At 75.0% G+C, this 111880-nt stretch carries 109 protein-coding genes and 1 tRNA gene (2 of these 110 only partly in view); 59 read left to right on the forward strand and 51 right to left on the reverse strand.

The features are described 5' to 3' along the window. A protein-coding gene (glnA, locus tag FBY24_RS14860) for a type I glutamate--ammonia ligase (RefSeq protein ID WP_142161744.1) crosses the window boundary here: on the reverse strand, positions 1-222 show its 5' portion. Its footprint begins 1203 nt before the window's first position; the window shows 222 of its 1425 coding nt (coding positions 1-222); its start codon is at positions 220-222; the stop codon falls past the left edge of the window. A gap of 258 nt (positions 223-480) precedes the next feature. Between glnA and FBY24_RS14865 the strand changes: the two genes are divergently transcribed. After that, on the forward strand, positions 481-978 hold the full coding sequence (locus FBY24_RS14865) for an RDD family protein (protein WP_142161746.1): 498 nt from the start codon (positions 481-483) through the stop codon (positions 976-978). 70 nt (positions 979-1048) lie between these two features. Here the strand turns inward: FBY24_RS14865 and FBY24_RS14870 are convergent, their stop codons facing one another. After that, on the reverse strand, positions 1049-1774 hold the full coding sequence (locus FBY24_RS14870) for a DUF4191 domain-containing protein (protein WP_142161747.1): 726 nt from the start codon (positions 1772-1774) through the stop codon (positions 1049-1051). 52 nt (positions 1775-1826) lie between these two features. Then, positions 1827-2840, reverse strand: coding sequence for a lipoyl synthase (gene lipA / locus FBY24_RS14875; protein ID WP_142161749.1), 1014 nt, complete (start codon positions 2838-2840; stop codon positions 1827-1829). Between the two features lie 163 nt (positions 2841-3003). Between lipA and FBY24_RS14880 the strand changes: the two genes are divergently transcribed. After that, positions 3004-3507, forward strand: coding sequence for a flavodoxin domain-containing protein (locus tag FBY24_RS14880; RefSeq protein ID WP_142161751.1), 504 nt, complete (start codon positions 3004-3006; stop codon positions 3505-3507). Positions 3508-3517: 10 nt separating this feature from the next. Here FBY24_RS14880 and lipB read toward each other — a convergent pair whose 3' ends face one another. Both lipB and FBY24_RS14890 read right to left on the reverse strand, forming a co-directional pair. Continuing rightward, positions 3518-4180: a lipoyl(octanoyl) transferase LipB gene (gene lipB, locus FBY24_RS14885; RefSeq protein ID WP_142161753.1), complete on the reverse strand. Its 663-nt coding sequence runs from the start codon at positions 4178-4180 to the stop codon at positions 3518-3520. Between the two features lie 9 nt (positions 4181-4189). Beyond that, on the reverse strand, positions 4190-4705 hold the full coding sequence (locus FBY24_RS14890; RefSeq protein ID WP_142161755.1) for a MarR family winged helix-turn-helix transcriptional regulator: 516 nt from the start codon (positions 4703-4705) through the stop codon (positions 4190-4192). 48 nt (positions 4706-4753) lie between these two features. Here FBY24_RS14890 and FBY24_RS14895 point away from each other — a divergent pair, with 48 nt between their 5' ends. The 3 genes from FBY24_RS14895 (at position 4754) to FBY24_RS14905 (ending at position 9726) form a co-directional block, all read left to right on the forward strand. Then, positions 4754-7051, forward strand: coding sequence for an MMPL family transporter (locus FBY24_RS14895; RefSeq protein ID WP_255432421.1), 2298 nt, complete (start codon positions 4754-4756; stop codon positions 7049-7051). Between the two features lie 70 nt (positions 7052-7121). After that, the gene (locus FBY24_RS14900) at positions 7122-8171 is read left to right on the forward strand and encodes a Gfo/Idh/MocA family oxidoreductase (RefSeq protein ID WP_142161757.1); all 1050 of its coding nucleotides are present in this window, start codon (positions 7122-7124) and stop codon (positions 8169-8171) included. Between the two features lie 43 nt (positions 8172-8214). Next, the gene (locus tag FBY24_RS14905; RefSeq protein ID WP_142161759.1) at positions 8215-9726 is read left to right on the forward strand and encodes a hypothetical protein; all 1512 of its coding nucleotides are present in this window, start codon (positions 8215-8217) and stop codon (positions 9724-9726) included. On the opposite strand, the gene FBY24_RS14910 is transcribed toward FBY24_RS14905, so the two are convergent. From FBY24_RS14910 to lpdA, 3 genes are all read right to left on the reverse strand, one after another. Continuing rightward, positions 9698-10600, reverse strand: coding sequence for a TIGR01777 family oxidoreductase (locus FBY24_RS14910; RefSeq protein ID WP_142161761.1), 903 nt, complete (start codon positions 10598-10600; stop codon positions 9698-9700). The genes FBY24_RS14905 and FBY24_RS14910 overlap by 29 nt on opposite strands. 112 nt (positions 10601-10712) lie before the next feature. Next, complete coding sequence (gene sucB / locus FBY24_RS14915) at positions 10713-12482, reverse strand: 2-oxoglutarate dehydrogenase, E2 component, dihydrolipoamide succinyltransferase (protein WP_142161763.1); 1770 nt, start codon at positions 12480-12482, stop codon at positions 10713-10715. Between the two features lie 28 nt (positions 12483-12510). After that, entirely contained in the window at positions 12511-13893 is a 1383-nt protein-coding gene (gene lpdA / locus FBY24_RS14920; RefSeq protein ID WP_142161765.1) for a dihydrolipoyl dehydrogenase, read from the reverse strand. Positions 13894-14117: 224 nt separating this feature from the next. Between lpdA and FBY24_RS14925 the strand changes: the two genes are divergently transcribed. Beyond that, positions 14118-14486: an oxidoreductase gene (locus FBY24_RS14925; protein ID WP_142161767.1), complete on the forward strand. Its 369-nt coding sequence runs from the start codon at positions 14118-14120 to the stop codon at positions 14484-14486. A gap of 58 nt (positions 14487-14544) precedes the next feature. Here the strand turns inward: FBY24_RS14925 and FBY24_RS14930 are convergent, their stop codons facing one another. Next, positions 14545-16023 (reverse strand): leucyl aminopeptidase, encoded by a 1479-nt coding sequence (locus FBY24_RS14930; RefSeq protein ID WP_142161769.1) that lies wholly within the window; start codon positions 16021-16023, stop codon positions 14545-14547. A 59-nt stretch (positions 16024-16082) separates the two neighbouring features. Here FBY24_RS14930 and FBY24_RS14935 point away from each other — a divergent pair, with 59 nt between their 5' ends. From FBY24_RS14935 to FBY24_RS14950, 4 genes are read left to right on the forward strand one after another with little or no spacing between them, the layout of a single operon-like run. After that, positions 16083-16442, forward strand: a complete 360-nt coding sequence (locus tag FBY24_RS14935; RefSeq protein ID WP_142161771.1) for a hypothetical protein — start codon at positions 16083-16085, stop codon at positions 16440-16442. Next, complete coding sequence (locus FBY24_RS14940) at positions 16439-16888, forward strand: hypothetical protein (protein WP_370510995.1); 450 nt, start codon at positions 16439-16441, stop codon at positions 16886-16888. The genes FBY24_RS14935 and FBY24_RS14940 overlap by 4 nt, the downstream gene beginning before the upstream one ends. A 9-nt stretch (positions 16889-16897) precedes the next feature. Further along, entirely contained in the window at positions 16898-17953 is a 1056-nt protein-coding gene (locus tag FBY24_RS14945) for a quinone-dependent dihydroorotate dehydrogenase (RefSeq protein WP_142161773.1), read from the forward strand. Continuing rightward, positions 17950-18165, forward strand: coding sequence for a hypothetical protein (locus tag FBY24_RS14950; RefSeq protein WP_142161775.1), 216 nt, complete (start codon positions 17950-17952; stop codon positions 18163-18165). Before FBY24_RS14945 ends, FBY24_RS14950 begins: the two co-directional genes overlap by 4 nt. Positions 18166-18170: 5 nt before the next feature. Here the strand turns inward: FBY24_RS14950 and FBY24_RS14955 are convergent, their stop codons facing one another. Further along, positions 18171-19625 carry a PLP-dependent aminotransferase family protein gene (locus tag FBY24_RS14955; protein ID WP_142161777.1) on the reverse strand — a complete coding sequence of 485 codons (1455 nt, stop codon included), beginning with the start codon at positions 19623-19625 and terminating at the stop codon, positions 18171-18173. A gap of 62 nt (positions 19626-19687) precedes the next feature. Between FBY24_RS14955 and FBY24_RS19040 the strand changes: the two genes are divergently transcribed. The 3 genes from FBY24_RS19040 to FBY24_RS14965 are packed head-to-tail and all read left to right on the forward strand — an operon-like array spanning position 19688 to position 21263. Continuing rightward, positions 19688-19825 carry a hypothetical protein gene (locus tag FBY24_RS19040; protein ID WP_160158522.1) on the forward strand — a complete coding sequence of 46 codons (138 nt, stop codon included), beginning with the start codon at positions 19688-19690 and terminating at the stop codon, positions 19823-19825. Further along, positions 19822-20496 carry a YitT family protein gene (locus FBY24_RS14960; protein ID WP_370510996.1) on the forward strand — a complete coding sequence of 225 codons (675 nt, stop codon included), beginning with the start codon at positions 19822-19824 and terminating at the stop codon, positions 20494-20496. The genes FBY24_RS19040 and FBY24_RS14960 overlap by 4 nt, the downstream gene beginning before the upstream one ends. A gap of 35 nt (positions 20497-20531) precedes the next feature. Then, entirely contained in the window at positions 20532-21263 is a 732-nt protein-coding gene (locus FBY24_RS14965; protein WP_142161779.1) for a hypothetical protein, read from the forward strand. Positions 21264-21312: 49 nt separating this feature from the next. On the opposite strand, the gene FBY24_RS14970 is transcribed toward FBY24_RS14965, so the two are convergent. Then, positions 21313-21912: a DUF3043 domain-containing protein gene (locus tag FBY24_RS14970; protein ID WP_142161781.1), complete on the reverse strand. Its 600-nt coding sequence runs from the start codon at positions 21910-21912 to the stop codon at positions 21313-21315. Between the two features lie 32 nt (positions 21913-21944). Here FBY24_RS14970 and FBY24_RS14975 point away from each other — a divergent pair, with 32 nt between their 5' ends. Beyond that, positions 21945-23351, forward strand: coding sequence for a dipeptidase (locus tag FBY24_RS14975; RefSeq protein WP_142161783.1), 1407 nt, complete (start codon positions 21945-21947; stop codon positions 23349-23351). Positions 23352-23365: 14 nt separating this feature from the next. Here the strand turns inward: FBY24_RS14975 and FBY24_RS14980 are convergent, their stop codons facing one another. Genes FBY24_RS14980 through nadA form a run of 3 tightly spaced genes read right to left on the reverse strand, consistent with a single transcriptional unit; the run spans position 23366 to position 25789 of the window. Beyond that, a complete protein-coding gene (locus FBY24_RS14980) occupies positions 23366-23893 on the reverse strand; it encodes a thioesterase family protein (protein WP_142161784.1) in 528 nt (175 codons plus the stop codon). Positions 23894-23916: 23 nt separating this feature from the next. Then, positions 23917-24516, reverse strand: coding sequence for a DJ-1/PfpI family protein (locus FBY24_RS14985; protein ID WP_142161786.1), 600 nt, complete (start codon positions 24514-24516; stop codon positions 23917-23919). Between the two features lie 52 nt (positions 24517-24568). Beyond that, positions 24569-25789 carry a quinolinate synthase NadA gene (gene nadA, locus FBY24_RS14990; RefSeq protein WP_142161788.1) on the reverse strand — a complete coding sequence of 407 codons (1221 nt, stop codon included), beginning with the start codon at positions 25787-25789 and terminating at the stop codon, positions 24569-24571. Between the two features lie 73 nt (positions 25790-25862). On the opposite strand from nadA, the gene FBY24_RS14995 reads away from it, so the two are divergent. Continuing rightward, positions 25863-27071: a glycerate kinase gene (locus tag FBY24_RS14995; protein WP_142161790.1), complete on the forward strand. Its 1209-nt coding sequence runs from the start codon at positions 25863-25865 to the stop codon at positions 27069-27071. 111 nt (positions 27072-27182) lie between these two features. Next, positions 27183-27530: an iron-sulfur cluster insertion protein ErpA gene (gene erpA, locus FBY24_RS15000; protein ID WP_140458749.1), complete on the forward strand. Its 348-nt coding sequence runs from the start codon at positions 27183-27185 to the stop codon at positions 27528-27530. A 112-nt stretch (positions 27531-27642) separates the two neighbouring features. Here the strand turns inward: erpA and FBY24_RS15005 are convergent, their stop codons facing one another. Then, positions 27643-27882: a sulfurtransferase TusA family protein gene (locus FBY24_RS15005; protein ID WP_222117257.1), complete on the reverse strand. Its 240-nt coding sequence runs from the start codon at positions 27880-27882 to the stop codon at positions 27643-27645. A 29-nt stretch (positions 27883-27911) separates the two neighbouring features. Continuing rightward, positions 27912-29069, reverse strand: a complete 1158-nt coding sequence (locus FBY24_RS15010; RefSeq protein ID WP_142161794.1) for a cysteine desulfurase family protein — start codon at positions 29067-29069, stop codon at positions 27912-27914. 213 nt (positions 29070-29282) lie between these two features. Here FBY24_RS15010 and coxB point away from each other — a divergent pair, with 213 nt between their 5' ends. From coxB to FBY24_RS15025, 3 genes are read left to right on the forward strand one after another with little or no spacing between them, the layout of a single operon-like run. Continuing rightward, complete coding sequence (coxB, locus tag FBY24_RS15015) at positions 29283-30155, forward strand: cytochrome c oxidase subunit II (RefSeq protein WP_142161796.1); 873 nt, start codon at positions 29283-29285, stop codon at positions 30153-30155. Next, the gene (gene ctaD / locus FBY24_RS15020; RefSeq protein WP_142161798.1) at positions 30155-31963 is read left to right on the forward strand and encodes a cytochrome c oxidase subunit I; all 1809 of its coding nucleotides are present in this window, start codon (positions 30155-30157) and stop codon (positions 31961-31963) included. Before coxB ends, ctaD begins: the two co-directional genes overlap by 1 nt. Beyond that, on the forward strand, positions 31960-32358 hold the full coding sequence (locus FBY24_RS15025) for a cytochrome c oxidase subunit 4 (protein ID WP_142161800.1): 399 nt from the start codon (positions 31960-31962) through the stop codon (positions 32356-32358). The genes ctaD and FBY24_RS15025 overlap by 4 nt, the downstream gene beginning before the upstream one ends. Positions 32359-32690: 332 nt before the next feature. Here FBY24_RS15025 and FBY24_RS15030 read toward each other — a convergent pair whose 3' ends face one another. The 5 genes from FBY24_RS15030 to FBY24_RS15050 form a co-directional block, all read right to left on the reverse strand. Beyond that, positions 32691-33317 carry a superoxide dismutase gene (locus FBY24_RS15030; protein WP_142161802.1) on the reverse strand — a complete coding sequence of 209 codons (627 nt, stop codon included), beginning with the start codon at positions 33315-33317 and terminating at the stop codon, positions 32691-32693. 131 nt (positions 33318-33448) lie between these two features. Further along, a complete protein-coding gene (locus FBY24_RS15035) occupies positions 33449-35203 on the reverse strand; it encodes a ubiquinol-cytochrome c reductase cytochrome b subunit (RefSeq protein WP_142161804.1) in 1755 nt (584 codons plus the stop codon). After that, the gene (locus FBY24_RS15040; protein WP_370510997.1) at positions 35200-36249 is read right to left on the reverse strand and encodes a Rieske 2Fe-2S domain-containing protein; all 1050 of its coding nucleotides are present in this window, start codon (positions 36247-36249) and stop codon (positions 35200-35202) included. The genes FBY24_RS15035 and FBY24_RS15040 overlap by 4 nt, the downstream gene beginning before the upstream one ends. Further along, positions 36246-37028: a c-type cytochrome gene (locus FBY24_RS15045; protein WP_142161806.1), complete on the reverse strand. Its 783-nt coding sequence runs from the start codon at positions 37026-37028 to the stop codon at positions 36246-36248. Before FBY24_RS15045 ends, FBY24_RS15040 begins: the two co-directional genes overlap by 4 nt. A gap of 67 nt (positions 37029-37095) precedes the next feature. Beyond that, on the reverse strand, positions 37096-37743 hold the full coding sequence (locus FBY24_RS15050; RefSeq protein ID WP_142161808.1) for a heme-copper oxidase subunit III: 648 nt from the start codon (positions 37741-37743) through the stop codon (positions 37096-37098). A gap of 205 nt (positions 37744-37948) precedes the next feature. On the opposite strand from FBY24_RS15050, the gene FBY24_RS15055 reads away from it, so the two are divergent. Further along, on the forward strand, positions 37949-38368 hold the full coding sequence (locus FBY24_RS15055; RefSeq protein ID WP_142161810.1) for a response regulator transcription factor: 420 nt from the start codon (positions 37949-37951) through the stop codon (positions 38366-38368). Then, positions 38365-39411, forward strand: coding sequence for an anthranilate phosphoribosyltransferase (gene trpD / locus FBY24_RS15060; protein WP_142161812.1), 1047 nt, complete (start codon positions 38365-38367; stop codon positions 39409-39411). The genes FBY24_RS15055 and trpD overlap by 4 nt, the downstream gene beginning before the upstream one ends. A gap of 76 nt (positions 39412-39487) precedes the next feature. On the opposite strand, the gene FBY24_RS15065 is transcribed toward trpD, so the two are convergent. Beyond that, the gene (locus tag FBY24_RS15065) at positions 39488-39769 is read right to left on the reverse strand and encodes an Lrp/AsnC family transcriptional regulator (RefSeq protein WP_140458760.1); all 282 of its coding nucleotides are present in this window, start codon (positions 39767-39769) and stop codon (positions 39488-39490) included. Positions 39770-39777: 8 nt separating this feature from the next. Continuing rightward, the gene (locus FBY24_RS15070; protein ID WP_142161814.1) at positions 39778-41631 is read right to left on the reverse strand and encodes a DEDD exonuclease domain-containing protein; all 1854 of its coding nucleotides are present in this window, start codon (positions 41629-41631) and stop codon (positions 39778-39780) included. Between the two features lie 53 nt (positions 41632-41684). Between FBY24_RS15070 and FBY24_RS15075 the strand changes: the two genes are divergently transcribed. After that, complete coding sequence (locus FBY24_RS15075) at positions 41685-42941, forward strand: NYN domain-containing protein (RefSeq protein WP_142161817.1); 1257 nt, start codon at positions 41685-41687, stop codon at positions 42939-42941. Between the two features lie 46 nt (positions 42942-42987). Here FBY24_RS15075 and FBY24_RS15080 read toward each other — a convergent pair whose 3' ends face one another. Further along, on the reverse strand, positions 42988-44799 hold the full coding sequence (locus FBY24_RS15080) for a long-chain fatty acid--CoA ligase (RefSeq protein WP_142161819.1): 1812 nt from the start codon (positions 44797-44799) through the stop codon (positions 42988-42990). A 223-nt stretch (positions 44800-45022) separates the two neighbouring features. Here FBY24_RS15080 and FBY24_RS15085 point away from each other — a divergent pair, with 223 nt between their 5' ends. Beyond that, the gene (locus FBY24_RS15085; protein ID WP_142161821.1) at positions 45023-45976 is read left to right on the forward strand and encodes an ROK family glucokinase; all 954 of its coding nucleotides are present in this window, start codon (positions 45023-45025) and stop codon (positions 45974-45976) included. Between the two features lie 6 nt (positions 45977-45982). On the opposite strand, the gene FBY24_RS15090 is transcribed toward FBY24_RS15085, so the two are convergent. After that, a complete protein-coding gene (locus FBY24_RS15090) occupies positions 45983-46561 on the reverse strand; it encodes a hypothetical protein (RefSeq protein ID WP_142161824.1) in 579 nt (192 codons plus the stop codon). 117 nt (positions 46562-46678) lie between these two features. Between FBY24_RS15090 and FBY24_RS15095 the strand changes: the two genes are divergently transcribed. The 3 genes from FBY24_RS15095 (at position 46679) to FBY24_RS15105 (ending at position 50235) form a co-directional block, all read left to right on the forward strand. Continuing rightward, on the forward strand, positions 46679-47470 hold the full coding sequence (locus FBY24_RS15095) for a 1-acyl-sn-glycerol-3-phosphate acyltransferase (protein ID WP_255432422.1): 792 nt from the start codon (positions 46679-46681) through the stop codon (positions 47468-47470). A 195-nt stretch (positions 47471-47665) separates the two neighbouring features. Further along, positions 47666-48886: a pyrophosphate--fructose-6-phosphate 1-phosphotransferase gene (locus tag FBY24_RS15100; RefSeq protein WP_142161826.1), complete on the forward strand. Its 1221-nt coding sequence runs from the start codon at positions 47666-47668 to the stop codon at positions 48884-48886. Then, positions 48883-50235, forward strand: a complete 1353-nt coding sequence (locus tag FBY24_RS15105) for a class II 3-deoxy-7-phosphoheptulonate synthase (protein ID WP_140458767.1) — start codon at positions 48883-48885, stop codon at positions 50233-50235. Before FBY24_RS15100 ends, FBY24_RS15105 begins: the two co-directional genes overlap by 4 nt. 85 nt (positions 50236-50320) lie before the next feature. Here the strand turns inward: FBY24_RS15105 and pknB are convergent, their stop codons facing one another. Continuing rightward, entirely contained in the window at positions 50321-52288 is a 1968-nt protein-coding gene (gene pknB / locus FBY24_RS15110) for a Stk1 family PASTA domain-containing Ser/Thr kinase (RefSeq protein WP_142161828.1), read from the reverse strand. Positions 52289-52350: 62 nt separating this feature from the next. Beyond that, positions 52351-53535, reverse strand: coding sequence for a LysM peptidoglycan-binding domain-containing protein (locus FBY24_RS15115; RefSeq protein WP_142161829.1), 1185 nt, complete (start codon positions 53533-53535; stop codon positions 52351-52353). 156 nt (positions 53536-53691) lie between these two features. On the opposite strand from FBY24_RS15115, the gene FBY24_RS15120 reads away from it, so the two are divergent. Further along, positions 53692-54114 (forward strand): Rv2175c family DNA-binding protein, encoded by a 423-nt coding sequence (locus tag FBY24_RS15120; RefSeq protein ID WP_142161831.1) that lies wholly within the window; start codon positions 53692-53694, stop codon positions 54112-54114. A gap of 84 nt (positions 54115-54198) precedes the next feature. On the opposite strand, the gene FBY24_RS15125 is transcribed toward FBY24_RS15120, so the two are convergent. Both FBY24_RS15125 and FBY24_RS15130 read right to left on the reverse strand, forming a co-directional pair. After that, positions 54199-55320: a polyprenyl synthetase family protein gene (locus tag FBY24_RS15125; RefSeq protein ID WP_142161833.1), complete on the reverse strand. Its 1122-nt coding sequence runs from the start codon at positions 55318-55320 to the stop codon at positions 54199-54201. Positions 55321-55400: 80 nt separating this feature from the next. Continuing rightward, positions 55401-55931 (reverse strand): hypothetical protein, encoded by a 531-nt coding sequence (locus FBY24_RS15130; protein ID WP_255432424.1) that lies wholly within the window; start codon positions 55929-55931, stop codon positions 55401-55403. A gap of 122 nt (positions 55932-56053) precedes the next feature. On the opposite strand from FBY24_RS15130, the gene FBY24_RS15135 reads away from it, so the two are divergent. The 3 genes from FBY24_RS15135 (at position 56054) to FBY24_RS15145 (ending at position 59522) form a co-directional block, all read left to right on the forward strand. Continuing rightward, on the forward strand, positions 56054-57193 hold the full coding sequence (locus FBY24_RS15135; RefSeq protein ID WP_142161837.1) for a DUF4192 domain-containing protein: 1140 nt from the start codon (positions 56054-56056) through the stop codon (positions 57191-57193). A 116-nt stretch (positions 57194-57309) separates the two neighbouring features. Then, positions 57310-57702 (forward strand): universal stress protein, encoded by a 393-nt coding sequence (locus tag FBY24_RS15140; protein WP_140458774.1) that lies wholly within the window; start codon positions 57310-57312, stop codon positions 57700-57702. 251 nt (positions 57703-57953) lie between these two features. Continuing rightward, positions 57954-59522: an RNA polymerase sigma factor gene (locus tag FBY24_RS15145; RefSeq protein ID WP_140458775.1), complete on the forward strand. Its 1569-nt coding sequence runs from the start codon at positions 57954-57956 to the stop codon at positions 59520-59522. A 240-nt stretch (positions 59523-59762) separates the two neighbouring features. On the opposite strand, the gene FBY24_RS15150 is transcribed toward FBY24_RS15145, so the two are convergent. Beyond that, positions 59763-59963, reverse strand: a complete 201-nt coding sequence (locus FBY24_RS15150; RefSeq protein ID WP_140459185.1) for a hypothetical protein — start codon at positions 59961-59963, stop codon at positions 59763-59765. 267 nt (positions 59964-60230) lie between these two features. Between FBY24_RS15150 and FBY24_RS15155 the strand changes: the two genes are divergently transcribed. The 15 genes from FBY24_RS15155 to FBY24_RS15225 all read left to right on the forward strand — a co-directional run bounded on the left by FBY24_RS15155 (position 60231) and on the right by FBY24_RS15225 (position 78128). After that, on the forward strand, positions 60231-62357 hold the full coding sequence (locus FBY24_RS15155; RefSeq protein WP_142161839.1) for a type IIA DNA topoisomerase subunit B: 2127 nt from the start codon (positions 60231-60233) through the stop codon (positions 62355-62357). 58 nt (positions 62358-62415) lie between these two features. Continuing rightward, positions 62416-63447: a GNAT family N-acetyltransferase gene (locus tag FBY24_RS15160; protein ID WP_142161841.1), complete on the forward strand. Its 1032-nt coding sequence runs from the start codon at positions 62416-62418 to the stop codon at positions 63445-63447. 105 nt (positions 63448-63552) lie between these two features. Continuing rightward, the gene (locus FBY24_RS15165; RefSeq protein ID WP_140458778.1) at positions 63553-64362 is read left to right on the forward strand and encodes an ABC transporter ATP-binding protein; all 810 of its coding nucleotides are present in this window, start codon (positions 63553-63555) and stop codon (positions 64360-64362) included. Between the two features lie 139 nt (positions 64363-64501). Next, positions 64502-64972 carry an NfeD family protein gene (locus tag FBY24_RS15170; RefSeq protein WP_142161843.1) on the forward strand — a complete coding sequence of 157 codons (471 nt, stop codon included), beginning with the start codon at positions 64502-64504 and terminating at the stop codon, positions 64970-64972. 133 nt (positions 64973-65105) lie between these two features. Beyond that, positions 65106-66284: an SPFH domain-containing protein gene (locus FBY24_RS15175; protein ID WP_142161845.1), complete on the forward strand. Its 1179-nt coding sequence runs from the start codon at positions 65106-65108 to the stop codon at positions 66282-66284. Between the two features lie 145 nt (positions 66285-66429). Further along, positions 66430-67131, forward strand: a complete 702-nt coding sequence (locus tag FBY24_RS15180; protein WP_160158523.1) for a TetR/AcrR family transcriptional regulator — start codon at positions 66430-66432, stop codon at positions 67129-67131. After that, on the forward strand, positions 67125-68867 hold the full coding sequence (locus FBY24_RS15185) for an ABC transporter ATP-binding protein (RefSeq protein ID WP_142161849.1): 1743 nt from the start codon (positions 67125-67127) through the stop codon (positions 68865-68867). The genes FBY24_RS15180 and FBY24_RS15185 overlap by 7 nt, the downstream gene beginning before the upstream one ends. Next, positions 68864-70852, forward strand: a complete 1989-nt coding sequence (locus FBY24_RS15190; protein ID WP_142161851.1) for an ABC transporter ATP-binding protein — start codon at positions 68864-68866, stop codon at positions 70850-70852. Before FBY24_RS15185 ends, FBY24_RS15190 begins: the two co-directional genes overlap by 4 nt. A 179-nt stretch (positions 70853-71031) precedes the next feature. Then, complete coding sequence (locus FBY24_RS15195; RefSeq protein WP_142161853.1) at positions 71032-72399, forward strand: sugar MFS transporter; 1368 nt, start codon at positions 71032-71034, stop codon at positions 72397-72399. Further along, on the forward strand, positions 72330-73175 hold the full coding sequence (locus FBY24_RS15200) for an RNA methyltransferase (protein ID WP_142161855.1): 846 nt from the start codon (positions 72330-72332) through the stop codon (positions 73173-73175). Before FBY24_RS15195 ends, FBY24_RS15200 begins: the two co-directional genes overlap by 70 nt. Beyond that, positions 73172-74050, forward strand: coding sequence for a phosphotransferase family protein (locus FBY24_RS15205; RefSeq protein ID WP_255432427.1), 879 nt, complete (start codon positions 73172-73174; stop codon positions 74048-74050). The genes FBY24_RS15200 and FBY24_RS15205 overlap by 4 nt, the downstream gene beginning before the upstream one ends. A gap of 101 nt (positions 74051-74151) precedes the next feature. Beyond that, positions 74152-75237 carry a NosD domain-containing protein gene (locus tag FBY24_RS15210; protein ID WP_142161857.1) on the forward strand — a complete coding sequence of 362 codons (1086 nt, stop codon included), beginning with the start codon at positions 74152-74154 and terminating at the stop codon, positions 75235-75237. Between the two features lie 120 nt (positions 75238-75357). Beyond that, positions 75358-76203 (forward strand): alpha/beta fold hydrolase, encoded by an 846-nt coding sequence (locus tag FBY24_RS15215; RefSeq protein ID WP_142161859.1) that lies wholly within the window; start codon positions 75358-75360, stop codon positions 76201-76203. A gap of 34 nt (positions 76204-76237) precedes the next feature. Then, the gene (locus FBY24_RS15220) at positions 76238-77227 is read left to right on the forward strand and encodes an NADP-dependent oxidoreductase (RefSeq protein WP_142161861.1); all 990 of its coding nucleotides are present in this window, start codon (positions 76238-76240) and stop codon (positions 77225-77227) included. A 40-nt stretch (positions 77228-77267) separates the two neighbouring features. Next, positions 77268-78128 carry an alpha/beta fold hydrolase gene (locus tag FBY24_RS15225; RefSeq protein ID WP_142161863.1) on the forward strand — a complete coding sequence of 287 codons (861 nt, stop codon included), beginning with the start codon at positions 77268-77270 and terminating at the stop codon, positions 78126-78128. Between the two features lie 65 nt (positions 78129-78193). Here the strand turns inward: FBY24_RS15225 and FBY24_RS15230 are convergent, their stop codons facing one another. Continuing rightward, the gene (locus FBY24_RS15230) at positions 78194-78907 is read right to left on the reverse strand and encodes an SDR family oxidoreductase (protein ID WP_142161865.1); all 714 of its coding nucleotides are present in this window, start codon (positions 78905-78907) and stop codon (positions 78194-78196) included. A 170-nt stretch (positions 78908-79077) separates the two neighbouring features. On the opposite strand from FBY24_RS15230, the gene FBY24_RS15235 reads away from it, so the two are divergent. Then, positions 79078-79683 carry a TetR/AcrR family transcriptional regulator gene (locus FBY24_RS15235; RefSeq protein ID WP_142161867.1) on the forward strand — a complete coding sequence of 202 codons (606 nt, stop codon included), beginning with the start codon at positions 79078-79080 and terminating at the stop codon, positions 79681-79683. Between the two features lie 6 nt (positions 79684-79689). On the opposite strand, the gene FBY24_RS15240 is transcribed toward FBY24_RS15235, so the two are convergent. Then, entirely contained in the window at positions 79690-80265 is a 576-nt protein-coding gene (locus tag FBY24_RS15240; RefSeq protein WP_142161869.1) for a YbaK/EbsC family protein, read from the reverse strand. 121 nt (positions 80266-80386) lie between these two features. Here FBY24_RS15240 and FBY24_RS15245 point away from each other — a divergent pair, with 121 nt between their 5' ends. Beyond that, positions 80387-81067, forward strand: a complete 681-nt coding sequence (locus FBY24_RS15245) for a hypothetical protein (protein ID WP_142161871.1) — start codon at positions 80387-80389, stop codon at positions 81065-81067. Between the two features lie 55 nt (positions 81068-81122). Here the strand turns inward: FBY24_RS15245 and FBY24_RS15250 are convergent, their stop codons facing one another. The 3 genes from FBY24_RS15250 to FBY24_RS15260 are packed head-to-tail and all read right to left on the reverse strand — an operon-like array spanning position 81123 to position 83798. Continuing rightward, positions 81123-81665 (reverse strand): YbhB/YbcL family Raf kinase inhibitor-like protein, encoded by a 543-nt coding sequence (locus FBY24_RS15250; RefSeq protein ID WP_142161873.1) that lies wholly within the window; start codon positions 81663-81665, stop codon positions 81123-81125. A 40-nt stretch (positions 81666-81705) separates the two neighbouring features. Further along, complete coding sequence (locus FBY24_RS15255; RefSeq protein WP_255432428.1) at positions 81706-83427, reverse strand: SulP family inorganic anion transporter; 1722 nt, start codon at positions 83425-83427, stop codon at positions 81706-81708. After that, positions 83424-83798 carry a metalloregulator ArsR/SmtB family transcription factor gene (locus FBY24_RS15260; protein WP_142161875.1) on the reverse strand — a complete coding sequence of 125 codons (375 nt, stop codon included), beginning with the start codon at positions 83796-83798 and terminating at the stop codon, positions 83424-83426. Before FBY24_RS15260 ends, FBY24_RS15255 begins: the two co-directional genes overlap by 4 nt. 172 nt (positions 83799-83970) lie before the next feature. Here FBY24_RS15260 and FBY24_RS15265 point away from each other — a divergent pair, with 172 nt between their 5' ends. The 4 genes from FBY24_RS15265 (at position 83971) to FBY24_RS15280 (ending at position 90572) form a co-directional block, all read left to right on the forward strand. Next, positions 83971-84882, forward strand: a complete 912-nt coding sequence (locus tag FBY24_RS15265; RefSeq protein WP_142161876.1) for a hypothetical protein — start codon at positions 83971-83973, stop codon at positions 84880-84882. Continuing rightward, positions 84879-86576: a DNA polymerase Y family protein gene (locus FBY24_RS19700; protein WP_142161878.1), complete on the forward strand. Its 1698-nt coding sequence runs from the start codon at positions 84879-84881 to the stop codon at positions 86574-86576. Before FBY24_RS15265 ends, FBY24_RS19700 begins: the two co-directional genes overlap by 4 nt. Beyond that, positions 86569-90015, forward strand: coding sequence for a DNA polymerase III subunit alpha (dnaE, locus tag FBY24_RS15275; protein WP_142161880.1), 3447 nt, complete (start codon positions 86569-86571; stop codon positions 90013-90015). The genes FBY24_RS19700 and dnaE overlap by 8 nt, the downstream gene beginning before the upstream one ends. Positions 90016-90122: 107 nt before the next feature. Then, the gene (locus FBY24_RS15280; protein WP_142161882.1) at positions 90123-90572 is read left to right on the forward strand and encodes a hypothetical protein; all 450 of its coding nucleotides are present in this window, start codon (positions 90123-90125) and stop codon (positions 90570-90572) included. 35 nt (positions 90573-90607) lie between these two features. Here FBY24_RS15280 and FBY24_RS15285 read toward each other — a convergent pair whose 3' ends face one another. The 3 genes from FBY24_RS15285 to FBY24_RS15295 form a co-directional block, all read right to left on the reverse strand. Continuing rightward, entirely contained in the window at positions 90608-90862 is a 255-nt protein-coding gene (locus FBY24_RS15285; RefSeq protein WP_142161884.1) for a hypothetical protein, read from the reverse strand. Positions 90863-90894: 32 nt separating this feature from the next. Continuing rightward, on the reverse strand, positions 90895-92115 hold the full coding sequence (locus FBY24_RS15290; protein WP_142161886.1) for an AI-2E family transporter: 1221 nt from the start codon (positions 92113-92115) through the stop codon (positions 90895-90897). 108 nt (positions 92116-92223) lie between these two features. Next, positions 92224-92847 carry a TetR/AcrR family transcriptional regulator gene (locus FBY24_RS15295; RefSeq protein WP_142161888.1) on the reverse strand — a complete coding sequence of 208 codons (624 nt, stop codon included), beginning with the start codon at positions 92845-92847 and terminating at the stop codon, positions 92224-92226. Positions 92848-92944: 97 nt separating this feature from the next. Between FBY24_RS15295 and FBY24_RS15300 the strand changes: the two genes are divergently transcribed. From FBY24_RS15300 to FBY24_RS15310, 3 genes are read left to right on the forward strand one after another with little or no spacing between them, the layout of a single operon-like run. Continuing rightward, on the forward strand, positions 92945-93598 hold the full coding sequence (locus FBY24_RS15300) for a hypothetical protein (protein ID WP_142161890.1): 654 nt from the start codon (positions 92945-92947) through the stop codon (positions 93596-93598). Between the two features lie 18 nt (positions 93599-93616). After that, complete coding sequence (locus FBY24_RS15305) at positions 93617-94576, forward strand: CPBP family intramembrane glutamic endopeptidase (protein ID WP_142161892.1); 960 nt, start codon at positions 93617-93619, stop codon at positions 94574-94576. Positions 94577-94628: 52 nt separating this feature from the next. Beyond that, a complete protein-coding gene (locus FBY24_RS15310; protein WP_142161894.1) occupies positions 94629-95498 on the forward strand; it encodes an AraC family transcriptional regulator in 870 nt (289 codons plus the stop codon). A 90-nt stretch (positions 95499-95588) separates the two neighbouring features. Here the strand turns inward: FBY24_RS15310 and FBY24_RS15315 are convergent, their stop codons facing one another. Further along, complete coding sequence (locus tag FBY24_RS15315) at positions 95589-96527, reverse strand: NADP-dependent oxidoreductase (protein ID WP_174243503.1); 939 nt, start codon at positions 96525-96527, stop codon at positions 95589-95591. Positions 96528-96638: 111 nt separating this feature from the next. Here FBY24_RS15315 and FBY24_RS15320 point away from each other — a divergent pair, with 111 nt between their 5' ends. Together FBY24_RS15320 and FBY24_RS15325 are read left to right on the forward strand one after the other, a co-directional pair. Continuing rightward, a complete protein-coding gene (locus tag FBY24_RS15320) occupies positions 96639-97157 on the forward strand; it encodes a MarR family winged helix-turn-helix transcriptional regulator (RefSeq protein WP_142161898.1) in 519 nt (172 codons plus the stop codon). Between the two features lie 44 nt (positions 97158-97201). Next, positions 97202-97732, forward strand: a complete 531-nt coding sequence (locus tag FBY24_RS15325; protein ID WP_255432429.1) for an RNA 2'-phosphotransferase — start codon at positions 97202-97204, stop codon at positions 97730-97732. Here FBY24_RS15325 and FBY24_RS15330 read toward each other — a convergent pair. The 6 genes from FBY24_RS15330 to FBY24_RS15355 all read right to left on the reverse strand — a co-directional run bounded on the left by FBY24_RS15330 (position 97719) and on the right by FBY24_RS15355 (position 105935). Then, entirely contained in the window at positions 97719-98225 is a 507-nt protein-coding gene (locus FBY24_RS15330; RefSeq protein ID WP_142161900.1) for a hypothetical protein, read from the reverse strand. The genes FBY24_RS15325 and FBY24_RS15330 overlap by 14 nt on opposite strands. 91 nt (positions 98226-98316) lie before the next feature. Beyond that, positions 98317-98583: a hypothetical protein gene (locus FBY24_RS15335; protein ID WP_142161902.1), complete on the reverse strand. Its 267-nt coding sequence runs from the start codon at positions 98581-98583 to the stop codon at positions 98317-98319. A 48-nt stretch (positions 98584-98631) separates the two neighbouring features. Next, positions 98632-102021, reverse strand: coding sequence for an ATP-binding protein (locus FBY24_RS15340; protein ID WP_142161904.1), 3390 nt, complete (start codon positions 102019-102021; stop codon positions 98632-98634). Further along, a complete protein-coding gene (locus FBY24_RS15345) occupies positions 102018-102785 on the reverse strand; it encodes a DUF4194 domain-containing protein (RefSeq protein ID WP_370510998.1) in 768 nt (255 codons plus the stop codon). Before FBY24_RS15345 ends, FBY24_RS15340 begins: the two co-directional genes overlap by 4 nt. After that, positions 102778-104250 (reverse strand): DUF3375 domain-containing protein, encoded by a 1473-nt coding sequence (locus tag FBY24_RS15350; RefSeq protein WP_142161906.1) that lies wholly within the window; start codon positions 104248-104250, stop codon positions 102778-102780. The genes FBY24_RS15345 and FBY24_RS15350 overlap by 8 nt, the downstream gene beginning before the upstream one ends. A gap of 116 nt (positions 104251-104366) precedes the next feature. After that, positions 104367-105935, reverse strand: a complete 1569-nt coding sequence (locus FBY24_RS15355; protein WP_142161908.1) for a polysaccharide lyase family 1 protein — start codon at positions 105933-105935, stop codon at positions 104367-104369. 593 nt (positions 105936-106528) lie between these two features. Between FBY24_RS15355 and FBY24_RS15360 the strand changes: the two genes are divergently transcribed. Continuing rightward, positions 106529-107671 carry an MFS transporter gene (locus tag FBY24_RS15360; protein WP_142161910.1) on the forward strand — a complete coding sequence of 381 codons (1143 nt, stop codon included), beginning with the start codon at positions 106529-106531 and terminating at the stop codon, positions 107669-107671. A 91-nt stretch (positions 107672-107762) separates the two neighbouring features. After that, on the forward strand, positions 107763-108236 hold the full coding sequence (locus FBY24_RS15365; RefSeq protein ID WP_142161912.1) for an SRPBCC family protein: 474 nt from the start codon (positions 107763-107765) through the stop codon (positions 108234-108236). Here the strand turns inward: FBY24_RS15365 and FBY24_RS15370 are convergent. Together FBY24_RS15370 and FBY24_RS15375 are read right to left on the reverse strand one after the other, a co-directional pair. Continuing rightward, on the reverse strand, positions 108211-108534 hold the full coding sequence (locus tag FBY24_RS15370) for a hypothetical protein (protein WP_142161913.1): 324 nt from the start codon (positions 108532-108534) through the stop codon (positions 108211-108213). The two genes, FBY24_RS15365 and FBY24_RS15370, sit on opposite strands and share 26 nt — an antisense overlap. 111 nt (positions 108535-108645) lie before the next feature. After that, positions 108646-108728 (reverse strand) — tRNA-Leu (locus FBY24_RS15375). Positions 108729-108933: 205 nt separating this feature from the next. On the opposite strand from FBY24_RS15375, the gene FBY24_RS15380 reads away from it, so the two are divergent. Further along, complete coding sequence (locus FBY24_RS15380) at positions 108934-109314, forward strand: helix-turn-helix domain-containing protein (RefSeq protein WP_142161915.1); 381 nt, start codon at positions 108934-108936, stop codon at positions 109312-109314. 52 nt (positions 109315-109366) lie between these two features. Here FBY24_RS15380 and FBY24_RS15385 read toward each other — a convergent pair whose 3' ends face one another. The 4 genes from FBY24_RS15385 to FBY24_RS15400 form a co-directional block, all read right to left on the reverse strand. Further along, complete coding sequence (locus tag FBY24_RS15385; RefSeq protein WP_142161917.1) at positions 109367-109957, reverse strand: ClpP family protease; 591 nt, start codon at positions 109955-109957, stop codon at positions 109367-109369. Continuing rightward, positions 109957-110571: a ClpP family protease gene (locus FBY24_RS15390; RefSeq protein ID WP_142161919.1), complete on the reverse strand. Its 615-nt coding sequence runs from the start codon at positions 110569-110571 to the stop codon at positions 109957-109959. Before FBY24_RS15390 ends, FBY24_RS15385 begins: the two co-directional genes overlap by 1 nt. 98 nt (positions 110572-110669) lie before the next feature. Next, on the reverse strand, positions 110670-111434 hold the full coding sequence (locus FBY24_RS15395) for an alpha/beta fold hydrolase (RefSeq protein ID WP_255432430.1): 765 nt from the start codon (positions 111432-111434) through the stop codon (positions 110670-110672). A 138-nt stretch (positions 111435-111572) separates the two neighbouring features. Then, on the reverse strand, positions 111573-111880 hold the 3' portion of the coding sequence (locus FBY24_RS15400) for a fructosamine kinase family protein (protein ID WP_142161921.1). Its footprint extends 460 nt past the window's final position; 308 of the gene's 768 nt are visible here — the last part of the coding sequence; its start codon lies beyond the right edge, outside the window; it ends in the stop codon at positions 111573-111575.

Below are 111880 nucleotides of genomic sequence, written 5' to 3' on the forward strand. Positions count from 1 at the left end.
CACGTCGGGGATGAGCTTCATGTCCGACTCGTGGATCGCCTGGAACCCACGGATCGAGGAGCCGTCGAACATCTGGCCGTCGGTGAAGAAGTCCAGGTCGACGGAGGCGGCAGGCACGTTGAAGTGCTGCATCACGCCCGGCAGGTCGCAGAACCGCACGTCGATGAACTTGACGTCCTCGTTCTTGATGAACGCCAGGACTTCCTCTGGCTTGGTGAACATCCGCTGCTCCTCGGGTGGGGGGTGCCCGGTCGTCCCGGGCACCAGTGAGGCTAGGAGCGAGGGGTTACCCCGCGGTGGCACAACTGTTTCCAGCAGGTTACGGACCAGGCTGCCAGGTAACGATCGCACGACGCGCCCGGCGCGTCGGAGCACGCGGACCGGTGCGTGCGGTCTGCTCGCGTCCGCCCGCGCGCGGGAGCCCGCGGCAGCGGCCGGTGCGGGACCGTGACCCTGCAGGTCGCGACCTAGGCTGGTGCCATGACGCGACGCGGATCGACGGGCTCGTGGCTCGAGGGCGGACCGGCGGGGGAGCCGGGCCCCGACGGCGGCGCGGACCGCCTCGGGCTGCCGGAGGCCGGGCCCGGGTCGCGCGGGGGCCTGGGGCGCCGCCTCGTCGCGCTCAGCGTGGACTGGCTCGCCTGCCTGGCGGTCGCCTCGGTGATCGCACCGGCCACGGCCGAGGGGCTCTTCCTGCTGCGCGCCGACCCGATGGTGACCCTGGCGGTCTTCGCGGTCGAGAACGTCGTCCTGGTCGGCACGCTCGGCACCACGCTCGGGCACCGGCTGCTCGGTCTGCGGGTCGCACCCCTCGGGGTCGTCGACGGCTCCTGGGCGCTCGGGGCGCGCGCCCCCGGCCTGCTGCGGGCGGCGGGCCGCACGGTGCTGCTCTGCCTGGTGATCCCCGCGGTCGTCTGGGACGGCGACGGGCGCGGCCTGCACGACCGCGCCGCCGGGACGGTGATCGTGCGCCGCTGAGGCGCCCGCGCGAGGGCCCGGCCGGGGTCGAGGGGCCCGGCCCGCGCGCGGGCGGCGTCGGCCGCTGCGGTCAGCGGCCCCGCATGCCCTTGCGGTCGGGGCGCGCGCGCATCGGGTCGACGCCCTTGGGCAGCGGCAGGCGGGCGGCGCCGAGCGACGTCACGCGGCGCAGCACCTCGCCGACCTCGGCCTTGGTCAACTGCGGCTTGAGCTTCTGCACGGCACGGGGCAGCTTGCGCAGCGGCACCTGGCCCTCGTCGTTGCCGCACTGGATCAGGTGCACGGGCGCGCCCGAGACCACGCGTGCCGTGCGCTTGCGCTCGGCCTCGAGCAGCTTGCCGACGCGGTGCGCCGGACCCTCGCTGACCAGGACGACGCCGGGACGCCCGACGCCGCGGAAGACCATGTCCTGCGTGCGGGGGTCGATCGCGACGGGCTCCTCGGCGAAGGTCCAGCCGCGGCGCAGCGAGCCGAGCGCGGCGCGCGCGGCACCGGCCTGGCCCTCGATCTGGGAGTAGGCCGCGGTCTCGGCGCGGCGGGCGAGCACGAACATCGCCGCCAGGATCGCGAACGGCAGGCTCAGCAGGGTCACGTACACGACCTGGCCGATGAGCACGCCGATGATGACGCCCAGCGCGACCGTGCCGACGAACGCGGCGAGGATGATCCACGTCGCCGCGGGGTCGTGCCGGCGCGTCATGAGGTACGCCTGCCAGACCTGGTGGTACCAGCGGACCTTCTTGACCTTGCCGCCGCCTGCGGGGGCCGGTCCGGCGGTGGAGCGCTCGCGTGCCATGGGCCGGGAGTCTACCGCCGGAGCCCCGGCCCGACCGCCGGGCGGTTCCCGTTCAGCGGGCGGCGGAACGGGCCAGCAGCGCCGACGCCTCCTGGCGCGCGGTGGTCGGCTCGCCCAGGTGGGCGAGCGCGGCGGGCAGCTCCTGGCCGCGGTGGCGCATGGCCTGGCCCCACAGGCGCCCGGCGCGGTACGAGGAGCGGACCAGCGGCCCCGACATCACGCCCAGGAAGCCGAGGCGCTCGGCCTCCTGCGACAGCTCGACGAACTCCTCGGGCCGCACCCAGCGCTCCACGGGGTGGTGGCGCACCGACGGGCGCAGGTACTGCGTGATGGTGATGATGTCGCAGCCCGCGTCGTGCAGGTGCGCCAGGGCGTCCTTGATCTCCTCGGTGGTCTCGCCCATCCCGAGGATGAGGTTCGACTTCGTCACCAGGCCGGCCTCGCGGGCGGCGGTGATCACCGACAGCGAGCGCTCGTAGCGGAACGCGGGCCGGATCTTCTTGAAGATCCGCGGCACGGTCTCGACGTTGTGCGCGAGGACCTCCGGGCGTGAGGAGAACACCTCGGCGAGCTGGTCGGGGACCGCGTTGAAGTCGGGGATCAGCAGCTCGACGCCCGTGCCGGGGTTGACGTCGTGGATCTGCCGGACCGTCTCGGCGTACAGCCACGCGCCGCCGTCGGGCAGGTCGTCGCGGGCGACGCCGGTGATCGTCGCGTACTTCAGGCCCATCGCCTGCACCGAGGACGCGACGCGGCGCGGCTCGTCGGTGTCGAGGTCGGCGGGTCGGCCGGTGTCGATCTGGCAGAAGTCGCACCGTCGCGTGCACTGGTCGCCGCCGATGAGGAACGTGGCCTCGCGGTCCTCCCAGCACTCGAAGATGTTGGGGCAGCCCGCCTCCTCGCAGACCGTGTGCAGGCCCTCGCGGCGCACCAGGCCCTTGAGCTCGGAGTACTCCGGACCCGTCGTGGCTCGGGTACGGATCCACTCGGGCTTGCGCTCGATGGGGGTGGCGGCGTTGCGGGCCTCGATGCGCAGCATCCGGCGGCCTTCGGGCGCGAGTGTCACCGCGTCAGCGTAACCCGCGCGGGGTGCGCCCGACGCGGTGGGACGGTGTGACGGGGACCTCCGTCCCGTGCACGAGGTGCGCCGGACGGGTGATCCTGGGGGTCAGGTGTCGACCGCGCGGGGGCAGAGCAGCGTCCGGCGTGCGACCACGAGGAGGTGGGGCATGCGCGTCCTGGTGAGCGTCGCGTCGCGGCACGGTGCGACGCGGGAGATGGGTGACGTGGTCGCGCAGGTGCTGCGCGACGCGGGTCACGACGTCGAGCAGGTCGAGCCCGACGAGGTCGAGCGCGTGGACGCGTTCGACGCGGTCGTGCTCGGCTCCGCGGTGTACGTGGGACGGCTCGCGCTCGGCCTGCGCGACCTCGTGGACCGGCAGGCCGGCCAGCTGCGGGCCCGGCCCGTGTGGCTGTTCTGGTCGGGCCCGATCGGGGACCCGCCGGTCCCGGCCACCGTCCCGGACGACGTCACCGAGATCGCGCAGGCCGTCGAGGCGCGGGACGTCGCGGTGTTCCCGGGGCGTCTGGAGCGGTCCGAGCTCAACATCAGCGAGCGGGCGCTCGTCGCGCTCGTGCGGGCCGAGCCCGGGGACTTCCGCGACCTGGACGCCGTGGGCACGTGGGCGCAGGGCGTCGCACGGGACCTCGCGCGGTCGGCCCTGGAGGCCTGAGCAGGGCCGGTCAGCCGACAGGCGCGGCGGCCAGCAGCGGTGCGAGCGTCGTGGTCAGGTGCTCGCGCACGAGCGGCACCACCTCGGCGATGGTGACCTCGCGACCCGTCTCCAGGCTGAGCGTGGTCACGTCGGCGTCGCTGATGCCGCACGGCACGATGCGGTCGAACTGGGTCACGTCCGCGGTGCAGTTCAGCGCGAAGCCGTGCATCGTCACCCCGCGCGCCACCCGCACGCCGATCGCGGCGACCTTGCGCGCGCGCCGGCCCGTCGCGGTGTCCGCGGGCAGCCACACGCCGCTGCGTCCCTCGACGCGCCCGGCGACCACGCCCACCTCGGCGCACGTGCGGATCAGCGCCTCCTCGAGCGCGCGGACGTAGCGCACGACGTCGACCGGTGCGCCGAGCCGCACGATCGGGTAGCCGACGAGCTGCCCCGGCCCGTGCCACGTGATCCTCCCGCCGCGGTCGACGTCGACGACGGGCGTCCCGTCGGTCGGCCGGTCCCACGACGCGGTCCGCCGGCCGGCCGTGTACACCGGCTCGTGCTCGACGAGCAGGACGGTGTCCTCGCGCGTGCCCGCCACCACGGCGGCGTGGACGTCGCGCTGCTGCTGCCACGTGGGCTCGTACGGCAGCAGCCGGGTGCCGAGGTCGAGAGGCTCGAAGCGCATGGGGGCAGGCTAGCCCCGTCCTCGGGGTGCCCCCGGCGGGGTGGTGGGCGCACCGGCCTCCGGGGCGCCCTCGGGCGTGCCCTGCTCGTCGCCCAGCACCACGGTGACGAGGATGCTGCGCAGGTCCTCGAGCTGGTCGGGGGTGAGCACGCCCAGCACGGACTCCTCCGCGGGGCGCGGGTCGGCCGAGGCGACGAACGCCTCGCGCCCTGCCTCGGTGATCGCGATCACGTGCCGCCGCCGGTCGTCGGGGGCGGGGGAGCGGTCGACGTAGCCCGTGCGCTCCAGGCGGGCCAGGATGCGGCTCATGGTCTGCTCGGTGACGCTGCACGACGCGGCCAGCTCGCGCTGCGACATCGGACGCCGTGACAGGTGCACCAGCACCGGGTGGCTGGCGTGGTTGAGGTCCCAGGCCGCCAGGTGCGCGTTCCACCGGCGCTCGATCTGCCGGGCGGCCGCGGACAGCAGGCGGCCCACCGGCCAGTGGTCGGGGCCCGGCCCCGCTGGTCCTCCGGACGTGCTCATCCCTGCCTCCGCTTGCCTCGACGACCGCCGCACCCCATCATGCTCAGCATGCTGAGGAATTCGTGGGTGCGCGCGTTGGCGGTCGCCGCCGTGCTGGTCGTCTGGCTGGGGCTGGGCGGCGTCGGGGGCATGGCCCAGGGTCGTCTGTCCCAGGTGCAGACGAACGACGCGGCGGCGTTCCTGCCCTCGTCGGCGGAGTCGACGCTCGCCTCCGAGCTGGACGCCGACTTCACCGACGCCCAGACCCTACCCGCGCTCGTCGTGCTCACCCCCGCGGACGGCGGTGACGTCACGCCCGAGCAGACGGCCGACGTCGCCGCGCTCGCCGCCGCCTTCGTCGAGCGCCCCGGACCGGGCGGCGAGGGCACGTGGGCGGACGACCTGGACGGCGACCTCGCCGTCATCCCGTCCGAGGACGGCAAGGCGCTCCTCGTGACGGTCCCGCTCGACGCCACGGCCGCCGAGCGGCTCGTCGAGGAGGAGCGGGTCTCCACGCTCCTGGTCGAGGACCTGCGTGCCGCGCTCGACGAGGACCTCGGCGCCACGGCGACGACCGCCGGCGACGCCGGCCTCAACGCCTGGGTCACCGGCGCGGCCGGGTTCATCGCCGACCTCGGCACGGCGTTCGCCGGCATCGACGGGCTCCTGCTGCTCGTCGCGCTCGGCGCCGTGCTGCTCATCCTCGTGGCCGTCTACCGCTCGCCGTTCCTGCCGTTCGTCGTCATCCTCACCGCCGTGTTCGCGCTGTCGCTCGCCGGGCTCGTCGTCTACGAGCTCGCCGACGCCGGCGTGCTCGTCCTCAACGGCCAGTCCCAGGGCATCCTGTCGATCCTCGTCGTCGGCGCCGCCGTCGACTACTCGCTCCTGCTCGTCGCCCGCTACCGCGAGGAGCTGCGCCACGCCGCCCACCCCTGGGCCGCCATGCAGCGCGCCTGGCGCCGGTCCCTCGAGCCCGTGCTCGCGAGCGCCGGCACCGTCGTCGCCGGCCTCCTGTGCCTCCTGCTGTCCCAGCTCGGCTCCAACCGCAGCCTCGGCCCGGTCGCCGCCATCGGCATCGTCGCCGCCCTGCTCGCCGCGCTCACGCTGCTGCCCGCGATCCTGCTCGTCGCCGGCCGTCGCTCGCGCGCGCTGTTCTGGCCGCGCGTGCCGCACCTGGTCGCCGACCCCGCCCAGCCCGCCACGCACGGCGCCCACGCGTCGGCCGTCGCCGCCGACCCCGCCGAGGCCACCGGCCTGTGGGCCCGCTGGGCCCGGTTCGTGGCCCGCCGCGCGCGCCCCGTCTGGGTCGTCACCGCCCTCGTGCTGGTCGCCGCCGCCGCGTTCGCCCCGACGTTCCGCGCCGGCGGCACCAGCCAGACCGACGTCTTCCTCACCGACGTCGACTCCGTCGCCGGTGAGGAGGTGCTCGCCGCGCACTTCCCGGCCGGCGCCGTCCAGCCCGCCACCGTCTTCGTCGACGAGGCCCTCGCCGCCGACGTCGTGGCCGCCGCGCAGGACGTGCCCGGCGTCTCCTCCGCCGCGCCCTACACCGGCGTCCCCGCCGGGGTCCCGGGCGCCGACCAGGCCGAGCCCGTCGTCGTCGACGGCACCGTCCGCATCGACGTCGTCACCGACGCCGCGTCCGACAGCCAGGAGTCCGTCGACACCGTCGCCGACCTGCGCACCGCCCTGCAGGACGTCGCCCCCGACGCCCTCGTCGGCGGCCCCGCCGCCCAGACGCTCGACACCCAGGACGCCAGCGTGCGCGACCTGCGCGTGATCGTCCCCGTCGTGCTGCTCGTCATCCTGCTCATCCTCATCGCGCTGCTGCGCTCCGTGGCCGCCGGACTGCTGCTGATGGGGGCCAACGTGCTCTCGTTCGCCGCGGCGATCGGCGTCTCCGCGATCGTGTTCGACCACGTCCTCGACCTGCCCGACGCCGACCCCGTCGTCCCGCTCTACGGGTTCGTGTTCCTCGTCGCCCTCGGCGTCGACTACTCGATCTTCCTCATGACGCGGGTCCGCGAGGAGTCCTTCCACGTCGGCACCCGTGCGGGGGTCGTGCGCGGCCTCGCCGTCACCGGCGGCGTCATCACGTCCGCCGGCCTCGTCCTCGCCACCACCTTCGCCGCGCTCGCGGTGATCCCGCTGCTGTTCCTCGCCCAGCTCGCGTTCATCGTCGCCTTCGGTGTCCTCCTCGACACCTTCGTGGTCCGCTCGCTGCTCGTGCCCGGGCTCGTCCACGACCTGGGTCGGCGCACCTGGTGGCCGGGCGCCCTGTCGCGCCGCCCCGAGCACGGCACGCACGCCGCACCCGACGCCCCCGCCGCGGGGAGCGTCACGGCGGGCGCGGGCGCGTCCGACTGAGCACCGGCCCGGCCCGACGGCGTCCCGTCGGGCCGGGCCGGTGCCACGGCGGCGTGGGAGAGTGTCGGGCATGGAACCGTTGCGCGTCGGGCTGGTCGGGTACGGGGGAGCAGGACGGGGCATCCACGCACGACTGCTGCGGGAGGCTGGCCACCACGTCACCGCGGTCGTGACCCGCAGCCGCGGGGAGCAGGTCCACCAGGACTGGCCCGACGCCCTCGTCGTGCCCGACGTCGACGCGCTCCTGGCCGGCGTCGACGCGCTCGACCTCGTCGTGGTCGCCAGCCCCACCGGGGAGCACGAGGCGCACACCGCCGCCGCCCTGCACGCCGGTGCGCCCGTCCTCGTCGACAAGCCACTCGCGCCCACCACCGAGGCCGCGCAACGCCTCGTCGACCTCGCCACCACCCTGGACGGGCGACTGACCGTGTTCCACAACCGGCGCTGGGACCCCGAGCAGCTCACGCTGCGCGCGCTCCTCGACGCCGGCGCGCTCGGCCGCGTCCACCGGTTCGAGCGCCGCTGGGAGAGGTTCCGGCCCGAGCCGCAGCAGCGCTGGAAGGAGCAGGACGTCACCTCCGGCGGACTCCTGCTCGACCTCGGCGCCCACCTCGTCGACTCCGCCACCCAGCTCTTCGGGCCCGTGCGCCGCGTGCGCGCCGAGATCCGCTCCCTGACCACACCCGCCCCCGACGACGTCTTCCTCGCCCTCGACCACGCACCGACCGAGCCCGGTCACCACGTCGTCAGCCACCTGTGGGCCGGCGGGCTCGTCGGCGCCCCCGGCCCGCGCACCCGCGTCCTGGGCGACCGTGGCGCGTACCTCGTGACGAGCTTCGAGGGCGAACCCACCCCGTTCGCCGTGCTCGACGACGCCCAGGACGGGGGCAGGCGCCCCGGCGAGGCCCCGCACGAGGGCTGGCTGGTCCGCGGCGCCGAGCGCACCCCGGTGCCCCGGGCCCCGGGCGGTCACGCCGACGTCTACCGGGCCGTCGCCCGCTGGCTGCGCGAGGACGGCCCCGTGCCCGTCGACCCCCGCGACGCCGTCACCACCGCCCGCGTGCTCGACGCCGCCCGGTCCGCCGCGACGAGCGGGGACGCGGTCCACCTCGACGGCTGAGGCGCGTCCGGCCCCCGGTCGGCCCGTCCCACGGGGAGGGCCTGTGGACGAGCCGCACGCGCCGGTCGCCCCGTGGGGTGAGATGCACGACGTGCACGCGCCCCCCGCCCCCCAGGACGTCGTCGAGCTGCTGGCCGCCCGCGGCTACCGCGTGGCCTGCGCGCTCGGCGCCGACGGCTCCCGCTGGGTCGCCACGGCCGTGCACGACCCCGCCCAGCCCGACGTCGAGGTCCAGCTCCTCGCGGCGCCCCTCGACGACGCGCTCGCGGCCCGTGCCGCCGTCGCGCTCGGCGTCGAGCACCCCCACGTCGCCGCCACCTGGGACGCCGTCGCGCTCGGCGAGGGCCGCACGGCGCTGCTCGTCGAGCACGTGGAGGGCACGACGCTCGCCGACGTCCGCGCCGCCCGGGCACCGCTGACCGACGCCGAGGCGGCGACCGTCGCGATCCCGCTCGCCCAGGCCCTCGACGTGCTGCACGCGGCCGGGGCCGTGCACGGAGCCGTGGGGGCGGACCGCGTGGTGCTGCGTGCGGACGGGTTCCCCGTGCTGGTCGACGGCCGGGCCGGGCTCGTGGGCCAGGGGTCGCCCGCCGGCGACCTGCGCCGGCTCGTCGTCGCCGTCCTCGCCGTGATGGCACCCGCCGAGGCCTACCTCGCCGCCGCCCTCGACGACGGGCCGTCCCTGCGCGACGACCTCGAGGCGCTGCTGCGTGCCGAGGACCTCACCGGGGCGCGGGTGGTCGACACCTGCTTCGCGGCCGTCACGCCGGACGGTGTGCAGATGCCGGACGCCGGGGCGCTCGCCGGGGCGTCCGTGCTGCGGGCGGAGGTCTCCGCCCGCACGACCGGCGTCCGTGGCCCCGGTGCCCCGCTCCCGCGCCGCACCGACGGTCGCGAGCCGCGGCCCGGTGCGGGTCGGGTGCGCCGTCCCCGCCGCCCGGTGGTGGTCGTCGCGGCAGCCGTCGCCGGGGTGCTCGTGCTGGGTGCCGGCGCGTGGGGCGTCCTGCAGCGGACCGCCGCGGCGTCCGCGGGGGACCACGTCGCGTCGGCGGGGGACACCCCGGCGGCGGGCGCCGCCGCACAGGCGCCCGCGGCCGGCGGCACGGCCGCCGTGGCTGCGGACGTGGACGCCGTGCACGACCGCGAGGACCCCGCGTCCGCGGCGGCGGCCCTGACCCGGCTGCGCGCCGCAGCGCTCGCCGAGCCGTCGGCCGCCGCGGTCGCCGGGGTGCACGTCGCCGGCTCACCGGCGCTGGCTGCGGACGTCGCGCTGCTCGAGGCGCTCGACGGCGCCAGCTCCGAGGGGCTCGCGGTCGAGGTCGCCGACGCCGCGGTCGTCCCGACCGGCTCCGGGTCGGGCACCGGGACCGACGGGTCGGACGACGTGCTGGTCGCGGTGACCTCGACGACCGGCGCGCACACCCGGGTCGCCCGGGACGGGACGCGCACCGCCGTCCCCGCCACGCGGCCCACCACGGTCGACCTGCTGCTGCGCTGGACCGCGGACGGGTGGCGGGTGCAGGACGTCAGGACGCCCGCCGGGACTGCTCCCTGACCCACGCCGCGGCGGTGCGGACGTCCGGGTGCCGGGGGGTGAACCCGCTCGCGGTCAACACCTGCGGGACGGCCCGGATCGATCCGACGACCTCGGAGGCGAAGTCCTGCAGGACGAGGCGCAGCACGGCCTCGGGGGCGGGCACCGTCAGGCGGGCACCCCACTCGCGGGCCAGCGCGTCCAGCACGTCCGCGTGCCGGTCCGCGGCCGCGAGCAGGTTCACCGGGCCGTGCACGTCGGCGGTCAGCAGGTGCTCGATCGCGCGCACCTCGTCCTCGAGCGTGATCCACGACCACCACTGACGGCCTGATCCCAGCCGTGCGGCGACCCCGGCCCGCAGGGGCAGCAGCAGGCGCGACAGGGCGCCGCCGTGCGGGCTGAGCACGATGGACGTGCGCAGCAGCGCCACCCGAGCGCCCGCGTCCTGCGCGGGTCGCGTGGCGGCCTCCCACTCGCGGACGACCTCGGCGAAGAACGTCGTGCCGATCGGCTCGTCCTCGGTGAGCAGGTCCTCGCCCCGGTCGCCGTAGGCCCCGATGCCGGAGCCCTGCAGCAGCACCCCCGGCCCGTCCGGCAGGCGGGCGATCGTCCGCGACAGCAGCCCGGCGGTCTGCACGCGGGAGTCCACGACCTCGCGCTTGCGGGCCCGCGTGAGCGGCCGGGTCCCGACGTTGACGCCCGCGAGGTCCACCACCGCGTCGGCGCCCGCGAGGGCCGCGGGGTCGAGCTCGTCGCGGGCGGGGTCCCAGCGGATCTCCGACGGTGACGAGGGCGCCCGCCGCACGAGGCGGACGACGTCGTGCCCGGAGGTGGTCAGGTGGCGGCACAGGGCTGTCCCGATGAGGCCGGAGGACCCGGCGACGACGACGCGCATGCCACACCGTAACCGTGCGGCGCGCGTCGCGCCCGACGCGGTGGTGGCGGACGCGCGACGGGCCGCGCCCCTGGTCAGGGGCGCGGCCCGTCGGCTGCGCGGAGAGCGGGTGTCAGAGGCCGACCTCGGCCTCGAACGCCCCCTCCTCGATGCGGTTCTTCACGGCCATGAGGTACCGCGAGGCGTCCGCCCCGTCGACCAGGCGGTGGTCGTACGACAGGCACAGGTAGCACATCGACCGGATGGCGATGACCTCCTCGCCGTCCGCGTCCTTGACCACGACGGGCCGCTTGACGATCGTGCCGGTGCCGAGGATCGCGGACGTGCCGCCGGGGACGATCGGGGTGTCGATGATCGCCCCGCCCGAGCCGGTGTTCGTCACGGTGAACGTGGCACCGCTGAGCTCGTCCGGCGTGACCTTGTTGGCGCGCGTGCGGCCGGCGAGGTCGGCGACCTTGCGGGCGATGCCGGCGAGGTTGAGGTCACCGGCGTCACGGATCACCGGGACGACGAGACCGCGCTCGGTGTCGACCGCGATGCCGACGTTCTCCTGGCCGTGGTACGTGATCGTGCTGCCCTCGAGCACGCCGTTGACCTTGGGGTAGGTCTTGAGCGCCTCGACCGCCGCCTGGATGAAGAACGGCAGGAACGTGAGGTTGACGCCCTCACGCGCCTTGAAGTCCTCCTTGGCGCGCGCACGCAGACGCGCGACCTTGGTGACGTCGACCTCGACGACGGTCGTGAGCTGGGCCTGCGTGTGCAGGGCCTCGACCATGCGCTCGGCGATGATCTGCCGCAGCCGGCTCGCCTTCTCGGTGGTGCCACGCAGCGGCGAGACCTCGGCGACGGCGGTGCGCTTCGGGGCGGCCGGTGCGGCAGGGGCCGGTGCCTTGGCCGCCTCAGCCTTGGCGGCCTCGGCCTTCGCGGCGGCCTCGAGCACGTCCTCCTTGCGGATCCGTCCGCCGACGCCCGTGCCGGTGAGCGTGGACACGTCCACGCCCTTCTCCGAGGCCAGCTTGCGGACGAGCGGGGTGAGGTACGAGCCGCCGGCCGCGGGGGCCGCGGGCGCCTTCGACTCCGCGGACGCCGCCGCAGGGGCGGGTGCCGCCGGAGCGGCCGGTGCCGCGGGGGCGGACGGGGCCGGGGAGGCAGGTGCGGACGTCGCCTGCTCCGGGGCCTTCTCCTGCTCCGGGGCGGGCTCGGGCGCCGTCTGCGGGGCGGGAGCCGGGGCGGCCGACGTGCTGCTCGCGGCGGCGCCGGACCCGACGACGGCCAGCACGGCGCCGACCTCGACGGTCTCGTCCTCCTGGACCCGGATCTCCTGCAGCGTGCCGGCCACGGGCGAGGGAACCTCGGTGTCGACCTTGTCGGTCGAGATCTCCAGCAGGGGCTCGTCGACCTCGACGGTGTCGCCGACGGCCTTGAGCCACCGGGTCACGGTGCCCTCGGTCACGGACTCGCCCAGCGCCGGGAGGGTGACCTCCTGGCCGCCGGACGCGCCCGCGGGGGCCTGCTCCTGCTGCGCGGCGGGCTGCTGCGCGGGCTCCTCGGCGGCGGGCTGCGCCGCAGGCGCGGGCTCCGGCTCGGGCGCCTGCTCCTGCGCGGGCGCCTCCTGCGGGGCGGCGTCGCCGGAGCCCGCACCGGAGCCGTCGCCGACGACGGCCAGCACGGCGCCGACCTCGACGGTCTCGTCCTCCTGGACGAGGATCTGCTCGAGGACGCCCGCGACGGGCGAGGGCACCTCGGTGTCGACCTTGTCGGTCGAGATCTCCAGCAGGGGCTCGTCGACCTCGACGCGGTCGCCCACGGCCTTGAGCCAGCGGGTGACGGTCCCCTCGGTGACGGACTCACCGAGGGCGGGAAGCTGCACGTTCTCGGACATGGCCGCTCGTCTCTCCTTCGTCTTCAGGTCAGTTGTGGGCGTGCAGCGGCTTGCCCGCGAGGGCGAGGAACGCCTCGCCGAGGGCCTCGTTCTGCGTGGGGTGCGCGTGCACGAGGGCGGCGACGTCCTCGGGGTAGGCCTCCCAGTTCACGATGAGCTGCCCCTCGCCGATGAGCTCGCCGACGCGCGCCCCGATCATGTGGACGCCGACGACGGGGCCGTCCTTCTGCCGGACCAGCTTGACGAAGCCCTGCGTGGCCAGGATCTGGCTCTTGCCGTTGCCGCCGAGGTTGTACTCGAGGGTCTCGACGCCGTCGGCGCCGTAGATCTCCTTGGCCTTCGCCTCGGTCACGCCCACCGACGCGACCTCGGGCTCGGAGTAGGTGACGCGGGGGATGCCGGACTCGACGATCGCCGGCGGGTTGAGCCCGGCGATCTCCTCGGCGACGAAGATGCCCTGCTGGAAGCCGCGGTGCGCCAGCTGCAGGCCGGGCACGATGTCGCCGACGGCGTAGATGTTCGCGACGCCCGTGTGCAGGCGCTCGTTCGTGATGACGAAGCCGCGGTCGAGCGTGATGCCCTGCTCCTCGTAGCCGAGGCCCGAGGTACTGGGCCCCCGGCCCACGGCGACGAGCAGGAGGTCGGCGTCGAACGTCTTGCCGTCCTCGAGCGTCACGTGCACGCCGTCGTCGTCCTGCGTCACGCCCTGGAACCGCACGCCGAGGTTGAACGCGATGCCCCGCTTGCGGAAGGCGCGCTCGAACGCCTTGGAGATCGCCTCCTCCTCGTTGGGCACGAGGTGGGGGAGCGCCTCGATGATCGTGACGTCGGTGCCGAACGACTTCCAGACGCTCGCGAACTCCGAGCCGATGACGCCGCCGCCGAGGATGATCGCCGAGCGGGGCACGTAGTCGAGGGTCAGCGCCTGGTCCGAGGTCATGACCCGGCCGCCGATCTCCAGCCCGGGCAGGGAGCGCGCGTACGAGCCGGTGCCGAGCACGATGTGCTCGCCCGTCAGGGTGCGGTCGCCGACCTGGACGGTGTTCGGCCCGGTCAGCGTGCCCCAGCCCTCGACGACCTCGATCTTGCGGGACTTGACCAGGCCCTGCAGGCCCTTGTAGAGCCGGCCGATCACCGAGTCCTTGTACTGGTTCACCCCGGCCATGTCGATGCGCTCGAGGTGCGTGTGGACACCGAAGCTCGCACCCTCGCGGGCGGTGTCGGCGACCTCGGCGGCGTGCAGCAGCGCCTTGGTGGGGATGCACCCGCGGTGCAGGCAGGTCCCGCCCACCTTGTCGGCCTCGACGAGGGCGACGGTCTTGCCGAGCTCTGCGGCGCGCAGCGCTGCGGCGTACCCGCCGCTGCCTCCGCCCAGGACGACGATGTCGAAAGCGGTGCCGGTCTCGGCCACGTGCACACTCCTCGCAGGCGGTGGGGTCTGGGGCTTCCGGCCCATCTTGTCATCCCACCTGCGCCCGGACGAACCGGCCGGGTCGCGTGCCGGTGTGAGCCCGCCGACAGTCGTCCCATGTGTCGCGGGCGTCGGGGCCGCCGGCGCGGCACCCGGGTGATCCCCGCTCGTCGGTCGCCGCACGTCCAGCGGACGTCCAGGGACGGGTCGTAGGGTTGCTGCCCATGGGGCTCTTCTCCCGCCGACGCCGGCCGGCCGCCGACGCGCCGACCGACCGCGAGGCGCGCACCGCGACCGTCGAGTACCTGCGCGACTTCGTCCGCACCCGCGTCGGTGTCGAGGCCTACGTCGAACCTGCCACGAACGTCACGCCGACCACGGTCATGCTCGTCGCGACCGACGGGGAGTGGACCCGCCGCAAGGTGCCGGACGGGCAGGCCGCCGCGCGGCTGGCCCGCGACCTCGACATCCCGGTGTACGACGTGCAGCGCACCGGCTACCCCCAGCGGGTCCGCGACTTCAACACCCGCCGCCGCCTCGAGCGGCGGCGCCAGCAGCGCGCCTCCGACCAGCGCGCCTCCGACGCCGTCTGACGACGCGGAAGGGCCCCGGCAGGTGCCGGGGCCCTTCCGCGTCGTGCTGCTCGGGACGTCAGGCCCGGTCCTCCAGCAGGCGCAGCAGCGTGCGCACGGCCACCCCGGTGCCGCCGACCGGGGTGTAGCCGAACGGTGCGCGCTCGTTGAACGCGGGGCCGGCCACGTCGAGGTGCGCCCAGGGAGTCGTCCCGACGAACTCCTGCAGGAAGATCCCGGCCGTGAGCATCCCGCCGAAGCGGTCGGCGATGTTCGCGATGTCCGCGACCTTCGACTTCAGGCCCGCACGCAGGTCGGCCGGCAGCGGCATGGGCCAGAACTGCTCGCCCGCGGCGCCCGCGGCACGCACGACCGCGTCCCGCGCGTCGTCGGTGCCCATGACGGCCGAGACGCGGGCGCCCAGGGCCACGAGCTGCGCGCCGGTGAGCGTCGCGACGTCGACGACGAGGTCGGGGTTCTCCTCGACGGCCGCGACGAGGCCGTCGGCCATGACCAGGCGGCCCTCGGCGTCGGTGTTGAGCACCTCGACGGTCTTGCCGCCGCGGATCGTGATGACGTCCGAGGGGCGCTGCGCCGTGCCGGACGGCATGTTCTCGGCCAGGCAGAGCCAGCCCGTCACGGCGACCGGCAGCCCGAGGCGCGCCGCAGCCAGCACCGTGTGCAGGACGGCGGCGGCACCGGCCATGTCGGACTTCATGGCCTCCATGCCGGCGGCCGGCTTGATGGAGATGCCGCCGGAGTCGAACGTGATGCCCTTGCCGACGAGCGCCACCGTGGCCTTCGGGCGCGCCGGCGCCCACGCGACGCGCACCAGGCGGGGCCCGCGGGCCGAGCCCTGGCCGACGCCGACGAGGCCGCCGTAGCCGCCCGCGGCCAGCGCCTTCTCGTCCAGCACGCTGATCTTCAGCCCGCGCACGCCCGCGTCCTTGACGGCGGCGCGCGCCACGTCGGCGAACGCGGCGGGGTACAGGTCGTTCGGCGCGGCGTTGACCAGGTCGCGGGTCGCGTGCACCGCGGCGGCCACGACCTCGGCCCGGGCGAGGGCCGCCTTGGCGCGCTTGTCGCGGGCCAGCGGGGTGACGACCTCGATGCTCCCGACCGGTCCCGCCGTCTCCGGGCCGTCGCCCGTGCGGTAGCGCGTGTAGGTGTAGGCGCCGAGCAGCGCGCCCTCGACCACCGCGGCGACCTCCTCCTCGTCGCCGGCGGGCAGCGCCAGCGCGACCGAGCCCAGCCCGGCGAGCTCACGGGTCGCGGCGCCCGCGGCGCGGCGCAGCGTCTCGGGGGTGACCGCGTCGAGCGGTCCGACGCCGGTCAGCACGAGCACCGTCGCGGGCAGCCCCGTTGCCGGCACGCGCCGGACCTCGTCGGCGCCGCCGGTGACGGCCAGCGCCCGGGCGTCGCGCACGAGCGCGGCCTGCAGGTCGGCGGGCAGCCACGCGGCGTCGAGCAGCTCGGGGGAGCCGTCACGGGTGCCGACGCCCACGACGACGGCGTCCACGGTCAGGTGGGCGGGGTCCTTGCTGGTCAGCGTGATCACGCCCCGATCGTAGACCGCGCGGCGCCCCGGGCACGGGACCACGGGTACCGTGTGGCCCCGTGGTGATGCCCCTGGTGTGGACCGTGGTGGTCGCGTGCGCCGCCGTCGCGGGCTGGTCGACGTGGTTCGTCGTGCGGGACCGTGCGGTCGTGCTGCGACAGCTGTGGGCCGCGGCCGTGGTCGAGGCGCTGCTCGTGGTCCAGGCCGTCGTCGCCGGCGTCCTGGCCGTGACCGGCGGGGTCGACGTCGACGGCGTGCTCTTCTGGGGCTACGTCGTCACGCAGATGATCGTGCTCCCGCTGGCCGCGGCGTGGGCGTTCGCCGAGCGCACCCGGTGGAGCTCGGTCGTGCTGCTGGTCGCGGCCCTGACCGTCGCGTTCCTGGAGTACCGGCTGCTGCAGATCTGGGGCGCGGCGTGACCGCGGGGCACGACGGCGGACCGGTGCACGACGACGGGGCCCCTGCCGTGCGCCCCACCGGCGCCGGTCCCGGGCGGCTGCTCGTCGCCGTCTACGGGGTCCTCGCGCTCGCCGGGACCGCCCGGGGTGCCTACCAGGTGGGCACGAAGCTCGCCGAGGCCCCGGTCGCGTACCTGCTGTCCCTGCTGGCCGGGCTGGTGTACGTCGTGGCCACCGTCGCGCTCGCGACCGGCCGCCGCCGGCTGGCCTGGGCGACCGTGCTCGTCGAGATGGTCGGCGTCCTCGTGGTCGGCACGCTCTCGGTGGTCGACGTCGGCGACTTCCCCGACGAGACGGTCTGGTCGGCGTTCGGCCGCGGGTACGGGTACGTGCCGCTCGTCCTGCCGTTCCTCGGCGTGTGGTGGCTGCGCCGGACGGGCGCCCCCGCGTCCCCCGTGCGCCGCTAGGTTGGACGCGTGTACCGGCTGCTCTTCGACCTCGCCCTGCGCCGCCTGGACCCCGAGCGGGCGCACGGGCTCGCCTTCGGACTGATCCGGGCGGTCGCCGCCGTGCCCGGGCTGCGCCGGCTCGTGGCGCTGCCGTTCGCGCCGCCGCCGGGCGCCGCCGTCGAGGTCTGGGGCCGCCGGTTCCCGTCCGCGATGGGTGTGGCCGCGGGGTTCGACAAGGACGCCCACGGCGTCGAGGGCCTGACGATGCTCGGCTTCGGCTTCGTCGAGGTCGGCACGGTCACCCCGCGCCCCCAGCCCGGGAACGAGCGGCCTCGCCTCTGGCGCGTGCTGGACCAGCACGGGCTGCGCAACCGCATGGGGTTCAACAACGAGGGCGCCGAGGTCGTCGCCCGCCGCCTGCGCCGTCTGCGGGCCACACCTCGGGGCCGGTCGCTCGTCGTCGGCGTCAACATCGGCAAGAACCGGACGACCGCCGCGCAGGACGCCGCCGCCGACTACGCCGCATGCGCCCGGCTCCTCGCCCCCTGGGCCGACTACCTCGTCGTCAACGTGTCGTCCCCGAACACCCCGGGCCTGCGGGACCTGCAGGCCGTCGAGCAGCTGCGGCCGCTCCTGGCGGCGACCCGTGCCGCCGCCGACGGGGCGACGGCCGACGCCGGGCGCCCGCGGGTGCCCGTGCTGGTGAAGATCGCCCCCGACCTGTCTGACGCCGACGTGGACGCGGTCGCCGACCTCGTGCTCGACCTCGGGCTCGACGGCGTGGTGGCGGTCAACACCACGATCGCCCACGACCTCGGACCCGGCGGGCTGTCCGGACCGCCCGTGCGCGCCCGCGGCCTCGACGTCGTCGCCCGCCTGCGCGACCGGCTGGGCGCCGACCCCGTGGTCGTCGGCGTCGGGGGGATCAGCACGCCCGCGGACGCGCGCGAGTACCTCGCCGTGGGGGCGACGCTCGTGCAGGGGTACACCGGGTTCATCTACGAGGGCCCGGCGTACGCGACCCGCATCGCCCGGGCCCTCGCCGCCGACGCGGCTCTCGCGCGGGCGGGGCAGGGCGCGTGAGCGGCCCCCGCCCCCGGTGGCAGTGGCGGCTGCTCGACGCCGCGGCGGTGCCCGTCGAGCGGCCCGGCAGCCCGGTGTTCCTCGCGCGGTTCGAGGCCGAGCAGTGGTTGGGCGAGCACTGGCGCGCGCTGGCCGGGCAGGGCGTGCGCACGGCGGTCCTGCAGCACGACGGCGCGGACACCGGGCCGCCGCTCGACCTCGCCGCGGGCTGACCGGCCTACACGAGCAGCGACTCGCCCCGCCCGGCGGGTGCGGCCGATCCCGGCTCGAGGCCGGCCCACGTCGCGGCCAGGCCGTCCACCGCCCGGCGCAGGGCGTCCACGGGGGCCGAGAAGGGCACCCGCAGGTGGTCGTCGAGCGACCCGTCCACGCCGAACCGCGGGCCCGGCGGCACCTGCACGCCGTGCCGGTGCGCGAGCGCCGCGAGCGTGGTCGACACCGGTGCACCCAGGTCGACCCACGTCGACAGGCCGCCCGCGGGCACCGGCACCCGCCAGCCCGGCAGGGACTCGCCGAGCATGGCTACCAGCGCGTCGCGCTGGGTGCGCAGCAGGTCCCGGCGCGCGGGCAGCAGCTCGTCGAACCGGTCCAGCAGCGCCGTCGTGACGAGCTGGTCGAGCACCGACGTCGCGATGTCCACGCTGCCGCGCCGCTGGGCCAGGCGTCCCACGAGGTCGCGGTGCGCACGCACCCAGCCGATCCGCAGGCCGCCCCAGAACGTCTTCGACGCCGAGCCCACGCACACCACCAGGGCGTCGGTGCCGTCCCCGGCGAACGGCACGGGCTCGGGCCCGTGCAGCGTCAGGTCGGTCAGCGTCTCGTCGCCGACGACGGTGGTGCGGTACCGGCGGGCCAGGTCGCGCACCCGCGCGCGGCCCGCGGCGTCCAGGCTCGTCCCGGTCGGGTTGTGGTGGTCGGGGACCAGGTAGACCAGGCGCGGCGCGGTCTGGCGCACGGTCGACTCCAGCAGGTCCAGGTCCAGCCCGTCGGGGCCGACGGGCACCGGGACGGGCCGTGCGCCGGCGTCGCGGGCGGCCTCGATGGCGTGCGGGTACGTCGGGTGCTCCACGACGACGCGGTCGCCGGGGCCAACGAAGGCCGTCATGAGCAGGTGCAGCGCCTGCTGGGCGCCGGAGGTGACGAGCACCTGGTCCGCGGTCGTGGGCACGCCCCGGCGGGTGTACCGCTCGGCGATCGCGGCGCGGAGCACGGGCAGCCCCAGCGGCACGTACCCGGTGCCGGCGAGCAGGTGGGGGAGACGGTCGAGGGCGTCGACGCAGGCCTCGTGGAGCGCGGCGGGTGCGCTCGGTGCCGCGGCCGTCAGGTCGACGACGCCGTCGTGGGCGCCCCCCGCGAGGGCGGAGGGCTGGCTGCCGGCGCCCGCGGGCGTCGTCGTCACGGTGCCGGACCCGCGCCGGCTGACGAGGAACCGCTCCTCGCGCAGCAGGTCGTACGCGGCGGTGACGGTGGTGCGGGACACGCCGAGGGCGTCGGCGACCTCACGCTCGCTCGGCATCCGCGTGCCCAGCGGCAGGGCGCCGGCGCGCACGAGGCCCCGGACGCCGTCGGCCAGCGCGCGGTACGTCGGCCCGCCGTGCTGCCACGCGCCGAGCAGGGTGCGCAGGCGGGGCCCGCCGAGGCGGCGGTCCGGCTGGGGGAGTCCGTCGATCATGCGGGCCACTATCGGTCAGGTGGCTCTGGATGACAAGGCCACTGCCGGGCCATCGTGGAGCCGTGCTCGCGATCTGGTTCCTCCTCCTGGCGCTCCTGGCGTCCGTTGTCGCTCTGGTCGTGGTCGTCCCGCGGGACGGCCTGGGCCACCGTCCGCCGCCGCCCACCCGTGCGGCCGCCGACGAGCGGGTCCCGCGGTGAGCGCCGTGCCCCCGCCCTCCGCCGTGACCCCGGCCCGCGGACCGGTACCCCGGCGCGACGCCCGCGACCCGGGGCGCGGCGCACCGGTCCGACGGACGGCCCAGCTCCTCGTGGGCCTCGTGCTCTACGCCGCGTCGATCGCCCTGGTCGTGCGCGCCGGCCTGGGCGCCATGCCGTGGGACGTCCTCACGCAGGGCGTGGTCCGGCAGTCGGGCTGGTCGTTCGGCGCGGTGACCGTCGCGACCTCCCTCGTCGTCGTCGCCTGCTGGGTGCCGCTGCGCCAGCGCCCCGGCGTCGGGACACTCGCCAACATCGTCGTCATCGGCGTCCTCGTCGACCCGTTCCTCGCCCTCGTCGGCCAGCTGCCCGAGACGCTCCCCGTGGTGGCCCGCGCCGCCCTGCTCGTGGCCGGCGTCGCGGGCAACGGGCTCGCGACCGCCCTGTACGTGGGTGCGAGCCTCGGCCCCGGGCCCCGTGACGGGCTCATGACGGGCCTCGTCGCTCGCACCGGGTGGCCCGTCCGCCTCGTCCGGGGAGGCATCGAGGTCGCCGTGGTCACCGTCGGCTGGCTCCTCGGCGGGACCGTCGGGGTCGGCACCCTCGTGTACGCGCTCGCGATCGGTCCGCTCGTGCACGTGCTGCTGCCCCGGCTGACCGTCCCGGAGCGGTAGCCTCACCTGCGCGAGCACGGCGAGGCGGAGGCAGCATGCACAGGGTCGGTGACGTCGTCGACGGGTTCGAGCTGACCCCCGACGGCACGTGGGAGCGCCCGTCGCCGACCGCCGGGTCGCCGTACGACCTCGGGGACGTCGTCAACGGTCACATGCTCGTGGCGGACCCGGGCGCCGGCCTGCGCTGGGCGCCGCTGCGCCGCGCCCCCCTGGCCCCGTACGCCGTAGGCGACGTCGTCGACGAGCACGTGCTCACCCCGGACGGCGACTGGGTGCGCCTCGCGCAGCGGGAGCGCACGCCGCCCGCCGGCGCGGGACGGGCGGCGCGGACGGCGTCGGCGCGCACCGGCCCCACGACGACGACGCGGCCCGTGACCGCGCCCCGCGCGACCGCTCCCGGTGCGGCGGTCTCGACCACCACGCCCGCACCCCGGCCGGCCCCGCAGCGCGCCACGGCCGCCGGGTCGACGACGTCGGCCGCGGCGGCGGGCACCGGCCCGGCCCGGCCCGCAGGGGAAGCCGCGCAGCAGGCCGCAGCAGGTGCTGCCCCGGCCAGGCCCCGCTACGAGGTCGGTGACGTCGTCAACGGGCACGTCCTGACGCCGGACCTGCGCTGGGTACCTCTGGGCGGCGAGCCCACGACCCCCCGCGGGGAGGACCCGACCCCGCGGCAGCCGACCACGCGGTCCTCGGGGAACCCGCTCGGCGGGCTTGTGGTCCTCGCGGGGATCGCATTCGTCGTCCTGCGGGCCTGCACGGGCGGCTGACGCGGGCGTCGCGGCCGGCACGTCGCCGGACCGACGCGGTGGACCGGGTTCAGGACGGACGCTGGCCGTGCTTGACCTGCGGCTTGGGCAGGCGCGAGGGCCGCACCTGGAACGCCCGCATCACGGTGTACATGGTCGCGCCCTGCGGCAGCGCGTCCGGCCCGAACTTCGCCGCGACGCGCTTCTTCGTGCCGCGCCACAGGAACCACGCGTCGACCACCGCGGCCAGCACGTACACGTACAGCACCACGAGGATGACGAACGCGATCTCGGGCTGGGTGTTGAGCAGCACCATCTGCAGCACCAGCAGGACCGCGGCGAGCGGCAGGAACAGCTCGCCGAGGTTCCACCGGGAGTCGACGTGGTCGCGGATGAACCGGCGCACCGGCCCACGGTCCCGGGGCGGCATGTGACGCTCGTCGCCGGTGCGCATGGCCTGGTACTCCAGCTCGCGCTGGGCACGGGCACGGGCCCGCTCCTCGCGGGCGGCGGCGCGGCGGTCGGTCGGCACCAGGGGCCGGCGGTTGCGGGCCTCGGCCTCCTTGCGCGACGGCGTCGGACGTCCCTTGCCCTGACCGGGTGCACCGGGGGTCGGGGACTCCTCCACCGGGGCGTCGGTGGTCTGGGTGGTCTTGCTGCGTCCGAACACGGGTCCAGGGTAGTCGAGTACGGTGATCGGCCGTGACCTCCGCCCCGCACCCCGCGCACGTCCCGCCCGCCCTCGCCCCCGGCCGCGTCGAGGAGCTGCGCACCCGGGTCCGTGCCCTGTTCCCCGGCGTGCGCGCCGACCTCGAGGACCTCGTGCGGATCCCGTCGGTCTCCAACCCGGAGTTCGACCAGACCCACGTGCAGGCCTCGGCCGACGCGGTCGCCGCCCTCCTGCGCGGGGCGGGGATGCCCGAGGTGCAGGTCCTGCGGGTCGCCGGCACCGACGGCCGGGACGGGGCGCCGGCGGTCGTGGCCCGCCGTCCCGCGCCCGCCGGGGCGCCCACCGTGCTGCTGTACGCGCACCACGACGTCCAGCCGCCGGGCGACGACGCCGACTGGTCCACCGCCCCCTTCGAGCCCACGGCCCGCGGCGAACGGCTCTTCGGCCGGGGCGCGGCCGACGACAAGGCGGGGGTCGTCGCGCACCTCGGCGCCCTGCGCGCGCTCGGCGACGAGCTGGGCGTCGGCGTGACGGTGTTCGTCGAGGGCGAGGAGGAGATCGGCTCGCCGACCTTCGTCGACTTCCTGCGCACCCACCGCGACCTGCTCGCGGCGGACGTCATCGTCGTCGCCGACTCCGCCAACTGGAAGGTCGGCGTGCCCGGCCTGACGACGTCGCTGCGCGGGCTCGTCGACCTCACGGTCGAGGTCGCGGTGCTCGACCACGCGGTGCACTCGGGCATGTTCGGCGGGCCCGTGCTCGACGCGCCGACGCTGCTCGCGCGGCTCGTCGCCACCCTGCACGACGAGCACGGCGACGTCGCCGTCGACGGCCTCGTGCACGCCCCCGACCCGACGGTCGACCTCGACGAGGCCGAGCTGCGGGCCGACGCCGGGGTGCTGCCCGGCGTCCGTCTCGCCGGCACGGGTCCTCTGACGGCCCGGATGTGGACCCGGCCGGCGATCTCCGTGATCGGCTTCGACGCGCCGCGCACCGCGAGCGCCTCGAACACGATCACCCCGAGCGCGACGGCCAAGCTCTCCGTGCGGGTCGCCCCCGGGCAGGACCCCGCCGCGGCGATGGCGGCCGTGCGTGCCCACCTGGAGGGGCACGCGCCGTTCGGTGCGCGGGTCACCGTGGTCGAGGGCGAGCAGGGGCGCCCCTTCCGGGCGCCGACCGACTCGACCGCGATGCGCTCGGCGCGCTGGGCCTTCGCGCAGGCGTGGGGGACCGACCCGGTCGACATCGGCATCGGCGGGTCCATCCCGTTCATCAGCGACCTGCTCCAGGAGTTCCCGGACGCCGCGATCCTCGTCACGGGTGTCGAGGACCCCGACTCGCGGGCGCACGGTGCGAACGAGTCCGTGCACCTGGGCGAGCTGGAGAAGGTCGTCCTGGCGGAGGCCCTCCTGCTGGAGGCGGTCGCGGCGACCCGCTGACCCGCGGCGGGCGGTCAGCGGTGGGCGACGTCCACCGCGGCCGCCCACGCGGCGACCTCGGCCGGCAGCTCGGGGCTGGACGCGGGGGCGTGCTCCAGCACCGCGACCACGTCCGGTGCGGGCACGCGCCCGCCGTCGCGGGACAGGAACCGCCCCGCGACCCACCCGCGCGCCACGTGCTGGCCTCCGCGCGTGAACACCTGCTCCAGGAACACGACCCGGGGGTCCCAGCCGAGCACGCGGGTGGTGATCTCGAAGCGTTGCCCCAGCGTGAGCGACCGCCGGTAGGTCATGGTCGACGCGGCCACGACCGGGTACCAGCCGCGCGCCGCCAGCAGCTGCGTGGCCCCGAGGTCCGCGAGGTAGTTGCTGCGCGCGACGTCCATCATCTGCAGGTACACGCCGTTGTTGACGTGCCGGTAGAGGTCGAGGTCACCGGGCCGCACGCGCAGGCGCGTCACCGACGGGTCGAGGACGTGCTGCCCGGGGACGGGGCGGCGGGGTCGCAGGGTGGCCAGGGCGAGGTGGAGGGCGCGCGTCACGGCGCCGAGGCTAGCGGGCTCCGTCAGACGGGCGGGGCGGGGTCGTACTGGAGGTCCCGGCGCGTCGTCCGTGCGGCCTCGGCCGACTCCAGGCGCGCCACGAGGTGCAGCGCCATGTCGATGCCCGCCGACACCCCCGCGGACGTCACCACGTCCCCGTCGTCGACGAACCGGGCCTCGGTGTCGACCAGCACGCTCGGGTCGGTCCGCACCAGCTCGTCGACGGCCCCGTGGTGGGTGGTGGCCGGCCGGCCTGCGAGCAGCCCGGCCGCCGCGTAGACCAGCGCGCCCGTGCACACGCTCGTCATCAGGGGTGTCGTCGCCCGCACCGCCCGGACCCACGCCAGGTGGTCAGCGTCGACCATGAGCCGGCGCGTCCCGCGCCCGCCCGGGTGGACCAGCACGTGCAGAGGGCCGACCTCCGCGGCCGACGTGTCCGGCACCAGCGACAGCCCCTTGGCGCACCGCACCCCGCTGCCGTCGGGCGAGAACGTGACGACCTCCGGGTGCAGCGCGCTGGCCGCCGCCCACGCCGCGAGCACCTCGAACGGGCCCACGACGTCGAGCTCCTCGGCGTCGTCGAACACCAGCACGCCGATCCGCAGCGGTGCCTGCGTGGACATCGTCGTCCCCCTCCTGCGCGCCGGCCTGCCCCGTCGCGCTCCGTGCGTCCGGTCAGTGCCCCGGCAGGGCCAGCATCTGGTCCAGGGCCACGCGGGCCCAGTGCGCGTCGTCCGGGTCCACGACGATCCGGTTCGGCACGCGACCGGCGACGAGCTGCTCGAGCGTCCACACCAGGTGCGGCAGGTCGATGCGGTTCATCGTCGAGCAGAAGCACACCGTGCTGTCGAGGTAGTGCACGGTCAGCTCGGGGTGCGCGGCCGCGAGCCGCCGCACGAGGTTCAGCTCCGTGCCGATCGCCCACGACGACCCGGGCTCGGCGGCGTCGAGGGCCTTGATGATGTACTCCGTCGAGCCGACCATGTCGGCCGCGGTGACGACGTCGTGCGTGCACTCGGGGTGCACGAGGACGTTCACGCCCGGGACCCGCTCGCGCACCTGCTCGACGTTGCGGGCCGAGAACCGCCCGTGCACGGAGCAGTGCCCGCGCCAGAGGATCATCCGCGCGTCCCGCAGCTGCTGGGTCGTCAGCCCGCCGCCGGGCCGCCGGGGGTCGTACACGACGCAGTCGTCCAGGCTCAGCCCCAGGCCGAGGACGGCGGTGTTGCGGCCCAGGTGCTGGTCGGGCATGAAGAGCACCTTGCCGCGGCCGCCCACGCCCCCGACCCGGTCGAAGGCCCAGCGCAGCGCCACGTGCGCGTTGGAGGAGGTGCACACGGTCCCGCCGTGCCGACCCGTGAAGGCCTTGATCGCCGCGGTCGAGTTCATGTACGTCACCGGCACGGTGTCGTCGGCGACGCCCGCGTCCACCAGCACGTCCCAGGCGTCCTCGACCTGGTCGATCGCCGCCATGTCCGCCATCGAGCAGCCCGCGGCCAGGTCCGGCAGCACGACCTGCTGGGAGTCGGAGGTGAGGATGTCCGCGGACTCCGCCATGAAGTGCACGCCGCAGAACACGACGTGCTCGGCGTCGGGTCGCGCGGCCGCCTCGCGGGCGAGCTTGAAGGAGTCGCCCGTGACGTCGGCGAACGCGATGACCTCGTCGCGCTGGTAGTGGTGCCCGAGCACGAACGCCCGGTCGCCGAGGGCCGCCCGCGCCACGCGTGCCCGTTCGACCAGGTCGGGGTCGGACGCGGCCGGCAGGTCGCCGACGCACTCGACGCCCCGCTCGGAGGCCAGGTCGACGCCCCGCCCGAGCAGCAGCAGCGCCGACGGCGCGGGCTCGGCGAAGCCGGCGGGGGAGACGGGGCCGGGTGCGGACGTGGAGACGCTCACGGGGAAGATCCTCGCACAGCGCCGCACGTCGGCCCCGTGACGTCGGCCGCCCGCGCCGTGCCACGATCGGGGCGTGCGCGTCCTCCTCGCCCCCGACTCCTTCGGCGACCGGCTCACCGCCGCGCGGGCGGCCGACGCCCTGCGCACCGGCTGGCTCGAGGGCGCGCCCCACGACACGGTCACCACCTGCCCCCTCGCCGACGGCGGGCCCGGCTTCGTCGCCACCCTGCACGCGTCGCTCGGCGGCGACCTGGTCCCCGCGACCGTGACGGACCCGCTCGGCCGGCCCACACCGGCCGTGGTGCTGCGCGCCGGGACCGGTGCGTGGGTGGAGTCCGCGCAGGCCGCCGGCCTGGCGCTCGTGCCCGCCGACCGCCGCGACCCCACCCGGACCACGACCACGGGCGTCGGCGAGCTCGTGGCCGCCTCCGTGGCGGCCGGCGCCACCCGGGTCGTCGTCGGGCTCGGCGGGTCCGCGACCAACGACGCCGGCGCCGGCATGCTCCTGACGCTGGGGCGTGCCCTGGTCCCCGGGCAGGTCCCGGCCGGTGCGGCGGTGCTCGCCCACGGCGGGCTCGCGCTCGCGGACGTCCCGGCGCAGGACCTCGCGTGGCTGGGCCCGCTGCGCGCCGCCCTGCGCCACCTGGACCTGGTCGCCGCGGTGGACGTCGACGTGCCGCTGCTGGGGCTGCACGGCGCCTCCGCAGGCTTCTCGGAGCAGAAGGGCGCCTCGCCGCAGCAGGCGCAGGACCTCGAACGGGCGCTGGGCGCGTTCGCGCACGCGGCCGCCGCCGCCGCGGGCGCCGACGTGCGGCCCGACCTGCTGGGCGGCTCGTCGGACCAGCCGCGGGGACGCTCGGCCGCCGCGCGGCTCGCGGGGCTTCCCGGCGCCGGCGCCGCCGGCGGGCTCGGCTTCGCGCTCGCGCTCGTGGGCGCGCGCCTGCTGCCCGGCGCCGCCCTGGTGGCCGACGCCGTCGGCCTCGACGGGCAGGTGGCCGACCACGACCTCGTCGTCACGGGTGAGGGGCGCACCGACTGGCAGTCGCTGCACGGCAAGGTCGTCGCCGAGGTCGCGGCGCGCGCCCTGCCGCAGGCGGTGCCGACGGTGGTCGTCTCGGGCGAGGTCACCGTCGGCCGGCGCGAGCTGGCCGCCGCCGGGGTCGCGGCCGCGTACGCCGTGGCCGAGGGCCCCGAGGCCGTCGCCGCCGCCCTGGCGGACCCCGCCGCCACGCTCGCCGCCCGCGCCGCACGCGTCGCCCGGACGTGGTCGCCCGCGCCGTGACCGCGTCCCGCGGACCACGCCGCCCGCGCGCGTACGCTGGTGGGGAACAACGGCCCCGCCGGCGGTGTTGCTGGATCGTCGAGGACCGTGACCGGCGAACTCGGGAGTGACATGAGCGAGACCACCACCACGACGCACGGCGTCCAGCTGACCGACGTGGCTGCCGACAAGGTGCGCAGCCTGCTCGAGCAGGAGGGCCGTGACGACCTGCGCCTGCGCGTGGCCGTGCAGCCCGGCGGGTGCTCCGGCCTGATCTACCAGCTGTACTTCGACGAGCGTCTGCTCGACGGCGACGCGACCCGTGACTACGACGGTGTCGAGGTCGTCGTGGACCGCATGAGCGTGCCGTACCTCGAGGGCGCGACGATCGACTTCGCCGACACGATCGAGAAGCAGGGCTTCACGATCGACAACCCGAACGCGGGCTCGGCCTGCGCGTGCGGCGGCTCCTTCAGCTGACGCCCCCGCCCGCACGGGCGGTGCACGACGGCCCACGACCCCCGGTCGTGGGCCGTCGTCGTCCCCGGGGCACCACGGGGCCGCAGACCGGTGCGGGCGCCCTGCGGGTGCGTCAGGGGGAGGCCGGTGCCGCGAGCCGGACGTCGACCTCCCACGCACCGCCCCCGGGGCCGGGCTCGCGCACGTCCAGCAGCGCGTGACCGCGCATGCGAGCCCAGGCGGGCAGGTCGAGGGCGGCCGCCGGGTCGGTGGCCAGCACGGTGAGGACCGTCCCGCCCGGCCGGTCGCGGGCTGCGGCGGCAGCGCGCACGACGGGCAGCGGGCAGCGCAGGCCGCGTGCGTCGACGACCACGGGAGGGTCGTCGTCCGCCCCGCCGGGGGTCACAGGCCCTGCGCCCCGAGCGTCGACCGCACGTCCGCGACGGCACGGGGCAGGACGTCGAGGAACCGGTCCACGTCGTCGGCGCGCACGTCGACGGGCAGCGAGAGCCGGACGTTGCCGTGCGTGAGGACGCCCATCGCCGCCAGCACGTGGCTGGGCTCGAGCGCGCTCGACGTGCACGCCGAGCCGGACCCCACGCCGAGCCCCTCCTGGTCGAGGCGTGTCACGAGCGCCTCGCCGTCGACGAACAGGCACGAGAACGTCACGACGTGGGGGAGCCGGTCGACGGCGTCACCGACGACCTCGGCGTCGGGCACGTGTGCCGCGACGTGGTCGCGCACGCGCGCGACCAGGGCCCGGCGGTGCGCGTCGGCGGCGGCCCGCCCCGCCTCGGCCTCCTGCAGCGCGACGGCCGCGGCCAGCGCGAGCGGGACCCACGTGCCGCCCGGGAACCACCGGTCCTCGTCCTCCGGGCCGTCGGGGGAGCGGCGCACGCCGGCGCGGGTGACGAGGACGCCGACGCCGGCGGGCCCGCCCCAGTCGCCGGCGTCCGCGGCGACCAGGTCCCCGCAGGGCCCCACGGCGACGTGCCCGACGCTCGCGCCCGCGTCGACGAGCAGCGGCACGCCCGCGGCGCGGGCCGCGTCGTGCGCGGCCTCGACGGGCTGGAGGGTGCCGACCTCGCCGTTGGCGTGCTGCAGCGCGGCGAGCGCGACGGGGCCGTGCAGCGCGGCGGCGAAGGCGTCGAGGTCGACCCGCCCGGCGCCGTCGACCCCGACGGTGCGCACGTGCCCGCCGTGCGTGGAGGTCGCGTGGGCGGCGGCGGCGTGCACGGCCGCGCGCTCGACCGCGCTCACCACGACGTCCGTGCCGACGCGGCGCCGCCCCCGGGCGACGGTGCGCACGGCGGAGTGCAGCGCGGCCGTGTGCGAGGGGGCCAGGTCGACCTCCGACGTCCGGACGCCCAGCACCCCGGCGACGGCCTCGCGGGCGCCGTCGAGCAGCATGCGGGCGCGACGCGCCTCGGCGAACAGCCGGCGGGGATCGGCCCAGCCCTGGTCGACGGCCTCGAGCAGCGCCTGCCGGGCACCGGGGCGCAGGGGAGCGTGCCCGGCCACGTCGAGGACGGTGCGCGGGGGAGGGGGTGCGTCGCTCACCTCGGCACGCTAGCGCCTCGCGGGCGGGTGCCGGTCGTCGTCCGGCGCAGGCCCGCAGGTGTGACGGTGCTGACACGGCGTCGTCATCCGGGCGCCGGAGGACGTGATCCGGGGCACGGCGCGCTACGCTGCACGGGTCGAGGACGAAGGTCCCAACGGCCCCGCGCCCGGAGAGGGGCGCCAGGTCAGCGGGACGAGAGTGGAAGGCCCCCCGTGCACCCGGATTCCCCCCGCCGCACACGCCGAGCCGTGGCCGCCGCCGTGCTGGTCACGGTCGCCGCGCTCGTGCTCAGCGGCTGCTCCGACGTGGTCCAGCGTGGCTGGCTCCCCGGCTACTCCGACCAGGAGGTCACCGACCAGACCGGTCGCGTCGTCTCCCTGTGGGTCGGCTCCTGGATCGCCGCCCTCGCGGTCGGCGCGATCACGTGGGGGCTGATCCTGTGGTGCGTCGCGGTCTACCGCAAGCGCAAGGACGACGACACGCTCCCCGTCCAGCTGCGCTACCACGTGCCGCTCGAGGTGATGTACGTGATCCTGCCGATCGTCATGGTCGGCGTGCTCTTCTACTACACGAACCGCGACACGATGGCGATCACGGACACGTCCGCCGAGCCCGACGTGAACATCCAGGTCATCGGCAAGCAGTGGAGCTGGGACTTCAACTACCTCGACGAGGACGTCTACGAGACCGGCCAGCACGCGCAGGACATCGGCTCCGACGAGTCGGTCCTGGGCGAGCAGGTCACGCTGTACCTGCCCGTCGGCGAGCGGGTGGAGTTCACGGTCGACTCGCGCGACGTCATCCACTCCTTCTGGGTGCCGGCCTTCCTGTTCAAGATGGACATGATCCCCGGGCACACCAACACCTTCCAGGTCACGCCCACGCGTGAGGGCAGCTACGTCGGCAAGTGCGCCGAGCTCTGCGGCGAGGAGCACTCGGCGATGCTGTTCAACGTCGAGGTCGTCTCCCGCGAGGAGTACGACGCCCACATGCAGGAGCTGCGGGACCAGGGCCAGACGGGTGCCCTCGGCCTGGAGTACAGCCGTCAGCAGGACCTGAACGACGTCGCGGAGGTCGAGGACTGATGGCAGCGCACACCGAGGTGATCCCCGGTCTGGCACCCCAGCGCCAGTCCCTGGGCCGCACGATCGTCAAGTGGATGACGTCGACGGACCACAAGACGATCGGGTACATGTACCTGATCACGTCGTTCGTGTGGTTCGCGATCGGCGGCATCCTGGCGCTGCTGATCCGCGCCGAGCTCTTCGCTCCCGGGGTGGACATCTTCCAGTCCAAGGAGCAGTACAACCAGGCGTTCACGATGCACGGCACGATCATGCTGCTGCTGTTCGCGACGCCGCTGTTCGCCGGCTTCGCCAACATCATCATGCCGCTGCAGATCGGCGCGCCCGACGTCGCCTTCCCGCGGCTCAACATGTTCGCGTACTGGCTGTACCTGTTCGGCGGCCTGATCGCCGCCGCCGGCTTCCTCACGCCGCAGGGCGCCGCCTCGTTCGGGTGGTTCGCCTACGCGCCGCTGTCGAGCACGGTGTACTCCCCAGGGGTCGGCGGAGACCTCTGGGTGTTCGGGCTCGCCCTCGGCGGGTTCGGCACCATCCTCGGGGCCGTCAACTTCATCACCACGATCGTCACGATGCGTGCGCCCGGAATGACGATGTTCCGGATGCCGATCTTCACCTGGAACACCCTGGTGACGTCGCTGCTCGTGCTCATGGCGTTCCCGCCCCTGGCCGCGGCGCTGTTCGCGCTCGGCGCGGACCGGCGGCTCGGCGCCCAGGTGTTCAACCCCGACAACGGCGGCGCGCTGCTCTGGCAGCACCTGTTCTGGTTCTTCGGGCACCCCGAGGTCTACATCATCGCGCTGCCGTTCTTCGGCATCGTCACCGAGATCCTGCCGGTGTTCAGCCGCAAGCCCGTCTTCGGCTACAAGGGCCTGGTCTACGCGACGATCGCGATCGCGGCGCTGTCGGTGACCGTGTGGGCCCACCACATGTACGTCACCGGCGCGGTCCTGCTGCCGTTCTTCTCCTTCATGACGATGCTCATCGCCGTCCCCACGGGGGTGAAGTTCTTCAACTGGATCGGCACGATGTGGCGCGGGAAGATCACGTTCGAGACGCCGATGCTGTGGACCATCGGCTTCCTCGTGACGTTCCTCTTCGGCGGGCTGACCGGTGTGATCCTGTCGAGCCCGGCGCTCGACTTCCACCTGTCCGACACGTACTTCGTCGTGGCGCACTTCCACTACGTCGTGTTCGGCACCGTCGTGTTCGCGATGTTCGCCGGCTTCTACTTCTGGTGGCCCAAGTTCACGGGGCGCATGCTCGACGAGCGCCTCGGGAAGATCCACTTCTGGGTCCTGTTCTTCGGGTTCCACACCACCTTCCTCGTGCAGCACTGGCTCGGCGTCATCGGCATGCCGCGCCGGTACGTCGACTACTCGCCGGCGGACGGCTTCACGTGGATGAACCAGCTGTCGACCATCGGCTCGGTCGTGCTCGCGGCCTCCACGCTGCCGTTCCTGTGGAACGTCTACATCACCTGGCGCAAGGCGCCGAAGGTCACCGTGGACGACCCGTGGGGCTACGGAGCGTCGCTCGAGTGGGCGACGAGCTGCCCGCCCCCGCGGCACAACTTCACGTCGTTGCCGCGCATCCGCTCCGAGCGCCCCGCGTTCGACCTGCACCACCCCGAGGTCGCAGCGATGGACCACGTCGAGCCCGACCCGGGACCCTTCGACTGGGAGGCGCAGCGCACCGGTGAGGTGAGCGAGGCCAACCGCCGGGTCGAGAACGGCACCGGCGAGCAGGAGCAGTCGACGGCCACGATCGTCGAGGACCGCCCCGAGGACCGTCCGGAGGACCAGCGATGAAGATCGAGGCGAAGCTCTTCCTCTACGGGATCCTGTTCTTCTTCCCGGTCGGCCTCATCTACGGCCTCTGGTCGGACGGTGAGCCCGTCGGGACCGTGGGCATCCCGCTCGTCGGTGGCCTCGTGGGCATGATCGGCGGCTACTTCGCACTCCTGGCGCGGCGCATCGACCCCCGCCCCGAGGACGACGAGCTCGGCGACATCGAGCAGGGTGCCGGCAACCAGGGCGTCTTCAGCCCGTGGAGCTGGTGGCCCCTGGTCATCGCACTGGCCGCCTCCATCGCCTTCGTCGCGCTGGCCGTGGGCTGGTGGCTCATGGTCCCCGCGACGGCGCTCGGGGCCATCGGACTCGTCGGCTGGGTCTTCGAGTACTCCCGCGGGCAGCACGCGCACTGACGTCAGGTCCTCGTCAGCCCCTGCAGGGCTGGAGGACCCGGGGCCCGGCACCGATCTGGTGCCGGGCCCCGCTGCGTCTGGTCGGCATCCTGCAGCCGGCAACACGGTCCCCCTCGGCCCTGCTGCAGGGGCAAGGGTGGGGGGCACCCCCGGAGGAGCACAGGGGCGCTGGTGCCGGGCGTCGTGCGGGCGCTCCGGGTCTCGTCGACGTCGCCCTCGTCGATCACCCCGCGACGACCCGGAGAGGCCGACAGCCGCCCACCCGAGGGGTGAGCGGCTGTCGGTGGACGCGGACCCGCGCCGCGCGGCGGCACGGAGCGCAGCGTGCGTCGTCAGGCGGGGACGATGAGCCCCGCCGTCTGCGTGCGGGCGCGCGCGAAGCGCTCCGCCGCGTCGGACCAGCTGACGATGTTCCACCAGGCCTTGACGTAGTCGGCCTTCACGTTGACGTAGTCGAGGTAGAAGGCGTGCTCCCACATGTCGAGCACGACGATCGGCACGAGGCCCAGGGGGTAGTTGCTCTGCTGGTCGTAGAGCTGGAAGATCGCGAGCTTCTGCCCGACGGAGTCCCAGCCGAGGATCGACCAGCCCGAGCCCTGGATGCCGAGGGCGTTGGCGGCGAAGTGCTTCTGGAAGCCCTCGAACGAGCCGAAGAACTCGTCGATCGCCGCGGCGAGCTCACCCGTGGGGCGGTCGCCGCCCTCGGGGGAGAGGTTCTGCCAGAACACCGAGTGGTTGACGTGCCCGCCGAGGTTGAACGCGAGGTTCTTCTCCTGCAGGTTCACCGTGGCGAAGTCACCGGACTCGCGTGCCTCCGCGAGCTTCTCCAGCGCGGCGTTGGCCCCTGCCACGTAGGCGGCGTGGTGCTTGTCGTGGTGCAGCTCCATGATCCGCCCCGAGATGTGCGGCTCGAGCGCCGCATAGTCGTAGGGCAGGTCGGGGAGCGTGTAGTCAGCCATCTGGTTGCCTCTCCTGCATCGGGCCGCAGACGAGCGCCGCGGCATCCTGAAACGCCTTCGCGGTGCCCACCCACCGTGGTGGGCGGACACCGCGAAGGGGTCCGTCATCCCTGGTCAACTCTCACCCAGGATCAGCTGTTCCGCGCGTCGGGCCCCGTCTCATCGCTCGGACCTGCGACGAGGTGCGTCCCGCCGCCGACGGGGGCGCCGCCGGCCAGGATCTCGGCCGGGGCCTTCTCCTGGTCGGAGCCGAGGGCGTCGTGGTCGCCGTGCGAGTGGGCCGCCTCGAGCTCGGCGGGGGTCACCGGCTCGATCCGGTCCTCGTAGAACACCCGGGACAGGCGCTGGCGCAGGGCGTCGGCGCGGTAGCCCTTGCGCCGCACGCCGCGGGAGTCCTCCGCCGGCTCGATCTCGAGCGGGCGGATCGCCTCGTGCTGCACCCGCAGCCAGCGCTCGTGCGCGTCCAGCGGCTTGTGCACCTCGATGTACTCGCCCGAGGCGAAGCGGACGATCTGGCCCGTCTCGTGGCCGTGCAGGACCAGCTCGCGGTCCTTGCGCTGGAGGGCCAGGCAGATGCGCTTGGTGACGACGAACGCCGCCCACGGCCCCAGGAAGAGCAGGAACCGGAACACCCACGTGATGTCGTTGATCGACAGGTGGAAGTGGGTCGCGATGAGGTCGTTGGAGCCGGCCAGCACCAGGATGAAGAACGCCACCAGGACCGAGACGCCGAACGCCGTGCGGTACGGGCGGTTGCGGGGCCGGTCGAGGACGTGGTGCTCGCGCTTGTCGCCCGTGGCGAAGGCCTCGACGAACGGGTACAGGGCCAGCAGCATGAACAGCACGCCCGGCACGACCATCGCGGGGATGAGCACGTTCAGCGACAGCGTGTAGTCACCGATCATGTACTCCAGCTGCCCCGGCATCATGCGCAGGGACCCCTCGAGGAAGAGCATGTACCAGTCGGGCTGGGCGCCCGCGGACACCGGTGACGGGTCGTACGGCCCGTAGTTCCAGACCGGGTTGATCGACATCGTGGCACCCATGAGGGCGATGACGCCGAAGACCAGGAAGAAGTAGCCGCCGGCCTTGGCCACGTACACCGGGAACAGCGGGAAGCCGACGACGTTCGCGTTGGTGCGGCCCGAGCCCGGGTACTGCGTGTGCTTGTGCAGCACCACCAGGAACAGGTGCAGCGCGATCAGCGCCAGGATCAGGCCGGGCACGAGAAGGATGTGCACCGTGAACAGGCGCGGGATGATGTCGTGGCCCGGGAACTCTCCGCCGAAGAGGAAGTACGACAGGTAGCTGCCGAGGATCGGGATCGACTTCACGACGCCGTCGGTGATCCGCAGGCCGTTGCCGGACAGGACGTCGTCGGGCAGCGAGTAGCCGGAGAACCCGGCGGCCAGGCCGAGGATCATCAGCACGAAGCCGACGACCCAGTTGATCTCGCGCGGCTTGCGGAAGGCGCCGGTGAAGAACACGCGCATCATGTGCGTGACGATCGCGGCCATGAAGATGAGTGCGGCCCAGTGGTGGATCTGCCGCATCAGCAGGCCGCCGCGCACCTCGAACGACAGGCGCAGCGTCGAGGCGAATGCCTCGGACATCGCGACGCCCTGCAGCTCGCGCCACGGGCCGTCGTAGTGCACCTCGGTCATGCTCGGCACGAAGAACATCGTGAGGAAAACACCGGAGATCAGCAGCGTCACGAAGCTGTAGAGCGCGATCTCCCCGAGCAGGAACGACCAGTGGTCGGGGAAGATCTTGCGCGCGAACTCCTTGACGGCCTTGCCGACGCCGGTGCGCTGGTCGAGGTAGTCGGCGGTCGCGGCCGCCGCGCGGGCGCCCCCCGAGGGGGCGGTCGTCGTCGTGGTGCTCATGCCAGACGCTCCCAGAAGCTCGGTCCCACGGGCTCGGTGAAGTCGCCCTGGGCGACCAGGTAGCCCTCGTCGTCCACGGTGATCGGCAGCTGGGGCAGCGGCCGCTTGGCGGGACCGAAGACGACCTTGGCGCCGTCGGCCACGTCGAACGTGCTCTGGTGGCACGGGCACAGGAGGTGGTGGGTCTGCTGCTCGTAGAGGGCCACGGGGCACCCCACGTGCGTGCAGATCTTGGAGAACGCGACGATGCCGTCGTAGGAGAAGCCCTCGTGCTGCTCGGACTTGATGTCCCGGGGGTCGAGGCGGACGAGCAGGACGACGGCCTTGGCCTTCTCGTCCAGCGGCGCCTCGGTCTCCTCGAGGCCCTCGGGGATGACGTGGACGACGGAGCCGATGGTGACGTCGGCGGCCTTGATGGGGCGGCCGGTGGGGTCGATCGTCAGCTTCTTGCCGCGCGTCCACATGGTGCGCTTGAACTTCGAGACGTTCCAGTCCTCGCCGACCTCGCCCACGAGGGGGAGCACGATCGTCAGGGGGAACAGCGCGAGCGACGACACGAGCGCACCCTTGAGCACGCCCCGCCGGCCGATCGCGGAGTCCTTGGCGCCGTCCTTCAGGGCGGCCACGGCCTCCTGCCGCTCCTGGGCGTTCGAGGCCTGCGCGTGGCGGTCCTCGGCCTGCTCGTGGTCGTTCATGAGCGACTTGGCCCAGTGCACGGCGGCGGTGCCGATGCCCAGAAGGGCGAACGCCAGCCCCAGCCCGAGGCTGAGGTTGGACGCGCGGATCGAGCCGACCGTGCCGTCGAGCGGGATCGCGAAGTACGCGACCACGAAGCCGACCGTGCCGAGGACGGAGATCGCGAACAGGGCGACGACCTGGCGCTCGGCGCGCTTGTTCGCCTCCGGCTCCACGTCGCTGCGCCGGGGGCGGTGCGGGCCGAACCCGGGGTTCTCGAAGCGGTCCGGGCCGTGCTCGCCCTGCCGCAGGACCAGGTCCTGGCCGCCGATGTCGCGGGGCTCGTCCGCGTTGCCGTGGGTGGTGCTCACGAGGACCTCGCTCCGATCCAGACTGCCGCGCCGATGAGAAGGCCCATGCCGACGACCCAGGCCCACAGGCCCTCGCTGACGGGGCCGAGGCTGCCGAGGTCGATGCCGCCGGGGGTGGCCTCGCCCTGCAGGTCGAGGAACGCGATGATGTCGCGCTTCTCGTCGGGGGTCAGCGTCGCGTCGTTGAAGACGGGCATGGACTGCGGGCCGGTGGCCATGGCCTCGTACAGGTGCGTGGGCGTGGTCTCCCACAGGTTCGGGGCCCACTTGCCCTGCGAGAGCGCACCGCCGGCGCCGACGGCGTTGTGGCACATCGCGCAGTTGGTGCGGAACAGGGCCATGCCGCTGGCGGCGTCGCCGAGGGCCGGGTCGACCTGCTCGGCGGTCGGGACCGCCGGGCCGGGGCCCAGGGACGCGACGTACGCGGCGAGCGCGGCGATCTGCTCCTCGTCGAACTGCACCGGCTTGGCCTGGGCCTGCGGGCCGTTCATCTGCATGGGCATGCGGCCCGTGCCGACCTGGAAGTCGACGGCGGCTGCGCCCACGCCGACGAGCGAGGGGACGTCCTGCGTGCCGGTCGCGTCCGGCCCGTGGCAGGTCGCGCAGTTGGCCTGGAACAGCTTCTCACCGGTCTCGACGTCTCCGGACGCGGCCGCGGGGGCGGCGTCGGCGGAGGTCGGGGCCACGACGGCGTAGAGCGCGCCGGTGAGCAGCAGCGCCAGCAGGAGCAGCACGACCGGCGCGCGCCGGTCGTGCCTGCGGGCTGCGAGTGCCTTCACGGATCGGTCCTCGTCTCGCTGGGGGGTCGGGAAGGGGCGGGGGCGGTGCGGGCCGGGGCCCGCGACGTCATCGGACGAGGTAGATGACCGCGAACAGCGCGATCCACACGACGTCGACGAAGTGCCAGTAGTAGGAGGTGACGATCGCCGTCGTCTCCTCGTGCTGGGTGAAGCGCTTGGCCGCGAACGAGCGGCCGAGGAGGAAGAGGAACGCGATGAGGCCACCGATCACGTGCAGCCCGTGGAAGCCGGTCGTCAGGTAGAAGACCGAGCCATAGGGGCTGGAGGAGATCGTGAGCCCGTGCTCGACGAGCTCGGCGTACTCGTAGACCTGGCCGCCGATGAACACGGCGCCCATGACGTACGTCATGGTCATCCACTCGTTCATGCCCCAGCGGCCGACCTGCCACAGCGCGCCGGAGCGCACGGGCTGGAGCCGCTCGGCGGCCCACACGCCCATCTGGCACGTCACCGACGACAGCACCAGGATGGTCGTGTTGATGAAGGCGAAGGTCAGGTTGAGCTTCTCCGTCTGGACCGCCCACTCCGCGGGGACGGCCGCCCTTACCGTGAAGTACATGGCGAACAGGCCGGCGAAGAACATCAGCTCGCTGGCCAGCCAGACGATCGTCCCCACCGAGACCGGGTTGGGGCGGTTCACGGTCACGTGGGGCGCGGGGCGCGAGGCAGCCGTTGCGGTCGTCACGTCGGCCATTATTGCCGACGCAGGGCCCACATGAGTCCAAGGACCCAGGGTGAGCCCTGGGGATATGTCACATCGTCACCTCCGGCTCAGGTCGTGCTCAGGTTCGACGCAGGTGCGCGTGCTCGCGCGCGCGCGGGGGCGTCACGCGTCCGCGCGGGCCCCGGCACGTGCCAAGATGCCTCCGGAGCACGTCGACGACGAGTGAGGGACGAGCATGAGCAACCCCGACGCGGACACGTCCCGCGGCCCCCGGATCCTGCTGTACAGCGACGACGTCGACACCCGTGAGCAGGTGCGGCTCGCGGTCGGCCGCCGCCTCGGGCGCGGCGAGCCCGACATCGAGTGGGTCGAGGTCGCCACCGGCGCCGCGGTCGTCGCCGCCGCCGACGCGGGCGGCCTGGACGTGCTCGTGCTCGACGGCGAGGCGGACAAGGTCGGCGGCATGGGCCTGGCGCGCCAGCTCAAGGACGAGGTGTACCGCTGCCCGCCCGTGCTCGTCCTGACGGGCCGCCCGCAGGACGCGTGGCTGGCGTCCTGGTCGAACGCCGACGCCGTGGTCAGCCGCCCCCTCGACCCCGTGCTGCTGCACACGGCCGTGGCCGACCTGGTCCGCTCGGGCGCCGGCGCCCGATGAGCGAGGTCACCACCTGGTCCGACCTCCTCACGACCCTGGTCCGGGGGCAGGACGTCGACGCCGCGCGCACGCGCTGGGCGATGGACCGCATCATGAGCGGCGAGGCGGCGCCGGCCCACGTCGCGGGGTTCCTCGTCGCGCTGCGCGCCAAGGGCGAGACCACCGAGGAGGTCCTCGGGCTCGCGGACGAGATGCTCGCCCACGCCCGACGCTTCACGGTGCCCGGCCGGTGCGTCGACATCGTCGGCACCGGTGGCGACCGCCTGCACACGGTGAACGTCTCGACGATGGCCGCGCTCGTCGTGGCCGGCACCGGCCTGCGGGTGGTCAAGCACGGGAACCGGGCCGCGTCGTCGTCCTCGGGCTCGGCCGACGTGCTCGAGGCCCTGGGCGTCCGGCTCGACCTGCCCGTCGAGCGCGTCGCCGCCCTCGCGGAGGAGGTCGGCATCACGTTCTGCTTCGCGCTGGTCTTCCACCCCGCGATGCGGCACGTCGCACCCGTCCGTCGTGACCTGGGGATCGCGACGGTCTTCAACTTCCTCGGTCCGCTGACCAACCCGGCTCAGCCGTCCGCGGCCGCCATCGGCGTGGCCGACGCCCGCATGGCGCCGATCCTCGCGGGCGTGCTGGCGCGGCGCGGGACCGACGCGCTGGTCTTCCGCGGCGAGCGCGACGGTCTCGACGAGCTCGCGGCCACCGGTCCGTCGCGGATCTGGGAGGTGCGGGACGGGCACGTGCGCGACGAGGTCGTCGACTGGGCCGCCGAGGGGTTCGCCCCCGTGACCGTCGACGAGCTGCGCGGCGCGGACGCGGCGTACAACGCGGGCGTCGTGGAGCGCCTGCTCGCGGGCGAGCCCGGGCCGGTGCGCGAGACCGTGCTGCTCAACGCGGCGGCGGCGATCGTGGCCGACGGGACGCTGCCCGGCACGGGGCAGGGCAGCCTCGTCGAGCGGCTGCGGGCCGGGGTGGCGCTGGCCGCCGCTGCGGTCGACGGCGGGGCGGCGGCCGAGGTCCTCGCCCGCTGGCGCGCGGCGTCGGCCTGACCGCCGGTCCGTCTGCGGCCCGGCCCGGCCGCGCTCCGTCGGCGCTCCCGCTCGGCCAGTCCGGCGCCGGCGGGTGCTAGTCCTCGATCCCCAGGGCGAACGCCGACTCCAGGTCCAGCCGGGAGTAGGCGCGGAACGCGATGTACGTCTGCGTGCGCAGCACTCCCTCGACCTTGCTGACCTGGTCCGCGATGACGTCGGCGAGCCGGTCGTGCTCGCGCACCCGCACGAGGGCGACGAGGTCGACCTCCCCGGTGACCGAGTAGACCTCGCTGACGCCCTCGATCTCGGCGATCTGCGCGGCGACCTCGGGGATCCGTGCGGCGTCGCAGTCGATGTGCACGATGGCGGTGAGCATGGCCGCCATCATGCCGTGCTGCGCGCCGTCACGTCCCGCAGCGCGTCGTCCGGCGTGCCCGGTGCACCCGGTGCGGTGAGCTCCGGGGCCGCCAGGTCCAGGGCGACGGCTGTCGCGGCGTCCTGGACGGCGTGCGCCGACCGGACGGGCAGCGACCAGCCCGCGGACGCGTGCACGAGCCGGGTCCCGGGCTGCTCCAGCCAGGTGAGCAGCAGGTCGGTCTCCTCGGGGTGCGCCGATGTGGCAGGCGCGGTGGGGACGGGCACGTGCTCGCCGGTGGCGCGCAGCGTCCGCACCGCCGGCAGCGGGTCGGTGCCGCGCGCGACGACGGCGGTCCCGGCCAGGCGCCCGTGCCGCACGAGCACGAGCTCCCACCCGCCCTCGTCGGAGCGGCGGGCGGCGACCATCTCCTCGAGGCCGGCCAGCGACCCGTGCCGCTGGGCGCGAGCCGCACCCCGGACGAAGGCCTGGAGGCGGTCGCGCACGCCCGCGGCCTCCTCGTACCGCTCCTGCGCGGCCAGCGTCCGGATGCGCGTGGCATGGGCGTGCACCACCGCGGACGGGTCGCCCGTGAGCGCGGCGCGCACCTGGGCCACGACCGCGCCGTACCCGTCCGGCGCCTGGGCGCCCGTGCACGGACCGCCGCAGCGCCCGAGGCCGAGCAGCGCGCACCCGTGGGCGTCGGCCCGGGGGACGAGCGGCAGGCGCCCTGCGCACCGGCGCAGCGCGAACGTCTCGTGCAGCGCCTCGACGGCGAGCCGTGCGGCCCCGGTCGAGGTGAACGGGCCGACGTGGGCGAGGCCGAGGTCGTCGCGCACCTCGCGCACCAGCGTGAGCCGTGGGTACGGCTCGACGGTCAGCCGCACCCACGGCATCCGCTCGGGCGCGCGCGAGCGACGGTTGTACGCCGGGGCGTGCTGGGCGATCAGGCGCAGCTCGCGGACCCGGGCCTCGAGGGGCGTCGCGCACACGACCGGGTCCACGCGCGTGGCCAGCCGCACCATCTCGGTCATCCGCGGCCGTCGCTCGGCCGACGTGAAGTAGCTCCTCACGCGCGTGCGCAGCGAGGTCGTGGAGGTGCCCACGTAGAGCACCTCCTCGCGCGGGCCGCGGAACAGGTAGACGCCGGGGGCGTCGGGCAGCCCGTCCGCGAGGGTCCGGCGGCGGCGCACGTCCGGCGGGACGGGGTCGGCCGCGGTCGCCAGGTCCTCCAGGTGTGTGACGCCGAGCGGAGCGAGCCGCCCGAGGAGCGCGTGGAGCACGTCCACCGTGGCGCGCGCGTCGGCGAGCGCACGGTGGTTCGGCGTCTCGGTCGCGCCGAACAGCGCGGCCAGCGTGCCGAGCTTGTGGTTCGGCGCCTCGTCGCGCGTCACGACCCGCCGGGCCAGCCGGACCGTGTCGACCACCTGGTGCCCGGGCCACGCCCGCTCGCACCGCGCCGCGGCGGCGCGGAGGAAGCCGATGTCGAACGGGGCGTTGTGCGCGACCAGCACGCTGCCGCGCGCGAACTCGAGGAAGCTCGGCAGCACCTCCTCGATGCGCGGTGCACCGACGAGCATGGACGTGGTGATGCCGGTGAGCACCTGGATGAAGGGCGGCACCGGGCCGCCGGGGTCGACGAGGGTCTGGAACTCGCCCAGCACCTGGCCGCCGCGGACCTTGACGGCCCCGATCTCGGTGATCGCGTCCTCGGTGGCACGGCCGCCCGTCGTCTCGAGGTCGACGACCACGAACGTGACGTCGGACAGCGGTGTGCCCAGCTCGTCGAGGGCGACCTGCACGCCCGTGCCGGGGGGAGCGGCGGGGGCGCCCGTGCCCGACCCCGGTGCGGGGGCGGGGCGCAGGCGTCGGGTGCTCGGCATGGCGCGCACGCTACCCACCGTGTCCGACACCGGCGGGCACCTACGGTGGGGGGATGAGCGAGCAGGACGACCGACCGGTGCCCGCGCCCCTGCGTGCGGCGGTGCTGCGGCTCGCGGCGGACGTGCTCGGCGAGGTCGAGGAGGTCCAGGTGCCGGCCTCCCTGCGGGCGGTGCGCCGCTTCGCGCCACGGCGCCGCGCCGCGGCCGGCGCCGGGCCGCTGTGGGCGGCGCTGCACGAGGACGACGGATTCCGCGCCCGGGTCACGCGGGTGTGGGCGCTGGGCGACCCCGCCACGGCGCAGCAGCTGGCGGGCGACGAGCGCCCGTCGCCGTCGTGGGCCGCGGCCGCGGGCGCGTGGCTGCTGGGGCAGGACTGGAGCGCCCTGGTGCCCGCCGCCGAGCCGGTCGAGCCCGACGACGACCGCGCCCTGGAGTCGTCGAGGCGTCAGGTCGAGGACCTGCGCGCCGCCCTCGGCGTCGCGCGCGAGGGGGAGCGGCTGGCACGCGAGGAGCTGGCTGCCCTGCAGCGCGAGCTGCGCCGGCTGCGCTCGGACGCCGACCGGGCGCGCAGCGAGGCCCGCCGCACCGGGGAGCGGGCCGCCGCGGACCTCGAGGCCGCCCGGGCCGCTCGGGCCGAGGCCGAGGCCCTGCTCGGCCGCGTGCAGGACGAGCGCCGGGCGTCGCGGGCCGAGCAGGGCGCGGCCCGCGACGCGGAGCGGGCCGGCCGGCGTCTCGCGGACGCCCGCGTCCGGCTGCTGCTGGACACGCTCGTCGACGTCACGTCCGGCCTGCGGCACGAGCTCGCCCTGCCGCCCGCGGCCGCGACGCCGGCGGAGCTCGTCGCGCAGGCGCAGGCCGGCGACGCGACCTCGGCCCGCCCCACGTCCCGGGGGCGGCAGGTCGACGACCCCGCCCTGCTGGACGACCTCCTGCGGCTGCCCCGCGCGCACCTGGTCGTCGACGGCTACAACGTCTCCAAGACCGGCTGGCCGGGCCTGTCGCTGGCCGACCAGCGCCGGGTGCTCGTCGACGCCCTCGCCCGGGTGGCCGCGCTCACGGGCGCCGAGGTGACGTGCTGCTTCGACGGGCAGGAGGGGCACCGCCCGCCCGCGGCCCACCGGGGCGTGCGCGTGCTGTTCTCGACGGGCGAGATCGCGGACGACCTCCTGCGCCGCCTCGTCGCCGCGGAACCCCCCGGCCGGGTGCTGGTCGTGGTGACCAGCGACCAGGAGGTCGTCCGCGACGTCGAGGCGGCGGGGGCGTGGGCCGTGCCGTCCGCGACGCTCGTCGCCCGCGCGCAGCGCTCGTGACACCGCCGCACGCGGACGGGTCGGCCCGCCCGCGTGCGTGCGGGTGTCAGTGCACGGGCGCGTCCGCGTAGAGCGCGTCGACGTCCGCCGCGAAGTCCTTGAGCACCTCGGCGCGCCGCACGCTGAGCTTGGGCGTGAGGTACCCGTCGGCGATCGTCAGGTCGCGGTCGAGGATCCGGTACTTGCGGATGGACTCGGCGCGCGAGACGGCCTTGTTGGTGCGCTCGACGGCCTTGTCGAGCGACGCGAGGACGTCCGGGTCCTTGGCGGCCTCCTCGACGCTCATGGCCGGCTTGCCGTGGGCGGCGAGCCAGCCGGGCACGCCCTCGGGGTCGAGCGTGATGAGCGCGCCGATGAACGGGCGCTGGTCGCCGACCACGACGACCTGGCTGACCAGGGGGTGCCCGCGCAGGCGGTCCTCGAGCACGGCCGGGGCGACGTTCTTGCCCGCGGCGGTGACGATGATCTCCTTCTTGCGGCCCGTGATCCGCAGGAAGCCGTCCTCGTCCAGGGAGCCCAGGTCGCCGGTGCGGAACCACGGGCCGTCCATCGCCTCGGCGGTCGCGGCCGGGTTGGCGTGGTACCCGCGGAACACCTGGATGCCCTGGATCTCGACCTCGCCGTCGGCGGCGATCCGGATGGCGGTGCCGGGCAGCGGCGGGCCGACGGTGCCGATCTTGGTGCGGTCGGGCAGGTTGACGGTGGCCGGTGCGGTGGTCTCGGTCAGGCCGTACCCCTCGAGCACCTTCAGCCCGACACCGCGGTAGAAGTGGCCCAGCCGCTCGCCGAGGGGCGCGCCGCCGGAGATCGCCCACTCGACCTGCCCGCCGAGCACGGCCCGGATCTTCGACAGGACGAGCACGTCGGCGACCTTGTGCTGCAGCCGCAGCCACGGGCTGGGACCGCTCGGGGTGTCCAGCGCCCGCGAGTACACGATCGCCGTCTTCGCGGCGCGCTGGAAGATCGCGCCCTTGCCGCCCGCGGCGGCCTTCTGCTCGGCCGAGTTGTAGACCTTCTCGAACACGCGCGGCACCGACAGGATGAACGTCGGCCGGAACGTGCCGATGCCCTGGACGAGGGTCTTCGTGTCGGGCCAGTGCCCCAGGACCGCCCCGGCGGGGATCGTCAGCACGTGCACGAAGCGCGCGAAGACGTGCGCCAGCGGCATGAAGAGCATCGTCCGGGCGTTCGGTGAGCTCACCACCACGCCGAGCTTCTCGACGGCGTTCGTCGTCAGCTCGGCGAAGTTGCCGTGCGTCAGCTCGACGCCCTTGGGCCGGCCGGTCGTCCCCGAGGTGTAGATGATCGTGGCGACGTCGTCGCGCCGGGCGGCGTGGCGGCGCCGGGCGATCTCGGCGTCGTCGACCCCTGCCCCGTCCCGCACGAGGGCGTCGACGGCGCCGTCGTCGATGACGAGGACCTCGCGCAGGGTGGGAGCCTGGGCCCGGACCTCGTCGACGACGGCGGCGTGCGCCGCGGTCTCGACGACGAGCAGGCTGACGTCCGCGTCGGTGAGGATCCACTCGACCTGCTCGGCCGACGACGTCTCGTACAGCGGCACCGGCACGGCACCGGCGGCCCACGTGGCCCAGTCGAGCAGCGACCACTCGTACCGCGTGCGCGACATGATGCCGACGCGGTCCCCGACGGCGACGCCGCGGGCGACCAGCCCCTTCGCGACGGCCACGATCTGCGCGTCGTACTCGCGCGCGGTCAGGGGCTCCCACGGGGCGTCGTCGGACGCCTTGCGCTCCACGACCGCCTTGTCGGGGGTGGCGCGCACGCGTGCGGCGAGCAGGTCGTTGAGGTTGTCCGCAGGGTCGGTCTCGACCAGCTGCGGCGTGCGGAACTCCTCCATCGTCTGACTCCATCGGCAGGGGGTGGGGTAGGTCACAGGATACGGGACGCAGGGCCCTTGACCAGGGCGCCCGTCCGGGTGGCGGTGCGTCCGTGCCACCCCGCCGACGCGGTGCGGCACGGGCCACCCGGGACGGTCGGGTGCGCGCGCTCCCACGGCGTGCCGCTAGCGTGGGCGCGCGTGCGAGCGACGCACGCCCCCCACGTCAGGAGCGAGGAACCTCATGCACGCCATCGGTGTCGACATCGGCGGGACGAAGATCGCGGCCGGGGTCGTCGACGACGAGGGGCGCATCCTCGCCAAGACGCGCCGTGACACCGACCCCGACGACGTGGCCAGCATCGACGCGGCCATCGCCGACGTCTACCGCGAGCTGACCGTCGACTTCGAGGTGCGCGAGGTGGGCCTGGCGGCCGCCGGGTTCGTCGCCGCCGACCGCTCGGGCGTGCTCTTCGCGCCGAACATCGCCTGGCGCGACTACCCGCTGCGCGACAGGGTCGCCGCGCTGATCGACGCGCCCGACGTGCGGATCGTCGTGGAGAACGACGCCAACGCCGCCGGCTGGGCGGAGTTCCGGTACGGCGTCGGCCGCGACGCGCAGGACATGGTCCTGCTCACGCTCGGCACCGGTCTGGGCGGTGCCGTCGTCACGAACGGCCGGCTCGTGCGCGGCGCGTGGGGCGTCGCGGCGGAGATCGGCCACATGCGGGTCGTGCCGGGCGGGCACTACTGCGGCTGCGGGCACCAGGGGTGCTGGGAGCAGTACGTGTCGGGGTCGGCGCTCGTGCGCGACGCCCAGGCCGCCGCGATCTCGCAGCCGGCGCGCGCCCAGCACCTGCTCGACCTCGCCGGCGGCACGTCGGCCGGGATCACGGGGCCCATGGTGACGGCCGCGGCCCAGGCGGGCGACCCCCTCGCGGTCGACCTCCTCACCGGCCTGGCCACGTGGGTGGGCGAGGGTGCCGCGACCGTCGCCGCGCTGCTCGACCCCGAGCTCTTCGTCCTCGGCGGCGGCGTCAGCGCCGCGGGCGACCTGCTGCTCGGGCCGGCGCGCGCGGCGTTCGCCGAGCAGCTCTCCGGCCGCGGTCACCGCCCCGAGGCGTCGATCGTCGTCGCCGCGATGGGCAACGACGCGGGCATGGTGGGCGCTGCGGACCTGGCCCGCGTCCGGGACTGAGGGCGGTCAGACGACCGCGCCGGTGTCGTCGTCGGACGGGTCGCGCCGGTGCGGCATCCGCCACACCAGCAGACCCACCGCGGCGACGAAGACGACCAGGGCGCCGCGCACGAGCAGCGTGGGTGCGTCGCGCCATCCCAGCGCCACGACGAGCAGGAGCAGGGGCGCGGCCGCGACGGCGACCCACGCCATCGTGAGCAGCGGGTCCCCGCCGAGCACGGGGCCGGGGTCCGGCGGCACGAAGTGCTCGTGGTCGTCGACGGCGTCCTCGGCCTCGTCGTACTGGGCGGTGCCGTCCCAGTCGCGTCCGGACAGGACCACGGGCCCGGCCGCGCCGGCCGCGTGGACGGGTTCGTCGCCGGGCGCGTCGTCGCCCGCCCCGCGCCGCGTCCCGGCGTCGCCGTCGTCGCCCAGCCCGAGGTCGAGGTCACGCAGGTCGTCCAGCCGGGCGACGATCGACGCCCACGCGGCGTCGTGCTCCCCGCCCGGCGCGTGGGGCGGGGGAGAGGCCTCGCCGGGGCCGTCGGGCCCCTCGGCGGGCGAGCGGTCGTCGGCGCCGGGGGCGTCGTCGGGGCGAGCAGCCATGTGAGCACTCTAGAGTCGGACCGGACGTGCCGACCCGGTGCACCCGCACCGTCGGTGCGACGGACGGCACGCTGGCACGCGGACGGGCGCCCCCCGGGCCGTCGGTGAGGAGAGATGTTGTTCTACTGGTTGATGAAGCGGGTCTTCGTCGGGCCGCTGCTGCGGCTGGTCTACCGGCCGTGGGTGCGCGGTGCGCAGCACGTCCCGGGCGACGGGCCGGCGATCATGGCCAGCAACCATCTCGCCGTCATCGACTCGTTCTTCCTGCCCCTCGTGCTCGACCGCGAGATCGTCTTCATCGGCAAGCAGGAGTACTTCACCGGTCGCGGTCTCAAGGGCCGGATGACCGCGGGGTTCATGCGCGGCGTCGGCACGATCCCCGTCGACCGCGGCGGCGGCAAGGCCAGCGAGGCCGCGTTGCGCACGGGCCTGCGCCGCCTGCAGGAGGGCGGGCTCTTCGGCATCTACCCCGAGGGCACGCGCAGCCCCGACGGGCGCCTGTACCGCGGCAAGACGGGCATCGCGCGGCTCGCGCTGGAGTCCGGCGCCCCCGTGGTCCCGGTGGCCATGGTCGGCACCGGCGTCGCCCAGCCGATGGGCCGTCGCATCCCCAAGATCATGCGGATCGGCATCGTCATCGGCGAGCCCATGGACTTCAGCCGCTACCGCGGCATGGAGAACGACCGGTTCATCCTGCGCTCGGTCACCGACGAGATCATGTACGCGATCATGAGCCTGTCGGGCCAGGAGTACGCGGACGTCTACGCCGCGACGCAGAAGGCCCGGATCGCCACGGGGCACCCCGCGGCCGCCACCCCCGGGGAGCGCCTGCCGGCCGCCCCGGGCGGGCGCCCGGTGCCCGATGTCCAGGTTCCGGTCCCGCCGGAGGACGGCCCCGCGCCTGCGTAGGATGACCGAGGCCCCGGACGCGTTCCGGGCCCGTGCCGTGCCCCGTCGGGCGCGTGCCCGACGTGACCGCCGCCCGACCTCGTCGCGGACCCGGACCTCGGTCCCGGCCCCGGCCCCGGACCGCGCGGCACGCTGGGCCCGCCGCGCCGCGGGCGTGGCTGTTCCTTGTGCTCGTCCAACGAGAGGTGTGTCCCCATGTCGGTCCGTCGCGTCGCCCTCCTGACCGCCGGCGGTTTCGCTCCGTGCCTGTCGTCCGCCGTCGGCGGGCTCATCGAGCGCTACACCGAGATCGCACCCGAGGTCGAGATCATCGCCTACCAGCACGGCTACCACGGCCTGCTGCGGGGCGACAAGATCGTCATCACCCCCGAGGTCCGTGCCCAGGCCGGTGTGCTGCACCGCTTCGGCGGCTCGCCGATCGGCAACTCGCGCGTCAAGCTCACCAACGCCAAGGACTGCGTCAAGCGCGGTCTGGTGGCCGAGGGCCAGGACCCGCTGCAGGTGGCGGCCGAGCAGCTGAAGGCCGACGGCGTCGACGTGCTGCACACCATCGGCGGTGACGACACCAACACCACCGCGGCCGACCTCGCCGCGTACCTCGCGGACAACGGCTACGGCCTGACGGTCGTCGGCCTGCCCAAGACGATCGACAACGACGTCGTCCCGATCAAGCAGTCGCTCGGCGCGTGGACCGCCGCCGAGGAGGCCGCCGGGTTCGCGGCGAACATCATCGGCGAGCACCGCTCGGGCCCGCGCATGCTCATCGTCCACGAGGTCATGGGTCGGCACTGCGGGTGGCTCACGGCCGCCGCGGCGGCCGAGTACCGTCGCTGGCTCGACCAGCAGGAGTGGGTCCCGGGCATCGGCCTGTCGCGCGAGCGCTGGGACGTGCACGCCGTCTTCCTGCCCGAGCTCGCGCTCGACATCGACGCCGAGGCCGAGCGCCTCAAGGCGATCATGGACAGCCAGGGCAACGTGAACATCTTCCTGTCCGAGGGCGCGGGCATGCACGAGATCGTCGAGCAGCTCGAGGCCGCCGGCGAGACCGTCGAGCGCGACCCGTTCGGGCACGTCAAGCTCGACACGATCAACCCCGGCCAGTGGTTCGCGAAGCAGTTCGCGGCCAAGCTCGGCGCGGAGAAGACCATGGTCCAGAAGTCGGGGTACTACTCCCGTGCCGCCGCGGCGAACGCCGAGGACCTGCGCCTCATCAAGTCGATGACCGACCTGGCCGTCGAGTGCGCGCTGCGGGGCGAGGCCGGCGTCATCGGCCACGACGAGGAGCAGGGCGACCGCCTGCGCGCCATCGAGTTCCCCCGCATCGCCGGCGGCAAGGCGTTCGACGTCTCCCAGCCGTGGTTCGGTGCGCTCCTGCAGGACATCGGCCAGCAGCTCGTCCCGGCGAGCCACGCATGAGCGTCGAGCCGGACCCGCGGGTGGTCGCGGGCCTCGACGCGTGGGAGCAGCTGCAGGCGGCCCAGCAGCCGAGCTGGCCCGACGCCGTCGAGGTCCGACGGGTGCGGGACCGGCTCGCGACCCTGCCCCCGCTCGTCTTCGCCGGCGAGGCGGACGCCCTGCGCGCGCAGCTGGCGGCCGCCTCGCGCGGCGAGGCGTTCCTGCTGCAGGGCGGTGACTGCGCCGAGACGTTCGCCGAGGCCACCGCGGACAACATCCGCAACAAGGTCAAGACCATCCTGCAGATGGCGGTCGTGCTCACGTACGGCGCCAGCCTGCCGGTGATCAAGATGGGGCGGATGGCGGGGCAGTACGCGAAGCCGCGCTCGTCGGACGCCGAGACGCGTGACGGCGTGACGCTGCCGGCGTTCCGTGGCGACATCATCAACGACCACGCGTTCACCGAGCAGGCCCGCACGCCGGACCCGCAGCGGCTGCTCGAGGCGTACCACACGTCCGCGTCGACGCTGAACCTCATCCGGGCGTTCACGACCGGCGGGTTCGCGTCCCTGCTGCGCGTGCACGAGTGGAACCGCGGCTTCACGGCCAACCCCGCGTACGCGCGGTACGAGGAGATCGCCGCGGAGATCGACCGGGCCATCCGCTTCATGGCCGCGTGCGGCGCGGACGTGGACGCGCTGCGCACCGTCGACTTCTTCGCCAGCCACGAGGGCCTGCTGCTGGACTACGAGCGGCCCCTGACGCGCATCGACTCGCGCACGGGCCTGCCCTACGACTGCTCGGGCCACTTCCTGTGGGTCGGGGAGCGCACGCGCCAGCTCGACGGGGCGCACGTCGACTACTTCTCGCGCGTGCAGAACCCGATCGGCGTCAAGCTCGGACCCACCACGTCCGGCGACGACGCGATCGCGCTGATGGACCGGCTCAACCCGACCGGCACCCCCGGGCGCCTGACGTTCATCACGCGCATGGGGGCCGGCAAGGTCCGCGACCTGCTGCCCGCGCTCGTCGAGAAGGTCACCGCCGACGGTCGACCCGTGACCTGGGTGTGCGACCCGATGCACGGCAACGGCATCACGACCCCGAGCGGCTACAAGACGCGCCGGTTCAGCGACGTGATGGACGAGGTCGCCGGCTTCTTCGAGGTGCACCGCAGCCTCGGCACCGTGCCCGGCGGCCTGCACATCGAGCTCACCGGCGACGACGTCACCGAGGTGCTCGGCGGCGGCGAGGAGATCGACGAGGCGGGCCTGGCCCGTCGCTACGAGACCCTCGTCGACCCGCGCCTGAACCACCAGCAGTCGCTGGAGCTCGCGTTCCAGGTGGTGGAGCTCCTCCGCCGCGCCTGACCGGCACCGACGACGCAGGCCCCGGACCGCACGGTCCGGGGCCTGCGTCGTCCTCGGGGCCCTGCGTGCGGCGCGCCGAGGTCGGTCAGACGACGGTGAGGACGACCTCGGTGCCCTTGCGCACCTGCTCCCCGGCCGGGACGCTCTGCTGCCGCACGGTGCCGAACAGACCGCCGAGCACGTTCTCCCGCTTCGCCGACAGCCCGAGGTCCTCGAGCTCCTTCTTGGCGACGGCGAACTGCTTGCCGGTCAGGTCGGGCATCTCGACGGTCTCCGGACCGAGCGACACGACGACCTTCACCGTGTCGCCGCGGCGGGCCTCGGCGCTGGCGGCCGGCTCCTGGGAGATGATCAGGCCGGCGGCGACGTCGTCGCTGTACTGCTCCGTCGCCTCGATCTTGAGGGCGTCGGGCTCGAGCTGGGCGGTCGCGTCCTCGACGCTGATCCCGATCACCGAGGTGACGGTCACCGGCGCCGGTCCGGAGGAGACGACGAGCCGCACCGTCGAGCCGCGGCGGACCTCGGCCCCGGCCTCGGCGTCGGCACCGTCCTCGAGCGTCGCCGACAGCACCTGCCCCGACGGTGCGGTGTCGTGGTGCTCCGGCGTGCCGTAGTCCGCGACGAGGTCGGCGGACTCGAGTGCCCGCTTCGCGTCCGCCTGCATGGCGCCGACCAGCCCGTCGGGGACGGTCACCAGGTCGGGGCCCTTCGAGACGACGTACGCCACGGTGCCGTCCTTGCGGACGTCCTCCCCGGGGCCGGGGTCGGTCGAGACCACCGTGCCTGCGGGCACGACGTCGTCGAACGCCTCGGTCGGCGACGCGTCGAGGTTCGCGCGTGCGAGCGTCTGCGCCGCCTCGTCGGCGCTCGCGCCGACCACGGGCGGGACGGTGGTGTAAGCGCCCGGCCCGGCCAGGGCGTACCAGGCGCCGCCCCCGCCGAGCAGCGCCAGCACCAGCGCCACGACGAGCACGGCACGCCAGGGGCGCCGGGCGCGCGCGGGAGCGGTGGCTGCCGGGCGCGCGGTGACGGCGCCGATCGGCAGGGCGACGGTGCTGCCGCGGGCGTCCAGCGCCAGGACCGTGGTCCGGCCGCTGTCGTCCGTCCCGGCGGGGGCGTCGTCGTCGGCGCCGGGGTCGGTGGCCGACGGCAGGACGATCGACGGCACCACGTCCGCGCCCCGCGCCAGCGTCGCGTCGTCGAGGCTGGCCCGGGTGCGGCGGACCAGGTGGAGCGCGGCGGTCGCGTCGACCGGACGGTCCGCGGGCTCGCGGGCGGCCAGGGCGCCGACGAGCTCGTCGACCTCCGACGGCAGCCACTCCTGCAGCGACGACGGCGCCGGGACCTGCGAGTTGACGTGCTGGAACGCGACCTGGATCGGCGTCTCGCCGACGAAGGGCTGACGCCCGGTGAGCATCTCGAACAGCATGACGCCGCACGCGTAGACGTCGGTGCGCACGTCGCTCGCGCCCTGCGCGACCAGCTCGGGTGCCAGGTAGGCGACGGTGCCCAGCACGGTGCCCGTCGTCGTCGACGTGACCTCCGTGACGGCCCGCGCCAGGCCGAAGTCCCCGACCCGGACGCGCCCGTCCGTGCCGATCAGCACGTTCTCCGGCTTGACGTCGCGGTGCACGAGGCCGACGCGGTGCGCCGTGGCGACGGCGTCGAGCACCTGCTCCAGCACGCGCAGCGCCTCGCCCACGGGCAGCGCGCCGCGCTCGCCGAGCGTGCGGCGCAGGGTCTGCCCGTCGACGTACTCCATCGTCAGGTACGACGTCTCGCCGTCGACGCCCTGGTCGAACACGGCGACGAGGCCCGGGTGGGTCAGGCGGGCCGCCGTGCGCGCCTCGCGGCGGAAGCGCGCCACGAACGCCTCGCCCGACGTGCCCTCCGCGAGGTGCGGGTGCATGACCTTCAGCGCGACCTCGCGGTCCAGCCGGCGGTCGACCGCGAGGTACACCGTGGCCATGCCGCCGCGCGCGATGCGTGAGACGACCTCGTACCGGCCGTCGACGAGACGGCCGACGAGCGGATCGGTGACGGTGGCTCCCACGCGCGGGAGTCTACGGTCCGCGATGGGCCGGACGGGTGAGGCTCGGCGCCGTCGTGCGCGTCTCAGCCGAACCGTGACATGAGCGTCTGGACGTTCGCCACGTACCGACGGGTGTCGGCGTACATGCCGTGGCGCTGCACGGACCCCGCACCCTGGTAGTACGACGCGATCGCGGTGGGCAGGTCGGGCGACGTGCGCACCAGGGTGCGCAGGATCGCCACGCCCGCCACGACGTTGTCGTCGGGGTCGAGCAGGTCCAGGTCGCGGCCGACCATCTGCGACGCCCACTCGCCGGAGGTCGGGATGACCTGCATCGTGCCGATCGCGTTGGCGGGGGAGACGGCCGTGTGGTTGAAGCCGGACTCCTGGTACGCGACCGCGAGGGCGAGGGCAGGGTCGACGCCCATCTGCGACGCCGTGGCGCGCACCTTCTCCTGCATCTGCGCGCGGGTGGGGGTGGACTGCCCGACGAGCGTCGACTTGTTGGCGTTCGCGGCGGCCACGACGTCGTCGGCGTAGGTGCGGCCGGCGAAGGTGCTGCCCACCCGGTCCGTCGACGCGGTCGACGTCGTGCTCGTGGTGCCCGCGGACGCGCCGGGCACGGTGAGGCGCTGGCCGGCGCGGATGAACGCGCGGGCGTCGAGGCCGTTCGCGGCCACGACGGCCTGCACGGTCGTGCCGTGGCGGGCGGCGATCGCCGAGACGGTGTCGCCCGCGCGCACGGTGTAGCCGCCGGAGGTCGCCGTGGGGGTGGTCGCCGCCGGGGCCGTCGGCGTGCCCGCCCCACGGCCCGGGATCGTCAGCTGCTGGCCGACGCGGATGAACGCGCGCCGGTCGAGCCCGTTGGCATGCACGATCCCCGCCACGGTGCTGCCGTACGCCCGGGCGATGGCCGAGACGGTGTCGCCGCCGCGCACGGTGTGGCTGCGCGCGGCGGGCGCGGACGGCGTGGGCGAGGTCGGCGTGCCCGCCGAGGACGACCCGGACGGGATCCGGAGCACCTGCCCGGCGTAGATGCGCCCCGGGTCGGCCAGCCGGTTCGCCGACGTGATCGACGTGACCGTCGCGCCGGTGCGCTGCGCGATCCCCGAGACGGTGTCACCGTCGCGGACGCGGTAGTCGGAGTCGGCGTGCGCGCCGGTGGCGCTCGCGGCGATCGCGGCGCCCGCGAGGACGAGCGTGGCGCCCGTCCCGGTGGCGACGCGGCGGACAGGACGCGCACGCAGCGCGTGTGCTCGAGACGACATGGCCCCCCCAGGCTGTGGACGTCGTGCACCGCAGACGGGGTGCAAGTGACTGGTGTGACAGGTGTGACAAAAAGTGACGCTAGACGAGGTCCAGACGCTTGGGAAGCCGAGCGTCCGATTCGCGGGGAGACGTGCCCGGGGCCGTAGGCTGACCGGGTGAGTGGACGAGCTTCTGACCTGCCCGGCGACCTCGACGACATCGTCGGCGACTGGTTGACCGTGCCCGACGTGGCCGAGCGCCTCGGCATCGACGCCGGGCGCGTGCGCCGCCTGCTGCAGGAGGGTCGCCTGCTCGGGGTGCGTCGCGGCACCCCGCCCGTCGTCTCGGTCCCGGCCGCGTTCCTCGTGCCCGGGCACCTGGCCAACCCCGCGGCACCGGACCCGACGGCGACCGCGGGTTCCGCGGTCCTGGCCGCGCTGCAGGGGACCCTGACGGTCCTGCGCGACACCGGGTTCGACGACGCCGAGGCCGTCCGGTGGTTCTTCACCGACGAGGAGTCGCTCGGCACCACGCCCATCGCGGCGCTGCGCGCCGGCCGCAAGACCGAGGTGCGACGGGTCGCCCAGGCGCTGCTCTGAGCACCTGTGCCGGCCGGGGTGACACCCGGGCCGGGTGACCGCTCGCGCGGCCCTGCCCCGGTGCACCGCGGGAGCGGCGGGCGGTCAAGCGCGGCGGTCGACCGCCGCGTGCGCGAGCGCGACCAGGTGGCCCCGCGCGGGCTCGGTCCACGGCCGGGCCTCCATGAGCGCGAACGCGGGGCCTGCGAGCTCGGTGATGAGCGCCTCGACCTGGTCGGGTGCGCCGGTGCGCCGCACGAGCGCCGCCAGCTGCGCGACCTCCTCGTCGTCGAGGTCCGGGGCGCCGAGCCGGTCGGTCAGGGTGACGACCGCCTCGTCGTCGCCGGCGGCGGCGGCCAGCGCCGCGGCCCGGGCGACGAGCACGGTCCGCTTGCCCTCCCGCAGGTCGTCCCCGGCGGGCTTGCCCGTCGTGGCCGGGTCGCCGAAGACGCCCAGGAGGTCGTCCCGGAGCTGGAACGCCTCGCCGAGCGGCAGCCCGATCTCGCGGCACGCCGCGACGTCGGCCTCGTCCGCCCCCGCCAGCAGCGCCCCGAGCACCAGCGGGTGCTCGACGCTGTACCGGGCGGCCTTCGCCCGGATCACCCGGCGGGCCCGGGCCTCGTCCTCGGCCGGGTCCTCGCCCCACGGCAGGGCCTGGGCCAGCACGTCGAGGTACTGCCCGACCGTGACCTCGGTGCGCATGAGGTCGAACACGGCGCGCGCCGCCGTCGCCTCGGGCTCGTCGAACGCCCGGAGCGCGGCGGCCAGCTCCTGCTCGCTCGCGACCAGGGACAGGTCGCCGAGCAGGATCGCCACGGACTCGCCGAACCGGTCGGCGTCACCGGCCCATGCGTGCTCGTGGTGCCGTGCGGCGAACGCGCGGTGCGCGGCGGGCAGCCCGCGCCGCGTGTCCGACCCGTCCATCACGTCGTCGTGGAAGAGCGCGGCGGCCTGGAACAGCTCCAGCGCGGCGCCGACGCGCAGCAGCGCCTGGGCCTGCGGGGTTCCCGGGCGGCCGCCGTGCGCGCGCCAGGACCACCAGCAGAACGCCGCCCGCAGGCGCTTGCCGCCCGCGACCATGCGGGCCACGGCGTCGAGCAGGGGGTCGGCGTCTGTGCCGAAGGGGGCGACCGTGTCACCGAGGTCGGCGACGTGCCGGGCGAGGGCCGCGTCCACCCCCTCACGCACGTTCTCGGCGTCGACGAGGGAGGGGGTGTGGGGGAGCACGGTGACACCCTAGGCGAGACCCGGCCGGGTCCGCCGGTCCGTGCGCGACCTCGTGGCCCGGGGCCGTCCGGCGGCGGACCTCAGGGGACGACCGTGCCGCCCAGGGTGAGCGTGCGCACGCCGTCACGGTCGAGCACGCCCACGACGAGCAGCTCGCCGGCGTCGCCGCGCGCGAACGTCGAGCGCGCGGCCAGCCCGTCCTCGGGGGTGTCGGCCTGCTCGGTGAAGCCCGCCGCCACGAGGGGGTCGCGGACCGCCGCCACGAGCCCGGCCACGTCCTGGTCGGTGCGCAGGTTCAGGCTGATCCGCCACCGCCCGTCCTCGAGCTGCTCGGCGGACGAGACGAGGACCTCCGCGCCGTCGGGCACGGGCACCAGCCCGGTCGGGAAGCCCTCGACGAGCTCGCCGACGGCCGTGTGCTCGCCGACCGCGTCGGTGATCAACGACTCCGTCGGCTCGGGCGACGCGGCCGGCGCCGTCACGGGCGACGTGGCGGTGGCGGCGGACGGGTCCGGGGCCGACGGGCCGGTGCACGCGCCCAGCAGCAGGCAGGTCGCGACCACGGCCCGCCAGGCGGCGGCGCGGCGGGCGCGGTCGGTCGGACGGGGCACCGCAGCAGGGTAGCGGGGCGGCGCCGGGCACGAGCCGTCCACAGCCCGTTCCGGACCGCGCCCGCCGTGGGCGTCGGTGCGGGGCGCCTCCGCGCCCGGCGCCCGTGCGGTGGGCTCCTCGCATGGAACCCGCCACCACGCTGCGCATCGCCGAGCCGCGCGAGCTGCTCGCCTACGTGCCCTACCGGCTCGGCTTCGTCCCCGCCCGCAGCGCCGTCCTCGTCAGCCTCCGCGGACCGCGCCACGAGGTCGGCCTCGTCGTGCGCGTCGACCTCGCCGACCTGCTCGACCCCGCCGACGGTGCCCGGGTCGCCCGGACCCTCGTCAGCCACCTGGACCGCGACGGGGCCCGCCGGGCCGTGCTCGTGCTGTACCTCCCGCAGGGGCCCGGCGTGCCGTCGGGCGCGCCCGCGCACCGGGCGGTCGCGCACGTGCGGCAGGCCGCCGACGTCCCGCTGGGCCCCGTCGACGTGCTCGTCGTCGGGGACGAGGGGTACGGGTGCCTGGCCTGCGACCACGGCTGCTGCCCGCCGGGCGGGCGCCCGCTGCGCGACCTGCAGTCGACGGCGGTCGGCGCCCGGATGGTGCTCGAGGGCGTGGCGGTCGCCGCCAGCCGCGCCGACGTCGCACGGATCGCGCTCGCGCCCGCCGAGGCGCGACGGTCGGTCGCCCGCGTCCGTGCCCGATGGGCCGCGGCCGCCCGCGACGCGCACGCGGCGGGCGGCGAGGGCCTCGCGGCGTGGCGTGCCGGCGTGCTCGCGGCGTGGCGGGTCGAGGTCGCACGGGCGGGCGACCCGACGGCGGTGCCGGCGCGGCCGACCGGCCTCGCGTGCCTCGGTCGCATCGAGGCCGGGCTCGCCGACCGGCGCGTCCGGGACGCCGTCCTCGTGACCTTCGTGCCGGGGACGGGGCGGCTCGCCGAGAGGTCGCTCGCCGGCGCAGGACCGGAGCCTGCTGACGACGCGGCGATCGGGCAGGCGGTCGCTGCCGTCGTCGACCCCGCGCGGGCCGTGCCGCCGCCGTCGACCACCGGGCTGCACGAGGCCGTGCTCGAGCGCGTCGTCGCGCACGGCGCGCGGGGTGCGCAGGCCCCCGCCCTGACGCTGCTCGGGCTGCTGGCCTGGTGGCGTGGCGACGGCGCGCGGGCGGGCGTCCTCGTCGGCATGGCGCTCGAGGACGAGCCGGGCCACCGGCTCGCGCTGCTGCTCGAGGGAACGCTCGACGCCGGCCTCGCACCCGGATGGGTGCGCCGCGACGCCTGAACGCGCCCGCCGCGCGCGACGGCCAGGACCGGTCCCGGTCGTCGGGGCGCCCGCACTCCGGTACGGTCGCGTCAGGCGGGCCGGGACTGCGGCCCGGCACGAGGAGGTCAACGTCGATGGGCATCGTTGTCGGGTACCTGGCGACCCCGGAGGGTCGGGCTGCGCTCGGCGCAGCGGTCGGGGAGGCCCGGCTCCGCGGCACCCGCGTGGTCGTGGTGCTCAGCGCCCGGCCCGACGAGAGCGCCGAGCGTCGCGCGGAGACGGATGCGGCCCTGGCCGCGGCGTCGGCCGAGCTCACCGCCGAGGGCGTCGAGCACGAGGTGCGACGCCTGGAGGGCGGCGACGCGGCGGACGACCTCATCACGACCGCCGAGCAGATCGACGCGTGCCTCATCGTCCTGGGTCTGCGCCGACGCAGCCCGGTCGGCAAGCTGATCCTCGGCGCGAACGCGCAGCGGGTGCTCTTCGACGCGCCCTGCCCGGTGCTGACGGTCAAGCCCACTGCCTGAGCGAGCGCGGCGCCGGTCCGGCGGCGCGCAGCTCGGGACGACGGGGAATCCCGGGGGCCCGTCGTCCGTTGGACGCACAGAGCCCCGCACCCCGCGCCTGCCGTGGTGGCGTCGTGCTGCCGTCGCCCTGTGCTGCCGTCACCCGCCCGGTCCTCCGGCCGGGTGCCCGTGGGGTCGGTACAATATCCGTCAGTCTCCCGGTCCTTCGGATCCTCCGCAGATCCGGCTGCCGCGCTGCCGAAAGGTCCTTCGTGACGTCCCAGACCCCCCATCCCGCACTCCCGCGCGAGTTCGAGCACCCTGCTCTCCAGGAGCTGGTCATGCGCGGCCGCACGCACGGCTCCGTCGACACGCAGTCCGTCCGTCTCGCCTGCGAGGCCGCCGGCGTCGAGGGGCCCAAGCGCCTGCGGGCCGTCGTGCGTGGGCTGGGCACGGCCGGCATCGACGTCCGTGACCTCGGCTCCGCCGGTCGCGCGGTCGCCGCGACGAGCGCGAAGACCCGCCCGTCCGCCAAGGCGTCGGTGTCGCGGACCCCGCGGGCCTCGGCCGTGACGACGACGTCGACGACCGACGCCGCAGCCGACGAGGCCGCGCCCGCCACCCGCGCCCCCGCCCGCGCCAAGACGGCGACGAAGGCCGCGGCGAAGCCGGCGGCGAAGGGGGCGAAGGCCGCCAAGGCCGCACCCGGCGACGACGAGGTCGAGATCGAGGACGTCGAGATCGAGGACGTCGACGTCACCGACGTCGTCGACGTGGTCGAGGTCGAGGACGGCGACGAGGAGACCGACGCCAAGCCCGCCGCGTCGACCGACAAGGCCGCAGGCAAGGACGAGACCGAGGACAAGGGGTTCGTCTACTCCGACGCCGACGACGACGACGCCCCCGCGCAGCAGGTCGTCACCGCCGGCGCCACCGCGGACCCCGTGAAGGACTACCTCAAGCAGATCGGCAAGGTCGCCCTCCTCAACGCCGAGCAGGAGGTCGAGCTCGCCAAGCGCATCGAGGCCGGCCTGTTCGCCGAGGAGAAGCTCGCCGAGACCCGTGACCAGCTGGAGCCGCGCCTGCGTCGTGAGCTCGAATGGATCGCGCAGGACGGCCGCCGCGCCAAGAACCACCTGCTCGAGGCGAACCTCCGCCTCGTCGTCTCCCTCGCCAAGCGGTACACCGGTCGCGGGATGCTCTTCCTCGACCTCATCCAGGAGGGGAACCTCGGCCTGATCCGTGCGGTCGAGAAGTTCGACTACACCAAGGGCTACAAGTTCTCCACGTACGCCACCTGGTGGATCCGGCAGGCGATCACCCGCGCCATGGCCGACCAGGCCCGCACCATCCGCATCCCGGTGCACATGGTCGAGGTCATCAACAAGCTCGCCCGTGTGCAGCGCCAGATGCTCCAGGACCTGGGCCGCGAGCCCACGCCGGAGGAGCTGGCCAAGGAGCTCGACATGACGCCGGAGAAGGTCGTCGAGGTCCAGAAGTACGGCCGTGAGCCCATCTCCCTGCACACGCCCCTCGGCGAGGACGGCGACAGCGAGTTCGGCGACCTCATCGAGGACTCCGAGGCGGTCGTCCCCGCGGACGCGGTGAGCTTCACGCTGCTGCAGGAGCAGCTGCACCAGGTGCTCGACACGCTGTCGGAGCGCGAGGCCGGGGTCGTCTCCATGCGGTTCGGCCTCACGGACGGTCAGCCGAAGACGCTCGACGAGATCGGCAAGGTCTACGGCGTCACGCGCGAGCGCATCCGCCAGATCGAGTCCAAGACGATGTCGAAGCTGCGGCACCCGTCGCGCTCGCAGGTGCTGCGCGACTACCTCGACTGAGCACGACGCGCGGCCGACGGGTCGCGAACCGCGCAGAGGACCCCCGTGACCGTCGAGGTCGCGGGGGTCCTCTGCTGCGTCGTCCGTGGCGCCGCCCCGGCCCGTGGCGCCTCCCCAGCCCGTGCGGCGAGCCGGCACGTGTGCCGGCGCGGCCGTCCCGGTGGGGACGCGACGAGGCCCGGACCTGCGGTCCGGGCCTCGTGGTCGGTGCGCGTCGGGACGCGCGTTCCGGGTCTGGCGTCAGACGGTCGCTCCCGCACCGTGCTCGGCGTGCAGACGATCGGTCTCGTCCTGCACGTGCGTCGCGACGGAGGAGAACTTCGGGGCGTGCTCCCGCGCGTGGTGAGCGCAGAACAGCAGCTCTCCCACCGGCAGCACGACACGGACGTAGGCCTGTGCGTTGCAGCGGTCGCAGCGGTCGGCGGTCGTCAGCGGGGCCATCGAGTCGGTCGTCGTCCCAGTCACGCCTCCATACAACCATCCGTTCGCGCGATCGTTCCCCTCGGGGACGGGTGGTTCGCTCTCTGCGTACAAGATCGTTGCGTCCCGACAACATGTTCGTGACACCGGGGCGCGCGTCCCGGGCACCGGCGTCACACGTCCGACACGTGGACGCCGACGTGCTGGACGTCGGACACCCGGCGCGGACCTGCGCCGGCGCCGGGCGTCGCCACGGGTGCGTGGGCGGGCGCGACTACCATCGGGGCCGTGACGACCACCTCGGACCCGACCGGCTACACCGCCCGGCACCTGTCGGTGCTCGAGGGCCTCGAGGCCGTGCGCAAGCGCCCCGGCATGTACATCGGCACGACCGACAGCCGCGGGCTCATGCACTGCCTCTGGGAGATCATCGACAACTCGGTCGACGAGGCGCTCGGCGGTCACGGCGACCGCATCGCGGTGATCCTGCACGCGGACTCCTCGGTCGAGGTGCACGACAACGGCCGTGGCATCCCCGTGGACGTGGAGCCGAAGACGGGTCTGACCGGCGTCGAGGTCGTGCTCACCAAGCTCCACGCGGGGGGCAAGTTCGGCGGCGGCTCGTACGCCGCGTCCGGCGGCCTGCACGGCGTCGGTGCCTCGGTCGTCAACGCGCTGTCCGCGCGGCTCGACGTCGAGGTCGACCGCGGGGGTCGCACGCACCGCATGACGTTCCACCGCGGCGAGCCCGGTGTGTTCGACGACAGCGCCGGCGTCGGGCCCGACGCCCCGTTCGAGCCGTTCGTCTCCGGCTCCGAGCTCGCCGTCGTCGGCAAGGTGCCGCGCGCGCGCACGGGGACCCGGGTGCGGTACTGGGCGGACCGGCAGATCTTCTCCCCGTCGGCGACGTTCTCCTACGACGAGCTCGTGACCCGTGCCCGGCAGACGAGCTTCCTCGTGCCGGGCCTGGCGATCACGGTGCGCGACGAGCGCGGCCTGGCCGGGACCCCCGGCGAGCACGGCCCGCACGAGGAGACCTTCCTGCACACCGGCGGCGTCGTGGACTTCGTCGACCACCTCGCACCGGACGCCCAGGTCACCGACGTGTGGCACCTGACGGGCGAGGGCTCGTTCACCGAGACGGTGCCGGTGCTGGACGAGCGCGGCCACATGGCGCCGCGCGAGGTCGAGCGCCGGTGCGAGGTCGACGTCGCGGTCCGCTGGGGCACGGGCTACGCCACCGAGGTGCGCAGCTTCGTCAACATCATCGCCACCCCCAAGGGCGGCACGCACCTGGCCGGCTTCGAGGCCGGCCTGCTCAAGACGATCCGCACGCAGGTGACCGCGAACTCCCGCCGCCTGAAGGTGTCGACCAAGGACACCGCCGAGCGGATCGAGAAGGACGACGCCCTCGCCGGCCTCACCGCGGTGGTGACGGTGCGGCTCGCCGAGCCCCAGTTCGAGGGCCAGACCAAGGAGGTCCTCGGCACCGGGCCCGTGCGCGGCATCGTCGCCCGCGTCGTGGAGAAGGAGCTCACGGCGCTGCTGACGTCCACGCGCCGCGAGCACAAGGCCCAGTCCGCGCTGCTGCTCGACAAGGTCGTGGGGGAGATGCGGGCGCGGATCTCGGCCCGCAAGCAGAAGGAGATCTCGCGGCGCAAGAACGCGCTGGAGTCGTCGTCGCTGCCCGCCAAGCTCGCGGACTGCCGCATCGACGACGTCGCGCGCAGCGAGCTGTTCATCGTCGAGGGAGACAGCGCCCTCGGCACGGCCAAGCTCGCGCGCAGCTCGGACTACCAGGCGCTGCTGCCGATCCGCGGCAAGATCCTCAACGTCCAGAAGGCGTCCATCAGCGACATGCTGAAGAACGCGGAGTGCGCCTCGATCATCCAGGTCGTCGGCGCCGGGTCGGGTCGCACGTTCGACCTCGAGGCCGCGCGGTACGGGAAGATCGTGCTGATGACCGACGCGGACGTCGACGGTGCGCACATCCGCACGCTGCTGCTCACGCTGTTCTTCCGGTACATGCGCCCGCTCGTCGAGGACGGTCGGGTCTACGCCGCCGTCCCGCCGCTGCACCGGATCGAGGTGCTCGGCTCCGGGTCGCGCAAGGGCGAGTACCTCTACACCTACTCGGAGGCCGAGCTCGCCACGACGCTGAAGAAGCTGGACCGTGCCGGTCGCCGCTACAAGGACGACATCCAGCGGTACAAGGGTCTGGGCGAGATGGACGCCGACCAGCTCGCCGAGACGACGATGGACCCCCGCTTCCGCACGCTGCGGCGCGTGACCGTCGACGCCGCCGCCCGCGCCGAGCAGGTGTTCGAGCTGCTGATGGGCTCGGACGTCGCGCCCCGCAAGGACTTCATCGTCGCCGGCGCGCAGGACCTCGACCGCTCCCGCATCGACGCCTGACGCGCGTCCGCCCGCAATGTGCTGGCCCGGGGCGCCCGCCCCGGGCCACGCTGGTGCCATGACCGGGACCACCGAGACCGCACCCCTGGCCGTCCGCGCCGCCGCACCGACCGTCCTCGACGAGCCGTCGTCCGCGTCCGGCCTGACGTGGCGTCCCCTCGCGGCGACCGACGCGGCCGAGCTCGGCGCGCTCACCGCCGTCGTGGAGGACGCCGACGGGGTGCCGTACCGGACGGCGGTCGAGGAGGTCGTCGACGAGCTCGAGGCCCCGTGGCGCGACCTGGCGCTCGACACCCGGGTCGGCGTCGACGCCGACGGGCGGATGCGGGCCTGGATGGGCGTCGACGCCCCGCCCGGCGACGAGTCGGTCGTCCGTGTCTTCCTCGGGGGCGGGGTCGACCCCGCGTGGCGGGGTCGCGGTGTCGGCCGCGAGCTCGTGCGGTGGGGGACGGGGCGGGCGCGGCAGGTGCTGGCGACGTGCGGCAAGGACGCGCCCGCGCGGATCGCGGCCCATGCGGAGGACGTCGCCACGGGCACGGTCCGCCTCTACCGTGCTGCGGGACTGACCCCGATCCGGTACTACACCGAGATGGGCCGCCCGCTGTCCGGGCCGCTGCCGCCGGTCCCCGCGCTCGACGGTCTCCGGGTCGTGCCGTGGAGCCCCGAGCTCGACGACGCCGTCCGCCTGGCCCACAACGAGGCGTTCGCCGACCACTGGGGCAGCGAGCCGCGCACCGCCGAGCAGTGGAGCCAGGGGCGGTCGATGTTCGCCCCGACGTGGAGCTTCGTCGCGGTCGACGACTCCGGCGAGGTCGTCGGCTACGCGCTGTCCGGCCGGTTCGAGCAGGACTGGGAGGTCGCCGGCTACCGCTCGGGGTACACCGAGCTGCTCGGGGTGCGCCGCGCGTGGCGGGGTCGGAAGGTCGCCGTGGCGCTGCTCGCCACGGTGATGCGCGCGTACGCCGCCGACGGCATGGCGTATGCCGAGCTCGGTGTCGACACCGCCAACCCGTCGGGTGCGCACGGGCTGTACGCCTCGCTCGGGTACGAGGTCGCGCACTCCTCGACGATGCTCAGCATCGAGGTGTGAGCATCCGCCTGCCGACCCGCCCGGGGCGCCCCGTGCCGCCCCCGTCCGGGACAGACCTCGTCGGGCGGCGCGGCGCGCGGCCTGCGCCGGTTAGGGTCTGTGCCCATGACCGACGTGCTCGACCTGCAGGCCGTGACGATCCGCCGAGGGACGACGACGATCCTCGACGACCTCTCCTGGACGGTCCGTGAGGGGGAGCGCTGGGTGGTCCTCGGCCGCAACGGCGCCGGCAAGACCACGCTGCTGCAGGTGGCGTCGGGCCGCATGCACCCGACGAGCGGTGCCGCCGAGCTGCTGGGCTCGCGCCTCGGCGCGACCGACGTGTTCGAGTTGCGCCCGCGCATCGGGCTGTCGAGCGCCGCGCTCGCTGACCGGATCCCGTCAGGGGAGACCGTCCGTGACGTCGTGCTCACCGCGGCGTACGGGGTCACCGGGCGGTGGCGCGAGGCGTACGAGGAGGTCGACGAGTCCCGCGCGGGCGACCTGCTCGCGGCGTTCGGCGTGGACCACCTCGCGGACCGGTTCTTCGGCACCCTCTCCGAGGGGGAGCGCAAGCGCGTGCAGATCGCCCGGGCGCTCATGAGCGACCCCGAGCTGCTGCTGCTCGACGAGCCCGCCGCGGGCCTGGACCTGGGCGGCCGCGAGGAGCTCGTGGGGGCGCTGGCCGAGCTGGCGCGCGACCCGCGCTCGCCCGCGCTCGTGCTGGTGACGCACCACGTCGAGGAGATCCCCCCGGGGTTCACGCACCTGCTGCTGCTGCGGCAGGGGCGTGTGCACGCCGCCGGGCCGATCGTCGACGTCCTCACGGCCGAGAACCTCTCGGGGGCGTTCGACGTGAGCCTGCGCCTCGACCACGCCGACGGCCGCTGGTCGGCCCACGCGGTGACGAGCACGGCGGTCCGCGGCGCGCACTGACGGTCCCGGGATCGTGGGCCGGCACGGACGCCGACGGACCGGGCGGCGGACGCCCGTCCGACCACGCGCGGGCAAAGACGTCGTCTAGGATCGTCACAGGATCCGTGCGGTGGTCCGTCGACCGGTGGAGGTGGGCACGATGGGGTGGCTCTGGTGGGTCGGCGGAGCGCTCGCGCTGGGCGTCCTCGAGATGATCTCGCTGGACCTGGTCCTCATCATGCTCGCCGGCGGGGCGCTCGCCGGTGCCGTGGCGGCGGGTCTGGGCGCACCCGTGATCGTCCAGGTGGTCGTCGCGGCGGTGACCGCCGCGGTGCTGCTGTTCACGCTGCGCCCGTGGCTGCTGGGCCACCTGCGCCGGCGCGTGCCGCTGCAGGAGACGAACGTGCACGCCCTGGTCGGCCGGGACGCGGTCACCGTGGCGAGCGTCGACGGCGTCACCGGTCGGGTCAAGCTGGCCGGCGAGGTGTGGAGCGCGCGCACCGCGGACGGCACCACGCTCCCGCCCGGCACGCCGGTGGTGGTGGCGCGGATCGACGGCGCGACGGCCGTGGTCGGTCCCGCGCCCGCGTCCGCCGGTGACGCCGCCGTGCGAGGTCCGCTGACCGCCTGACCGTGAGGGCCCGCGGTGCCCCGCAGGGCCGCACGGTGCCGGTGCACGACAGCACGTCCGTCCGACCGACTTCGGCCCGGGGGCTCCGGGTCGCCGTACCGTGCCGCCGCCGGCGGCCCCACCTGGAGGTGTCATGACCGGATCCGAGCCGGGTCAGATCGCTGCGTTCGTCGTCCTCGCGCTCGTCGTCGTCTTCGTCGTCGTCGCCCTCGTCCGTGCGGTTCGTGTCGTCCCGCAGGCCGAGGCGATGCTGGTCGAGCGGCTGGGGCGCTACTCGCGGACCATGGACGCCGGACTGCACCTGCTGATCCCCTTCATCGACCGCGTGCGCGCGCGCGTGGACCTGCGCGAGCAGGTCGTCTCGTTCCCGCCGCAGCCGGTGATCACGTCGGACAACCTCGTGGTCAGCATCGACACCGTCATCTACTTCCAGGTGACGTCCCCGAAGGACGCGGTCTACGAGATCGCGAACTACATCCAGGGCATCGAGCAGCTCACCGTCACCACGCTCCGCAACGTCATCGGGTCGATGGACCTCGAGCAGACGCTGACCAGCCGTGACCAGATCAACGGCCAGCTGCGCGGCGTGCTCGACGAGGCGACCGGGCGCTGGGGCATCCGCGTGAACCGGGTCGAGCTCAAGGCGATCGACCCGCCGGCGTCGGTGCAGGGCTCGATGGAGCAGCAGATGCGCGCCGAGCGGGACCGCCGTGCGGCGATCCTCACGGCCGAGGGCGTCAAGCAGTCGCAGATCCTCACGGCCGAGGGCGAGAAGCAGGCCGCGATCCTGCGCGCCGAGGGCGAGGCGCAGTCCGCGATCCTGCGGGCCGAGGGTGAGTCCCGCGCGATCCTGCAGGTCTTCGACGCCGTGCACCGCGGCGACGCGGACCCCAAGCTGCTGGCCTACCAGTACCTGCAGACGCTGCCGAAGATCGCCTCGAGCCCGTCGAACAAGATGTGGTTCCTGCCGGCCGAGCTCAGCGGCGCGCTGGGCTGGCTGTCGAAGGGCTTCTCGGGCGGCGAGGGCGACGGGCCCGACTACACGCCGCGCCCGGCGGGCAGCTCTCCGCTGGCCGAGGGCGACCTGCCGCCGGTCTCGCTGACCGACCCGAGCGAGGCGCTCGCGGAGGCGCGGCGCGAGTCGGCCGCCGCCACGGCGGACGCGACCAGCGCCGGCAACCTCAGCGGTGTGCCGTTCGACCCGTCGGCCGAGCGCGGGCAGCGCCCGGGCGTCGGCCCGGTGCCCCGCACGGCCCCGCCGGCCGCCGCGGCGCCGGTCGAGGACGCACCGCCCGCCGGGCCTGCCGTCTGACCCGGCTCTCCACCTGACGGCGCCGGCACCCCCCACGGGTGCCGGCGCCGCGTCGTCCGTCCGGGCGTGGGCACCGGGCGGCACGCTCCCGCCGCGCCAGCCTGGGCAGTTGCTGAGTGAGCGCTCACTCACTTACTGTCGGCGGGTGCCCACCGACCAGCGCACCGGGCGCGCCGCGCCCCTGCCCCCCGCCGAACGACGCCGCGCGATCCTGCGCGCCGTCCGCCCCGTGGTGGCCGAGCGTGGCCTGGAGGTCACGACCCGCGAGCTCGCCGAGGCGGCCGGCGTCGCCGAGGGGACCCTCTTCCGGGTGTTCGCCGACAAGCGGGCGCTGCTGCGCGAGGCCGCGCTGGACGCCGCCGACGCGTCCGAGGCGGTCGCCGACCTGGCCGCGATCGACGCGAGCGCGCCCCTGGAGCGCCGGCTGTGCCAGGTCGTCGAGGTCACGGTCGCCCGCGTCGAGCGGGTCATGGTGTGGATGTCGCTGGTCCACCGCCTCGGCCCCGACGATTCCGCCCACGAGGACGCCGCGCAGGCCCACCGTGCGTGGGCCGCGCGGCAGCGTGACGCGCGCGCCGCCGTCCACGACGAGCTGGCGCGTCTGCTCGCCCCGGACGCCGCGCGGCTGCGCATGCCGGTGGCCGACGCGGTCGAGCTGCTGGACGCGCTGCTGCTGGGTGTCGTCGTGCGCGGGGAGCAGGACCGTCGCCGCGGCGTCGACGCCCAGCCCCTGGCACCCGCCCGCCTGGTCGACCTGCTCCTGCACGGTGTCCTCGCCGACACCGCTCCCGCCGTGACCGACACACCCCCCGCCCCCGACCGGAAGGACGGCGCCGACCCATGCTGATGCGCCTGCTCCGCGAGCACCTGCGCCCCTACCGGGCCGCCGTCGTCGCGGTCCTCGTCCTGCAGCTCGTGCAGACCCTCGCGACGCTGTGGCTGCCCAGCCTCAACGCCGACATCATCGACGACGGGGTCGCCCAGGGCGACACCGCCACCATCTGGCGGATCGGCGGCGTGATGCTCGCCGTGAGCCTCGTCCAGGTCGTCGCCGCGATCGCCGCCGTCGGCATCGGCGCCCGCACCGCCATGGCGTTCGGCCGTGACGTGCGGGGCCGGCTGTTCGACCGCGTGCAGGCGTTCTCGCAGCAGGAGATGGGCGGGTTCGGCGCGCCGACGCTCATCACCCGCACCACGAACGACGTGCAGCAGGTGCAGATGGTCGTGCTCATGACCTTCGTGTTCCTCGTCATGGCGCCGCTCATGCTGATCGGCGGCGTGATCATGTCGCTGCACGAGGACGTGCCGTTGTCCGGGCTGCTGCTCGTCGTGGTGCCGGTGCTCGTGGTCGCGATCGGGCTGATCGTGTCGCGGATGGTGCCGTGGTTCCGCCGCATGCAGCAGCGGATCGACGCCGTGAACCGGGTGATGCGCGAGCAGCTCACGGGCGTGCGGGTGGTGCGGGCGTTCGTGCGCGAGCGCGCCGAGGCCGCGCGCTTCGACGTCGCCAACCGTGACCTGTACACGGCATCGCTGGCCACGGGCCTGCTCATGGCCCTGATGTTCCCGCTGGTCATGCTCGTGATGAACGTGTCCAGCGTCGGCGTGGTCTGGTTCGGCGCCCGTCGGGTCGACGCCGGCGAGATGCAGATCGGTGCGCTCATCGCGTTCCTCAGCTACATCATGTTCGTGCTCATGGCGGTGATGATGAGCTCGATGATGGTCGTCATGGTCCCGCGGGCCATGGTGTCCGCCGAGCGCATCGGCGAGGTCCTCGACGCCGAGCCCACCGTGCTGCCGCCGCAGCAGCCCGTCGCGTTCCCCACCGACCCGACCGCCGGGGGGCGGCTGGAGCTGCGGGACGTCGAGTTCCGGTACCCGGGCGCGGAGGAGCCGGTGCTCCAGGGCGTGTCGTTCGTCGCCGAGCCGGGCCGTACCACGGCCATCATCGGCTCCACGGGGGCGGGCAAGAGCACCCTGCTCAACCTCGTGCCGCGGCTGTACGACGTGACGGGCGGCCGGGTCCTCGTCGACGGCGTCGACGTGCGCGACGCCGAGCCGGACGCCCTGTGGTCGCGGGTCGGGCTGGTCCCGCAGCGGCCCTACCTGTTCTCGGGCACCGTGGCCAGCAACCTGCGCTTCGGACGGCCCGACGCGACGGACGACGAGCTGTGGGCCGCGCTCGAGGTCGCACAGGCGCGCGACTTCGTCGAGGCGCTCGCCGAGCAGCTCGAGGCCCCCGTCGCGCAGGGTGGCACGAACCTCTCGGGCGGGCAGCGCCAGCGGTTGGCGATCGCCCGGGCCCTGGTCCGCCGACCGCGCGTGTACCTGTTCGACGACTCGTTCTCCGCCCTGGACTACGCGACCGACGCGGCCCTGCGCGCGGCGCTCGTGCCGTGGACCCGCGACGCGACCGTGCTGGTGGTGGCGCAGCGGGTGGCGACGATCCGCGACGCCGACCGCATCCTCGTCCTCGACGACGGCCGCGTCGTCGGCGACGGCACCCACGACGAGCTCCTGGCGGGCAACGCCACGTACCAGGAGATCGTGTACTCGCAGCTGAGCGCGCAGGAGGCGGCATGAGCACCACGACCGACCGGCGGCCCGCGGGCCCGCCCCCGGGCGGCCCCCGCCACGGGCCGATGGCCATGGGCGCGGGCATGCCCGTCCAGCGCTCGATGGACTTCCGCGGGTCGCTGCGGCGCCTGCTCGGCGTGCTGCGCCCGGAGCGGCCCCGGCTCGTCGCGGTGCTCGTGCTCGGCGTCCTGTCCGTGGCCGCGGCCGTCACCGGCCCGAAGCTGCTGGGGCAGGCCACCGACGTGCTGTTCAGCGGTGTCGTGTCCCGCGCGCTGGGCGACGTGCTCCCCGCGGGCGGGACCCAGCAGCAGGCCGTCGAGGCGCTGCGCGCGGCCGGGCAGGACACGTTCGCCGACATGGTCGGCGGGATGTCCGGCGTGGTGCCGGGCGCCGGCGTGGACTTCACGCGGCTCGGGCAGATCCTGCTCGTCGTGCTCGCCGTCTACGTGGCGGCCTTCCTCTTCGGCTGGCTGCAGGGACGCATCACCGCGCACGCGGTGCAGCGGACCGTGCTGCGGATGCGCACCGAGGTCGAGTCCAAGCTGTCGCGGCTGCCGCTGGCGTACTACGACCGCCAGCCGCGCGGGGAGCTGCTCAGCCGGGTCACCAACGACATCGACAACGTCGCCCAGACCATGCAGCAGACCCTGTCCCAGCTCGTGACGTCGCTGCTCACCGTGGTGGGCGTGCTCGCGATGATGTTCTGGATCTCGCCCCTGCTGGCGGTGGTCGCGCTCGTCACCGTCCCGCTGTCGGTGGTCGTCGCCGCGACGATCGCGAAGCGCTCGCAGCCGCAGTTCGTGCAGCAGTGGGCCGCGACCGGGCGGCTCAACGCGCACATCGAGGAGATGTTCACCGGGCACGCGCTCGTGACGGTGTTCGGGCGGCAGCGCGAGTCCGCGGCCACGTTCGCCGAGCAGAACGAGCAGCTCTACGCGGCCAGCTTCAAGGCGCAGTTCATCTCCGGCACCATCCAGCCCGCGCTCGGGTTCATCTCCAACCTCAACTACCTCGTCATCGCGGTCGTCGGCGGTCTGCGGGTCGCCTCGGGCGCGATGACGCTCGGCGACGTGCAGGCGTTCATCCAGTACTCGCGGCAGTTCACGCAGCCGCTCACGCAGATCGCGTCCATGGCCAACCTGCTGCAGTCCGGCGTCGCGTCGGCCGAGCGGGTGTTCGAGCTGCTCGACGCCGACGAGCAGGAGCCCGACCCCGCGCAGCCCGCGACGCTGCCGCAGCCCGTGCAGGGCAGGGTCGCCTTCGAGGGCGTGCACTTCCGCTACGAGACCGACGTGCCGCTCATCGAGGACCTGTCGGTCGTCGCCGAGCCCGGCCAGACCGTCGCGATCGTCGGACCCACCGGCGCCGGCAAGACGACCCTGGTCAACCTCCTCATGCGGTTCTACGAGGTCGACGCCGGGCGCATCACCCTCGACGGCGTCGACACCCGCCGCCTGACCCGCGACGACCTGCGCGGCCAGATGGGCATGGTCCTGCAGGACACGTGGATGTACGAGGGGTCCATCGCCGACAACATCGCGTACGGCGTCGACGGCGCCACGCGCGAGCAGGTCGTCGAGGCCGCCGTCGCCACCCACGTCGACCGCTTCGTCCGGACTCTGCCCGACGGGTACGACACGGTCGTCGACGACGAGGGCGGATCCCTGTCGGCCGGCGAGAAGCAGCTCATCACCATCGCCCGCGCGTTCCTCGCCGACCCCGCCATCCTCATCCTCGACGAGGCGACGTCCTCGGTGGACACCCGCACCGAGGTGCTCGTGCAGCACGCGATGAACCGGCTGCGCGCCGGGCGCACCGCGTTCGTCATCGCGCACCGCCTCTCCACGATCCGCGACGCCGACGTCATCCTCGTCATGGAGCACGGCTCCATCGTCGAGAAGGGCGCGCACGACGACCTGCTGGCCGCCGACGGGCCGTACGCCCGGCTCTACCGCAGCCAGTTCGCCGCCGCCACCACGCCGGTCGACTGACCGGCGCACCGCCCGTCCGTCCCGCGGCGGGCCGGACGGGCGGGCGCCCACCCCCGGGCCGGACGTCCCACCCGCGGGACGTCCGGCCACCGGTGTGGAGCACGTCACCCCCCTGACCCGGGCCAGCAGGTCCGGGCAGCGTCGAGGCACCGTCATGCTGGAGGGGTGCGAGGACGACGTTGACCGCCCCTGACCCTGCACCGGCCCGGCTCGTCCGCGACCGGACCACGCTGACCCTGTACGGCCCGTTCGTCGTGTGGGGGTGGCTGCTCTACAGCTTCAACCCCAGCGTGCCGCTGCTCGCCGACGAGCTCGGCATCACCAGCGCGCAGGCCGGGCTGCACGGCACCGCGATGGCTGCCGGCGGACTGACCGCCGCCGTCCTCACACCGCGCACCGTGCGCGCGCTCGGGCGCCGCGCCACGATCGTGGTGTCAGCGCTCGTCGTCGCCCTCGGCATCGGCGCCCTGGTCACGGGCCCCGCCCTGCCGTGGACCCTGGCGGGCATGCTCCTGACGTCCGTCGGCGGCAACGTGCTCATCTCGGCCGCGCAGGTCGGGCTCGCCCTGCAGCACGGTCGCGCCGCGTCCGCCGCCGTCACCGAGGCCAACGGCGTCGGCGCCGCGGTCGGGCTGCTCGGCCCGCTGGCCGTCGGTGCGGCCGTCACCGCCGGCATCGGCTGGCGTGCGGGCGTCGTCGTGACCGCCGTCCTCGCGGTGGTCTCCGCGCTGCTCGTCGCGCGCCTGCCCACCGGCCCCGCGCTGACCGGCCGACCGGCCCGACGCATCCCCCAGGCCGTGGTCGCCGGGGCCGCGTCGGCCGTCGCGCCCGCCGTCGCGGACCCGACCCCCACGGACGCGCCCGTCGCCGCCACCGTGGCCGTCGCCCCCGCCGGGCGCGTCCGCCGGGCCACGCCGTGGCTCCTGCTCGCGCTGCTCGCCGCCCTCGCCCTGGAGAACGCCACCACCTACTGGGCGACGGGTCTGGTCGTCGAGCGGACCGGCGCCGACCCCGGCATCGGCGCCGCCACCACCGCCGGCCTCGTCGCCGGCATGGCCGCGATGCGGTTCGTCGTCGGACCCCTCTCGCTGCGCGTGCCGCCCGCCCGGCTGCTCGCCGGATCGTTCATCCTGGCCGTCGTCGGCTGGGCCGTGCTGTGGACCGCGACCACGCCGGGTGTCGCGCTCGCCGGCCTCGTCGTGGCCGGCCTCGGCTACGGCGCCCAGTACCCCCTGGCCGTGGTCCTGCTGCTCGCCGCGTCGCCCGGCCGCAGCGACCGTGCCCAGGCCCAGGCCACCCTGACCGGGGCGCTGGCCATCGGTGTCGCCCCGTTCGTCCTCGGGGCGCTGGCCGACGCCGTCGGCACGCACACCGCGTTCCTCGTCGTCCCCGCCCTGGCCGCCCTGGGCCTGGTCGGGGCCGTCGTCGGGGGCAGCGCGGTGCGGGCGACGGCCCGGCGCCTGGAAGGATCGGACCCGTGGCCCGACCCGACCTCCGACCCGTCACCGGGTCCGACGACCCCCGCCTCGCCGACTACGTCAGCCTGACCGACGTCGCCCTGCGCACCCGCCTCGAGCCCGCGCAGGGCCTGTACGTCGCGGAGAGCTCCACCGTGCTCGGCCGCGCCCTGCGCGCCGGCCACCGGCCCCGCTCGGTGCTCCTGGCGCCGCGGTGGCTGCCCGACGTCGAGGCCATGCTCGCCGACGTGCCCGGCGACGACGCGGTGCCCGTGTACGTGGCCGACGAGCCCGTCCTGGAGTCCATCACCGGCTTCCACGTGCACCGCGGTGCGCTCGCGGCCATGCACCGGCCCGTGCTGCCGTCGGTCGCCGACGTCCTGGCCGGCGCGCGCGGCGGAGCCGGCGCCCGGCGGGTCGCCGTGCTGGAGGACCTCGTCGACCACACGAACGTCGGTGCGGCGTTCCGCTCGGCCGCCGCGCTCGGCGTCGACGCCGTGCTGGTCACGCCGCGGTGCGCCGACCCGCTGTACCGGCGCAGCGTGCGGGTCTCGATGGGGACGGTCTTCCAGGTGCCGTGGACGCGCGTCGACCCGTGGCCGGGCGGCATGGACGCGCTGCGGGCGGCCGGGTTCGTGGTGGCGTCGCTCGCGCTGTCCGACGACGCGGTGGACCTCGACGCGCTGGTCGCGGACGTCCCCGAGCGGCTCGCCCTCGTGCTGGGTGCGGAGGGCGACGGGCTCAAGCCCGCGACCGTCGCCGCGGGCGACCTGACCGTCCGGATCCCCATGGCCGGCGGGGTCGACTCGCTCAACGTCGCGGCTGCTGCGGCCGTCGCGTTCTGGGCCACGCGCGTGCCCGCGTGACGGTGCCGTCCGCGGGCCCGGGGCCGGGCGACGACCCGCTGGACCGGCTCGACGCCCGGCAGCGCACCCTGCTGGACGTGTGGCTGCCCGGGGCGGTCGTGCTCGCCGACCACTCGTGGGGGCTGGTCCCGACCCGGGTGCTGGAGGTCGACCACGCGGGGGAGCGGTACGCCGTCAAGGCCGCCGGCCCGGACGACACGCACCTGCCCCGCGAGCTCGAGGCGCACCGCCGGTGGACCGGTCCGTGGGTCCGTGCCGGCCGAGGGCCTGAGCTCGTGCACGCCGACCCGGGCGCCCGGCTGCTGGTCACGCGGTGGGTGCCCGGCGTCCTCGCGGTGGGGACGCCCGCGCAGCACGACCCGGGCGTCCACCGTCAGGCCGGCGCGCTGCTCGCCGCCCTGCACGCCCAGGAGCGGGTGGTCGACGCCGACCTCGAGGCGCGCGAGAACGCCCGGGCGCTCGCGTGGCTGGACCGCCCGCACGGGCTGGAGCCCGACGCCGTGCGTCGCGTGCGCGACGTGCTGGCGGCGTGGTCACCCGGGCCGGTGACGACCGTGCCCGCGCACGGGGACTTCCAGCCCCGCAACTGGGTCGTCGACGCGGGCGTCGTGCGCGTCATCGACCTGGGCCGTGCCGCGCTGCGCCCCGCGGCGAGCGACCTCGTCCGCATGTCCGCCCAGGAGTGGCGGGACGACCCGTCCCTGGCGGACGCGTTCGTCGAGGGGTACGGCAGCGACCCGCGCGACGCGGCGACGTGGTGGGTCACGTCCCTGCGCGAGGGGGTCTGCACGGCGGGGTGGGCGCGGATGGTCGGGGACGCCCCGTTCGAGGCGCAGGGTCTGCGGATGGTCGACGAGGCGCTCGCGCGGCTGTGACGTTCACCCGGGCGAAAGCGGGCGAAACGGTGGAAAGCGCCCTGTGACCCAAGTCACTCTGGTTCGTGCCCGGGGTCCCGGGCGCGACACCAGGGGGAACCATGTCTCGTCGTCCTGCTCTTCTCGCCGTGGCCACGTGCGTCGCGGTGCTGGCCGTGCCGTCCGTCGCCGCCGCGGCCCCGCCGCCGCCCGCGTGCGGGGCGACGCTCACGGTCGACACCGTGCTGCGTCGCGACCTGACCTGCGCCGGTGACGGGCTCGTCCTCGGGCCCGGCGTCACGCTCGACCTGCGCGGGCACACCCTGCGCGGCTCCGGGGCCGGCGTGGGGCTGCTGGTCAGCTCCGCGGGGGAGGTCGAGATCCGCAACGGCACGCTCACGGGCTGGGGCGCGGCCGTCGACACGCTGGGCGTCGAGGACGCCGACGTGGGCCCGCTGACCGTCGACCGTCTGCGCCTGCGCGCCAACGCCACCGGGGTCGACGCGTCGGGGGAGGACGGCACCGGCCGCTTCCGCAAGCCCACCACGATCACGCGGTCGACCGTCGTCGGGAGCACCGCGATCGGCGTCGACGGCGGCTGGTTCGCCGAGGTCGCCGTGGACCGCACGATTTTCGCCGACAACGCGGTCGGGCTGTGGAGCGAGGGGGACGCGACGATCACCCGGTCCCGGTTCGACCGCAACGGCCGCGCGGTCATCGGCACCGAGGCCTCCGTCCGTGTGGACAGGTCGACGTTCGCGGCCAACCCGCAGGCGGTGGTCACCTACGGCACCGGCGCGACGGTCGTGCACGGCAGCCGGTTCGTCGGGTCCGACGTGGCGGTGCACGGCGGCGGCGCCGTGGTCGACGTCGGCGCCTCGACGTTCGTCGCCAACCGGCGGGCCGTGGTGCTCGGCACGTGGGGCGGCACCGTCACGGGCAACGTGCTGCGGTCCAACGGTGAGGCGATCACCCTCGACGGGGAGTGGCTCGACGGCGCGACCGTGCAGGACAACGTGCTGCGGCGCAACGGCGAGGGGATCGTCCTCGACCCGGTCGACGCGGCGACCCGCGTGGGCGGCAACGACGTGCGGGGCAGCGCGGGGCGGGGGATCTACGTGCCGGGGGCCACGGACCTCGGCGGCAACACGGCGCGCGGCAACGGTGAGACGCCCCAGTGCGTCGGGGTCGTCTGCGCGGCGTCCTGACGCGCCTCGGGTGCCGCGGCGACGGGTGCGTCGTCGCGGTCACCCGGCGACCTCCTTGACACGTCTACTGAGTGCACTCAAAATTGAGCGTGCTCGGTCAGGTCGTCGGAGGAGGTCCCCGTGCAGCAGGCTCACCGCTCGTGGCGCGACGCGCCGACGCGGACGGTCGACGTCGACGGCGCCCGCGTCTCCTACCGCGAGCTCGGGGACGGGCCGGGTCGCCCGCTGGTGGCCCTCAACCACCTCGGCGCCACGCTCGACGGCTGGGACCCCCGGCTGGTCGACGGGCTGGCCCGCGGGCGGCGGGTCGTCGCGCTCGGGTACCGCGGCGTCGGGCGCTCGACCGGACGCACCCGCGACAACATCGAGGGCATGGCCGCCGACGCCGTGGCCGCGGTCCGTGCCCTGGGGCTGGGGCCCGTGGACCTGTTCGGGCTGTCGATGGGCGGCATGGTGGCCCAGGCCGCCGTCGACCTCGCGCCCGGCCTCGTCCACGGGCTCGTGCTCGCCGGGTCGGGGCCGGCCGGCGGCCCCGGCCTCACCGCGATGACGCGCACCATGCTCGCCACCGCGGTGCGGGCCGGTGCGCAGCTGCGCGACCCGCGCGAGCTGCTGTTCTTCACGCGCACCCCCACCGGCCGGCGGTCGGCGCGCGAGTACCTGCGCCGCCTGCGCGAGCGCACGGACGACCGCGAGCCCGCGGCCGGGCCGACCGTCCTGCGCGCCCAGCTCGCCGCCGTGCACCGCTGGGGTGCTGCCGAGCCGCGCGCCACGGCCCAGCCGGCCGGGCCCGTGCTCGTCGTGCACGGGGACGGCGACCTCCTGGTCCCGCCCGCGAACGCGACCGCGCTCACCGCGCGCCTGCCGACCGCCACGCTCGTCGTCCACCCGGACTCCGGGCACGGCGTCGCGTTCCAGAACCACGCCGCGGTCGTCGCCGCGGTCACCGACCTCCTGCGCCCCTGACGGGCGCAGCACGCCACCCTGAAGGAGCACTCCCGTGCAGGCCTACGGCATCACCCGGTACAAGCAGCCCTTGACCCTCCTCGACGTCCCCGAACCCGTCGTCGGGCCCGGCGACGTCCTCGTCGACGTCGGGGCCGCGGGGCTCAACCACCTCGACGAGAAGATCCGCGCCGGTGAGTTCAAGGCGATCCTCCCGGCCACGATGCCGCTGGTCCTCGGCCACGACGTCGCCGGGACCGTGCTGCGGGTGGGCGCCCAGGTCACGGGCTTCGCGCCCGGGGACCGCGTCTACGCCCGCGCGGCGACGGCCGGGACGCTCGCCGAGCGGATCGCCGTCGCGGCGTCCGACCTCGCGCACGTGCCCGCCTCCCTCACCACCGCGCAGGCCGCGGGTCTCCCGCTCGTGGCCCTCACCGCGTGGCAGGCGCTCGTCGAGCGCGGGGGCGTCGGGCCGGGCAGCACGGTCCTCGTCCACGCCGGCGCCGGCGCCGTCGGGTCCCTCGCCGTCCAGCTCGCGAAGCACCTCGGAGCCCACGTCGCGGCCACCGCGAGCGGCGCAGGTGTCGCGCACGTGCGCGACCTCGGCGCCGACGTCGTCGTGGACTACCGGAGCCAGGACTTCGCGGCTGAGCTGTCCGGCTACGACCTCGTCCTGGACACCGTCGGCGGCGACACCCTCGCGCGCTCGTTCGGCGTCCTGCGCCCCGGGGGCAAGGTCGTCGGGATCGTGGGACCGCCCGATCCCGCCTTCGCCCGCGCCGCGGGGCTGAACCCGGTGCTGCGGCTCGTCATCACCGCCCTGAGCGGCGGCGTGCGTCGGAAGGCCGCCCGGCTCGGCGTCGGCTACGAGTTCCTGTACATGCGCGCGTCGGGCGAGCAGCTCGCCGCGATCTCCGCGCTCGTCGAGAGCGGCACGCTGCGCCCCCTGCGCGTCCAGGAGCACGCGTTCGACCGTGCCCCCGAGGCGCTCGCCGCGCTGGCCGCCGGCCAGGTGCGCGGCAAGGCCGTCGTCTCCCGCGTCTGACCCCCACCTCCCGCCCCTCCCACCCCGTCCAGGAGACCTCATGAGCCCCACCGCCGACGAGCCCGTCGTCACGTCCTACGCCCACGCGCCCGCGCGCACCGTCACGGTCGGTCGTGACACGTTCGCGTACCGCGAGCTGGGCCCGAAGGGCGGTGTCCCCGTGGTCCTCTTCGTCCACCTCGCCGCCACGCTGGACAACTGGGACCCCCGGATCGTGGACCCGCTCGCGGCGCACCGGCACGTCATCGCGTTCGACCAGCTCGGCGTCGGGGCGTCGAGCGGGCGCGTGCGGCCGACGCTCGAGCAGGCCGCTGACGACGCGTACCGGTTCATCCGCGCGCTCGGCCACCGTACGATCGACGTCGTCGGGTTCTCGATGGGCGCGATGATCGCCCAGGACCTCGTCGTCAAGCACCCGGGACTGGTCCGTCGGCTGGTCCTGACCGGTACGGGCCCGCGCGGGGGTGAGGGGATCGACAAGGTCGTGGGCACCACGTACCTCGACACGCTGCGCGCCACGCTCGCGCGGTCGGACCCCAAGGAGTTCCTGTTCTTCCCCCGCGACGCCGAGGGCAGGGCGGCCGGCAAGGCGTTCGTCCGGCGGCTGGAGGAGCGCACGGTCGACCGGGACGACCCGATCACCATCTCGGCGTTCCGCGCCCAGCTCAAGGCCATCGTCCGCTACGGCCGCTCCGCGCCGTCCGACCTGTCCGTGATCACCCAGCCGACGCTCATCGCCAACGGCGACCACGACCGGATGGTCCCCTCGGTGCTGTCGGAGGACCTGCACCGCCGGATCGCCGGGTCGCGCCTGGTGATCTACCCCCGGTCCGGCCACGGCGCGATCTTCCAGCACCACGGGGAGTTCGCCCCCCTCCTCGTCGAGTTCCTCGGTCGCTGAGCCCGATGACGACGACGCCGCGGCGGCCCGGTGCTCCCGGGCTCCGCGGCGTCGTCGGACGGGCGTCAGGGACGCGTGCGGGCCAGCTCGGGGTAGACGACCTCGAGCGGTGCGCTGAGCCCGGCCTTGGCCTGGACCGACGTCTCGTCGGCGAGCACCTCGAACTCGTCGGCCTCCACGGCGTCCAGCGTGGCGGCCACGACCTGCACCGGGTCGGCCTTCGGCACCTCGAGACCCGCCGTCATCGGGGTGTCGACGTAGCCGACGTGCACGCCCACGACGTGCACGCCCTGCGGGGCGAGCTCGAGGCGCAGCGAGTTCGTCACCGACCACAGCGCCGCCTTCGCGGCGCTGTAGATCCCGCCGGCGGCGTACCAGCTGAGGGCCGAGTGCACGTCGACGATCGCCGCGCCCTGCGCCCGGACGAGCTGCGGAGCGAAGGCCCGCGCCAGGAGCAGCGGTCCGACGAAGTTCGTCTCGACGTTGCTGCGGATCTCCTCGTCCGTGTGGCCGAGGATCTCCCCGGCGGAGACCGTGACGCCCGCGTTGTTGACCAGCACGGTCACGTCGGGCGCGGCCTGCACGGCCGCAAGGATCGACTCCGGGTCGGTGATGTCCAGGGCCAGGGGGACGACGCGCGCGTCGTCCCAGGCCCGGGGGGTGCGGGCGGTGGCATAGACCTTCGCCGCGCCGCGGGCGAGGGCCTGGTGCACGAACTGCGTGCCGAGGCCGCCGTTCGCGCCGGTGACCAGGACGACTGCTCCGTCAAGAGTGGGCATGAGGGGGTGCTCCTTCTGCTCGGACGCGCGGTGCGCGCGCCGTCCGGGTGGGTCCCGGGCGGGTGCCAGACCCCCGCGTGGGAGAATCGCCAGGCGCACGCCTGAGTCCACACGGTTCTGACGCCACTCGAAACTGAGTGTGCTCACACTCTATTCCCGGAGGATCCCGCATGTCCGTCACCTCACGCCCGCCGGGCCGTCGCGAGCGCAACAAGCAGGACAAGCTCGACCGGATCGTGGCCGCCGCGCGCGACCTCTTCGCCGAGCGCGGGGTCGACGACGTCACGACGCAGGAGATCGCCGAGCGGGCCGACATCGGCGCCGGCACGCTGTTCCTCTACGCCCGCAACAAGGGCGAGCTCCTGCTCCTCGTGCAGAACGCCGCCTACGCACAGTCCCTCGAGCGCGGCGCACGGGACGCCGCGCGCACGGACGACGCGCTCGACGCGGTGCTCGCCGTGGTGCGGCCGGTCGTCGAGTGCAACCGCGCCCAGGTCGAGAACGGGCGCACCTACCTGCGCGAGATGGTCTTCGGCGACCCCGAGGAGCCGCACCACCGCGAGGCCCTCACCATCGCGGGGCGGACCGAGGAGGCCATCGCCGACGTCCTGCGCCGGCCCGGCGTGGGGCGTTCCGACGACGCGGAGGTCCTCGCCCGGGTCGTGTCGTCCGTGATGTTCCTGGCGATGGCCGCGAGCGCCGACGGCAGCGTCGACGACGTCGTCGACGAGGTCCGGCGCCAGCTCACCGCCGTGCTGCGCCCCGGCGGGCGCTGAGCCGCACTACGCCAGCGCCAGCCCGTCGACGACCTCGACGCCCGGGGCTCGCAGGAGCAGCGCTCCGGGCAGGCTGATCTTGGAGCGGCGCACGCCCGAGCCGATGATCACCGTGCCGCCCGCGTCGGGGACGTCGGCCGCGACGCGTGCGTCGGCCAGCACCCGGTAGCCGTCGGGGAGCCCGAGCGGGGTGATCCCGCCGTACTCCATCGCCGACTCCTCGGTGGCGCGCTCCATCGGCAGGAACGAGGCCTTGCGCACGTCGAGCAGCCGCTTGACGGCGTTGTTGACGTCCGCGCGCGTGGTGGCGCGCACCAGGCAGGCCGCGACCCGCTCGACGCCCTCGCGCCGCCCGGCCACGAGCACGCAGTTCACCGACGCCGCGAGCGGCAGGTCGTACGCCTCGGTCATGGCCGCCGTGTCGGCCAGGTCCGGGTCGATCGCCGCGACGAGGACGGCGTCGGCGACCTCCGGCTCGACCACGGCCCACCCGCTGATCATCGCGTGCGTGCGCTCCGCGAGCAGGTCCGGGCGGTCGACGGCGCGCTCCCACGTCAGGGAGCCCAGGGGAGAGGTGGTCACGGCTCGCAAGGCTAGGCCACGGCGGCCGGGCTGCAGGAGCAAGATCGCCGGTCGTCGGCACACTGCTCGGGCAAGGGCGCCACGACGTGACGCCCGGGGGAGCGGCGGGAGGTGATGACCTGTGGGGCGACGTCGACGTCCGACCGCGGCCGGGGTGTGCGTCCCGGCCGTGCTCGTCGCGCTCGTGCTGGCCTCGTGCGCTGCGGCGAGCACGACGACCGCAGCCGATCCCGACGCGTTCGTCGGGATGCTCGCCGGCTCCACGGCCGACCACGACCCCGTGGGCTCGCCCGAGGCGCTGGCCGAGATGTCCGACCTCGTCGTGGCAGGGACCATCAGCGCCGTGACCGGCGGTCGCCTGTGGGGGCGGGGCGAGGACGACCCCGCCGCGAACCGTTCGATCGTCCTGAACGTCACGGTCACCGACGTGCACGTCGGGACACTTCCTGACGGTGCGGACGGGGTCGTCTACGTGGAGCTGCCGTCCCCGGGCGGGGTCGAGGCCCAGGTGTACGAGGAGCACCTCCCCGCCGACCTGGCCGGGGTGTTCTTCCTCGTCCCGGCGGGCGAGCCGGGCGAGACCACCCCGATCCAGGACAGCACCGCCGGCCGCCCCGAGGGGCAGCCGCTGTTCCGGACGACTAACCCCCAGGGGATCGTCCTGGGCGTCGGCGACCAGGCCCGCCGGCTGCTGGAGGGGACGCAGCTCGGCGAGGCCGACCTGACCCAGTTCCTGCCTGACGCCGAGCGCTTCCCCGTGGCCCCCGGCAGCACCTCCGAGCCCGACGTCCCACCGGGCTGACCGGACGTCACCCGGGCAGGTGGCACGCCTCGTGATGCTCAGCCCCTCGTGCTGCTCACTGCTGGTACGTGCCGACGAGGACCGCGCGGGCCAGGGTGTGGAAGGTCAGGACGCAGGCCGCCGCACCCGGCGAGGTGGCGGCGTCCAGGCCGAGGTCGTCGGTGTCGAGGGCGTGCACGACGGCGAAGTACCGGTGCACCTGGTCGCCGGGCGGCGGGGCGCAGCCGACGTACCCGGCGATGCCGTCGTCGCCGCGCAGCTGGAAGGCTCCGGCGGGCAGGTCGGGGCCGTCGGGGGTGCCGGCGCCGCGGTCCAGCGAGGTGACCGTCGCGGGCAGCCCGAGGACGGTCCAGTGCCACCAGCCGGCGACGCCGGGAGCGTCGGGGTCGAACACGCTGACCGCGAAGCCGCGGGTCGCGTCGGGGAAGCCCGACCACGCGAGCTGGGGCGAGACGCCGGGCCCGGCGTCGGTGCGGGTGTGCACGTCCGGGACCGCCTCACCGTGCACCCAGTCGGTACTCGTGAGCGTGAAGGCGGGCACCGCGGGCAGCAGCGCGTACGGGTCGCGTGCGACGGGGCGGGTCAGGGACGCGGCCACGGGGACCTCCGGGTCGGCCCGGCGCCGGTCGCCGGGCGGCTCACCCCATCCTGGTGCTGGGCAGCGTGCCCCGCACGTGCGCGCGGGCGTGCTCCAGCGCGGCGCCGAGGTCGTCGAACAGGTGGTCCGGGTCCTGCAGCGCGTCGATCACGCCGACGCCCTCGGCGAGGCGGCGGTGCTCGGGGCGCAGGCCCTTGAGCAGCACGTGGATGCCGCGCCGGCGCAGGTCGGTGACGACGTCGGCCAGGGCGCGGGCGCCGCTCGCGTCGAGCACCCGCACCGCGCCCAGGCGCAGGACGACGACGCGGACGTCGCTGACGAGCGCGAGCTCGTCGAGGAAGCGGCGCACGTCGGCGAAGAACAGGGCCCCGTCGACCCGGTAGACGGCGATGTGCTCGTGCAGCAGGGCGTGCTCGGCGTCGGCGCCGAGGGTGTCGCCGTCCGCGCCGGGCAGGGGCTCGCGGTGCAGGCCGCTGCTGCGGGCCACGGCGCGCAGCGCGAGCACCGCGGCCACGGCGACGCCGACCTCGACGGCCATGACGAGGTCGAACGCGACGGTCACGGCCAGCGTCGCGAGCAGCACGAGCGCCCCGGCGCGCCCGGAGCGGCACACCTGCACGGCCGTGCGGACGTCGATCATGCGGGCCGCGGTGACCAGCAGCACGGCCGCGAGCGCGCTCAGCGGGATCCGCGCGACCAGCGGTGCGGCGACCAGCACGACGGCGGTCAGGACGACGGCGTGGGTGAGGGCGGCGACGCGGGTGCGGGCACCCGTGCGCACGTTGACGGCGGTCCGGGCGATGGCACCGGTCGCGGGCAGCCCGCCGACCAGCCCGGACGCGATGTTGGCCAGGCCCTGGCCGAACAGCTCGCGGTTGGGGGAGGTGCGGCCGATGTCGTCGGCCATGCCGTCGGCGACGCGCGCGGACAGCAGGGACTCCAGGGCGGCGAGGGCGGCCACGGCCAGCGCGGACGAGAACAGGGCGCTGGTGGTGGCGAGGTCGACGACGGGCAGCGACGGGGCGGCCAGCAGGTCCGGGAGGGGGCCGATGCGGGCGACGTCGAGGTGCGCGGCCTCGGCGAGGAGCGTCGCGGCGACGACGGCGAGCAGGGACGCGGGCAGACCGCGGTGGAGGCGGGGCAGGACGAGCATCACGGCGACGGCGAGCGCGACGACGACCAGCGGGGCGACGGCGGCGGACGGGTCGACGGTACGCAGGGTGCCCCAGGCGACGAGCGCGGCGTTCTCGCCCGGTCCGGGCGGGGTGTCCAGGGCCAGGGGGACCTGCTGGAGGGCGATGACCACGCCGATGCCGAGGGTGAAGCCCTCGACGACCGGCCACGGCACGTACGCGACGAGCCGGCCGAGGCCCAGGACGCCGGCGAGCGCGACGATCCCGCCGGCCATGATCGCCACCACCGGGACGGCCTCGGTGCCGTGCCGGGCGACGACGGGCAGCAGGACGACGGCCATGGCACCGGTCGGGCCGCTGACCTGCAGGTGGGAGCCGCCGAGCACGGCGGCCACGGCGCCGGCGACGATCGCGGTGACGAGCCCGGCGCCCGCGCCGAGGCCGGAGGCCACCCCGAACCCGAGGGCGAGGGGCAGGGCGACGACCGCGACGGTCAGTCCGGCGACGAGGTCGTGGCGCCACGAGCGGGGCAGGTCGGCGTAGTCGCTGCGGCGCGGTGCGAGGGCGAGGGCGCGCCGGCGGGCGGAGGCGAGCAGCTCGCGGGCGGGGGGTGCGGCGGGAGTGGTCACCGGTCGGCCGGGGCGGTGTCGGCCGGTGTGGTGCTGGTCTCGTCGAGCAGGCCGGCGTGCCGGGTCGCGGCGTCGACCAGCACGGCCCGGGCGGCGGCGAGCATGTCTGCGACCGCGGGCAGCGCGAGCGTGTAGTGCACGGCGTTGCCGGTGCGGCGGGCGGTCACGACGCCGGCGCGGCGCAGCACGGCCAGGTGCTGCGACAGGTGGGAGGCCTCGAGGCCGAGGGCGTCGAGCAGCTCGCTGACCTGCCGGTCCTGCTCGGCGAGGAGCTCCAGGGTGCGCACGCGCACGGGGTGCGCGAGCGCCTTGAACAGGTCGGCCTTGACCTCGGCCAGGGGGCGGTCGACGCCCAGGGCGTGCAGGGGCACGGCTCCTCGCAGATCTGGTGTGATGGCATGATGGATTCATCACATCGTACTCCCGGGACGGTGCCCCGAGCGGGTGAACCGTCCCGCGCGGATTGACACGTCGGACCTCTGGACGTGTACTGATCGAACAGGTGTTCGATCGGTCTGTCGGCCGTGAGCAAGGAGGTCGACGGTGGGCGTGACGGGCACGGCCGAGCGGGCCGCGCGGGCGCGGGCGGCTCTGGCTGCGGCCGAGGCGCGCACCGGGGCGCGGCCCGTGCTCGTCCCCGGTCGGGCGGGCGGCGCACGTGCCGCCGGCACCGTCCGCGCCGCCGAGGCCGTCCGCGCTGATGCCGTCCGGGGCGACGACCCGTCCGGCCGGGGTGCCGGCCAGGCACCGGACGCCGGGCGTGCACCGGTCACCGGCCGGACCGCCGAACGACGCCCGCCGCGCACCTCGCTGCTCACCAGCGAGCGCCCGCCGCTGCCCGTGCCGCCCGGCACCGAGCGGCTGCTGCCCGACGGGCTGCGCCGCGGCGCCACCACCAGCGTGCTCGGCTCCACCGCCCTGACGCTCACGCTCCTCGCGCACGCCTGCGCCGGCGGGGACTGGGCCGTGGCCGTCGGTCTGCCCGACCTGGGGCTGCTCGCGGCCGCACGGTGCGGCGTCGTCCTCGACCGGTTCGCGCTCGTGCCCCAGCCCGGCCCCGACGCGCTCACCGTCCTCGGTGCGCTCCTCGACGGCGTCGGCGTCGTCCTCGTCGGCCCTGGTGCCGTGCTCGCCGACGCCGACCGACGGCGCCTGACCGCCCGCGCCCGCGAGCGCGGCGCCGTGCTGCTGACGACCGTCCCGTGGCCCGGTGCGGCGACGGTCCTCACCGTGCAGGAGGCCCGGTGGACGGGCCTGGGCGCCGGCGACGGGCGGCTGCGCACGCGCGAGCTGCGGGTGCGGCGCACGGGCCGCGGGTCGTCCGCGACCCCGCTCGTCGCAGACGTCGTGCTGCCCCTGGCCGCACCCGGCGACGGCGCCCCGTCCGGCCCCGGCCGCGGCACGGCTCCGACGCGTCGCACAGGTCGGACCGACACGTTGCGGCTGGTCGGATGAGCACCCGGACCACGGTGGTGTGGGTGCCGGACTGGCCGGTGGTCGCGGCGGCCGCGGCCGCGGGGGTGCCGGGGATGGCGCCGGCTGCGGTGCACGACGGGCGGCAGGTGACCGCGGCGTCGGCGCTGGCCCGTGCCGAGGGCGTGCGCCGGGGCATGCGCCGGCGGCAGGCGCAGGCGTGCTGCCCCGAGCTGGTGCTGCTGCCCGCGGACGACGCGCGCGACGTGCGGCTGTTCGAGCCCGTCGCGGCCGCGGTCGAGCAGGTCGTCGCCGGGGTGGAGGTGGTGCGGGCCGGGCTGCTCCTGCTGCCCGCGGGCGGTGCGGCCCGCTACCACGGGGGCGAGGAGGCGCTCGCGGAGCGCATCGTCGACCAGGTCGCGCGCGCCACCGGGCACGAGTGCGGTGTCGGGACGGCCGACGGGCTGCTCGCGGCGGTGCTCGCCGCGCGCACGGGTGCGGTCGTCGATCCCGGGGCGTCGGCGGTGCTGCTGGCCCCGCACGGGGTCGGGGAGCTGGTGCACGCGACGGTCACGCCGGAGCAGGCCGCGGACGTGGCCGGCCTGGTCGACCTGCTGAACCGGCTGGGGCTGCGGACCCTCGGGGCGCTCGCGGGGCTGCCGGCGCCCGACGTGCACGCCCGGTTCGGGCGGCTGGGCGCGTGGGCGCGCACGCTGGCCCGCGGCCTCGACGAGCGACCGCCCGCGCTGCGTCGCCCCGAGGCGGACCTCGAGGTGGCCGCCGAGCTGGACCCGCCGGTGGACCGGGTCGACACCGCGGCGTTCGCGGGGCGGCGCCTGGCGGAGGACCTGCACGACCTGCTCCTGGCCCACGCCGTCACGTGCGGGCGTCTGCAGGTGGCGGCGCGCACCGACGACGGGCAGGACCTGGTGCGCACGTGGCGCACGGACCTCGGCGGCTGGGGCGGGCTGACGCCGGCGCGCATCACCGACCGCATCCGCTGGCAGCTCGAGGGGTGGCTGACCGCGGGGGTGGTGGCCACGGCCCGTGACCGGCGGGCGGAGCAGGTGCGCACCGGCCGGGTGCCCGCGGGTGGTCGACGGGTGCCCGGGGACACGGTCGACGACGGGACCGACCCCGGCCCGGACGACGACGCGCGGGCGGTCGCGCTGGTGCGGCTGACGCTCACGGCGCTGGACGTGGCGCCGGCGGGTGCGGAGCAGGGGCGCCTGTGGGGCGGCGCGTCGGGCGGGGACCTGCGCGCGCACCGGGCGCTGGAGCGGGCGCAGAGCATCGTCGGCGGCGCCGGGGTGCTCACGGTGAGCCTGCAGGGCGGGCGGGACGTGCGCGACCAGCTCCACGTGCGCCCGTGGGGCGAGCAGGGGGCGGCGCCGCGGGACCTCGACCGGCCCTGGCCGGGGCGGCTGCCCGACCCGCCGCCGGCGACCGTCCCGTCCGCCCCGCGGCCCGTCGACGTGCGGGCCGGCGACGGGCGACCGGTCGAGCTCGACGCGCGCGGGCGGCTGAGCGGGGCACCGGCCACCGTCGTCGTCGACGGCCGGACCCGGACCGTCGCGGGGTGGGCGGGCCCGTGGCTGCTGACGGACCGGTGGTGGTCGCGCCCGGGGCGGGTGCTGCAGGTGCGCGCGCACCTGCAGGTCGCGTTCGACGACGGCGGCGCCGTGCTGCTCACCTGCACCGGACGCACCTGGACGTACGAGGGCGGCTATGACTGACCGGCCCCGGTACGCCGAGCTGCACGCGCACTCGGCGTTCAGCTTCCTCGACGGGGCGAGCCAGCCCGAGGAGCTCGCCGCCGAGGCGGCCCGGCTCGGCCTGGAGGCGCTCGCGCTGACCGACCACGACGGGCTGTACGGGGTCGTGCGGTTCGCGCAGGCGGCCCGCGCGGTCGGCCTGCCGACGGTGTTCGGCGCCGAGCTGCACCTGCCCGCCCCGGACGCCCGCCGGCACGGCCGCGAGCGCGCCCCCGCGCCGGGACCGCCGGTCCTCGACCCGCCGACGGGGGTGCCCGACCCGCGCGCGGAGCACCTGCTGGTGCTGGCCCGCGGGCCCGACGGGTACCGCGCGCTGTCGCGGGCCATCGGCGAGGCGCACCTGCGCACGGGCCGCAAGGGGGCGGCCGACCACCGCCTGGAGGTCCTCGCCGAGGCCGCGGCGGGGCAGTGGCTGGTGCTGACCGGGTGCCGCAAGGGGGCCGTGCGCCGTGCGCTGGCCGGCGGCGACCCGTCCGGCCAGCACGGGGTGGCGCCCGGCGGGTTCGAGGCCGCCCGCACCGAGCTCGACCGGCTGGTCGCGCTGTTCGGGCGGGACAACGTGGCGGTCGAGACGACGGTCGTCGGCGACGCGTACGACACCGACCGGGGTGACGCGCTCGCGGCCCTCGCGGCGTCGGCCGGGCTGCCGCTGGTCGCCACGGGCGGGGTGCACCAGGCCACGCCGCGCGACGCGGACCTCGCGCAGGCGCTCGCCGCGGTGCGTGCGCGCTCGTCGGTGGAGGACCTGGACGGGTGGCTGCCCCCGCCGACGGCGCACCTGCGCTCCGCGGCGGAGATGCTCGCGCTGCACCGCCGCCACCCGGACGCCGTCGCCGCGGCCGCGGACCTGGGGGCGCAGTGCGCGTTCGACCTGGCGCTGGTGGCCCCGAGCCTGCCGCCGTACCCGGTGCCGGCCGGGCACACGGAGGCGACGTGGCTGCGCGAGCTGGTGCGCCGCGGCGCGCTGGACCTGTACGGCCCGCCGGAGGTCGAGCGGGTGCCCGGGGCGTGGGCGCAGCTCGAGCACGAGCTGCGCGTCATCGAGGACCTCGGGTTCTGCGGGTACTTCCTCGTCGTGTACGACCTGGTGGACTTCTGCCGCCGGAACCAGATCCTCGCCCAGGGCCGGGGCTCGGCCGCGAACTCCGCGGTCTGCTACGTGCTGCGCGTCACCGCCGTCGACCCGGTGCGGCACGGGCTGCTGTTCGAGCGGTTCCTCGCCCCGGAGCGCGACGGCCCGCCGGACATCGACGTCGACATCGAGTCCGCGCGCCGCGAGGAGGTCATCCAGCACGTCTACGCCACGCACGGGCGCACGCACGCCGCGCAGGTCGCGAACGTCATCACCTACCGGCCGCGCTCGGCGGTGCGCGACGCGGCCCGCGCCCTGGGGTACGACACGGGGCAGCAGGACGCGTGGAGCCGCACGATCGAACGGTGGGGGTCGCTGCGGGGGGAGGAGGCGCCGAGCCCGTGGTGGACGCTGACGCGCAGCGGCCCCCTGGGCCCGACGCCGGAGCGCGCGGGGGAGCCGTCGGCGGACCGGCACGACGTCGTCCCGCGGGTGCGGCCGCCGTCGGCGAGCGAGGCGCAGGACGTCCCCGAGCACGTCGTCGACCTGGCCGAACGGTTCCTGCGGCTGCCGCGGCACCTGGGCATCCACTCCGGCGGCATGGTCATGTGCGACCGGCCCGTCATCGAGGTCTGCCCCGTGGAGTGGGCGCGGATGGAGGGGCGCACGGTCCTGCAGTGGGACAAGGAGGACTGCGCGGACGCCGGGCTGGTGAAGTTCGACCTGCTGGGCCTGGGCATGCTCACGGCGCTGCGGCTGGCGTTCACGCAGGTCGAGCAGCACGAGGGCGTCACGCTCGACCTGCACGGGCTGCCGCACGAGGACCCGGGCGTGTACGCGCTGCTGCAGGCCGCCGACACGGTTGGGGTGTTCCAGGTGGAGTCCCGCGCGCAGATGGGCACCCTGCCGCGGCTGCGCCCGGAGAAGTTCTACGACATCGTCGTCGAGGTCGCCCTGATCCGCCCCGGGCCCATCCAGGGGCAGTCGGTGCACCCGTACATCGAGCGCTCCCGCAAGCGCGAGAAGGTCACGTACCTGCACCCGCTGCTCGAGCCGTCGCTGGGCAAGACCCTCGGGGTGCCGCTGTTCCAGGAGCAGCTCATGCAGATGGCCATCGACGTCGCGGACTTCACGCCCGCCGAGGCCGACCAGCTGCGCCGTGCCATGGGCTCCAAGCGCTCGATGGAACGCATGGAGGCGATGCGCGCCCGCCTCATGGACGGCATGGCCCGCAAGGGCATCGGCCCGAAGGTCCGCGAGCAGATCTACGACAAGCTCAAGGCGTTCGCGGACTTCGGGTTCCCCGAGTCGCACGCGTACTCGTTCGCGTTCCTCGTGTACGCCAGCGCGTGGCTCAAGGTGCACCACCCCGCCGCCTTCTACGCCGGGCTGCTGGCCGCCCAGCCCATGGGGTTCTACTCCCCGCAGTCCCTGGCCGCCGACGCCCGCCGCCACGGGGTCGAGGTGCTGCGCCCGGACGTGCAGGCCTCGGACGTGCTGGCCGTGGTCGAGCGCACCGGCCCGACCCCGCCCGGCGGGGAGCCGCCCCTGCAGCCGCGGCCCAGCGGCACCGGCCCCGTCGCCGCACCCGGTGTCCGCACGGGCACCGGTGCCGCACGGCCCCGGTCGTTGGCCGTGCGGCAGGGCCTGACGCAGGTCCGCACGATCGGCCAGGACGTGGCCGCCGCGCTCGTCGCCGAGCGCACCGCCCACGGCCCGTTCGTCGACCTGCGGGACCTGGCCCGCCGGGTCCGGCTGACCACCGCCCAGCTGGAGGCCCTCGCCACCGCCGGCGCGCTCGACGGCCTCGGCGTGGACCGCCGCGAGGGTCTGTGGGCCGCCGGGGCGCTCGCCCAGGAGGGCCCTGACACGCTGCCCGGGGTGTCCGTCGGTGTGCGGGCCCCGACGTTGCCGGGCCTGTCCGACGTCGAGGTCGCCACCGCCGACGTGTGGGCCACCGGGGTGTCCGTCGACTCCTACCCCACGCAGTTCGTCCGCGAGGGCCTCGACGCCGCCGGCGTGCTGCGCGTCGCGGACGCGTTCACCGCCGCCGAGGGCCGCGTCGCCGTGGCCGGGGTGGTCACGCACCGGCAGCGCCCCGGCACCGCGCAGGGTGTGACGTTCCTGTCGCTGGAGGACGAGACGGGCCTGCTCAACGTCGTCTGCTCCGCCGGTCTGTGGCAGCGCCACCGCCGCACCGCGCGCACCGCCCGGGCGATGGTCGTGCGCGGCCGGCTGGAGAAGGCCGACGACGCCACCAACCTCGTCGCCGAGCACCTGAGCCCACTGTCCCTGCGCATCCGCAGCACCTCCCGCGACTTCCAGTGACCGCGACCACCCACGCCCACGTGCACCGCCGGAACCCGCACCGCCACCGGCTCCGGCCCGGTAGCGTCCCCTCACGCCACCGACGGCGGGGACCACCCGGGGGGACGATGAGCGACCTGCTCCGCGCGGCACGGACCGCCGCTCTTGCCCTGCCTGTCGCCCTGCTCGCCGCGTGCTCGGGCGACGGCGCCCCGGCCGTCGTCGAGGCCGACGGGACCTACCTGCTCCTCGCGGCACCGAGCGACGGCGCCATGGAGGCGCGGGCCGTCGGGACCCTCACCCGTGGCGAGGACGGCTGCCTCTACCTCGACGCAGACGAGCAGCACACCCTGCTGGTGTGGCCGGCGGGGACGACGCTCGACCACGACGAGACCGCGGTCACGGTCCCCGACGGTGCGCCCCTGCAGCCCTGGGCGACCACCACGCTGGTGATCGGCTCCGACGTCGAGGTCGGCGGCGGCGGGGTGGACGTGCCCGCGGACTCACCGACCTCGGTGGTCCCCGAGGTCCCCGACGCGTGCGACACCGCCGACGTCTTCCTCGTCGGCCGCCCCTGAAGTCCTGGGTGCGTCCCCGACAGCCGGGACGACGGCTACGTCCCGACACTCCAGATGGCCACCGTGACCACGGTCATGAGCGCCAGGGAGAGGGCGCACACCACGACGGCGGCCCGGAGCAGACGGCGCTGCCGAGGTGCGCCGCCGAGCATCCACAGCGCGGCGAGCAGGGCGGCCAGCACGAGCGCCCCTCCCCACGGCCTGACCAGGGAGACGAGGGCGCCGACGACGGCGGTGACCAGCACCCCGACCTCGGCGACCGCGGGGGCGGTCGTCGTGCGCTGCGTCATGCGGAGGTCTCCAGGCGGGTCGGGGCGGGAGGTCAGGGGGCGTCGGTGACGGTCGTCGGGGTGTCCGGCTGCTCGTCGTCGACGGCCGGGTCCTCCTCGTCGGTCATCGGCGGGTCGAGGGTGCGCAGCCGGGAGAACACCGTCCAGGCCACCGAGACCAGCGGCACGGCGATGACGGCGCCGAGGATCCCGGCGACGAGCGTGCCGGTGGTGACCGCGAGCGCGACGACCACCGGGTGCAGGGACACCTGCTTGCCCATGATGAGCGGCTGGAGCACGTGCCCCTCGAGCTGGCCGATGAGGGCGATGGCGATGCCCACGATCACCGCGCTCCAGAACCCGTTCGCCGCGAGCGCGACGATCATGGCGATGATCATCGACGCGGGCGCCCCGATCAGGGGGATGAAGGCGCCGATGAACACCAGCACCGACAGGGGTGCGGCCAGCGGGACGCCGACGACCGACAGGACGACGAACGCGAGGAGCCCGTCGATGATCGCGATGATCACGGTGCCGCGGGTGTAGCCGGAGAACGTGTACCAGCCGGCCTCGCCGACGACGACCCAGGTGCTGCGGGTCCGTGCGGGCAGCTGGTTGAGGAACCACGTCCACATCTGCGCGCCGCGGGCGAGGAAGAAGATCGAGCAGAACACGGCGAGCGCGATCGCGGTGAACGCGACGACGACGGAGCCGGCGCTGGCGGCGGCCTGCCCGGCGAGGTCGCCGGCGTGCTCCTGGATCCACGTCAGGGCCATGTCGAGCCACTGCGCGATCTGCTCGCTGGTGATGACGAACGGCAGGGAGCCGCTCTCGAGGTAGTCGGTGATCTGCCGGATGCCGGTCTCGAACTGCTCGCTCAGGTCGTTCCACTGGTTGGCGATCGAGTAGCCGACGTAGGTGAACATCCCGGCGACGAACAGCACGGCGACGAGCAGGGACAGCGCGGTGGCGAGCGGGCGGGGCATGACCTTGGCCATGAGCTCGACGAGGGGGCGCAGCACGGCGGCGATGACGAACGCGAGGAACACCGCGACGAACACGAGCTGGACGCGGGCGGTGGCGACGAACACGAGGCTGATGGCGGCGACGAGGACGAGCAGCCGCCAGGAGACCCCGGCGGCCTGGCGCAGCCAGCGGGGTGCGGTCTCGTCGACCCCGGTGACCGAGGGGTTGCGCCGCCCGCCGGCGACGCGGCGACCGGCTGTGCTCACCGCCGACGCCCGTGGCCGGGGTGCCGGTGCCTCGTCGGTCATGCACGTCTCCCGTCACGTGTGAAAGCCCAGGTGACCAGCATGCCTCTCGCGCGTCCTGCGGGCGCGCGAAACGCGGGCCCGACGTGCCCGGCGGCGCCGGTGCCGTGGTCAGGCGCCGGGGCGCTGCGCGTCGGCCGGAGGGACGACGGCCTCGACGGCGAGACGGAGGGTGCCGGTCTCGTGCTCGAGCCGTTGGGCGGCCCCGGGCAGGGCCCGTTCGACGACGACGCCGTTGAGGACGGTGGACAGGAACCTCGCCTGCCGCGGGACGTCGCCCGGCGGGATCGCCCCTTCGTCGACGAGGACGGTCAGCCACCGTTCGACGAGGTGGAGCCCCCACCGTTCGAGCGCGAGGTAGGCGGCGGCCTCGTCGTCGGTCGGGGCGGTGGCGACGTACGACCGGACGGTCGTGCGCCAGAACTCCCGGGCGCGTTCCCCGGTGCCGACCTGGGCGAGCATCTGCCGCAGGCAGTCCAGGAGCCGGTCGGCGGGTGGGCGCGCGGTGTCGTGGATCGGGTCGTCGGGGATCTCGACGTCGTAGATCGCGGCGACGACGGTCTCCAGGAGCTCGCGCTGCGTCGGGAAGAAGTGGCGCAAGGAACCGGTGCTCACGCCGGCGCGTGCGGCGACGGCACGCACGCTGAGGCGGGCGGTGGGGTTCTCGCCGAGCATCGTGGCCGCCGCCACCAGGATCTTCTCGCGCGTGCCGGGCCCGGCCGGTCGTCCGGTCATCGTCCCTCCTTCACCCGGATGTTCTATCACGGCGTGCTAGCCTCGCTGATCGACTAGTACAGCGTGCTAGAACGGTCGACGACGTGAGGGGTGCCCGATGGGACGACGACGCTGGCGCGACGGCCTCGCCGCACGGCGCGTGAAGCCCGGCGACGGCCGGCCGCTGCCCCGCTTCCGCTGGTGGCAGCTGCTGAGCCGGTCCCTGCTCACCCTGCCCCTGCGGACCCCGGACGGCGGCGTGGTCGTCTACGCCGTGGATGTGCGGCACCTGGGCGACCGTGACGACGGCGCCGTGCGCGCCCGGCTCTACGCCGACGGCGTGCTGACCGCGCACTCCACCGTGCCCGCCCGGTTCCCGGTGCCGGGCGGGCACGTCGAGGTCGCCGTCGGCGGCTTCGGCCTGCGGCGCTGCCACCACGTGCCTGCGGACGGCCCTGCCCGCCAGCTGACGCCGCACCCCGCGTCCGCCGAGGGTCGGCGCGCGGCGCTGCACCGCACCCGGCCCGGGCTCAGCCGCCTCGTGGGCGCGGTCGCGACGCTGCTCGTGCTCGTCGGGCTCGGCGTGGCCGTCCCGCAGCTCGTCGAGACGATCTCGCAGATCCCGCCCGTCGCCGACGCGCTCGGCACGTTCGAGTCCCCGGTGCGGCTCCCGACCGCCGCGAACGTCGCGGTCGGGGTCGCGGCCGTCCTGGGCAGCACGGAGCGTGCGCTGCGCCTGCGCGCGGGCTGGCTCGACGACCTGGCCAGCTGACCACCACGAGAGGACGTCATGACCACCACCACTGCCACCGGGACCGAGGGCTGGCTCGTGCGGGACGAGGCGCCCGTGCTCGCCGGCCGGGTGCCCCCGGGCGTCGAGTACCACCGCGTGTACGCGGGGGAGAAGCGCCGCATCCTGCGCGGTGCCGTCGCCGTCGTGCTGCTCTTCGCCGGGCTGGTCGGGATCGCGCAGGCGTTCCTCGCCGCGGCCGCGCACATCGACGCGCAGCTGGGCCGCACGGGCTTCACACCGCTGCAGCACGCCGCCGGCGCGCTCGCGCTGGCCCTGCTCGTCCCCTACAGCATGCTGCTGCAGCGTCTGCTCTACGGGCTCCCGGCGGGCTCGTTGCACTCCGTCGCCGGGCGCTTCCGGTTCGCCGTCCTCGGGCGCTCGCTGCTCGCCTTCGGGCCGCCGCTGGTCGTCCTCGTCGCGGTCGTCGGGCTCCTCGTCCCGGGCGCGACCTTCCCGTGGACGAGGGCCGACCTGGTCGCCCTGCTCGTCGTCGGCGTGGTCCTCACCCCGCTCGCCGCTGCCGGGGAGGAGTACGGGCTGCGCGGCCTGATGCTCCGCGTCGTCGGCAGCTGGACCCGGGGTGCCCGCTCCGGTGCGGTCCTCGGCATCGTCGTCACGACGACCGTGTTCTCGCTCGTCCACGGGACGCTCGACCCCTACCTGCTCACGTCGTACCTCGTCCTGTTCTCCACGACGGCGTACGTCACGTGGCGCACCGGCGGGCTGGAGACCGCCGTCGTCCTGCACGCGGTGTACAACATGACGGCCCTCCTGCTGGCGACGACCCTGCACGCCGATCTCGGCGGCGAGCTGGCCAACCGGGCCCAGGCCCAGGGCTCCGTCGTGAACCTCCTGCCCGGCGCCGGGCTCCTCGTCGCCGCCGCGGTCGTCGGGTGGACCACCCGGAGGTCCGGGCCCCTCCGCACGCCCGGGGCCGACCGGACCGGGCAAGGATGATCGGGTGCGGCGGGCGGCCCGGGCGGCAGGGTGGTCCGCGGAGGGGGGCACCGTGATCACCTGGCTCAACCGCCTCGTCGACGTCGTCGAGGAGCACCTGGACGACGAGCTCGACGTCACCCGGCTCGCGGCCGCGCTCGGCACCAGCGAGTACCACCTGCGACGGATGTTCTCGTCGCTGGCGGGCATGCCGCTGTCGGAGTACGTGCGCCGCCGGCGCATGACCGTCGCGGCGGCGGACGTCGTCGCCGGTGACGGGGACCTGCTCGGGATCGCGGTGCGCCACGGGTACGGGTCGGCCGAGGCGTTCGGCCGCGCGTTCCGTTCCGTGCACGGCGTCAGCCCCGGGCAGGCCCGGCGCGACGGCGGCCCCCTCCGCGCCCAGCCGCAGCTGCGGTTCCGCCTCACCGTCGAAGGAGCGGTCCCCATGGACGTCCGCCTCACCACCCGCCCCGCGTTCCGCCTCGTCGGGCACGCCGCACGCGTCCCGCTCGTGCACGAGGGCGTCAACCCCGCCGTGCAGCAGCACGTCGCGAGCCTCGCCCCCGAGCAGCACCAGCGGCTCAAGGACCTCTCGGGCACCGAGCCGCACGGTCTGCTCGCCGTCAGCGACGACCTCGACCCGGACCGCCGCGAGGGCACCGTGCTGACGTACCTGCACGGCGTCGCGGTGCCGGACGCGGCCACCGTCCCCGAGGATCTCCACATCATCGACGTCGCCGCCGGGACGTGGGCCGTGTTCCAGGTGTCCGGCCCGTACCCGGACGCCCTGCAGACGCTCTGGGCCGCGACCGCGACCGAGTGGTTCCCCTCGAACCCGTGGCGCCTGCGGCCCGGGCCCGAGATCGTCGCCGTGCTCGACCGCACCGACGACCTCAGCAGCGCGACGGTCGAGCTCTGGCTCCCTGTCGAGCCGGGCTGACGGGAGCGACGAGCAGCGGGCGCCCGGGTCGCGCGACGTCGCGCGCGACCCGGGCGCCGGCGGCGCCGGTGGACGGTGCGGGCCGACCGCTCACGCCGCGGACGGCACGACCACGACCTTGCCGTGCACCTGCCCGGCCTCCGCCCGCTCGTGGAGCGAGCGCAGGTCCGCGAGCGGCCAGCGGCCGGCGATCTCCACGTGCAGGTCGCCGGAGTCCACGAGGGAGACGAGCCGCGCCAGGACGTCGGCGTCGGGGTGGACGAAGACCGTGACCCCCCGGACCCCCCGCGCGTCGTCGGAGGGAGTCTCCACCCTCGGTGTGGTGGAGACGACGGTGCCGCCGTCACGCACCCGGCCGGCGAGCGCGGCGAACCCCTCCGCGGTGACCGGGGCCAGGTTGAGCAGGAGGTCGACCGGCTCGGTCACCGCGTCGAGCAGGGACGTGGTGGTGTGGTCGACGATCTCGTCCGCACCCGCCGCGCGCACGAGCGGCGCGCTGCGCGGGCTGGCGGTGGCCACCACGTGCGCACCGGCCCGCTTGGCCAGCTGCACGACGTACCCGCCGACCGGGCCGCCCGCGCCGTTGACCAGCACGCGCTGGCCCGCCTCGAGCTGCCCGGCCTCGAACAGCGCCTGCCAGGCGGTCAGGGCCACCGAGGGCAGCCCCGCGGCGTCGGCGAGCGGGATCCGGGTGGGGGCGGTCACCAGCGCGTCTGCCGGGGCCACGACGTGCTCGGCGGCGGCGCCGTCGGCGGTCATCGGGAGGAACCCGACGACGGCGTCGCCGACCGCGAGCCCCTCGACCCCGTTGCCGAGGGCGTCGACCGTGCCCGACACGTCGTAGCCGGGGACGTGGGGGAGCGTCACCGGGATCGGGAGGAACCCGCCGCGCATGCCGCCGTCGGCGGGGTTGAACGCCGAGCCGGCGACCCGTACCCGGACCTCGCCGGCACCCGGCAGGGGCAGGGGGACGTCCTCGTAGCGCAGGACCTCGGGGCCGCCCGTCCGGTGGAAGCGCACTGCCTTCATGTCGATCTCCGTCCGTCATGTGCTTCGGGTTCGAAGCAACTGACGATGACGGTAGTACTACTTCGAATCAGAAGCAAATAGTCCGGGTTCGAAGCATCGTAGGATCGGGTCATGGCCTCCGACCCGCCCACCCTCGACGCGACGCAGCTCGGCGCGTACTTCGCCCTCATCGAGGCCAGCAGCCTCCTCAGGCACGCCGTCGAGCAGCAGCTCCAGGACGTCGGAGACCTCAGCTACGTGCAGTTCCAGCTCCTCGCCACGCTCGGCGACGCGCCCGGGGGGAGCCGTCGCATGACCGACCTCGCCGATGGTGTCGTCTACAGCCGCAGCGGCCTGACCTACCAGGCGCAGACCCTGGAGAAGCGCGGCCTCGTGGTCCGGGCGCGGGCGCTCGACGACGAGCGCAGCATCACGGTGACCCTCACCGACGCGGGCCGGGCGCTGCTCGGCGAGGTCCTGCCCGGGCACGTGGGCGTCGTCGACGACCTGCTGCTCGCACCCCTGTCGCGCGACGACGTCGCGACGCTCGCCGACATCCTGGGACGCGCGCGGGACCACATGCGCCGCACCCCGCCCCGGTCGGCGACGGGCCGGCGGCGCCCCGGTGGCACCGCCACCGCGACGGGGTGACGGAAGCGGCCGACGACGGCGCGCGCGTGGTGCAGGATGCCGGTGTGGACGCGGTGCGCACCTCCCGACAGCTGACGCAGGTGCTGCGGCACGCGCCCGGGTCGGTCGGCGTGACGCTCGACCACGCCGGGTGGGTGGACGTCCCCGAGCTGCTGGCGGCGCTGGCCGAGCACGGCCTGGCGCTCACGCGCACCGAGCTCGAGGAGGTCGTCACCGGCAGCGACAAGCAGCGGTTCGAGGTGGTCGGGGACCGGATCCGGGCCCGGCAGGGTCACAGCGTCCCCGTCGACCTCGGGCTGCAGCCGCAGGCGCCGCCCACGGTGCTGTTCCACGGCACGCCGGTCGCCAACCTCGCGGCGATCCGTGAGCGGGGGCTCGTCCGGGGTGTGCGGCACCACGTGCACCTGTCGCCGGACCCGGAGACGGCGGCGCGGGTCGGCGCGCGCCGTGGCCGGTTCGTCGTCCTGGAGGTCGCTGCGGCCGCGACGGCCGCAGCCGGCCACGAGTTCTTCGTCACGGGCAACGGGGTGTGGCTCGTCGACGCCGTGCCGCCCGAGCACCTCACGTTCCCCTGACAGAGGCCCGCGGGCGCGCCGGACGGACGTCGCTGGCATGCCCCTGCGGTGGCTCGCCTCGGCGGCCGGTCAGCCCCGTGCCCAGATCGGCGAGGTCGCCGGGGGCCACCTCGCCGAGGAGCGCACCCTCCTGGCCGTCGTCCGCGCAGCCCGCGACCGCGTCGCCGTAGGTCCCGCGCAGGTCGTCGACGACGTCCCCGCCGCCGGCGAGCATCTCGCCGACCGCGACGACGGAGCCGTCGGGTGTGCGCAGGGCGCCGTCGTCGGTGACCCGGGTCCCCGTGGGCCAGACCACGGGCGCGACGCTGCCGTCGCCGTCGACGGGCGTGATGCCGAGACACCCGGCGTCCGACACGGCCAGCAGGCCCTCGAAGCCCGCGTCACCGCTGCTGAGATTCGTCGTCCGGACCAGGGCCGTCACATCACCGTTCGACGCCGTCGTCACCTCCACGGCGGCGCTGCTGCACCCGGCGACGAGGGCCAGGACGAGCACCGCGCCACCGCCCCCGGTGCTGACCGCGGCGCCGCACCGGGTCCTGCGTGCCTCTGCCGTCGGTCGACTCGTCATCTGCGGTCTCCACCTTCTACGCGTCGCCCGAGGCGTGGTGACGGTGATCGGGCGTCGGCGCAGCCGACCGTCGGTCGTGCGAGCGGACGCCGCCGGCCAGGACCGGCAGGCCCAGGAGCACGCCCAGCATCAGGTCGCCGACCGCGTCGCGGCCGAGCACCACGCCGGCCACCGCCACGACGAGCGCTCCGACCATGAGAGCGGCCGCGCCGGCCCGGCGGCCGTGCAGCGCGGCCAGCCCACCCGCGGTGGCGACGACGAGGAACCCGGCGAGCAGGAGCACGCGTCGATCATCGCAGCACGCGGTGCTCGCCGCGCCCGAGATGCGCGGTCAGGCGGGTGGCTCCGTGCCCGGCAGGCCCGCGACGGGCTTGGTGCGGGAGCGGCCCGACGCGTCCTTGAGCACCACGTACTTCAGGTCCACGTGCGGCTCGAGGGCGCTGAACTTGTCGTTCGGCGCGCCGATGACGAGCTGGAAGCCCAGGCCCCGCCACGCACCGACGGCGCGGCCGGTGAACCGCGCGTCGGCCTTGATGAGCGCCTCGTCGAGGAACACCGGCGCGTACCGGGGGCGGGCCGCACCGGCGTCGCCGAGCTGGTACCGCAGCGCCGCGCCGACGATGAACGCGACGAGCTCCTGGGACTCCCCGCCGGACTTCTCGCCGATGTGGTCGTACAGGGCCACGTGGTTGCCGTCCAGGTCGACCTTCTCCGCCGACAGGCGCACGTGCCGGCGCACGTCCACCAGGTCCGCGTAGTCGGGGGAGGAGCGGCGGATCCTGTCGACGACCTTGGCCATGCGCAGGTAGCGGCGCTCGCGCTCGGCGTCCGTGGCCTGCGTGGACAGCACCTCGCGCAGGTCCCGCAGCTCCTTGCGGAACCGGGCGACGACCGCGGACTGGGTGTCCCGGGCGTCGATGCGCAACCGGTGGTCGTCGTCGGAGAACGGCAGGTCCGCGAGGATGTCGTTCACCGGGCGGATGCGCTCCTTGATCTCCCGGACCGACCGGGCCAGCGCGTTGTGCAGGTCGGTCAGGTCGTTGCCCGACAGGCGCAGCAGGCTCTTGCGCCACTCCGCCTCCAGCTCGTGCAGGCCGCTGACCTCCAGCTCGGTGAGGATCCGCACGAAGTCCGGGTACGAGGCGTCGGGGTCGGTGCCCAGGTTCGGGTCGGGCCAGCGCTCGACGAACGTCTCGAACGTGCGGCGCAGCGCGTCGCGCGCCGCGGCCACCGTCTGCTGGGCGGCCTGCCGGTCGGCGCGCAGCAGGTCGCCCGCGCGGGCGACGACCGCGTCGAACGCCGCCAGCGCCTCGACCGGGTCCCCGGCGGGTGCGCCCGTGCCCGCGTCGTCGGTCCCCGCGCCGTCCGTGCCGGCGAGCAGCGTGTCCAGGTACGCCTGCTGGTCCGGTGCCAGCGCCGTGCCCGCGTCCTGCGCGTCGTCCAGGGCCCGCTGCGCCGTGTCGACGGCGTCCGTCGTGGCCGACCACTCGTCGCCGAGGCTCTGCGCCAGGCCCTTGGTGCGGCCCAGGTCCTCCGTGAGGGTCTGGATCGTCACCTCCAGCTCCGCCGCCCGCTCCTGCAGGTGCGTCACCTCCGGGTTGCCCGCCGTGACGTCCTGCACGACCTGCTCCCAGCGCGCCCGCTCGGCCCCGACGCCGACCACGTCGACCTGGTCCCACGACGTGGCGACCAGCGCCTCGCGCGCCCGGCGCACGACCTCGTACCGGTCGTGCGCGGCCCGGGCCGCCTCGACCTGCTCCTCGGCCTGCGCCGCCCGCCGCTGCGCCCGCGCGACCTGCTCGTCGAGGTGCGCCAGCCGCCGGGCGTTGGTGAAGCCCAGCACGTTGGCCCGGCCCTGCCCGCCGTGCGCGCCCCGGTTGCCCTCCGACACCTGCCCCGACCGCGTCAGCGCCTTCGCGTGCTGGGCCAGCTCGCCCGGGGTGTCCACGCACACGTACGCGAACCGCTCCGCCAGCTCCGAGCGCAGCCACCCCGTGAACGGGCCCTGCCGGTAGTCCAGCCGCCCGGGCAGGGTGTGCGCGTCCACACCCACGTCGTCCCGCAGCCCCGTGGGCACACCCTGGAACCGGATGCGCCGCGCCGTGGGCACCGCGTCGATCGCCGCCCGGAACGCCCGCACGTGCGCCGCGTCGATGAGCAGCAGCGTCGCGAACCCACCCAGGGCCAGGTTGAACGCGTCCCGCCACGGCTCGTGCTCCGTGCGCACCTCGACCAGCTCGGCCACGAACGGCAGGTCCTCGGGCGTCAGGCCCGCCGCCTGCGCCAGCGCCGCGCGCGCCGCGTGCAGGTCGCCCGGGATGTTGTCGTGCCGCCGCAGGACCGCCGCCCGCTCGACCTCCAGCGCCGCCAGGTCGGCCTTCGCCTCCTTGCTCAGCGACATCGCGTCGAACAGCCCCGCGAACGCCCGCTCCTTGGCACCCGGGTCCGCGAGCGCCGCACGGGACTGGTCAGCCAGCGCCGCCAGCCCCGCCTCGTCGTCGACCGCCGCGTCCAGCACGGCCAGCACCTCGTCCAGCCGGCCCCGGGCGCGCACGACCTCGTCCTGCCGGGCGCGCACCGCCGTCAGCTCCCGCTGGGCCGTGGCCAGGCGGTCCCCGCCCGACGCCCACAGCGTCTCCTTGACCCCGTCGAGCTCCGCCCGCGCCGCGGCGACCCGCGCCGCCGTCTCGCGCGACGTGTGCCCCGCCTGCTGGTGCCGGACGTGCAGGTCCGCCTCGACCGCCCGCAGCAGCCCCAGGCGCCGCCCGTGCCGCCACAGCGCGGCGGGCGACGTCCCGTCGTCGAACGACCCGACGGCCTCGATGACGCCGACGCGCTCGCGGGCGGCCTCCAGGGCGGCCCGGTGCTCGCGGATCGGCTCCAGCGCCTTGACCTGCTGGCGTGCGGTGATCATCTGGTCGCGCGTGCCGGTGAGCTTGTCGAACTGCTCGACGACGGCGTCCGCGGTCGCGAACGTGTCGGGGTCCTCCAGCACCATCGCCTTGTACAGGGCGTCGACGGTGGTGATCTGCTGCCCGGCCTGGATGCGCCCGAGCAGGCCGACGGCCTTGCTGCCGTCACCGGCTGCGCCGATCCCGAGGGTCGAGTGCAGGCGCGCGGTGAACTCGCGGTCGGTGTCGTAGCAGGTCAGGCCCGCCTCGGTGACGGCGTGCCGGGCCAGGCGCTGCGCCGCGGGGCCCTCGAGGTCGCGGGCGTCGAACGGTCCGTCGACGGTGGCGCGGACCGCGACGACGTCCTCCAGCGTGCGGGCCGCGGACGGCACGTACCAGGCGCGGACCGCGGTCAGCTGCGTGCCGGACTGGTCGGCCCACGTCATCGCGATCGCCGACCACGTGTCGTGCCCGTCGCCGCGCAGGACCCGCTGCCGGGTGCCGTCCTCGGTGCGGGACTCGTCGACCTTGCCGCGGGCGTACGACAGGATGTTGCGCTGGTCCTTGCCGCGCGGGCGCCCGACGACACCGCCGTTGGACGCGCCGTTGAACGGCGTGGTGTGCGGCATGAGCAGCGCGATGTACGCGTCCATGAGCGTCGACTTGCCGGACCCGGACCCGCCCGAGAGCAGGGTCGCGGTCGAGGCCAGGCGCACACGGTGGTGCCCGTCGTACCCACCCCAGTTGACCAGCTGCAGGTCGCGCGCGACCCACTGCTGCCCGGTCGACGCGGCGGGGATCAGCCCGAACAGGGAGTCGAGCATCGTCATCGGTCGGCCTCCTCGCCGTCGGCAGAGTCGGCGGCGTCGTCGGCGGGGTCGTCAGCGCCGGGGGAGCCGCCGGCGGGCCCGTCCACGCGGGTGCGCAGCCAGTCGCGCAGCTCGACGAGCCGTTCGTTGCTGAGGACGACCTCGACGAGCGCGGTGACGCGGTAGCGCCCCTCGGACTCCTCCTCGACCAGGCCCTCCTTGGCCAGGCGGGCCACGGCGTTGCGGATCTCGCGCTGGTGGGCGGCGACGTTGGTGTCGTCGGGGTCGAAGTACGTCAGGGCCGTCTGCTCGAGCTCCTCGACGTCGACGCGCACCGACGTCTCGCCGGCGCCGCGCTCGCGCTGGTACACCGTGCGCAGGTGCACGAGCACGAGCGTCTCGGCCCGGGAGTACGCGTCGTCGCGCAGCAGCACGGGCACGTCGAGCTCGGCGGAGCGGACCTGCTTCTTGTACGCCACGCCGCGGTCGTGGTCGACGACGAGGTGCACGAACAGGTCGTGCAGGCGGGACTCGATGACCTGCTGGTTCTCCAGGAGCGTGCGCCACTGCGCCCGGTTGCGGTCGGCGAGCAGGAAGCGGCGCTGCAGCAGCCGCACGAGGACCCGCCGCACGTCGGCGTCGAGGGTGCCGCTGTCGCCTGCGAACAGCTCGGTGGGGTCCTCCTCCATCGGCACGGGCGCGATGAAGCCCGGGTCGCCCTGCGCCGCGTGCTCGTCAGGAGCGGCGTCCGTGACGTCGTCCGCCGTCACGCTGGTCTCACTCATCGTCCTCGTCCTTCGTCCGTGCCGTGACCCCGCCGAACGCGAACCGGCGACGCGTCCCGTCGGGGCGCACCGCCTCGACGTACGCGAGCTCGCCGGTCTCCTCCATGCCGAGCTGGTGGGCGATCTCCAGCAGCCCCAGCAGGTCCACCGGCCGCCGCAGCGCCGGCGGGGCCGCCGTGAAGGCCGCCGCGACGTCGACCGTCGCGGCCCCGTCGGCGAAGCCTGCCAGGTGCGTGCCCAGGTCGGCGTAGTGCGGTCCGCCCCACGCGCGCGCCTCGTCCTGCGCCACGTCCTCGTCGTCGTCCCACGACGCCAACGGCGCCGGCCCCTGCGGGGGGCGCAGGTCGCCGGGCGTCTGGCGCAGGTGCTCGACGTCCGCCACCGGCAGCCGCCGCAGCGGGTCCACGGGCTCGCCGCGGCGGGCGTCCGGCACCCACCCGGCCAGGCCCGTCATGACGTCGCGCAGCAGGTCGTCGACCTGCCGGTCGCGCAGCGGGTCGTGGTTGCGCACCTGGGCGGTGATCACGTACGACGCCTCGCGCTGGGCGGTGAACACCTGCTCCAGGCCCTGCTCGATGCGCCGGCCGATCTCGCGCAGCTCGGTGCGCTGCGCGGCCGCCAGCCGCCGCGTGAACCGGTGCCGGAGCACCACGTCGAGCTGCGCGGACAGCTCGTCCAGGCGCTGCGGGTCACCCAGCAGCCGCAGCGCACCGGCGAACGCCCGCCCCTCGGAGGTGGACTCCATGACGTGCTCGCCGCGCTCGAGGTACTCGCGCAGCACCGCCCCCGTGGGGCGCTCGTCCTGCCGCAGCGCCGTGACCACGTCGCGCTGCATCGCCTTGATGGACTCCGCGACCCGGGCGAAGTCCGCGGGCAGCTCGCGCACCAGGTGCAGGACGTTCTCGGCCTCCTCGAGCAGCTGCTCGTCGTCGACCGGGTCGACCGCGCCCGTGCGCTCCAGGCGCGCGACCTCGGCCTGCAGGCGGCGGATCTCCGCGTCCAGGCGCGCGACCCGCACCATGACGTCCGGGTCCGCGTCCTGCGCGAGCCGGTCGAGCGCGTCCAGGAGGGTGCGGACCCGCGACTGCGACACCCGCGCCCGCGCGCCACCCGCACGCCCGGCGACCTCCAGCGCCCCGACGGCGTGCGCCGACAGCCGGTACACCTCGACGTCGCCGTCGAGCACCTGCCGCACCAGCCACCCCGCGTCGGCCCACTGCCGGCACAGGTCCCGCGCCGACCCGACCGGCACCTTGTCCTCGTACCCGGCGGCGCGCAGCTGGTGCAGGGCGTCGCCGATCTCGGTGTGCGCGTCCGCCACCGGCACCGTCGGGCGCTCGGCGGTGAACACCACGGACAGCAGCGACACGACCAGCGGCGCGTACCGCTTGTGCAGCAGGTCCAGCATCGGGTTCTGGAACGCCCGGACCGCGCCCAGGTACGCCCCTTCAGTGCGAGAGATCATCGCCGCACAGCGTAGGTGCGCCCGCCCACCGCACCGTGCACCCGCCGGGCGTGCCCGCGCACGACGGTGCGGGCGGGACCGCCGAGGGCCCCACCCGCACCGTCACGCCCGGCCGGTCACCCGGCGTACGTCTCCAGCTCCGCGATCCGCGGCGTGCCGCTGGCGCCGGTGATCTCGAAGTTCACCTTGGTCAGCGACGTCGCGCCGAACGTGATCGTCGACGGCGAGCCGCTGCCCGACGCCAGCACGGCACCGGTGTCGTTGTTCACCACGCGCCACGCGGTGATCGACCCGCCGCCCGACGCCTGCTTCACGACCACCCGCGACACCGTCTTGGCCGAGTCCCACTTGACCGAGACCCGCCCGGTCGACCCGTTGGGCGACCAGTACGTGCTGGTGGAGCCGTCGACCACGGCCCCGTAGCTGGTGCCCGAGCCCTTGGACGACCCGTCGGCGCCCGCGCCGAGGCTCAGGTTGGTGCCGGTGGCCGGCGGGGTGGTCGGCGTCGGGGTGGGCGTGCCCGATGTCGGCGACGGCGTCGGCGTGCTCGTGGGGGAGGTCGTCGGCGACGGTGTCGTCGGCGTGCAGCTCCCGTTCGAGACCCGCAGGCCCGTGTTCGCCCCGGCGGTCTGCCGGACGATGTCCGGGACGCAGCTGGCGGCGTCGAGGCGGAACGAGTACGGGATGCTCACCGTCGTCGTGGAGACGGGGTTCGGGCCCGCGGGGTTGTTGTCCCCGCTGCGGCTCGACCACGTCACGTTGTCGAAGATGTTCCCGTTGACCTGCCAGGTGCCGGCCTCCGAGGTGTAGAACGTGCCGAGCACGTCCTTGGAGTCCTCGAAGTAGTTGTTGTCGACGCGTGCCTTGGCCCCGGCGCGGGAGTTGATGCCCGACTCGTTCAGCGAGTAGTAGTGGTTGTTGTACATGTGCGCGACGCCGCCGCGCAGCAGCGGTGCGCGGGAGTCGATGTTCTCGTACTTGTTGTTGTGGTAGGTGATGAACCCGTTGGAGCGGTCGCTCTCGGAGGACCCGACGAGGCCGCCACGGCCCGAGTTGCGCAGGATCGAGTAGGACAGCGTCACGTACTGCGTGTTGTCCTTCATGTCGAACAGGCCGTCGAAGCCCTCGGACTCGCCGCCCGACGCCTCGAGCGTGACGTGGTCGACCCAGACGTTGCGGACGTCGGTCTCCATGCCGATGGCGTCCCCGCCGTTGGACGTGGGGGAGCCCGACTTCTTGACGTTCTTCACCGTGACGTTCTGGATGATGATGTTCCGCGCCTCGCGGATGTGGATGCCGATCTCGTTGAACACCGCGCCCGAGCCCACGCCGACGATGGTGACGTTGCTGATCTGCTTGAGCTCGATGACCCCGGCCGCGGTGTTGCACGAGCCGGTGACCTTGGCCGTGTTGGCGGGCGTGATCGTCCCGACCACCTCGATGGTGATCGGGGTGCTGGCGCTGGCGCGGCCGCACAGCGCCTCGTGGATCTGCGTGCCCGTGGTGGCGCGCACGGTCGCGCCGCCCGCGCCGCCGGTCGTGCCGCCGTTCTGGGACGCGAAGCCCGTGGCGGTCCCTGTGGCGGCCTGCGCCTCGGGGACGGCCAGGGCGTTCACGCCGATCGTGGCTGCCACGGCCATCGTGGCTCCCGTGGCCAGCAGCCGCAGTGCGAGTGGTCGTCTCATCGTCGCCTCACGTTCGTCGTTGAAAGCGGGTCGTGACGCGCACGGCGGACGGCCGCGAGGGGAGCGGTCGTGCGTGCCGTGCACGCACCGGCGGCGTGGCGGACCGGCGGTCCGTCGACGCTGAGGAACCGGTTTCTCGACCGTAGGAGAGCGATTTCCGATCTGACAACCCCCCGACGGGGCCCGAATGGTTTAGGAGTGCGCCCGCCGCCCGTCCGGGTGAGGGTGCGCTCAGTCCGCGAGGGCGCTCGCGTCGACCCGCGCGCCAGGGCTGACCTCGCGGAAGTCGTCGTCGGGGCGCCGGTGCCCCGAGGGGTCAGGAGCAGCCTGACAGACGGGCTTCCGCTTCCCGCGGCGGACACCGTCTCGCCGTGCTCCAGGTCGAGGGGCGCCGCGCACGCCGAGCCGCCGGTGAGGGTCTGCGTGCTGAACAGGGCGCAGACCCTCCTCGACTCGGTCGAGGCCGCCCACACCCCGCCACCGTCCTCGAGCTCGGCGAGCAGCCGCGCCGACTCCGACGCGAACAGGTCTCTCGCGGAGGGCTCCGATATGCAGAATATTCGGTACGACCACTCGGCCTCACCTACGGGCTGATGCTGCTCAGCATCCCCGTGCAGTTCGGCGCCGTCGCGATCGTCGAGCGCGCCGGCTTCCGGCGCACGACGGTCGTGGGCTGCAGCGCGCTGCTGGTGCTCATGGTCATGCTCGCGCTCGTCTCCCGGGCGCCGGACCCGACGGTGGCTTTCGTCGTGATCGTCGTGCTCATCGAGGTGGTGGTCTCGGCGTCGTGGGGGCTCGCCTGGCACCCGTGGATGCAGCAGGTGGTACCCCGGCCGGGGCGGCCGCGGTACCTCGCCACGGCTCAGTCCACGGCCCAGGGATTCAACGTCGCCATGCTCGCCGTGTTCGCACTGCTCGCGGGGGCAACCGCCTCCGTCGTGGAGTACCAGGCCTTCCTCGGGCTGCTCGCGGTCTTCGTGATCCTCTCGATCGGCGCGTGCCGCCTGCTGCCCGAACCGGTCGTCTCCCGCCGTGCGGACGAGAACCGTCCCGGTGTGCTCACGTCCGTGGCTGCGGGCTACAGGCGGGCACGGGCGGGGGTCGAGTCGGTTCGGGCAAGCGTGCCGATGCGTCGACTACTCCTGGTCTACGTGATCGACGTGCTCCTGGCGACCCCGCTGCTCACGGGGTACGCCGTCGTCGTGCTCGGGATGCCCGCGGCGCTGGTCGCGTTCTCCATCGGCGCGCGCTCGCTCTGCGGTGTCGTCCTCGGACCCCTGTGGGGTCGGTTCCTCGCGCGCCACGGGGTTCGACGCACGGTCGCGCTCTCGCTCTCCGCGGCGTGCGTCGTCAAGGTGCTGTGGCTGCTGCTCCCTGCCGACCCGGGGCAGGGCGCCTCGGCGACCACGCAGGTGGTGTTCGTCTCCCTCACCCTCGTCGGCGCCGCGCTCGGCATCGGCTACGGCCTGAGCATGCAGCTCCTCTGGTACGAGCTGGCGCCGGAGTCGGACGCGGTCGCGCTCTTCACGCTCAAGGACGTCCTCGAGTCCGGCAAGGCGCAGCTCGGCACCGCCGTCGCTGGCGTGCTCGTGTCTGCCGCGGCGGCATGGACGTTCTCGGCGGGCAGCCTGTCGGTGGACGCCTACAAGATCGCGGGGCTCTGCGGGATCCCCGTCGCCGTCGTCGTCATCCGGGTCGTCAGTCGGCTCGACGTGCCCGAGCACGCACGGGCGTGAGAGGTCGGCGATCGCCGGCGCCGGTCGATCGACGTGCCCGCACGCACCCCTTGCCCCGGTGCGTGGGGGCCTCCGGTGGCAGCATCGCGGGATGAGTCCTCGCTCGCGGCACCTGAGCATCGTCATCGCGCGTCCCGTCGCCGACATCTACGCGTTCGTGGCGGACCCGGCCAACCTGCCCCGCTGGGCGCCCGGGCTGGGCACGTCGGTCGTGCACGACGGCGACGACTGGTATGTCGAGACCCCGCAGGGTCGTGCGCGCGTGCGGTTCGCCCCACCCAACCCGTTCGGGGTGCTCGACCACGAGGTGCTGACCCCGTCGGGCGAGGTCGTGCACGTGCCGCTGCGCGTGATCGCCGACGGCGACGGCTGCGAGGTCGTCTTCACCCTGCGACCCGCACCGGGGATGTCCGACGCCGACCTCGACCGCGACGAGGCCCTGGTCACCGCCGACCTGGCCCGCCTCCGGCAGGTCCTCGAGGGCGCGGCGCCGGCCGACCGCGCCCGCACCGGTCACGGCGTCGGCTCCGACGGCGACGTTAGCCGCCCAGACCTTCGGCCATGACGTCTCGGATGGCGGCCGCCGCGCGGCGCGCCACCTGTTCCCGCGCGACGTCGCCTGCGTGGGCGTAGAGGTCCGCCTCTTGCTCGTAGGCCTCTGCGCGGTGCGACGCGAACGTATAGGCGCGCGTCGCCGAGATGACACCCTCGTGCCCCTTCGCGTACCAGATGAGCCCCCGGACAGAGGAGAGCCCGCCCGCGCCGTCGGTGTCGCCCGCCGCGTCGAGGGCACGGCCGCGGTCCTCGAGCAGGCGTTCGAACGCCTCGGAGCTGTCGGGCGGGTGGGTGCTCGGCGTGCTCACCATGTCAGGGTCGTGCTCCCGGGTGACGTGCGGCAAACCGGTGCCGCGTCGGACGCACGACGAAGGCCCCCGACCGAGGTCGAGGGCCTTCGTCGTCGCTGTCTCAACGAGTGTCCGGAGGGGGACTTGAACCCCCACGCCCTTTCGGGCACTAGCACCTCAAGCTAGCGCGTCTGCCATTCCGCCACCCGGACGGGGTGGTACCTCGGCGACCCCGGAGGGCCCCTTGGCGCGGCAGAGAACTTACCACGGCGCGGGCGTGGTCCTCGCATCGGGCCCCTGCGCGGGAGGGGGCATGGCCTGCGGCGGGTCCCTCGGGCGCCGCCGGTCGCGGTGGTCGCGTTCTGCCCTGAGCAGATCGTGCGGACGCCACGGCAGGCCCCGTCCTACCGTCGGGGCATGACCTCTCCCGCCGCGCCGCCCGCCCGCCCGACGAGCGCCTGGCGCCGCACGATCGGCAGGCTGCTGCGGCGTGCGCGCGAGGAGCAGGGGCTGCGGCTGGCCGATGTCGCGGAGCGGGCCCGGCTCTCGCCGCAGTACCTCTCGGAGGTCGAGCGCGGGCTGAAGGAGCCGTCGTCGGAGGTGCTCGCAGCGCTGACCGGGGCGCTGGGCGTGACGCTCGCCGACCTGGCGCTGGCGCTGGGCAGCGAGCTGGAGCAGCGCCGCGCACCCGTCCGTGTGCTGCACCTCACGTCGCAGCGCGGGTCGTCGTCCGTCGTGGGTGCCGGGCCTGTCGGGGCGTCCGCCTGGGGGCCGGACGTCGTGGCCCTCGCCGCCTGACGCGTCGGCCCGGCCGTGGGGACCGGCACCGGCCGGACCCCACGACGGGTCGTCAGACGCGCGCCGCCACCACGTGGTCGGCGATCCCGTACGCCACGGCCTGCTCGGCCGTCAGCACCAGGTCGCGGTCGGTGTCGCGGCGCAGCGTCGCCAGGTCCTTGCCCGTGTGGTGGGCCAGCACCTCCTCCAGCTGCGCGCGCACCCGCACCAGCTCGTCCGCGGCCAGGATGAGGTCCGGGATGGGCCCCTGGCCGCGCGTCGTCGGCTGGTGCAGCACCACCCGGCCGTGCGCGAGGATCGCCCGCTGCCCCGCGGTCCCGCCCGCCAGCAGCACGGCCGCCGTCGACGCCGCCTGGCCCACGCACGTCGTGGCGACCGGCGGGCGCACGTACTGCATCGCGTCGTACACGACGAGCATCGCCGACGTCGACCCGCCCGGAGAGTTCACGTACAGCTGGATCGGCTTGTCCGGGTCCTCGGACTCCAGGTGCAGCAGCTGGGCGACCAGCACGTTCGCGACACCGTCGTCGATCTCGGTGCCCAGGTACACGATGCGCTCGGACAGCAGCCGGCTGAACACGTCGACCGTGCGCTCGGACCCGGCCCGCCGCTCCACGACGTACGGGATCGTGTACCGGCTCATCACCGCACCCCCAGCCCGGCCGTGCCAGCCACCGGCGGGAGCAGCGCCGACACGTCGTCGACGACGTGGTCCACGAACCCGTACGCCAGCGCCTCGTCCGCGGTGTACCAGCGGTCCCGCAGCGAGTCCTCGTGCACCCGCTCCGGGGTCTGCCCGGTGTCCCGGGCGATCAGGCCCAGCACCGTGTCCCGCGTGTGGCGCAGGTCGTCGGCCTGCAGCTCGACGTCGACGGCCGACCCGCCGATGCCCGCCGACCCCTGGTGCATGAGCACCCGGGCGTGCGGCAGCGCGTACCGCTTGCCCGGGGTGCCGGCCGAGAGCAGGAACTGGCCGGCGCTCGCGGCCATGCCGAGCGCGACGGTCCGCACGTCGTTGGGGATGGCCGTCATGAGGTCGCGGATCGCGAGCATCGCGTGGATGGATCCGCCGGGGGAGTGGATCCACAGGCTGATGTCGGTGCGGGGGTCCTCGGCGGACAGGAGCAGCAGCTGCGAGCACAGCCGGGTGCCGTTGGTCTCCTCCAGGGCGGTGCCGAGCACCAGCACCCGGCGGAACAGCAGCCGGGCCGTGAGCTCGTCGTCGGTCGTGCGCAGGGGCGGGGTCTCGTGCGTCATGACCCCAGCCGACCCTCCCGACCGGGGAGGGCGCCAGGGCGCGCTGCCGTCGGCGGATCCGCCCGTGGCGGCGTGGGCGGGCCGCTGCCGGACGCCGGTCAGGCGGGCAGCGGGGCCCGGGGCAGGCGCGGGGCGGGCAGCCGGCCCGCGGGGAGCAGGGCGGCCGGCGTCAGGACGCGGGCGCGGCGGACCGCGCGGGGCGCCCGGGCGGGGTGAACGCCGTGCGTGAGCTCGCGCAGCGCCTCGACGAGCACGCGGTTGAACGCCGTGGGCGCGTGGCTGTTCACGTCGTGACCGGCGCCGGGGACGACGGTGAGACGCGCCGTCGGGGCGGCGCGCAGGAACCGGCGCTCGTCCAGGCGCAGCGGGTCGCGCCGGCCGTTGACCACCCACAGCGGCACCCGCAGGCGGCGCACGTCGGTCAGGGGGGAGTAGCCGGCGATCGCGGTGAGCATGTCGGTGACCACGTGCCAGGTGCCCTGGCCGAGGCCGAGCGTGCGGGTCACGTGGTGGGCGGCGTCGCGGTACAGCCCGACGGGCTTGCCGCGGACCTCCGTGGAGCAGCCGGCCAGCATCACGCCCGCGAGGCGGTGGCCGTGCCGCGCCGCGTACGCGAGCGACAGGTACCCGCCGAGCGACAGGCCGACGAGCAGCGGGGGTGCCTCGTGCGCGTCGACGGCGGCGTCGATCGCGGCCATCGCGCCCTCCCAGGTGAAGCGCTCGCCCGTGCGGGCGCCGTGCCCCGGCAGGTCGATCGTGGTGGTCGGGTGCCCGGCGGCCTCCAGGGCGGCGACCTGCGCGTGCCAGATCGCGGACGACGTGCGGGTGCCGTGCACCAGCACGACGGGCACCGGGAGGGTCACGAGCGGGCTCCTGACGGTCGGGAGGTGCGGCCGGGGGTGTGCCGCACCCTCAGGATCGACCGTGCGCGGGCACGTATGAGCGACACCTACGTTCTCCGCCCGGCGTGCGCACGGGGCCTTCACGACGTGCACGGCCCGTCACGCCCCCGCCCACGTGTGCAGCAGGTCGCGGGTCCGGCCGAGGTAGCCGCCGCCGAAGAGCGCCGCGTGCACCGCGACCGGGTACAGCTGGTGCAGCCCGACCCGGTCCTGCCAGCCCGCGGGCAGCGGGTGGGTGGCCGTGTACGCGTCCAGCACGACGTCGAGGTGCGGCAGCCCGAACAGCGCCAGCATGGCCAGGTCGGTCTCGCGGTGTCCGCCGTGGGCCGCGGGGTCGATCAGCGTCGCCCCGGACTCCGTCCACAGGACGTTGCCCTGCCACAGGTCGCCGTGCACGCGCGCCGGCG

Origin of the sequence: Cellulomonas sp. SLBN-39 (genome assembly GCF_006715865.1) — a bacterium.
Lineage (GTDB): Bacteria > Actinomycetota > Actinomycetes > Actinomycetales > Cellulomonadaceae > Cellulomonas.

Bases quoted from the DNA above. Each gene is read 5' to 3' on its own strand.
- FBY24_RS14865 (WP_142161746.1), top strand. From the start codon at position 481: ATGACGCGACGCGGATCGACGGGCTCGTGGCTCGAGGGCGGACCGGCG.
- FBY24_RS14870 (WP_142161747.1), bottom strand. From the start codon at position 1,774: ATGGCACGCGAGCGCTCCACCGCCGGACCGGCCCCCGCAGGCGGCGGC.
- FBY24_RS14880 (WP_142161751.1), top strand. From the start codon at position 3,004: ATGCGCGTCCTGGTGAGCGTCGCGTCGCGGCACGGTGCGACGCGGGAG.
- lipB (WP_142161753.1), bottom strand. From the start codon at position 4,180: ATGCGCTTCGAGCCTCTCGACCTCGGCACCCGGCTGCTGCCGTACGAG.
- FBY24_RS14890 (WP_142161755.1), bottom strand. From the start codon at position 4,705: ATGAGCACGTCCGGAGGACCAGCGGGGCCGGGCCCCGACCACTGGCCG.
- FBY24_RS14895 (WP_255432421.1), top strand. From the start codon at position 4,754: ATGCTGAGGAATTCGTGGGTGCGCGCGTTGGCGGTCGCCGCCGTGCTG.
- FBY24_RS14900 (WP_142161757.1), top strand. From the start codon at position 7,122: ATGGAACCGTTGCGCGTCGGGCTGGTCGGGTACGGGGGAGCAGGACGG.
- FBY24_RS14910 (WP_142161761.1), bottom strand. From the start codon at position 10,600: ATGCGCGTCGTCGTCGCCGGGTCCTCCGGCCTCATCGGGACAGCCCTG.
- sucB (WP_142161763.1), bottom strand. From the start codon at position 12,482: ATGTCCGAGAACGTGCAGCTTCCCGCCCTCGGTGAGTCCGTCACCGAG.
- FBY24_RS14925 (WP_142161767.1), top strand. From the start codon at position 14,118: ATGGGGCTCTTCTCCCGCCGACGCCGGCCGGCCGCCGACGCGCCGACC.
- FBY24_RS14955 (WP_142161777.1), bottom strand. From the start codon at position 19,625: ATGATCGACGGACTCCCCCAGCCGGACCGCCGCCTCGGCGGGCCCCGC.
- FBY24_RS14965 (WP_142161779.1), top strand. From the start codon at position 20,532: ATGCACAGGGTCGGTGACGTCGTCGACGGGTTCGAGCTGACCCCCGAC.
- FBY24_RS14985 (WP_142161786.1), bottom strand. From the start codon at position 24,516: ATGTCCACGCAGGCACCGCTGCGGATCGGCGTGCTGGTGTTCGACGAC.
- erpA (WP_140458749.1), top strand. From the start codon at position 27,183: ATGAGCGAGACCACCACCACGACGCACGGCGTCCAGCTGACCGACGTG.
- ctaD (WP_142161798.1), top strand. From the start codon at position 30,155: ATGGCAGCGCACACCGAGGTGATCCCCGGTCTGGCACCCCAGCGCCAG.
- FBY24_RS15025 (WP_142161800.1), top strand. From the start codon at position 31,960: ATGAAGATCGAGGCGAAGCTCTTCCTCTACGGGATCCTGTTCTTCTTC.
- FBY24_RS15030 (WP_142161802.1), bottom strand. From the start codon at position 33,317: ATGGCTGACTACACGCTCCCCGACCTGCCCTACGACTATGCGGCGCTC.
- FBY24_RS15035 (WP_142161804.1), bottom strand. From the start codon at position 35,203: ATGAGCACCACGACGACGACCGCCCCCTCGGGGGGCGCCCGCGCGGCG.
- FBY24_RS15050 (WP_142161808.1), bottom strand. From the start codon at position 37,743: ATGGCCGACGTGACGACCGCAACGGCTGCCTCGCGCCCCGCGCCCCAC.
- FBY24_RS15055 (WP_142161810.1), top strand. From the start codon at position 37,949: ATGAGCAACCCCGACGCGGACACGTCCCGCGGCCCCCGGATCCTGCTG.
- trpD (WP_142161812.1), top strand. From the start codon at position 38,365: ATGAGCGAGGTCACCACCTGGTCCGACCTCCTCACGACCCTGGTCCGG.
- FBY24_RS15065 (WP_140458760.1), bottom strand. From the start codon at position 39,769: ATGCTCACCGCCATCGTGCACATCGACTGCGACGCCGCACGGATCCCC.
- FBY24_RS15070 (WP_142161814.1), bottom strand. From the start codon at position 41,631: ATGCCGAGCACCCGACGCCTGCGCCCCGCCCCCGCACCGGGGTCGGGC.
- FBY24_RS15075 (WP_142161817.1), top strand. From the start codon at position 41,685: ATGAGCGAGCAGGACGACCGACCGGTGCCCGCGCCCCTGCGTGCGGCG.
- FBY24_RS15080 (WP_142161819.1), bottom strand. From the start codon at position 44,799: ATGGAGGAGTTCCGCACGCCGCAGCTGGTCGAGACCGACCCTGCGGAC.
- FBY24_RS15085 (WP_142161821.1), top strand. From the start codon at position 45,023: ATGCACGCCATCGGTGTCGACATCGGCGGGACGAAGATCGCGGCCGGG.
- FBY24_RS15090 (WP_142161824.1), bottom strand. From the start codon at position 46,561: ATGGCTGCTCGCCCCGACGACGCCCCCGGCGCCGACGACCGCTCGCCC.
- FBY24_RS15100 (WP_142161826.1), top strand. From the start codon at position 47,666: ATGTCGGTCCGTCGCGTCGCCCTCCTGACCGCCGGCGGTTTCGCTCCG.
- FBY24_RS15105 (WP_140458767.1), top strand. From the start codon at position 48,883: ATGAGCGTCGAGCCGGACCCGCGGGTGGTCGCGGGCCTCGACGCGTGG.
- FBY24_RS15115 (WP_142161829.1), bottom strand. From the start codon at position 53,535: ATGTCGTCTCGAGCACACGCGCTGCGTGCGCGTCCTGTCCGCCGCGTC.
- FBY24_RS15135 (WP_142161837.1), top strand. From the start codon at position 56,054: ATGGAACCCGCCACCACGCTGCGCATCGCCGAGCCGCGCGAGCTGCTC.
- FBY24_RS15140 (WP_140458774.1), top strand. From the start codon at position 57,310: ATGGGCATCGTTGTCGGGTACCTGGCGACCCCGGAGGGTCGGGCTGCG.
- FBY24_RS15150 (WP_140459185.1), bottom strand. From the start codon at position 59,963: ATGGCCCCGCTGACGACCGCCGACCGCTGCGACCGCTGCAACGCACAG.
- FBY24_RS15160 (WP_142161841.1), top strand. From the start codon at position 62,416: ATGACCGGGACCACCGAGACCGCACCCCTGGCCGTCCGCGCCGCCGCA.
- FBY24_RS15165 (WP_140458778.1), top strand. From the start codon at position 63,553: ATGACCGACGTGCTCGACCTGCAGGCCGTGACGATCCGCCGAGGGACG.
- FBY24_RS15170 (WP_142161843.1), top strand. From the start codon at position 64,502: ATGGGGTGGCTCTGGTGGGTCGGCGGAGCGCTCGCGCTGGGCGTCCTC.
- FBY24_RS15175 (WP_142161845.1), top strand. From the start codon at position 65,106: ATGACCGGATCCGAGCCGGGTCAGATCGCTGCGTTCGTCGTCCTCGCG.
- FBY24_RS15185 (WP_142161849.1), top strand. From the start codon at position 67,125: ATGCTGATGCGCCTGCTCCGCGAGCACCTGCGCCCCTACCGGGCCGCC.
- FBY24_RS15190 (WP_142161851.1), top strand. From the start codon at position 68,864: ATGAGCACCACGACCGACCGGCGGCCCGCGGGCCCGCCCCCGGGCGGC.
- FBY24_RS15210 (WP_142161857.1), top strand. From the start codon at position 74,152: ATGTCTCGTCGTCCTGCTCTTCTCGCCGTGGCCACGTGCGTCGCGGTG.
- FBY24_RS15225 (WP_142161863.1), top strand. From the start codon at position 77,268: ATGAGCCCCACCGCCGACGAGCCCGTCGTCACGTCCTACGCCCACGCG.
- FBY24_RS15230 (WP_142161865.1), bottom strand. From the start codon at position 78,907: ATGCCCACTCTTGACGGAGCAGTCGTCCTGGTCACCGGCGCGAACGGC.
- FBY24_RS15235 (WP_142161867.1), top strand. From the start codon at position 79,078: ATGTCCGTCACCTCACGCCCGCCGGGCCGTCGCGAGCGCAACAAGCAG.
- FBY24_RS19700 (WP_142161878.1), top strand. From the start codon at position 84,879: ATGAGCACCCGGACCACGGTGGTGTGGGTGCCGGACTGGCCGGTGGTC.
- dnaE (WP_142161880.1), top strand. From the start codon at position 86,569: ATGACTGACCGGCCCCGGTACGCCGAGCTGCACGCGCACTCGGCGTTC.
- FBY24_RS15280 (WP_142161882.1), top strand. From the start codon at position 90,123: ATGAGCGACCTGCTCCGCGCGGCACGGACCGCCGCTCTTGCCCTGCCT.
- FBY24_RS15285 (WP_142161884.1), bottom strand. From the start codon at position 90,862: ATGACGCAGCGCACGACGACCGCCCCCGCGGTCGCCGAGGTCGGGGTG.
- FBY24_RS15290 (WP_142161886.1), bottom strand. From the start codon at position 92,115: ATGACCGACGAGGCACCGGCACCCCGGCCACGGGCGTCGGCGGTGAGC.
- FBY24_RS15295 (WP_142161888.1), bottom strand. From the start codon at position 92,847: ATGACCGGACGACCGGCCGGGCCCGGCACGCGCGAGAAGATCCTGGTG.
- FBY24_RS15300 (WP_142161890.1), top strand. From the start codon at position 92,945: ATGGGACGACGACGCTGGCGCGACGGCCTCGCCGCACGGCGCGTGAAG.
- FBY24_RS15305 (WP_142161892.1), top strand. From the start codon at position 93,617: ATGACCACCACCACTGCCACCGGGACCGAGGGCTGGCTCGTGCGGGAC.
- FBY24_RS15315 (WP_174243503.1), bottom strand. From the start codon at position 96,527: ATGAAGGCAGTGCGCTTCCACCGGACGGGCGGCCCCGAGGTCCTGCGC.
- FBY24_RS15320 (WP_142161898.1), top strand. From the start codon at position 96,639: ATGGCCTCCGACCCGCCCACCCTCGACGCGACGCAGCTCGGCGCGTAC.
- FBY24_RS15340 (WP_142161904.1), bottom strand. From the start codon at position 102,021: ATGACGATGCTCGACTCCCTGTTCGGGCTGATCCCCGCCGCGTCGACC.
- FBY24_RS15345 (WP_370510998.1), bottom strand. From the start codon at position 102,785: ATGAGTGAGACCAGCGTGACGGCGGACGACGTCACGGACGCCGCTCCT.
- FBY24_RS15350 (WP_142161906.1), bottom strand. From the start codon at position 104,250: ATGATCTCTCGCACTGAAGGGGCGTACCTGGGCGCGGTCCGGGCGTTC.
- FBY24_RS15355 (WP_142161908.1), bottom strand. From the start codon at position 105,935: ATGAGACGACCACTCGCACTGCGGCTGCTGGCCACGGGAGCCACGATG.
- FBY24_RS15360 (WP_142161910.1), top strand. From the start codon at position 106,529: ATGCTGCTCAGCATCCCCGTGCAGTTCGGCGCCGTCGCGATCGTCGAG.
- FBY24_RS15365 (WP_142161912.1), top strand. From the start codon at position 107,763: ATGAGTCCTCGCTCGCGGCACCTGAGCATCGTCATCGCGCGTCCCGTC.
- FBY24_RS15380 (WP_142161915.1), top strand. From the start codon at position 108,934: ATGACCTCTCCCGCCGCGCCGCCCGCCCGCCCGACGAGCGCCTGGCGC.
- FBY24_RS15385 (WP_142161917.1), bottom strand. From the start codon at position 109,957: ATGAGCCGGTACACGATCCCGTACGTCGTGGAGCGGCGGGCCGGGTCC.
- FBY24_RS15390 (WP_142161919.1), bottom strand. From the start codon at position 110,571: ATGACGCACGAGACCCCGCCCCTGCGCACGACCGACGACGAGCTCACG.